This window comes from Flavobacterium pectinovorum, assembly GCF_022802975.1.
Taxonomy (GTDB): domain Bacteria; phylum Bacteroidota; class Bacteroidia; order Flavobacteriales; family Flavobacteriaceae; genus Flavobacterium; species Flavobacterium pectinovorum_B.
Map to the genome: position 1 here is coordinate 57,672 of NZ_JAFEVZ010000011.1, position 115,343 is coordinate 173,014.

The 115,343-nt window shown below is 33.6% G+C and carries 108 protein-coding genes and 1 pseudogene (2 of these 109 cut by a window edge); 45 read left to right on the top strand and 64 right to left on the bottom strand.

Annotation, left to right across the window (positions count from 1 at the left end):
* The 3 genes in view from FLV_RS15145 to FLV_RS15155 are tightly spaced (at most 41 nt apart) and all read left to right on the top strand, a layout consistent with a single transcriptional unit that may run on beyond the window.
* Nucleotides 1–348, top strand: partial view of a DUF3857 domain-containing protein gene (locus FLV_RS15145; RefSeq protein WP_243235022.1) — the end only. Its footprint begins 1,515 nt before the window's first position; only the last 348 of its 1,863 coding nucleotides appear in the window; the start codon falls outside the window, past its left edge; it ends in the stop codon at nt 346–348.
* Nucleotides 348–2,252 (top strand): DUF3857 domain-containing protein, encoded by a 1,905-nt coding sequence (locus FLV_RS15150; RefSeq protein WP_243235023.1) that lies wholly within the window; start codon nt 348–350, stop codon nt 2,250–2,252. The genes FLV_RS15145 and FLV_RS15150 overlap by 1 nt, the downstream gene beginning before the upstream one ends.
* Nucleotides 2,253–2,293: 41 nt before the next feature.
* A complete protein-coding gene (locus tag FLV_RS15155; RefSeq protein ID WP_243235024.1) occupies nt 2,294–4,417 on the top strand; it encodes a Tex family protein in 2,124 nt (707 codons plus the stop codon).
* 107 nt (nt 4,418–4,524) lie between these two features.
* Here FLV_RS15155 and FLV_RS15160 read toward each other — a convergent pair whose 3' ends face one another.
* Nucleotides 4,525–7,047 (bottom strand): T9SS type A sorting domain-containing protein, encoded by a 2,523-nt coding sequence (locus FLV_RS15160; RefSeq protein ID WP_243235025.1) that lies wholly within the window; start codon nt 7,045–7,047, stop codon nt 4,525–4,527.
* Between the two features lie 161 nt (nt 7,048–7,208).
* On the opposite strand from FLV_RS15160, the gene FLV_RS15165 reads away from it, so the two are divergent.
* Nucleotides 7,209–7,856, top strand: a complete 648-nt coding sequence (locus FLV_RS15165; protein ID WP_243235026.1) for a hypothetical protein — start codon at nt 7,209–7,211, stop codon at nt 7,854–7,856.
* Nucleotides 7,857–7,925: 69 nt separating this feature from the next.
* On the opposite strand, the gene FLV_RS15170 is transcribed toward FLV_RS15165, so the two are convergent.
* On the bottom strand, nt 7,926–9,320 hold the full coding sequence (locus FLV_RS15170; protein ID WP_243235027.1) for a glycosyl hydrolase family 8: 1,395 nt from the start codon (nt 9,318–9,320) through the stop codon (nt 7,926–7,928).
* Nucleotides 9,321–9,422: 102 nt separating this feature from the next.
* The gene (locus FLV_RS15175) at nt 9,423–9,599 is read right to left on the bottom strand and encodes a twin-arginine translocase TatA/TatE family subunit (protein ID WP_163409457.1); all 177 of its coding nucleotides are present in this window, start codon (nt 9,597–9,599) and stop codon (nt 9,423–9,425) included.
* A gap of 207 nt (nt 9,600–9,806) precedes the next feature.
* Here FLV_RS15175 and FLV_RS15180 point away from each other — a divergent pair, with 207 nt between their 5' ends.
* The 8 genes from FLV_RS15180 (at nt 9,807) to FLV_RS15215 (ending at nt 17,378) form a co-directional block, all read left to right on the top strand.
* On the top strand, nt 9,807–10,298 hold the full coding sequence (locus FLV_RS15180) for a peptidase (protein ID WP_243235028.1): 492 nt from the start codon (nt 9,807–9,809) through the stop codon (nt 10,296–10,298).
* 11 nt (nt 10,299–10,309) lie between these two features.
* Nucleotides 10,310–11,794: a GH3 auxin-responsive promoter family protein gene (locus tag FLV_RS15185; protein WP_243235029.1), complete on the top strand. Its 1,485-nt coding sequence runs from the start codon at nt 10,310–10,312 to the stop codon at nt 11,792–11,794.
* A 99-nt stretch (nt 11,795–11,893) separates the two neighbouring features.
* Entirely contained in the window at nt 11,894–12,148 is a 255-nt protein-coding gene (locus FLV_RS15190; protein WP_243235030.1) for a type II toxin-antitoxin system ParD family antitoxin, read from the top strand.
* A complete protein-coding gene (locus tag FLV_RS15195; RefSeq protein WP_243235031.1) occupies nt 12,138–12,434 on the top strand; it encodes a type II toxin-antitoxin system RelE/ParE family toxin in 297 nt (98 codons plus the stop codon). The genes FLV_RS15190 and FLV_RS15195 overlap by 11 nt, the downstream gene beginning before the upstream one ends.
* Before the next feature lie 73 nt (nt 12,435–12,507).
* Nucleotides 12,508–14,184 carry a DUF6909 family protein gene (locus FLV_RS15200; RefSeq protein ID WP_243235032.1) on the top strand — a complete coding sequence of 559 codons (1,677 nt, stop codon included), beginning with the start codon at nt 12,508–12,510 and terminating at the stop codon, nt 14,182–14,184.
* Nucleotides 14,185–14,274: 90 nt separating this feature from the next.
* Nucleotides 14,275–15,258 (top strand): UDP-glucuronic acid decarboxylase family protein, encoded by a 984-nt coding sequence (locus FLV_RS15205; protein WP_243235033.1) that lies wholly within the window; start codon nt 14,275–14,277, stop codon nt 15,256–15,258.
* Nucleotides 15,259–16,611, top strand: coding sequence for an exopolysaccharide biosynthesis polyprenyl glycosylphosphotransferase (locus FLV_RS15210; RefSeq protein ID WP_243235034.1), 1,353 nt, complete (start codon nt 15,259–15,261; stop codon nt 16,609–16,611). It abuts the gene before it with no gap.
* Complete coding sequence (locus tag FLV_RS15215) at nt 16,611–17,378, top strand: glycosyltransferase family 2 protein (protein ID WP_243235035.1); 768 nt, start codon at nt 16,611–16,613, stop codon at nt 17,376–17,378. The genes FLV_RS15210 and FLV_RS15215 overlap by 1 nt, the downstream gene beginning before the upstream one ends.
* 86 nt (nt 17,379–17,464) lie before the next feature.
* On the opposite strand, the gene FLV_RS15220 is transcribed toward FLV_RS15215, so the two are convergent.
* The gene (locus FLV_RS15220; RefSeq protein ID WP_243235036.1) at nt 17,465–17,986 is read right to left on the bottom strand and encodes an ORF6N domain-containing protein; all 522 of its coding nucleotides are present in this window, start codon (nt 17,984–17,986) and stop codon (nt 17,465–17,467) included.
* A 39-nt stretch (nt 17,987–18,025) separates the two neighbouring features.
* On the bottom strand, nt 18,026–19,336 hold the full coding sequence (locus FLV_RS15225) for a phenylacetate--CoA ligase family protein (protein ID WP_243235037.1): 1,311 nt from the start codon (nt 19,334–19,336) through the stop codon (nt 18,026–18,028).
* A gap of 135 nt (nt 19,337–19,471) precedes the next feature.
* On the opposite strand from FLV_RS15225, the gene purD reads away from it, so the two are divergent.
* Complete coding sequence (gene purD, locus FLV_RS15230; protein ID WP_243235038.1) at nt 19,472–20,746, top strand: phosphoribosylamine--glycine ligase; 1,275 nt, start codon at nt 19,472–19,474, stop codon at nt 20,744–20,746.
* A gap of 41 nt (nt 20,747–20,787) precedes the next feature.
* On the opposite strand, the gene FLV_RS15235 is transcribed toward purD, so the two are convergent.
* Nucleotides 20,788–21,018, bottom strand: a complete 231-nt coding sequence (locus FLV_RS15235; RefSeq protein ID WP_091490198.1) for a DUF6341 family protein — start codon at nt 21,016–21,018, stop codon at nt 20,788–20,790.
* A 133-nt stretch (nt 21,019–21,151) separates the two neighbouring features.
* On the opposite strand from FLV_RS15235, the gene FLV_RS15240 reads away from it, so the two are divergent.
* Nucleotides 21,152–22,081 (top strand): DUF6427 family protein, encoded by a 930-nt coding sequence (locus tag FLV_RS15240; protein ID WP_243235039.1) that lies wholly within the window; start codon nt 21,152–21,154, stop codon nt 22,079–22,081.
* Here FLV_RS15240 and upp read toward each other — a convergent pair.
* Nucleotides 22,076–22,729 carry a uracil phosphoribosyltransferase gene (upp, locus tag FLV_RS15245; RefSeq protein WP_243235040.1) on the bottom strand — a complete coding sequence of 218 codons (654 nt, stop codon included), beginning with the start codon at nt 22,727–22,729 and terminating at the stop codon, nt 22,076–22,078. The genes FLV_RS15240 and upp overlap by 6 nt on opposite strands.
* 110 nt (nt 22,730–22,839) lie before the next feature.
* On the opposite strand from upp, the gene FLV_RS15250 reads away from it, so the two are divergent.
* Both FLV_RS15250 and FLV_RS15255 read left to right on the top strand, forming a co-directional pair.
* On the top strand, nt 22,840–23,445 hold the full coding sequence (locus FLV_RS15250; RefSeq protein WP_243235041.1) for a DUF4254 domain-containing protein: 606 nt from the start codon (nt 22,840–22,842) through the stop codon (nt 23,443–23,445).
* Between the two features lie 40 nt (nt 23,446–23,485).
* The gene (locus FLV_RS15255; protein WP_243235042.1) at nt 23,486–24,493 is read left to right on the top strand and encodes a glycosyltransferase family 9 protein; all 1,008 of its coding nucleotides are present in this window, start codon (nt 23,486–23,488) and stop codon (nt 24,491–24,493) included.
* Between the two features lie 21 nt (nt 24,494–24,514).
* On the opposite strand, the gene FLV_RS15260 is transcribed toward FLV_RS15255, so the two are convergent.
* The 3 genes from FLV_RS15260 to FLV_RS15270 all read right to left on the bottom strand — a co-directional run bounded on the left by FLV_RS15260 (nt 24,515) and on the right by FLV_RS15270 (nt 27,650).
* Complete coding sequence (locus tag FLV_RS15260) at nt 24,515–26,074, bottom strand: hypothetical protein (RefSeq protein WP_243235043.1); 1,560 nt, start codon at nt 26,072–26,074, stop codon at nt 24,515–24,517.
* A gap of 71 nt (nt 26,075–26,145) precedes the next feature.
* Complete coding sequence (locus tag FLV_RS15265) at nt 26,146–26,454, bottom strand: hypothetical protein (protein ID WP_243235044.1); 309 nt, start codon at nt 26,452–26,454, stop codon at nt 26,146–26,148.
* A gap of 143 nt (nt 26,455–26,597) precedes the next feature.
* On the bottom strand, nt 26,598–27,650 hold the full coding sequence (locus FLV_RS15270; RefSeq protein WP_243235045.1) for a ferredoxin--NADP reductase: 1,053 nt from the start codon (nt 27,648–27,650) through the stop codon (nt 26,598–26,600).
* A 128-nt stretch (nt 27,651–27,778) separates the two neighbouring features.
* On the opposite strand from FLV_RS15270, the gene FLV_RS15275 reads away from it, so the two are divergent.
* The 17 genes from FLV_RS15275 (at nt 27,779) to FLV_RS15355 (ending at nt 47,294) form a co-directional block, all read left to right on the top strand.
* Entirely contained in the window at nt 27,779–29,239 is a 1,461-nt protein-coding gene (locus tag FLV_RS15275) for a DUF5687 family protein (protein WP_243235046.1), read from the top strand.
* Between the two features lie 98 nt (nt 29,240–29,337).
* Nucleotides 29,338–30,033: an ABC transporter ATP-binding protein gene (locus tag FLV_RS15280; RefSeq protein WP_243235047.1), complete on the top strand. Its 696-nt coding sequence runs from the start codon at nt 29,338–29,340 to the stop codon at nt 30,031–30,033.
* Nucleotides 30,034–30,205: 172 nt separating this feature from the next.
* Nucleotides 30,206–32,746, top strand: a complete 2,541-nt coding sequence (locus tag FLV_RS15285) for a tetratricopeptide repeat protein (RefSeq protein WP_410745976.1) — start codon at nt 30,206–30,208, stop codon at nt 32,744–32,746.
* Nucleotides 32,747–32,748: 2 nt separating this feature from the next.
* Nucleotides 32,749–33,159, top strand: a complete 411-nt coding sequence (locus FLV_RS15290; RefSeq protein ID WP_243235049.1) for a polymer-forming cytoskeletal protein — start codon at nt 32,749–32,751, stop codon at nt 33,157–33,159.
* On the top strand, nt 33,125–33,352 hold the full coding sequence (locus FLV_RS15295; RefSeq protein WP_243235050.1) for an AtpZ/AtpI family protein: 228 nt from the start codon (nt 33,125–33,127) through the stop codon (nt 33,350–33,352). Before FLV_RS15290 ends, FLV_RS15295 begins: the two co-directional genes overlap by 35 nt.
* Nucleotides 33,353–33,922: 570 nt before the next feature.
* On the top strand, nt 33,923–35,074 hold the full coding sequence (gene atpB / locus FLV_RS15300; RefSeq protein ID WP_243235051.1) for a F0F1 ATP synthase subunit A: 1,152 nt from the start codon (nt 33,923–33,925) through the stop codon (nt 35,072–35,074).
* Between the two features lie 112 nt (nt 35,075–35,186).
* Entirely contained in the window at nt 35,187–35,378 is a 192-nt protein-coding gene (atpE, locus tag FLV_RS15305; protein WP_163396160.1) for an ATP synthase F0 subunit C, read from the top strand.
* A 116-nt stretch (nt 35,379–35,494) separates the two neighbouring features.
* Nucleotides 35,495–35,995 carry a F0F1 ATP synthase subunit B gene (locus FLV_RS15310; protein ID WP_110346470.1) on the top strand — a complete coding sequence of 167 codons (501 nt, stop codon included), beginning with the start codon at nt 35,495–35,497 and terminating at the stop codon, nt 35,993–35,995.
* Nucleotides 35,996–35,999: 4 nt separating this feature from the next.
* On the top strand, nt 36,000–36,533 hold the full coding sequence (gene atpH / locus FLV_RS15315; protein ID WP_243235052.1) for an ATP synthase F1 subunit delta: 534 nt from the start codon (nt 36,000–36,002) through the stop codon (nt 36,531–36,533).
* A gap of 38 nt (nt 36,534–36,571) precedes the next feature.
* On the top strand, nt 36,572–38,149 hold the full coding sequence (atpA, locus tag FLV_RS15320) for a F0F1 ATP synthase subunit alpha (RefSeq protein ID WP_243235054.1): 1,578 nt from the start codon (nt 36,572–36,574) through the stop codon (nt 38,147–38,149).
* A gap of 89 nt (nt 38,150–38,238) precedes the next feature.
* Complete coding sequence (gene atpG / locus FLV_RS15325) at nt 38,239–39,099, top strand: ATP synthase F1 subunit gamma (protein ID WP_243235055.1); 861 nt, start codon at nt 38,239–38,241, stop codon at nt 39,097–39,099.
* A 1,701-nt stretch (nt 39,100–40,800) separates the two neighbouring features.
* Complete coding sequence (locus FLV_RS15330) at nt 40,801–42,261, top strand: lipopolysaccharide biosynthesis protein (protein ID WP_243235058.1); 1,461 nt, start codon at nt 40,801–40,803, stop codon at nt 42,259–42,261.
* Nucleotides 42,262–42,288: 27 nt separating this feature from the next.
* A complete protein-coding gene (gene dut / locus FLV_RS15335; RefSeq protein ID WP_243235059.1) occupies nt 42,289–42,723 on the top strand; it encodes a dUTP diphosphatase in 435 nt (144 codons plus the stop codon).
* An 85-nt stretch (nt 42,724–42,808) separates the two neighbouring features.
* Complete coding sequence (locus tag FLV_RS15340) at nt 42,809–43,825, top strand: sugar phosphate nucleotidyltransferase (protein ID WP_243235060.1); 1,017 nt, start codon at nt 42,809–42,811, stop codon at nt 43,823–43,825.
* 31 nt (nt 43,826–43,856) lie between these two features.
* The gene (locus tag FLV_RS15345; protein ID WP_243235152.1) at nt 43,857–45,206 is read left to right on the top strand and encodes a tetratricopeptide repeat protein; all 1,350 of its coding nucleotides are present in this window, start codon (nt 43,857–43,859) and stop codon (nt 45,204–45,206) included.
* Between the two features lie 13 nt (nt 45,207–45,219).
* On the top strand, nt 45,220–45,996 hold the full coding sequence (locus FLV_RS15350) for a DUF4292 domain-containing protein (protein ID WP_243235066.1): 777 nt from the start codon (nt 45,220–45,222) through the stop codon (nt 45,994–45,996).
* Between the two features lie 23 nt (nt 45,997–46,019).
* Complete coding sequence (locus FLV_RS15355; RefSeq protein ID WP_243235073.1) at nt 46,020–47,294, top strand: murein hydrolase activator EnvC family protein; 1,275 nt, start codon at nt 46,020–46,022, stop codon at nt 47,292–47,294.
* An 87-nt stretch (nt 47,295–47,381) separates the two neighbouring features.
* On the opposite strand, the gene FLV_RS15360 is transcribed toward FLV_RS15355, so the two are convergent.
* Genes FLV_RS15360 through FLV_RS15370 form a run of 3 tightly spaced genes read right to left on the bottom strand, consistent with a single transcriptional unit; the run spans nt 47,382 to nt 50,735 of the window.
* Nucleotides 47,382–48,326, bottom strand: a complete 945-nt coding sequence (locus FLV_RS15360; RefSeq protein ID WP_243235075.1) for a transglutaminase family protein — start codon at nt 48,324–48,326, stop codon at nt 47,382–47,384.
* Between the two features lie 4 nt (nt 48,327–48,330).
* Nucleotides 48,331–49,272 (bottom strand): alpha-E domain-containing protein, encoded by a 942-nt coding sequence (locus FLV_RS15365; RefSeq protein ID WP_243235077.1) that lies wholly within the window; start codon nt 49,270–49,272, stop codon nt 48,331–48,333.
* A gap of 26 nt (nt 49,273–49,298) precedes the next feature.
* Nucleotides 49,299–50,735, bottom strand: coding sequence for a circularly permuted type 2 ATP-grasp protein (locus tag FLV_RS15370; RefSeq protein WP_243235079.1), 1,437 nt, complete (start codon nt 50,733–50,735; stop codon nt 49,299–49,301).
* A gap of 367 nt (nt 50,736–51,102) precedes the next feature.
* On the opposite strand from FLV_RS15370, the gene rbfA reads away from it, so the two are divergent.
* The 4 genes from rbfA (at nt 51,103) to FLV_RS15390 (ending at nt 54,962) form a co-directional block, all read left to right on the top strand.
* A complete protein-coding gene (gene rbfA, locus FLV_RS15375; RefSeq protein ID WP_110346483.1) occupies nt 51,103–51,495 on the top strand; it encodes a 30S ribosome-binding factor RbfA in 393 nt (130 codons plus the stop codon).
* A 1-nt stretch (nt 51,496) separates the two neighbouring features.
* Nucleotides 51,497–52,696 (top strand): ABC transporter permease, encoded by a 1,200-nt coding sequence (locus tag FLV_RS15380; RefSeq protein ID WP_243235081.1) that lies wholly within the window; start codon nt 51,497–51,499, stop codon nt 52,694–52,696.
* Nucleotides 52,697–52,867: 171 nt separating this feature from the next.
* Nucleotides 52,868–54,295: an MATE family efflux transporter gene (locus FLV_RS15385; protein WP_243235083.1), complete on the top strand. Its 1,428-nt coding sequence runs from the start codon at nt 52,868–52,870 to the stop codon at nt 54,293–54,295.
* 67 nt (nt 54,296–54,362) lie between these two features.
* Nucleotides 54,363–54,962, top strand: coding sequence for an N-acetylmuramoyl-L-alanine amidase (locus FLV_RS15390; RefSeq protein ID WP_243235085.1), 600 nt, complete (start codon nt 54,363–54,365; stop codon nt 54,960–54,962).
* Between the two features lie 58 nt (nt 54,963–55,020).
* Here FLV_RS15390 and dusB read toward each other — a convergent pair whose 3' ends face one another.
* From dusB to hutH, 37 genes are all read right to left on the bottom strand, one after another.
* Entirely contained in the window at nt 55,021–56,013 is a 993-nt protein-coding gene (gene dusB / locus FLV_RS15395; RefSeq protein WP_243235093.1) for a tRNA dihydrouridine synthase DusB, read from the bottom strand.
* 143 nt (nt 56,014–56,156) lie between these two features.
* Complete coding sequence (locus FLV_RS15400; RefSeq protein WP_243235095.1) at nt 56,157–57,452, bottom strand: phenylacetate--CoA ligase family protein; 1,296 nt, start codon at nt 57,450–57,452, stop codon at nt 56,157–56,159.
* Nucleotides 57,449–59,116, bottom strand: coding sequence for a C45 family autoproteolytic acyltransferase/hydolase (locus tag FLV_RS15405; protein WP_243235096.1), 1,668 nt, complete (start codon nt 59,114–59,116; stop codon nt 57,449–57,451). The genes FLV_RS15400 and FLV_RS15405 overlap by 4 nt, the downstream gene beginning before the upstream one ends.
* An 8-nt stretch (nt 59,117–59,124) precedes the next feature.
* The gene (locus FLV_RS15410) at nt 59,125–60,639 is read right to left on the bottom strand and encodes a phytoene desaturase family protein (protein WP_243235097.1); all 1,515 of its coding nucleotides are present in this window, start codon (nt 60,637–60,639) and stop codon (nt 59,125–59,127) included.
* Between the two features lies 1 nt (nt 60,640).
* A complete protein-coding gene (locus FLV_RS15415) occupies nt 60,641–64,315 on the bottom strand; it encodes a 1-acyl-sn-glycerol-3-phosphate acyltransferase (RefSeq protein WP_243235098.1) in 3,675 nt (1,224 codons plus the stop codon).
* A 130-nt stretch (nt 64,316–64,445) separates the two neighbouring features.
* Entirely contained in the window at nt 64,446–65,630 is a 1,185-nt protein-coding gene (locus FLV_RS15420; RefSeq protein ID WP_243235099.1) for a DUF2062 domain-containing protein, read from the bottom strand.
* 18 nt (nt 65,631–65,648) lie between these two features.
* Entirely contained in the window at nt 65,649–66,134 is a 486-nt protein-coding gene (locus tag FLV_RS15425; protein WP_243235100.1) for a hypothetical protein, read from the bottom strand.
* 2 nt (nt 66,135–66,136) lie between these two features.
* On the bottom strand, nt 66,137–66,508 hold the full coding sequence (locus FLV_RS15430) for a 3-hydroxyacyl-ACP dehydratase (RefSeq protein ID WP_243235101.1): 372 nt from the start codon (nt 66,506–66,508) through the stop codon (nt 66,137–66,139).
* Nucleotides 66,509–66,520: 12 nt separating this feature from the next.
* Nucleotides 66,521–67,144, bottom strand: coding sequence for a porin family protein (locus FLV_RS15435; RefSeq protein WP_262916463.1), 624 nt, complete (start codon nt 67,142–67,144; stop codon nt 66,521–66,523).
* A complete protein-coding gene (locus FLV_RS15440; protein WP_243235103.1) occupies nt 67,134–67,739 on the bottom strand; it encodes a porin family protein in 606 nt (201 codons plus the stop codon). The genes FLV_RS15435 and FLV_RS15440 overlap by 11 nt, the downstream gene beginning before the upstream one ends.
* Before the next feature lie 27 nt (nt 67,740–67,766).
* Nucleotides 67,767–68,402: a hypothetical protein gene (locus FLV_RS15445; RefSeq protein WP_243235104.1), complete on the bottom strand. Its 636-nt coding sequence runs from the start codon at nt 68,400–68,402 to the stop codon at nt 67,767–67,769.
* Nucleotides 68,368–69,000, bottom strand: coding sequence for an outer membrane lipoprotein carrier protein LolA (locus tag FLV_RS15450; RefSeq protein WP_243235105.1), 633 nt, complete (start codon nt 68,998–69,000; stop codon nt 68,368–68,370). The genes FLV_RS15445 and FLV_RS15450 overlap by 35 nt, the downstream gene beginning before the upstream one ends.
* Nucleotides 68,990–69,766, bottom strand: coding sequence for a polysaccharide deacetylase family protein (locus FLV_RS15455; RefSeq protein ID WP_243235106.1), 777 nt, complete (start codon nt 69,764–69,766; stop codon nt 68,990–68,992). The genes FLV_RS15450 and FLV_RS15455 overlap by 11 nt, the downstream gene beginning before the upstream one ends.
* Nucleotides 69,763–70,824 carry a beta-ketoacyl synthase N-terminal-like domain-containing protein gene (locus FLV_RS15460; RefSeq protein WP_243235107.1) on the bottom strand — a complete coding sequence of 354 codons (1,062 nt, stop codon included), beginning with the start codon at nt 70,822–70,824 and terminating at the stop codon, nt 69,763–69,765. Before FLV_RS15460 ends, FLV_RS15455 begins: the two co-directional genes overlap by 4 nt.
* A gap of 196 nt (nt 70,825–71,020) precedes the next feature.
* Nucleotides 71,021–72,220, bottom strand: a complete 1,200-nt coding sequence (locus FLV_RS15465; RefSeq protein WP_243235108.1) for a beta-ketoacyl-[acyl-carrier-protein] synthase family protein — start codon at nt 72,218–72,220, stop codon at nt 71,021–71,023.
* Nucleotides 72,221–72,405: 185 nt separating this feature from the next.
* A complete protein-coding gene (locus FLV_RS15470) occupies nt 72,406–72,663 on the bottom strand; it encodes a phosphopantetheine-binding protein (RefSeq protein WP_243235109.1) in 258 nt (85 codons plus the stop codon).
* 2 nt (nt 72,664–72,665) lie between these two features.
* The gene (locus FLV_RS15475; protein ID WP_243235110.1) at nt 72,666–73,283 is read right to left on the bottom strand and encodes a 3-oxoacyl-ACP synthase; all 618 of its coding nucleotides are present in this window, start codon (nt 73,281–73,283) and stop codon (nt 72,666–72,668) included.
* Between the two features lie 2 nt (nt 73,284–73,285).
* Nucleotides 73,286–73,768 carry a hypothetical protein gene (locus FLV_RS15480; RefSeq protein WP_243235111.1) on the bottom strand — a complete coding sequence of 161 codons (483 nt, stop codon included), beginning with the start codon at nt 73,766–73,768 and terminating at the stop codon, nt 73,286–73,288.
* A 99-nt stretch (nt 73,769–73,867) separates the two neighbouring features.
* The gene (locus FLV_RS15485) at nt 73,868–75,010 is read right to left on the bottom strand and encodes a beta-ketoacyl synthase N-terminal-like domain-containing protein (protein ID WP_243235112.1); all 1,143 of its coding nucleotides are present in this window, start codon (nt 75,008–75,010) and stop codon (nt 73,868–73,870) included.
* Between the two features lie 204 nt (nt 75,011–75,214).
* Nucleotides 75,215–75,664: an acyl-CoA thioesterase gene (locus FLV_RS15490; RefSeq protein WP_243235113.1), complete on the bottom strand. Its 450-nt coding sequence runs from the start codon at nt 75,662–75,664 to the stop codon at nt 75,215–75,217.
* Complete coding sequence (locus tag FLV_RS15495) at nt 75,639–76,922, bottom strand: ABC transporter permease (protein WP_243235114.1); 1,284 nt, start codon at nt 76,920–76,922, stop codon at nt 75,639–75,641. Before FLV_RS15495 ends, FLV_RS15490 begins: the two co-directional genes overlap by 26 nt.
* Nucleotides 76,912–77,610 carry an ABC transporter ATP-binding protein gene (locus FLV_RS15500; protein ID WP_243235153.1) on the bottom strand — a complete coding sequence of 233 codons (699 nt, stop codon included), beginning with the start codon at nt 77,608–77,610 and terminating at the stop codon, nt 76,912–76,914. Before FLV_RS15500 ends, FLV_RS15495 begins: the two co-directional genes overlap by 11 nt.
* A gap of 179 nt (nt 77,611–77,789) precedes the next feature.
* Nucleotides 77,790–78,788 carry a BtrH N-terminal domain-containing protein gene (locus tag FLV_RS15505; RefSeq protein ID WP_243235115.1) on the bottom strand — a complete coding sequence of 333 codons (999 nt, stop codon included), beginning with the start codon at nt 78,786–78,788 and terminating at the stop codon, nt 77,790–77,792.
* Complete coding sequence (locus tag FLV_RS15510) at nt 78,788–79,192, bottom strand: hypothetical protein (RefSeq protein WP_243235116.1); 405 nt, start codon at nt 79,190–79,192, stop codon at nt 78,788–78,790. Before FLV_RS15510 ends, FLV_RS15505 begins: the two co-directional genes overlap by 1 nt.
* A gap of 5 nt (nt 79,193–79,197) precedes the next feature.
* Nucleotides 79,198–80,088, bottom strand: coding sequence for a hypothetical protein (locus tag FLV_RS15515; protein WP_243235117.1), 891 nt, complete (start codon nt 80,086–80,088; stop codon nt 79,198–79,200).
* A 16-nt stretch (nt 80,089–80,104) separates the two neighbouring features.
* Nucleotides 80,105–80,569, bottom strand: a complete 465-nt coding sequence (locus FLV_RS15520) for an ABC transporter permease (protein WP_243235118.1) — start codon at nt 80,567–80,569, stop codon at nt 80,105–80,107.
* A gap of 3 nt (nt 80,570–80,572) precedes the next feature.
* On the bottom strand, nt 80,573–81,004 hold the full coding sequence (locus tag FLV_RS15525; protein ID WP_243235119.1) for a hypothetical protein: 432 nt from the start codon (nt 81,002–81,004) through the stop codon (nt 80,573–80,575).
* Nucleotides 81,004–82,137, bottom strand: coding sequence for a beta-ketoacyl-ACP synthase III (locus FLV_RS15530; RefSeq protein WP_243235120.1), 1,134 nt, complete (start codon nt 82,135–82,137; stop codon nt 81,004–81,006). Before FLV_RS15530 ends, FLV_RS15525 begins: the two co-directional genes overlap by 1 nt.
* A gap of 17 nt (nt 82,138–82,154) precedes the next feature.
* Nucleotides 82,155–83,057, bottom strand: coding sequence for a dialkylrecorsinol condensing enzyme DarA (locus FLV_RS15535; RefSeq protein ID WP_243235121.1), 903 nt, complete (start codon nt 83,055–83,057; stop codon nt 82,155–82,157).
* A 110-nt stretch (nt 83,058–83,167) separates the two neighbouring features.
* Complete coding sequence (locus FLV_RS15540) at nt 83,168–83,311, bottom strand: DUF86 domain-containing protein (protein WP_317235677.1); 144 nt, start codon at nt 83,309–83,311, stop codon at nt 83,168–83,170.
* 187 nt (nt 83,312–83,498) lie between these two features.
* Nucleotides 83,499–83,795: a nucleotidyltransferase family protein gene (locus FLV_RS15545; RefSeq protein ID WP_243235123.1), complete on the bottom strand. Its 297-nt coding sequence runs from the start codon at nt 83,793–83,795 to the stop codon at nt 83,499–83,501.
* 54 nt (nt 83,796–83,849) lie between these two features.
* Complete coding sequence (locus FLV_RS15550) at nt 83,850–84,731, bottom strand: lipid A biosynthesis acyltransferase (protein ID WP_243235124.1); 882 nt, start codon at nt 84,729–84,731, stop codon at nt 83,850–83,852.
* Entirely contained in the window at nt 84,731–84,985 is a 255-nt protein-coding gene (locus FLV_RS15555) for an acyl carrier protein (RefSeq protein ID WP_163396118.1), read from the bottom strand. Before FLV_RS15555 ends, FLV_RS15550 begins: the two co-directional genes overlap by 1 nt.
* Nucleotides 84,978–86,213 carry a beta-ketoacyl-[acyl-carrier-protein] synthase family protein gene (locus tag FLV_RS15560; RefSeq protein ID WP_243235125.1) on the bottom strand — a complete coding sequence of 412 codons (1,236 nt, stop codon included), beginning with the start codon at nt 86,211–86,213 and terminating at the stop codon, nt 84,978–84,980. Before FLV_RS15560 ends, FLV_RS15555 begins: the two co-directional genes overlap by 8 nt.
* A gap of 188 nt (nt 86,214–86,401) precedes the next feature.
* Nucleotides 86,402–87,133, bottom strand: coding sequence for a 3-oxoacyl-ACP reductase FabG (gene fabG, locus FLV_RS15565; protein ID WP_243235126.1), 732 nt, complete (start codon nt 87,131–87,133; stop codon nt 86,402–86,404).
* An 18-nt stretch (nt 87,134–87,151) separates the two neighbouring features.
* Nucleotides 87,152–88,264, bottom strand: a complete 1,113-nt coding sequence (locus tag FLV_RS15570; RefSeq protein WP_243235127.1) for a WG repeat-containing protein — start codon at nt 88,262–88,264, stop codon at nt 87,152–87,154.
* A 35-nt stretch (nt 88,265–88,299) separates the two neighbouring features.
* A complete protein-coding gene (gene hutH, locus FLV_RS15575; RefSeq protein ID WP_243235128.1) occupies nt 88,300–89,820 on the bottom strand; it encodes a histidine ammonia-lyase in 1,521 nt (506 codons plus the stop codon).
* Between the two features lie 101 nt (nt 89,821–89,921).
* On the opposite strand from hutH, the gene FLV_RS15580 reads away from it, so the two are divergent.
* The 3 genes from FLV_RS15580 to FLV_RS15590 all read left to right on the top strand — a co-directional run bounded on the left by FLV_RS15580 (nt 89,922) and on the right by FLV_RS15590 (nt 93,362).
* Nucleotides 89,922–91,172 carry an NAD(P)/FAD-dependent oxidoreductase gene (locus tag FLV_RS15580; protein ID WP_243235129.1) on the top strand — a complete coding sequence of 417 codons (1,251 nt, stop codon included), beginning with the start codon at nt 89,922–89,924 and terminating at the stop codon, nt 91,170–91,172.
* A gap of 484 nt (nt 91,173–91,656) precedes the next feature.
* A complete protein-coding gene (locus FLV_RS15585) occupies nt 91,657–92,931 on the top strand; it encodes a Y-family DNA polymerase (protein ID WP_243235130.1) in 1,275 nt (424 codons plus the stop codon).
* Nucleotides 92,922–93,362: a LexA family protein gene (locus FLV_RS15590; RefSeq protein ID WP_243235131.1), complete on the top strand. Its 441-nt coding sequence runs from the start codon at nt 92,922–92,924 to the stop codon at nt 93,360–93,362. Before FLV_RS15585 ends, FLV_RS15590 begins: the two co-directional genes overlap by 10 nt.
* Before the next feature lie 465 nt (nt 93,363–93,827).
* Here FLV_RS15590 and FLV_RS15595 read toward each other — a convergent pair whose 3' ends face one another.
* Complete coding sequence (locus FLV_RS15595) at nt 93,828–94,160, bottom strand: DUF1493 family protein (RefSeq protein WP_243235132.1); 333 nt, start codon at nt 94,158–94,160, stop codon at nt 93,828–93,830.
* Nucleotides 94,161–94,663: 503 nt separating this feature from the next.
* Nucleotides 94,664–95,038 (bottom strand): hypothetical protein, encoded by a 375-nt coding sequence (locus FLV_RS15600; protein WP_243235133.1) that lies wholly within the window; start codon nt 95,036–95,038, stop codon nt 94,664–94,666.
* A 152-nt stretch (nt 95,039–95,190) separates the two neighbouring features.
* On the opposite strand from FLV_RS15600, the gene FLV_RS15605 reads away from it, so the two are divergent.
* On the top strand, nt 95,191–95,427 hold the full coding sequence (locus FLV_RS15605; protein WP_243235134.1) for a hypothetical protein: 237 nt from the start codon (nt 95,191–95,193) through the stop codon (nt 95,425–95,427).
* 142 nt (nt 95,428–95,569) lie between these two features.
* Complete coding sequence (locus tag FLV_RS15610; protein ID WP_243235135.1) at nt 95,570–95,911, top strand: hypothetical protein; 342 nt, start codon at nt 95,570–95,572, stop codon at nt 95,909–95,911.
* Between the two features lie 137 nt (nt 95,912–96,048).
* Here FLV_RS15610 and FLV_RS20035 read toward each other — a convergent pair.
* Nucleotides 96,049–96,198: pseudogene (locus FLV_RS20035) on the bottom strand (DUF4372 domain-containing protein); the annotation flags it as partial.
* A gap of 157 nt (nt 96,199–96,355) precedes the next feature.
* Between FLV_RS20035 and FLV_RS15615 the strand changes: the two are divergent.
* Nucleotides 96,356–97,195, top strand: coding sequence for a hypothetical protein (locus FLV_RS15615; protein WP_243235136.1), 840 nt, complete (start codon nt 96,356–96,358; stop codon nt 97,193–97,195).
* A gap of 681 nt (nt 97,196–97,876) precedes the next feature.
* On the opposite strand, the gene FLV_RS15620 is transcribed toward FLV_RS15615, so the two are convergent.
* The 10 genes from FLV_RS15620 to FLV_RS15665 all read right to left on the bottom strand — a co-directional run bounded on the left by FLV_RS15620 (nt 97,877) and on the right by FLV_RS15665 (nt 112,198).
* Nucleotides 97,877–99,577 carry a sodium/sugar symporter gene (locus FLV_RS15620; RefSeq protein ID WP_243235137.1) on the bottom strand — a complete coding sequence of 567 codons (1,701 nt, stop codon included), beginning with the start codon at nt 99,575–99,577 and terminating at the stop codon, nt 97,877–97,879.
* Between the two features lie 249 nt (nt 99,578–99,826).
* Nucleotides 99,827–100,840 (bottom strand): UDP-glucose 4-epimerase GalE, encoded by a 1,014-nt coding sequence (gene galE / locus FLV_RS15625; protein ID WP_243235138.1) that lies wholly within the window; start codon nt 100,838–100,840, stop codon nt 99,827–99,829.
* A 2-nt stretch (nt 100,841–100,842) separates the two neighbouring features.
* The gene (locus FLV_RS15630) at nt 100,843–101,892 is read right to left on the bottom strand and encodes a UDP-glucose--hexose-1-phosphate uridylyltransferase (RefSeq protein WP_243235139.1); all 1,050 of its coding nucleotides are present in this window, start codon (nt 101,890–101,892) and stop codon (nt 100,843–100,845) included.
* Between the two features lie 2 nt (nt 101,893–101,894).
* On the bottom strand, nt 101,895–103,067 hold the full coding sequence (gene galK / locus FLV_RS15635) for a galactokinase (RefSeq protein ID WP_243235140.1): 1,173 nt from the start codon (nt 103,065–103,067) through the stop codon (nt 101,895–101,897).
* 82 nt (nt 103,068–103,149) lie between these two features.
* Nucleotides 103,150–104,181: an arabinogalactan endo-beta-1,4-galactanase gene (locus tag FLV_RS15640; RefSeq protein ID WP_243235141.1), complete on the bottom strand. Its 1,032-nt coding sequence runs from the start codon at nt 104,179–104,181 to the stop codon at nt 103,150–103,152.
* A gap of 6 nt (nt 104,182–104,187) precedes the next feature.
* Nucleotides 104,188–105,279, bottom strand: coding sequence for an arabinogalactan endo-beta-1,4-galactanase (locus tag FLV_RS15645; protein WP_243235142.1), 1,092 nt, complete (start codon nt 105,277–105,279; stop codon nt 104,188–104,190).
* A 78-nt stretch (nt 105,280–105,357) separates the two neighbouring features.
* A complete protein-coding gene (locus tag FLV_RS15650; protein WP_243235143.1) occupies nt 105,358–106,407 on the bottom strand; it encodes an aldose epimerase family protein in 1,050 nt (349 codons plus the stop codon).
* Nucleotides 106,408–106,548: 141 nt separating this feature from the next.
* Complete coding sequence (locus tag FLV_RS15655; protein ID WP_243235144.1) at nt 106,549–107,607, bottom strand: SusE domain-containing protein; 1,059 nt, start codon at nt 107,605–107,607, stop codon at nt 106,549–106,551.
* Between the two features lie 33 nt (nt 107,608–107,640).
* On the bottom strand, nt 107,641–109,248 hold the full coding sequence (locus FLV_RS15660) for a RagB/SusD family nutrient uptake outer membrane protein (protein WP_243235145.1): 1,608 nt from the start codon (nt 109,246–109,248) through the stop codon (nt 107,641–107,643).
* Between the two features lie 4 nt (nt 109,249–109,252).
* Nucleotides 109,253–112,198: a SusC/RagA family TonB-linked outer membrane protein gene (locus FLV_RS15665; RefSeq protein WP_243235146.1), complete on the bottom strand. Its 2,946-nt coding sequence runs from the start codon at nt 112,196–112,198 to the stop codon at nt 109,253–109,255.
* A 235-nt stretch (nt 112,199–112,433) separates the two neighbouring features.
* On the opposite strand from FLV_RS15665, the gene FLV_RS15670 reads away from it, so the two are divergent.
* Complete coding sequence (locus tag FLV_RS15670) at nt 112,434–113,432, top strand: GntR family transcriptional regulator (RefSeq protein WP_243235147.1); 999 nt, start codon at nt 112,434–112,436, stop codon at nt 113,430–113,432.
* Nucleotides 113,433–113,537: 105 nt separating this feature from the next.
* Nucleotides 113,538–114,680, top strand: coding sequence for a geranylgeranyl reductase family protein (locus FLV_RS15675; RefSeq protein WP_243235148.1), 1,143 nt, complete (start codon nt 113,538–113,540; stop codon nt 114,678–114,680).
* A 344-nt stretch (nt 114,681–115,024) separates the two neighbouring features.
* Here FLV_RS15675 and FLV_RS15680 read toward each other — a convergent pair whose 3' ends face one another.
* A protein-coding gene (locus FLV_RS15680) for an NUDIX hydrolase (protein WP_243235149.1) crosses the window boundary here: on the bottom strand, nt 115,025–115,343 show its 3' end. The gene runs 371 nt beyond the window's last position; the window shows 319 of its 690 coding nt (coding positions 372–690); the start codon falls outside the window, past its right edge — the gene reads right to left on this strand; it ends in the stop codon at nt 115,025–115,027.

Sequence of the window (115,343 nt, forward strand, 5' to 3'; positions counted from 1 at the left end):
AAATTATTATTAAAACCTATATTACTTTTTCCTTTAAAAGAAAACCTGATTGATATTGAAAAAAGAAAACTTTCTATAGAAAATGACCTTGCTTATGTTTATGAAATACAGTATGAGTATCAATTACCAGTGGACTATAAAGTAGAATTTATGCCTGAAAATGCAAAAACTGAAAACGATTTGGGAAGTTTTGATATTCAATACAAAGTACAGAAAAACACCATTACAGTAAATCAAAAGATAGAATCAAAAAAATTACTATTGGATAACAAAGATTTTTTACTTTGGAATTCCTTCATAAAAACATTAACCAAACAATATAATCAATCTATAATTCTTTCAAAATAATGAAAAAAATAGCACTAATTTTTATCTTGTTATTTGCCTTCCAAAGTTATTCTCAAGAGATAAAAAGTTATACTTGGGACGAAAAACCAAACTTTATTGAAATTCCGGCTGAATATAAGGACCAGCCAGCAGTGGTTTTGTTTGACAAACGCTGGATACATACAAGAGTTGGAGCTTATGCTTATGCAACTTTTGGAATGAATCACTTTGCTATTAAAATCAATAAAGCGGAGGAAATTAATAAATACAATAAAATTAAAGCCCAGGACAACGGATATATTCGTGATGTTCGCGATTTTCATGCGCGTATCATAAAACCCAACGGAGAAATAAAAATATTACCACAGGATAAAATTATCGAAACAGAGATAGACAAAGTAAAGTCAATCGTTTTTGAAGGTGTAGAAGCAGGTGATATTTTAGAATATTATTTTATTATAAAAGAGAATCCATCCGCTTATGGAGTAGAAGTTTTCCAGAAAGATATTCCGGTTTTATTAGCTGAATTTACACATACTCAGGATGGCGTAAAATTTGAAATTTTTGCTTCTTCAGAGTTTAATAAAAGTACTTTAAACAGCAAATCAATATCAACAGCGACTAACATTCCACCTTTTAAAGAAGAGTCAAATGCATGTAATATAAAGAATTTAGTGAAGTTAATTTATATGGTTTCGGCTCCACCACTTGACATTTATAAATGGAATTATTTTATGCCGCAATATCTTTCTAAACCGTCTTTTCAATATTTTAAGAAAACTCAGGCGAGAGAGTTTATTGAAAAATTAAATATTGGTACTGAATCAACCGAAGAGAAATTAGTTAAAATCGATGAGTACATTAAAACCAATTTCGATTTTATCAGCAGAGGAGAAACAGCTAAAAAAATAACCAATTTAAATAACGGCAAACAAAAGTTAACTGCTGGAGATATTTTTGACTTATATGGATTTACACTCAAAGAATTAAAAATTCCCTATAAAGTAGTTGCCGGAATGTCGCGCTTCAGTGGAGAGGTGCATACCGAAAAATTTGTTGTACCGCTTTCTCACGAATTTATGTATTACATTCCTGAAACTAAAAAATTTCTCTCTCCGTATGAGAAATATTTGTGTTATGGTTATCCGGTTTATGAGGTTCAGGGTTCAGTAGGAAGAACATATTACCCTGCCCTTAAAGAGAATTATCAGTTAACTTTTCCAATTGCTCCTGCTGATTTTACTGTAAACGAATCGCAAAGTACTGTTTCATTTTCAGATGACCTGACAATGGCAACTATAGAAAAAACACATTCATATACAGGATATGATGGACAATTGAATAGGAATTGGGTAAAATACATTAAAGAAAATGAAGACGAAAAAAAACTTGAGGAATATATCAAGAAAAGAATATTTGGTGATGATTTCGATATAAAAATTACCAATTATAGTTTTGAAAATCAAGAGTTCAAATACAATTATACAAACACTCCTTACAGTGTAAAAGTCAATGCTGAGGCTCGGGAATCCTTAACCGAAAATGCTGGAAATCTGGTTTTGGTAAATCTAGGTAAAATGATAGGCAAACAAGCCAATTTATATCAGGAAACAGATAGAAAATGGGATGTAGACTTAAATTATGCAAAAACGTTCAAACACAAAATAATTTTTAATATTCCGAATGGTTATGAGGTCGAAAGTTTTAAGGATTTGGAAATTGATAAGAAAACAGGTGGAGATGAAACCAAAAATTGTTCTTTCAAATCAACCGTAAAAGTCGAAGGAAATCAATTAATTGTTGAGGTTTTTGAGATTTTCAATTCAATAAATTACCCAAAAGAAATCTATCAGGAATACAGAAATGTAATCAACGCTTCTTCGGATTTTACAAAAGCATCAGTAGTATTGAAACCAAAGAAATAAAGAGCTTTTTTTAATGGTTTTAAAATTAAAATATTTTAAAAATGACTAATATACAATTCATAGCCAAGTCTGTTCAGACAGCGCCCATAAACATTCAAAACACGGTAAAATTATTAGAAGAAGATTGTACCATTCCATTTATTTCGCGTTACCGAAAAGACGCAACCGGAAATCTTGACGAAGTAGTAATTGAGCAGATTGCAAAACTTCAAAAAGAGTATGAAACGCTTATAAAACGTAAAGAAGCGGTTTTGAAATCTATTGAAGAGCAAAAAGCGCTTACGCCGGAATTGAAGAAAAAAATTGAAGATAGTTTTGATTTACAGGAAATAGAAGATTTTTACCTTCCGTACAAAAAGAAGAAAAAAACAAAAGCCGATGTGGCGCGTGAATTTGGATTAGAACCACTGGCAAAAATTATTATAGCTGAAAATGATGTGGATGTCGATTTTATTTCGACGCAATATATCAATGAAAATGTTATTAATGAAGAAGCTGCGATGCAAGGTGCAAGAGATATTGTGGCCGAATGGATCAACGAAAATATTTATGTCCGTAAACAGCTTCGTAGATTGTATCAACGAAAAGCAACCATAGGAACCAAAGTGGTTAAAAAGAAAGCCGAAGAAGAAGGCGCACAAAAATTCAGTCAGTATTTTGATTGGGAAGAACCTTTAACAAAAGCACCTTCGCACCGTTTATTAGCCATGCTTCGTGCAGAAAACGAAGGTTTTGTAAAGATGAAAATTGATGTAGATCTGGACGAAGCTTACGATATTATAGATGAAATTATCATAAAAAAACAAAATAGTACTACGGCTCATTTACAACTGGCGATAGAAGACAGTTACAAACGATTATTGAATCCGGCGATTGGAAACGAAACTTTGCAGGAAGCAAAAGCCAAAGCAGATGCGAACTCAATTCAGGTTTTTGCCAACAATTTAGGACAGTTGTTATTGGCTCCGCCGTTGGGCGAAAAACGTATTCTGGCAATCGATCCGGGATTTAGAAGCGGCTGTAAAGTAGTTTGCCTGGATGAAAAGGGCGATTTGTTATACAACGAAACGATTTATCCTCACGCACCTCAAAATGAAGAAACCATGGCGATCAAGAAAATTCGTTCGATGGTAAACGCCTATCAAATTGATGCCATTTCTATCGGAAACGGAACAGCTTCGCGTGAAACCGAATTTTTCATCAAAAAAATTGCGTTTGATAAACCGCTTCAGGTTTTTATCGTTTCTGAGGCAGGAGCTTCGGTTTATTCGGCTTCAAAAATTGCGAGAGAAGAATTTCCTAATTATGATGTAACGGTTCGTGGATCGGTTTCTATCGGAAGACGACTTTCAGATCCGCTCGCCGAATTGGTGAAAATCGATCCGAAAGCGATTGGAGTAGGGCAGTATCAGCATGATGTGGACCAGACTAAACTAAAAGAGGAACTGGATAATACCGTAATTCGCTGCGTAAACTCGGTTGGAATTAACATCAACACGGCCAGTAAACATTTGCTAAGTTATGTGAGTGGAATAGGAGAGAAGCTGGCGGAGAATATCGTTCAATACCGTTCTGAAAATGGTCCGTTTGAAGACAGAAAGCAGCTAAAAAAAGTACCTCGTTTGGGAGATAAAGCCTATCAGCAAGGCGCTGCGTTTATCAGGATTTCGAATGCTAAAAATCCGCTGGATAATTCGGCGGTGCATCCGGAAGCGTATCCGGTTGTTGAGAAAATGGCAAAAGATTTGAAACTTTCGGTAAATGACTTAATTGCCAACAAAGAGAAAACAGCGCTTATTAAGGCCGAAAATTATATTACACCTGAAATTGGTTTACTAACGCTAAAAGACATCATAAAAGAGCTTGAAAAGCCTGGATTAGATCCAAGAAAGTCAGCTAAGGTTTTTGAATTTGATGCTAATGTAAAATCAATTAAAGATTTAAAAACCGGAATGATTCTTCCCGGAATAGTGAACAACATTACCAATTTTGGCTGTTTTGTAGATATCGGAATCAAAGAAAGCGGATTGGTTCACATTTCGCAGTTAAAAGCCGGTTTTGTGAGCGATGTGAATGAAGTGGTGAAACTGCACCAGCATGTTGATGTGAAGGTTACTGAAGTTGATGAGGATAGAAAGAGGATTCAGTTGACGATGATACTTTAAAAAATACCCAAATTTTAAAATTCTAAATACCAAAACACTTGTAAGCTTTACAAAAAAACTCCCAAATTACAATTAGTTTGGGAGTTTTGTTTTTATAAATGCGGTAATTATATTTTTATGAATTTTTGAGATGTTTCTCCGCTTTCTGCTTTTATTTTTATTAAATATAGACCAGAATTAAATGAGCTTACATCTATTGATGAATTTGCATTTTCTTTGGTATAAATTAACCTTCCCAATAAATCATAAATTTTTACAGAATAATTGGTTTCGTTTAAAGAATTGATATTTAGCGTATTTTTTACTGGATTTGGCCAAAGTAAAAAAGCTTTTTTTTCTATACTGAATTCTTCGTTTGATAAAACTACTTCATTTCCTTTAAGTTTAATCAGGTAAGCGGATCTATTATCGCCTTGATAACTCAAAAATAATCCTCCTACATAGATTTTTCCATCAGGTTCTAAGACTACAGAACGGACATTAGGAGCAGTTGTTTGAAATGATGGTCCAACATTAAAACTTTGATCTTTAGTTCCATCAGAATTATAACGAGCTAAATTATATAAAAAATAACCTCCAACAATTATTTTTTTATCTTTTTGTATAACTATAGAATTTATTCTATTCCCTAATTGAATTACATTACCAAAAGAAGTGTCTCTGCTTCCATCTTCATTTATTCGAAATAAACTACCAGAAGAACCGCCTGGAGAACTAAAAGCAACCACTATTTTTCCGTCTTCTTGTACAGTTAAAGTTTGTACAGCAGACATAACAAATTCAGTTGTTAATTGGAAAGAGTCATCAACACTTCCATCAGTATTTAAGCGTACTAAATATTTTGCATCTTTGCCTTGATATTTAGTAAAATCTCCCCCTACTAATATTTTTCCATCTGGCAATAAAACTATTTCAGAAACTCTAGCATCAAACCCTGTTCCAACTTTAAAAGTTTTATCTATAGATCCGTTAGAATTTAAACGTATTAAATTGCTACAGAGCGTACTTTGATATCTAGAAAAATAACCTCCTACAATTACCTTACCATCAGGTTGAACTTTTATGTTATATACAGTTAAGTAGTTAGGAAATCTATCTCCTGCATACAGTCCGGAACCAGTGTTAAAAGTCGTATCTGGAGTTCCGTTGGCATTCAATCTAATTAAAGCAGGATATTCTTTACCTTGATAAGTTCCAAAAGTACCTCCAATAAGCAATTTCCCGTCAGATTGCGCGGTTACAGTTAAAACCCTGCAATTACTGCCAGAAGTTGCTGAGGTTGTGAATCCTTTTCCAATATCAAAATTTTTGTCCTTAGTTCCATCAGTATTAAATCGAATTAATTTTTTTTGAGAACTTTCCTCGTAACTGGTAAAATCTCCTCCAACAACAATTTTTCCATCAGATTGACGCAAAATACATTCTACTTCTTCATCAAGACCATAACCTAATTTAAGCGAAAGGTCTTTAGTTCCATCTACGTTTAAACGAATTAATCCTTTTTGAGGATTACCTTCAAATTTAATAAATCCTCCACCTGCAATAATTTGTCCATCATTTTGTACAGCAATTGTTTTAACATCAGAAAAATCAAATTTATTCTCAATTTTGAAAGTTTTATCATTGGAACCATTAGAATTTATACGGACCAAATGACTTTGAGAAGATCCTTGATATGAATTAAATTCTCCTCCAACAAGAATTTTTTCGTCACTTTGAAGTTTAATAGTTCTTATGTTGCAAGTGTAAGGATACATATCGTAGGAGAAACTCACTTGCGATGAAAAAAGATTATCTTTTGTTCCATTACTTCTTAAACGTGCTAAATAACCGCCAAAAGTTCCTCCAACAAGTATTTGATCATCCTTTAGAACATTGATAATATTAACAGTATTATTGAATGTATTTCCAACACTAAAAGTTTCATCTTTACTTCCATCTATATTAAGTCGAATTAAACGGTCTTGCTGCTGGGTTTTGTTCTTAAGATATTGTCCACCAATAATTAATTTTCCGTCAGATTGTAAACCAATTGTATTAACAACTATATTCGGGTTTTGGACAATAAAAGAAGTATCTTTACTTCCATCACTGTTTAAGCGGATTAAAAAATCCTGACTTTTGTCCTGATAATAGTTAAATCCACCGCCTAAAACTATTTTCCCATCAGGTTGTACAATCATTGATTTAATACAATTGTCTTCAAAATAATTTTTAAGAAAACCAGTTCCTATATTTAATGAAGTATCTTTACTTCCATCAGGATTTAAACGAATTAGACCACGCTGAAGTTTGCCTTGAAAAACATTAAAATCACCAGCGACTAATATTTTCCCATCATTTTGAAGTAAAATAGATGATACTGAATTATCAAATCCTGTCCCAATGTCAAAGGAATCATCTTTACTTCCGTCAGAATTTAAACGAATCAGACAATTTTGAGACCCATTTTTAAATTTAAAGAAATTGCCTCCAACAAGTATTTTTCCATCGGGCTGTATAACAATGGTTTTAACGCTTCCGCCAAAACCTGTGAGACTACCAAAAACTTGTGAAATATCGGTTGGATTTTGGCTGAATAATGCAAAGAATTTTAAGAAGAAAATTAAAACGAGTAGAGTTTTTTTCATAAAATAAATTTTTTCAAATATATAAAGATTTCCCTGCAAAATTTTTAAAGTAGATTATTAAATAAAAACGTCAATTTACAATGGCAATCTGGATGTGTTTCTTTTTAAAATATATTCTTCCCAATACCATACATTTGTAAGAAATCATTAAACCCCAAATCATGAAAAAAACAATTTTAATTGCAATTGCAGTTCTATTTTCGACTCTTGGTCATGCAAAATTTATTAAAGCCGTTTTGTATATGGAAGACGGAACCAAAAAAACAGGTCTGGCTGAATTGGTCGAAAACGGCGATTCTAAAGTAGTTTTCAAAACAGATGAAAAAGCCAAAAAAGAAAAAATTGCAAGTGCTGAAATCAAAAAAATCGAATTCACAGATGAAGATAAAAATGAATTTTTAGCCGAAAGATTGTATTTAACAGCTGCCAATGCTTTTACAGGAAAGTTTTCAAAATCAAAGGAGAAAAAATGGTTTTATATTATTTATGACAGAGATATAAAAGTAGGCTGTGTAGATTTTGCCGGTACTATGAAATACAATCCTTCAAAAGGTACAACGTCAGGGCAATTCGGAGATACAACTTATTTTTTTGGAAAGAAAAAAAGCGATGAATTGTATTTTGGATATTTAAAATCGAGTGCCGGAATCGCTATTCATACGCAAACAGGTACAAATATCAAAAAAATGTCTAAAGAAGCTTTCGCAGGATGTCCGAAACTGATTGCTGCTATTGAAAAAGAAGATTTTAAAACGAAAACAGCTTTAGAACAGTTAATATCACTTTTTGAAAGGAATAAATGTAAGTAAGTTCAAATAAATGATACAAAAACGCCCAAATTACAACTTAGAGTTTGGGCGTTTTTTATTTTTTAAGGATTATTTCAAAATTACTTTTTTGATTATATTTTGAGTACCATTTGTAATTTTTATCAGATACAATCCGGAAGAATGATTGCCTAAATTAATTTCTGTATTTTCAGATGATGCTTTTTGTTCTGAAATAAGGTTTCCTTGTGGAGAGAAAACTGCAATTAATGAATTCTCAGGAGCCAAAACCGTAAATTTATCAGTACTTGGATTTGGATAAAGTGTAACAGTTAATTCTTCAATATCAAAATCATCATTAGATAAAGTTGTGCTTGGCGGCAAATAAAAATTACCTGTCAGCAAAAACGAATACAATGTTTTTAGTGTATGATTAAAATAACTGTTTGGTTCATTCAGGTTTTTTAAATCATCATAAGAAGCATCCAGATGTACTTGATTTTCTCCTGCCATTGCAGCACAGGCAAATGCATCTACAAAAGTAGCATTATGCCATTGTCCGGTGACAGTACCATTTTGGTTATAACCGTCTTTGATATTTGCTGAACCACCAAGATTTACCCGGACAAAATCAGATGATTTTTTAGCATAGGTTTTCGCATCAGCATTTCCGTACCATACATAATCTACAGCAATTCTCCAGGGCGTTCGGGCTGCGTCATAACTATACAATTTACCCTGATTAGCATAATTGGCTTGCGAAGAATAATTTCCTGAAGCATCACACCAGTCCGAAACCAAACCTCCGACAGCATTATTTACAGTTAAATTATTGTTGATTACGGTATATGATTTTGTTGCAACCTGATTCCAAAAAGCCGAATCATTCGTAAAATTTCCGAAAGCTCTATAGTAAGCAGGTGAGAAGTAAGATGGATTGGTAATCTGGCTTCTGCCAAAAGCATCACCCGGTTTTAGCACAAAAGTATTGGCTTCAATTTCATAATTTTTGATGGCAGTGATTAAAGTTTTAGCATCATTTTTATAATTAATTGTTCCGGTACTTCCCCATTGATAATCGGCAACTATCAATGCAAAAGCGGCATCTAATTCGGCATCAGTAGCTCCGTTTGCTCCGTCAGTTCCTGAGCAGCCGTTAATTCTCCAGTTCATAACACCATTACCATTGACGTTATCTTTGTAGTACAACCAAAGTCCGTCAAAAAGTATTTTATCGGCTGAATAAGCACTTAAAAGCATTCCGTAAGCAATACCTTCAGAAACAGTTTGCCAGGAGTTGTCAAATTTTACCCGATATCTGCCATTGGTGCAGGGTTCTACAAAATTAATTTTCCAGGTATCATAATTGGTTTTGGCATCCTGACTGTTTTTTGAGGTTGCCATTAAGCCATTAGAAAAAACAATATTGGCAGGGAAGGGTTTTGTTGCTTGTGAATAATTTTCGATACATAGAAAAAAACTCACCAAAAGAAATAGGTTTTTCATGTTTACATAAATTTAGGGACACTAAAAGTAAGATTTTTTATATAAACAAAAAAATCCTAAATGAATGTGTCATTTAGGATTATAAATAAGGTTTTATTGTTCTTATTTAGCTTCTTCTTCTTCTTTTTTAGCAGCAGGCTGATCGTCTTTGGCAGCATTTTTAAATTCCTTAATTCCACTTCCTAAACCTTTCATTAATTCCGGAATTTTTTTACCTCCAAAAAGTAAAATCACAATACCTACTATTACAAGGATTTCTGTAAGACCTAATCTTCCCATGATTGTATATTTAATGCCTAAGCAAATTGTTTCTAATTTAAAGCAAAGGTATAGAAATATACCAAGAAGAATAGTTTTTGGGTTAAAATATTTGTTTTTAGCAGCGTTAAATATTTTATAAAATAATGAATTAAGTAGATTTGCCCAAATTTGTCCCGCATCAATAAGTTCATTAATTATTATATTTGCGAGTATAAATAACCGTAAATGTCAGGGAAGAAACGTAATTTCAGAAAAAAATTATTCACTAAAAACCGATTGGTTATTTTGAATGAAGATACATTTGAAGAAATATTTTCGTTCAAACTCAATTTAATGAATGTTTTTGTTGTTCTTTCCTTGGGCGGAATATTCTTAATTCTGATTACCACATTTATAATTGCTTTTACGCCTTTACGCGAATTCATTCCCGGATATTCTTCGTCAGAGTTAAAAAAGAATGCTTTAGAATTGGCTATAAAATCAGATTCATTAACAAAGGCACTCAAGAAAAATGAAGCTTACATTAAATCTATTCAAAAAGTATTGAATGGAGAATTAGAATATTCGAAATTCAATAAAGATTCTATTTTGTCTGAATCTGAAGAAATTCCTGAAACCAATATGAAAGCTTCTGAAAAAGAATTAAAATTAAGAGAAGAGGTGAAAGAAATGGAAAAGAGTGTAAAGATTGAAAAAAATAAAATTGACAAAAAATAATACAGCCAAAAATGTCTATTAAATCTGTAGCAGCAAAATTATTTGCAAGCAAAATATATTATAAAACGTTGTCTTGGGCCAATAATCCAATAGAAACTCAGCAAGAAGTGTTTAAGAGTTTAATTAAAAGTGCAAAAGATACTGAGTTTGGTGTTGATCATCATTTTGATGAGATAAAAACCTTTCAAGACTTTAAAAAAAGAGTGCCAATTCGCGATTATGAAGATTTAAAATCCTATATCGACAAAGTTCGAATGGGCGAAAAAAACATTCTTTGGAAAGGAAAGCCTTTGTATTTTGCCAAAACCTCCGGGACTACTTCAGGAGCAAAATATATTCCGCTTACCAAAGAATCAATGCCGTATCATATTGAAGCTTCCAGAAACGCAATCCTTCACTATATTTATGAAACTGGAAATGCCGATTTTGTTGACGGAAAAATGATTTTCCTGCAGGGAAGTCCAATATTAATTGAAAAATACGGAATTAAATTTGGAAGATTATCCGGAATAGGCGCACATTTTGTACCTAAATATCTTCAAAAAAACCGTATGCCATCCTGGGAAACCAATTGCATTGAAGACTGGGAAACCAAAATTGATGCTATTGTCGAAGAAACTATCGAACAGGATATGACAATAATTTCAGGAATTCCGTCCTGGGTACAAATGTATTTTGAGCGATTACAGAAAAAAAGCGACGGAAAAAAAATAAGTGAATTATTTAAAAACTTTCAGTTGTTTATTTACGGTGGTGTTAATTATGAACCGTATCGTGCCAAGTTTGAAAATATGATTGGCAGAAAAGTGGACAGCATCGAATTGTTTCCGGCTTCGGAAGGTTTTTTTGCTTATCAGGATTCTCAAAAAGCGAAAGGAATGCTTTTATTACTGAATTCAGGAATTTTCTACGAATTCATTAAAGCCGATGAATTTTTTGAACCAAATGCTAAAAGTTATACCATTGGCGAAGTAGAATTGGGTATCAATTATGCTTTAATTATTTCGACAAATGCAGGATTATGGCGCTATAATATTGGTGATACCGTTCAGTTTACCTCTTTAGCTCCGTATCGTGTCATAGTTTCAGGACGTATCAAACATTACATTTCGGCTTTTGGTGAACACGTTATTGCCAACGAAGTCGAAAATGCAATGAAAGAAGCTACCACAGGAACTAAAATTGTAATTAACGAATTTACCGTTGCCCCGCAAATTAATCCTTCAAGCGGATTGCCGTATCATGAATGGTTAATAGAATTTGAAAATGAACCAGACAATATTGAAACTTTTGCCGAAGCAATTGACAACTCGATGCGAAAACAAAATATTTATTATGACGATTTAATCACCGGAAATGTTTTGCAGAAAGTGGTTGTAACCAAAGTTTCTAAAAACGGTTTTCAGGATTACATGAAATCACAAGGAAAATTGGGTGGGCAGAATAAGATTCCGAGATTATCAAATAATAGAGATATTGCGGATAATTTGAAGTAAAAATTGTCTAATAAGTTGATATTAAATAAACTTTAAATTTAAAGCGGTTTTTTGAAAGCATACCAAGAATTGGTATATTTGATAAAAAATTAAATGATCATGGCAAAGAATACATCAATATTGTTAGGAGATTATTTTGATAATTTTATTAATTCGCAAGTTAAAACAGGTCGATTTAATTCGGCAAGTGAAGTGATTAGAGCTGCATTGAGAATGTTTGAAGAAGAACAAACCAAAAGTGAAGAACTAATAAAAGAATTAAAAAAAGGAGAAAAATCAGGATTTGTAAAAGATTTTGATCGTAATTCTTTTTTAAAAAACCTTCATCAAAAGCATACTAAAAATGAATTATAAGATAAGCAACGAAGCATCTTATGATTTAGAAAAAATTTGGCTTTATACTTTTGAAACCTGGTCTATTGAACAAGCAGACAGATATTTAAGTTTAATATTGGATGAAATAGAATACTTATGTTTAAAACCTAATTCAGGTAAAGATTTTAGTCATATCAGAAAAGGTTATTTTAGAACTAAAGTAAAATCGCATCTGATATTTTATAAAATAAACATCAAACAAAACGAATTAGAAATTATTAGAATTTTGCACCAAATGATGGATATTGAAAATCATCTTAAATAGTTTAAGATTTGAAAAGAATTTATCTTTATAATAAAAACGTTTCAAAAGGAAGATTTTCAAAAATAAATAACACATGAAAGAAACCAAACATATATCAAGATCAAGAGCGCAGGAATCATCTGCCGCAATTGAAAGAATGTACATTACGATGCGCCATTTATTTAACCGTGGTTTTTATAAGCCAATGGGAGTTTCTGGCGATGGTTTGCGTGAATCATTATTGGCGTTACGTCCTGAGATTTACGGAAATATTGCCGAAGAAAAAGTAGAACTAAACGGGCTTTTGTACGTTATAGAACGTCTTCCAATTGGAATTGAGCAATGTCGTTTTATCAATTTGACTTCAGATGAAGGCTATTCGAAATCGCATTTTCAGCCAATTGTTCCTCCAAAGAGAAGAAGAAACTGCTACCGGATCGACGAAGAACAAATGAATGTCGAAATCACTCGTGGACGTTCAGACATTTACGATATTCTGACACACTTGACTTTTATTTTCATCGAATCCCATAAAATTAAAAACAGGGTTTTATTGGATGATGGAGGAGAAGTTTCGCGCGATTGGCTTAAATTAGAGCAAGCTGTAACGCAGACGAAAAAACTTTCCCAGGTTGAAAAAGAAAAAGCAATTTCGCATGTAGCCAATATTTTAGCCAGAACATTCGAAGAAGTTTTGGATATTTATGATGCTTTCGGATCTGAAAATGCTCCGGACCGCTTTTTGCATGTTATCTACTGGCTTGGAAAATTAGCTATCGAAGAAATGATCGATAACAATAAGAGAACTATAACTTTTAGCCCAGTTTTGAGGGAACGTTTAGGACATCATATTCACGGTGAAATCTGGGCAACTAATATCAAAGAAGTTTTAAAGGCGAATAATCTTTTAAAAAGACCAATTCATGTAATTAGTGCGAATATGCACAGCGTTATGAATTCTATTTTTGCAACGCCGCTATTAACTTCAAAATATAAAGGTAAAACAGATTTCTTTATTTATGAAGAATTAAGCAGTTCAGGTTCAAAAGAAATAAGAGCTCAGGTTGAAGAATTAGCTTTAAAAAACGGAATGATTTCTTTGCCTGATACATCCGGGACCAATATCGATGTTCAGATTTTCGATACAGCCAACATTGACTGGTCAAAAACAGCTTTTCCAAAAACCAAGCTTGATGAAGAAAAACCAGTCCTGATTGTAATGGATTATGCTTTTGGCGAGCAGGCCTATGAAACAATTGATGAGCTTTTAAAACCATTTAAAAAGGAAACTTTATTAAATGTAAAATCAGTTTCGATAATGGGTAAAGCCGGAATTCTGGAAGGCGGAAAAGGAGATATTATGATTCCGTCTGCGCATATTAATGAAGGAACTGCTGACAATTATTTCTTCGAAAATGAATTAACGGGTGCTATGTTTGAAGGAAATGATATTTCAGTTTACGAAGGTGCGATGGTGACAGTTTTAGGAACCTCGTTACAAAACAGAGAGCTGTTAAAATTCTTTCATGAATCCACCTGGGGAGTAATTGGCCTTGAAATGGAAGGCTCTTATTACCAGAAAGCAATACAATCGGCTTCAAAAATCAGAAAAAGTGTTCCGCATGATATTAAAGTACGCTATGCGTATTATGCTTCAGACAACCCTCTGGAAACCGGAAGCACATTGGCTTCAGGTGGCTTAGGGACAACAGGAGTAAAGCCTACCTATTTAATTACGATTAAAATTCTGGAACAAATTTTAAATAGTTAACCATTATCATTTCTTATGTTATAAAAGATAAATGTTAAATTTATTTTATAAGAATGAAAAAAGTAAATTTGCTCCCGGAAACAAATCAATATGAAAAGAATACTTATTACAGGTGCCGCAGGATTTTTAGGATCACATTTGTGCGATCGGTTTATCAAAGAAGGCTATTATGTTATTGGAATGGATAATCTGATTACAGGAGATCTTAAAAACATTGAACATTTGTTCAAATTAGAGCACTTTGAATTCTATCATCACGATATCACAAAATTTGTACATATCCCGGGTGAATTAGATTATATTTTGCATTTTGCTTCACCGGCAAGTCCAATAGATTATTTAAAAATTCCGATTCAGACTTTAAAAGTAGGATCATTAGGAACACATAATTTATTAGGTTTGGCCCGTGTAAAAAAAGCCAGAATTTTAATTGCTTCAACTTCTGAAGTATATGGAGATCCTTTGGTTCACCCACAAACAGAAGAATATTACGGAAATGTAAACACCATTGGACCACGCGGAGTTTATGATGAAGCCAAACGTTTTCAGGAATCTATCACAATGGCGTACCATACTTTTCATGGTGTTGAAACCAGAATAGTGCGTATTTTTAATACATACGGACCAAGAATGCGTCTTAATGACGGTCGTGTAATTCCGGCTTTTATAGGGCAGGCACTTCGTGGAGAAGATTTAACGATTTTTGGAGACGGAATGCAAACCCGTTCGTTTTGTTATGTAGACGATCAGGTAGAAGGCATTTTCAGATTATTGCATTCAGATTATGTGTATCCGGTAAATATTGGAAATCCGGACGAAATTACAATCAAAGATTTTGCTGAAGAAATTATAAAACTTACCGGAACCAATCAAAAAGTAGTTTATCATCCATTACCCATAAACGATCCTCTGCAACGCCAGCCGGATACTACAAAAGCAAAAGAATTATTAGGCTGGGAGGCAAAAGTAACCCGTGCCGAAGGAATGAAAATCACATACGATTATTTTAAATCGTTGTCAAAAGAAGAACTTTCAAAAGAAGAGCATAAAGATTTTTCAAATTATATAAAATAAATGCGGACAAAAACAGGGAAATATTCAGGCTATATCCGTCCGTTCTCCTATTTAATTGATTTGATTATTATCAATTTTTTTGCGGTTTATATCGCACATTTTCCTGTAGATCAAATTTTATTTTTAGTGGTGCTAAATGTTGGCTGGATTGGTATTGCTTCAGATTTAGGCTTTTACGAAGTATATCGTTATACCAAAGTTATCGCAATTTTAAATTGTGCGTTAAAACAGGCCTGTTTATTCGGTTTTGTAGTTTTTGCCCTGGCTTTCTTTTATGCTAAGGAAATCAGTTTTAGAACGTTGCTGTTTTATTTATGGTTTATATTTATTCTGATTTTATTCATTAAGTTTTCAATTTATTATTTCCTGCAGACGTATAGAGTAGTTTTTGGTGGAAACCATAGAAGAGTTGTGCTGTTAGGTAACAAAGAGAGTATTTTTCCTTTAAAACAATTTTTTACCGAAAACCCGGATTATGGATATGAATTGATTCATGTTTTTGAATTTGAAGAAGTAAAAACGGAGCATATTAATCAAATGCTTGAATTTGTTCTGAATAAAAACATGGATGAAATGTATTGTTCTATTGTTGGTTTATCTCAGGATCAAATGAGTGAAATAATTGATTTTGCCGACAGTAATTTAAAGACATTGAAATTCATTCCAGATGGCAACCAGATGTTTTTTAGAAATTTCTTCTTAGAATACTATGATTACATTCCGGTAATTGCCCTTAGAAGCATTCGACTGGATGAACATTTGCATAAAATAATGAAACGAACTTTTGATGTCATTTTTTCAATCATCATCATCGTCGGTGTTCTTTCATGGGTTCTTCCAATTTTAGGAATTTTAATAAAATTGGAATCAAAAGGACCAGTTTTACTCAAACAAAAACGTAATGGACTTAATAACAAGGAATTCAATTGTTTAAAGTTTCGATCAATGGAAATGAGTAATGAAGCCATAATGAGTCAGGTTTCTAAAAATGATCCAAGGGTTACTAAAATAGGAAAGATTATTCGAAAAACAAGTATTGATGAACTGCCTCAGTTTTTTAATGTTTTGATTGGAGACATGTCTGTAGTTGGGCCAAGACCGCATATAGTAAGTTATAATCAGGAGTACATACTTAAAGTGGATAAATTTATGGTGCGCCATTTTATAAAACCCGGAATTACAGGTTTGGCACAAGTAAAAGGTTTTCGGGGAGAAATCGAATCAGACTATGATATTATAAACCGGGTAAAATATGATATTTTTTATATCGAAAACTGGTCAATTTTATTAGACTTAAAAATTATTGTAATTACGATTTTCCACATTATTAAAGGTGACGAAAAAGCATATTGATGAGTGAATTAGTTTCTATCATAACACCCACATATAACGCCGAAAAATACATTCGGGAAACCTTGCATTCTGTACTGAATCAAAGCTACCAAAACTGGGAAATGATTCTGGCAGATGATGCTTCAACAGATAATACGGTTGTAATAATAGAGGAATTTGCTCAAAATGACAATCGAATAAAACTTTTTAAATTACCGGAAAATCGTGGAAATGGTTTTGCCAGAAACGCAGCTTTGGAAAAAGCTACAGGAAAATATATTGCCTATTTAGACGCCGATGATGTATGGTTTCCTGAGAAATTGGAAAAACAGATTCAGTTTTTAAAAATAAATAATTTGCCCTTCACTTTTAGTTTTTATGATTCTGTTGATGAAGATGGAAATGATTTAAACAGAAGAGTTGAATCACCAGATCCGTTAACATATAAACAACTTTTTTTCTGCAATTACGTAGGCAATTTGACAGCCATTTACAATGCAGATTATTTTGGAAAAATTATTCTCGAAACGTCACAAAAACGTCAGGATTGGAGAATATGGCTTACGATTTTAAAACAAATTAAAACAGCCAGACCAGTTCCGGAATCTTTAGCGTTTTACAGAATTAGGAAGGATTCTGTTTCCTCCTCAAAATTCAAATTAATCAAACACAATTTTGGTGTTTACAGCGAATTCCACGGATATAATTTTGTGTTTTCTGTTTTGCTAATGGTGAGGTTTTTGTTTACTCAATTGATAATTAAATCAAAGTATATTAAGAAATCTTAAGATTTAATTTGTTTCAAGGTCGCAATTTGCGGCCTTGAAACAAATTTAGTATAGAATTGGAGATCACAATTTGTGACCTTAAAGAATTATTTTTTATAGCCAATTTTCACTCTTTCAGAATCATTTTCTTTCTTCTCAGTCAATTCATCTAAATAAGAAAAAACCAATTCTATATTTTTATCATGATTCTCCAACTTCTTTTGAATCTGAAGAATATCAACCTTAATTTCGGTTGTGTCCAAAAGCATTTGTCTCACTTTCGTGAAAATCCTCATAATTTGAATATTGGTTTGAATGGCTTTGTCGCTTTTTAAAATACTTGAGAGCATCAGAATACCATGTTCAGTAAAAGCAAAGGGAGAGATTCTCGTTCCTCCCCAACTTGAGGTCACAATTTGTGACCTCAAGTTATTGAATTCATTTTGAGATAACTGAAACATAAAATCTTCTGGAAATTTTGAAATATTTCGTTTAACAGATTGTTTTAGAACTTTTGTTTCTACTCCATAAAGTGAAGCTAAATCACTATCGAGCATCACTTTTTGACCACGAATAAAATATATTTTATTAGAAATTGTTTCTTCAGTAAGTAAAGATTGATCCTCCATAAGTTTTTAGTTAAAAAAAAATGTAAGATTTTATTTATATTACAAAAAAGATTTGAATTGTTTTAGTTTACCTCGATTGGTTCTTTCTAAAACAGTTTTTCTGGTAAAAGTGAAGTTTAGATGTGGCTCTAAGTACAAATCAATAGCTTGTTTTATTTTCTCGATTTGTTCTGAAACTAATGCTGCATCAGAAACATATTCAATTTCAAAAGTATCTAATTTGGTTTGTTTGATGATGAATTCTTTTACGTTTCCATCGTCTTCAATAATGCTTTTGGTTACATAATAAAAGGTCAAACCTGGCGATTTTTTCCCGCTAGGCAAAATCGCAACATCATTGGTTCTTCCAATAAGCTTTTTCAGAATTGGTTTTTGAAGTGTGCTTTTTTCATCGAGAATTCCAATGTCTCCAATTTCATATCTAATGAATGGATTTGCTTTATTGAAGAGCGAAGTAATGACAATTTTTCCCTCAGTTCCGTTTGGCACAGGATTATTGTTTTCGTCTAAAATTTCGACAAATAATGTTTCCGCATTTACCTGCCATTCTCCCTGCGGATTTTCAAAAGCGATCAAATCCAGTTCAGAAGCACCATATTCACTGATAATTGGAATTCCTAATTGTTTTTCCAGCAGTTTTTTATCCATTTCAAAAAGCATTTCCGAAGTAACAAAACAAGCTTTCAGCGTTGGACAAATTTGATTTAAAATAATATTTTTCTGTTCTAAAAACTTAGCAAATAAAACAATTGAACTTGTATAACCATTTATATAATCGAATTTTTTAGTTTTAAATTTCTGCAGAAATTTTTCCAGAACATCATCTGATAAATCAAAAACCGGAAAACGATAACGATGCGTTAAAAAATCCTTGAAACGTTCTTTTTGATATCCAATAAAATCCATCGGAATTCCATAAAATCGTGCCTGATACGATTTGTTAAAATCAATCCCAAACCATCCAAAACGCATTATATTTGACGCCCAGGTTAAGGCGTGCGAATATTTATCTTTAGCAAAAACAAAAGGAGTTCCACTGGATCCAGACGTTTTGTTGAGGTAAATATTTTTTTTGGAATACCCTTTTGAGAGTCTTTCTTCGAGTGGTTTTTGTAGATTTTGTTTGTTTAAAACAGGAAGATTTTCCCAACTTTCAGCTGTTTTATTTCCGGCTAATTCGCTGTAAAATGAATTGTTTTTGAGGTGAAAATCAACAATTTCCGCTTTTTTGTTTTCAAGAAATGAAGCAAATTCTTTTTCAGAAAAATGAACGATTTTATCCAATTCAGCTTTGGCTTTCTTTATCGGAAAACCGTTTAATTGAAGCGAAAGATCAAAAAGACGAATCATTTTTCAGGATAATTTTTGTCAAAAATAATGTTTAGGAATTACTAATAGGGCTGTACTAACAACTTTTTAAAGATTTAATTATTTTTTACGTACAAAAGCAATTATTTTTGCACCACAACTAAATACAACTACACCATGACAATTTTATTATTGGGATCAGGCGGAAGAGAGCATGCATTTGCATGGAAAATGACTCAGAGTCCACTTTGCGAAAAACTTTTTGTAGTACCTGGAAATGCAGGAACTGCTGCAATTGCTGAAAATGTAGCCATATCTGCGACAGACTTTGAAGCTGTAAAAGCTTTGGTACTTAAAGAAAATATAAGTTTAGTAGTCGTAGGACCTGAAGATCCGTTGGTAAAAGGTATTTACGATTATTTCAAAAATGACGAAAGTTTAAAACATATTCCGGTTATCGGACCATCAAAATTGGGTGCGCAATTAGAAGGAAGCAAAGAATTTGCAAAAGAATTCCTGATGAAACACAATATTCCGACTGCAGCTTACGATAGTTTTACAGCTGAAACGGTTGAAAAAGGATGTGAATTTTTAGAAACTTTACAGCCACCATACGTTTTAAAAGCAGATGGTTTAGCAGCTGGAAAAGGCGTTTTGATTATTCAGGATCTTGAAGAAGCTAAAACAGAATTACGTAACATGTTGGTTCATGCAAAATTTGGAACAGCAAGTGCAAAAGTAGTTATCGAAGAATTCCTGGACGGAATCGAATTAAGCTGTTTCGTTTTAACAGACGGAAAAAACTATAAAATTCTTCCAACGGCAAAAGATTACAAACGTATTGGCGAAGGTGATACAGGTTTAAACACAGGAGGAATGGGAGCAGTTTCTCCGGTTCCTTACGTAGATGCTGTTTTGATGGAAAAAATTGAAACCCGTATCGTAAAACCAACAATCGAAGGTTTCCAAAAAGACGGAATCGAATATAAAGGTTTTGTTTTTATAGGCTTGATTAACGTGAAAAATGAGCCAATAGTTATTGAGTACAACGTAAGAATGGGAGATCCGGAAACGGAAGTTGTAGTGCCAAGACTAAAATCTGATTTAGTAGAATTGTTCTTGTCTGTTGCAGATCAAAAATTAGGAGATTTCAATTTAGAAGTTGATCCAAGAAGCGCTACTACTGTTATGTTGGTTTCTGGAGGATATCCTGAAGATTTCGAAAAAGGAAAAGTAATTTCAGGTTTAGAAAATGTAACTGATTCAATAGTTTTTCACGCAGGAACAAAATTAGATAACGAAAATGTCGTTACTAATGGAGGGCGTGTAATCGCAGTAACATCATACGGAGATAATTTCCAGGAAGCCATAAAAAAATCTTACCAAAACATAGATAAACTAAGCTTTGATAAGATGTATTTTAGAAAAGATATTGGCTTCGATTTAATTTAAAAAAAATTCACAAGCCCTTTTTAATTAAAGGGTTTGTTTTTTTATTTTAAAAATGAATGAGCTGTTGTATCTTGGTTTTCTGTTCCTGCATCATCAAAAATGCGTAATTGTTTAATCCAATATACGATTGCTGCAGCACAGATAATCATGAAAATCCAGTTGATTGTGTTTGCACCAAACCACGTAATCAATTCCAAACGACGTAAAAAGTCAAGAGGAGCAAACAAAATGTTAACGAATAAGTATTGAATTCCTTCGAAAAAAGCTGTCATAATTTATAAAATTATATGTTATTATTGTTTTTAACGCATTGAATCAAAATTCAAAAAGAATCTTTTTCAACTTGTTGGTTTTCCTTTTTAAACAAGTATTATATTTACAGTCACAAAAGTATAAAATATCCTTATGATAACAAGTGTTTTTAAAAAATCTACGCCATTAAATTATTCTTTGGTTGTAATTTTAATACTGGTTTTCTTTTTTCTGTTTCAAATTCAGGAACCATCATGGATGAGTTCTTATTTTTTGGTGTTTCAAAAAATAAGTTTATTGTGCTTTGTTTTGGCTTCTTTTTTTTTGATAAACTTCATTGTTAAAAAGAACGGACTCAGTAAAGACAACGGATACGCAATACTTTTCTATTTATTATTTTTATTATTTTTCCCTACAATATTCAATAACTCAAACGTCATTTATGCTAACTTTTTTCTGTTATTAGCACTTCGCAGGTTAATTTCACTGCAATCTTTAAAAGCCTCTAAAGAGAAAATATTTGATGCTTCTTTTTGGATTTTAGTAGCATCTTTGTTTCAGTTTTGGTGTGTTCTTTTCCTGATTCTGGTTTTTATATCCATTATTTTTCATGTTTCGAGAGATTATAGAAATTGGGTTTTGCCATTTATTGCTCTTTTGGGAGTTGCATTATTATTTTTAACGACATCATTAATGTTCAATTTTGACGCCGTAAAATTTATTCAGGATAGGGCAGTTATCGATTTAAGAATTGATTATTTTAAAAACAATTACGAAAACGGAGCATTTTCAATCTATGTTGCTGTCGTATTATTTTTTGTAGTTTCAATGTTAACAACCTTATCAAACAGACCACAAATCGTTCATACTTCATATAAAAAAGTAGTGGCTTGTTTTTTTATAGCAGTATTTGTTTTCATTCTTTCGCCAAATAAAAGCAACGATTTACTTTTGTTTAGTATTACACCTTTAACTATTATGGCAGCAAGCCACGTAGAGTATGTACAGCAAAAACTAAATAACGAAATCGTTTTTTATGTGCTTATCTGCTGCAGTTTATTTACGTTTTTTTCTCAGTTATAATTTACTTCCGTAGGCAAGATCACCAGCATCGCCAAGTCCCGGCACGATATAGTTTTTCTCGTTTAATTTTTCGTCTAAGGCAGCAATCCATAAATGGCAGTTGTCAGGCAGATTTTTTTCAAGATAAGCAACTCCTTCAGGTGCAGCAATAACAACTGCAATATGTATTTCTTTTGGAGATGCATTCTGAACTAATTTTTCATGAACTGCAACGATAGACTGACCGGTGGCAAGCATTGGATCAAGTAATAAAACCGTTTTATCGTTTAGATTTGAAATCGCCTGATATTCAACCAAAATCTCGAATTCATCATCATTATTAGGATGATGCCTGCAAGCCGAAACAAAGCTGTTTTCGGCATGGTCAAAATAGTTTAAAAAACCGTTATGAAGCGGTAATCCGGCTCTTAAAATGGGGCATAAAACCAAATCAGTTTCGATTTCTGTTGTTTTTTTGATGCCCAGAGGAGTCTGAATTTCGACATTTTTGTAAGGTAAAACCTTGCTCAGTTCATACGCCATAATCTCACCGATTCGTTCTATATTTCTTCGAAAACGCAGACTGTCATTCTGAATATTTACGTTTCTTATTTGTCCTAAAAAATGATTTAGCACACTATTTTTTTCAGAGATATAATGAGTTTTCATAATGAGTTTTTAGAATGATTAACGGTTTTAATACCGCAACGAAAAATTATTGGTTTTTTTCGTACTATAAAAGTATAAAAAGTATCTTTGTATCTCTAAAAAATAAAGACATGTTTTCAAAATTAGCATATTCTGTTTTCGAACAAAGCATCAAAGATTATCATCAATTTGACAGTGTTGATCAACCAATAAACAACCCGTTTCCAAAAGATAAATTCGAGCATTTATTATATTTAAAAAACTGGATTGATACCGTTCAATGGCATTATGAAGACATTATCCGTGATCCGCAAATTGATCCTGTAGCTGCTTTAACTTTAAAAAGAAAAATTGATGCTTCCAATCAGGAGAGAACTGATATGGTAGAGTATATTGATAGTTACTTTTTACAAAAATACAGTCATATAAAAGCAAAAGACGGAGCAAAAATCAACTCTGAAAGTCCGGCTTGGGCATTTGACAGATTATCAATTTTGGCTTTGAAAATTTATCACATGAACGAAGAAGCTACGCGTGCTGAAGCTACTCAGGAACACAGAGATAAATGTCAGGAAAAATTAAACATTCTTTTAGAGCAAAGAACAGATTTATCTACAGCAATTGAAGAATTATTGACAGATATCGAAAATGGAGAGAAATTCATGAAAGTGTACAAGCAAATGAAAATGTACAATGATGATGATTTGAATCCGGTTTTATATCAAAATAAAAAATAATTTGGCCGACTTGTCCACCAAAATTAAACACATAGCCGTCATGAGACTATCCGCAATGGGAGATGTCGCCATGACGGTTCCTGTTTTATGCGCTTTTGTAAAACAATATCCAACGGTAAAACTGACAGTTGTTTCTCGTCCATTTTTCAAACCTTTTTTTGAAGGAATTCCGAATCTTGAATTTTTTGCTTTTGATGAAAAAGAGAAACACAAAGGATTTCCGGGACTTTTGAGATTGTTCAGAGATTTGAAAAAACTTCAAATCGATGCTTTTGCAGATCTTCATAATGTGTTACGATCTAAGGTTGTGAGTTTGCTTTTCGCTTTAAGCGGAAAAAAAAGAGCAACTGTTGATAAAGGTCGTGAAGGAAAAAAAGAATTGACAAGAGCTGAGAATAAGATTTTTAAACAATTACCAACGATGTTCGAAAGGCATGCAAAAGTGTTTAAAGAACTTGGTTTTTCGCTAGATTTATCAAATCCGGAGTTTCCTAAAAAAGCGGTTTTAAGTGCAGAAATAACTAATTTAATTGGCGAAAATTACCAAAAATTAATTGGAATTGCTCCTTTTGCACAATATGATTCAAAAGTATATCCTTTGGATTTAATGCAGGAAGTAATTGCAAAATTAGCAGAAAATAAAGATCAGACGATTTTACTTTTCGGTGGAGGAAAGAAGGAAATTGAAATTTTAGATTCACTTTCAGCCCCTTTTAAAAATGTAATAAATGTAGCCGGAAAAATTAAATTTCAACAGGAATTAAAATTGATTAGCAATCTTGATGTCATGCTTTCTATGGATTCTGGCAATGCACATATTGCCGCAATGCTGGGTATAAAAGTGGTTACGCTTTGGGGCGCAACGCATCCTTATGCCGGATTTTTGCCATTCAATCAAAGTTTAGAAAATGCCTTAACTTCAGATAGAAATCAGTATCCAAAATTGCCAACTTCTGTTTATGGAAATAAAATTGTAGAAGGTTATGAAGATGCTATGAGGACGATTTTGCCATCAGCAGTGATACAAAAAATCCAATCCTTGTTATAAGATTGGATTTTTTGTATAATTTCAAAAATGGGGTTTTGGCCCGGGAGTTTTTCTCAGATCTTTAAAATCATCAATGGTATTGTTTCCAACATTAAAACCAAAAGAATATTTGCGGGTTGTAATTATAGCTTTTCCGTTTAGATAAGCAGGTTTATAAACATCAGGGATGCTTTTTATTATTTGTTCGAGTTCGTTGCAAATTTCAGCATTAGGTGCAAATGCTTTTACATTTATGATTTTACCTTTATCATCTATTTGAAACGAAAAACGGACATTGATGACGCCCTTAAGTTTTGTTTTATTTCGGATAGTTCTTTTAAAATTATTAACGACAAGATTTTTAATGCTTTGATTCATGCAATCATATAATTCCTTTGAATTTTTTGATGTTTGACAATCTTTATCAAAGATTGGAGGTGTATTAACAAAAGGCCTGTCATTAGAAACAATTATGTTCTTATTAAATCTTTCAATTATAATAGGATAACGGTAAGTTTCTAAAATGTTTACAGACTTGATATTTAATTTTTCAAATGGGAATTTTTTAAAAATTTCAACGAATCGGTTGTTAAGATCTAATGTATTAGCATTTGTTTTAATATCAATAGGTTTGCCGTTTTTATCAATATTAAAATATAAAAAAAGACCAGGATGTGTTAGAGGGAAAACGATTTTAGCAAGTTCTTCGGCGCTAATATATTTTTTAAAATGAAGTGCTAATTCAGTATTTGGGTTTAGGAATTCGTCACTTACATTTAAAAGATTTTCTTGATATTGATTCACTTCCTCTTTATATTTTTCATTCTCAGATTCTATTTCAAGAGAAATGGTTTTTTCATAAACAAAGCTCGTTGGATTACCATTACGGGTAGCTGGAATTTTGGCTTTTGGAAAGAGTGCCACAACACGATTTAATTCTTTGGTCAAACTATCTGTTGGAGCTTTACAATTTACCTTTTCAATTTGCCCTTGTTCGTTTATTGAGAATTTTACATGTAAATTTAATGATCCTAATATTTTTGCTTTTTTAATTTCGACAGCTGAAATATTATTTGCTACATGTTCAGAAATTTTGTTCAGAAGGCAGTTGGATAATTTCGTTTTATTTACAGCAGGTTCACATCCTTCAAAAACAGGAAGTTTATCAAAGACAACATTTGTGCTGCAATTAATGACCATTTTATCTCCTTCTGTGGAAAGGATCTGTAGCGTATAAGTGTTCAGTTGATTTTTTTCGGGAATATTTAAATCTTCAATATTATAATTTATAAAGGCTTCACGAATATTTTTGTTTAATTCTGAGTATGGCGAATTGACAATAATATTGGTTACTTTATTTTGCTGGTTAATTTTAAAAGTCAGATAAACGAATTTTTTGTTTTTTATTGTATCGTTGACTTTATAATGGCTAAGTAAATCAGAATGGATCCTTTTTGAAAAATATTTAGAAAGAGTATTGTTTTTATTAGGCTTTGCATAAAATGCAAATTCTTCATATTTATCGATAAATGTTAGATAGTCTGTTTGCGAAAAACTAATACCGCTGTATGTAAAGAATAATAAAAACAAAAAGTATTTCATAAAAAAAGAGAATAGTTAAAGCGTCAAATGTATGAAATCACTTTGTAAATTTTTATTTTAATGAAAAATTATCATAAATAAATTTTCTCATCACGACAACGCTCATAAATATAATTTTTTAGATTCGAAATCGTAGCCTGATAATCTGGTGCATCATAACCAAATCGTTGGTGCTCCATTTGTTCTTTTTCAATTTCATTGCAGCCTTTTATAACCTCTCGGAGCATATCGAGCATGGCAAGTTCTTTATTGTTGATTTTCTGAAATTTAAACTCCACAATTTCGTCCTGGAGTTCATCACAATAATCCAAAAGTTGAGTGACTTCCGGTTCTTCCAAAAGATATTCTTTGTTTTTGAAAATTTCACGAACTGATTTCATAGATAAAATTTTATAAAAATCTTTAAATTCTAAATTCAAATTTTAAAGAGAAAGTAAATCTAATAAAACTGGTCGAAAAAAAATTCCAAATCTCAATGATAATTTTGGGATTTGGAATTTTTAAATATTGAAATTTTTAAAGATTAAACATCATCAAAATCTACATAAATAGTTTCTGAAGTAGGATGCGCCTGACAGCTAAGTACCAAACCTTCGGCAATTTCTTTATCGGTTAGGATTGAGTTTTTTGTCATTTCGGCACTACCTTGGGTTATGCGGCAAAGACAGCTGCTGCAGATTCCGCCCTGACAGGAATAAGGAGCGTCAACACCTTGTTTTAAGGCTGCGTCGAGTATGGTTTGTTTTTGAGACATTTCAAATGAAAATTCTTCATCATCTACCAAAACAGTAATTTTTGTATGCCCTTCCAGCGAAGTTTTGATTTCTTTTTCCTGTGAAGAAGAAGTAAAAAGTTCAAACTTAATAGCAGAATCTTTTACGTTTTTCTCTTTTAAAATTCCGGAAACCGTATTGATCATTTCTTCCGGACCACATAAATAGAATTTATCAAATTCCAGCTCCTTGTGTTTGTTGTTCAGTACAAAATTAACTGCCGATTTATCAATTCTTCCAAACAAAGCATTTTCTGCTTTAGCCTGACTAAATACATAGTGCACAAAAAAACGTCCTACATATTGCAATTGCAAATCGTGAAGTTCCTGATGAAAAATAGTTTCTTCAGGAGTTTTGTTTCCGTAAACCAATACAAATGAACTTTTTGGTTCACTTTTTAAAACTGATTTTATGATTGAAAGTACAGGAGTAATTCCGCTTCCTGCAGCAAAAGCTGCGTAGTTTTTTTGTCTTTCTGAATCCGGTTCAAAAGTAAATTTTCCTTCCGGATGACCTACTTCAAGAACATCTCCGGCTTTTAATTTGGTATTGGCAAATTGCGAGAACAAACCATTTTTAACTGTTTTTACAGCAATTCGTAATTCTCCGCTTTCAGGTCCTGAGCAAATAGAATAAGCGCGGCGAATTTCCTGATTGTCAAGGGTTAGTTTTAAATTTATGTATTGTCCTGCAATAAATTTATAGTCTGGTTTTAGTTCTTCGGGAACATTAAAAAGAATCGAAACAGCATCGGTAGTTTCGCGTTTTACCTCTTTAATTATGAGTTTTAAGAATGAAGGCATGGTATGATATTTTATGCAAAAGTAGCAAACAGCAACTAATTGAAAGGTACTAAAGTATTTTTTTTAACTTTTTTTGTAACGTTTCGCTAAATTTGATCTCTTACTATAAAACTGAAAACCAAAGAACCATGATTAAAAAGTTTATTTATCTCGAATGGAAAGCCTTTACAAGATCGGCATCGTTTGGTGCTAATTTAGCAATGAAAATACTGATAGGTTTTTTAATGGTCTATTTTTCCATCATTTTTATCGGAATGGGAATAGGTGCATTTTATATCCTAAAGAAAATGAATCTCGAACCTTTGATAACAGTCAATAATTTTTTGATCTATTATTTTCTATTTGATTTGGTTGTTCGTTTGTTAATGCAGGCAATTCCGGTATTAAATATCAAGCCATTATTGGTTCTGCCCTTTAAAAAACCAACGATTGTTCATTTTTCATTAGGTAAAACAGCAATATCATTTTTTAACTGGGCACATGCTCTGTTTTTTGTTCCTTTTTCGATTGTACTTATTATTGAAGGCTATGATGTTTTGGGAATTCTTTTTTGGCTGATAGCTGCTTTTTCTGTAGTATATATCAACAATTTTTTGAATATTATTTTTAGTAATATCGATAAATTATTTGTTGTCTTTATCGCAATCGCATTGGCTTTAGGTGCCGCACAATATTATAAATTCTTTGATATTACGTCTTTTACCGGACCTGTTTTTCAGAGATTTTATGATACTAAAGGGTTATTTTTAATTCCGGTTCTGGTATTAATTGGGTTGTATTTTTTTACATTCAAATATTTTAAAAACAATTTATTTTTAGATGCGGGTCTTTCTAAAAAAGAAGATATTGCGACAACAGAAAATCTTACCTGGCTAAACCAATTCGGAACTTTAGGAACATTTCTAAAGAATGATATAAAATTGATAAAAAGAAATAAAAGATCAAAAACGACAATTTTCATGAGTTTTCTCTTTTTATTTTATGGATTTATCTTTTTTGGCAACACACATCAACCGGAAATCATGTACATTTTTGCAGGAATATTTGTTTCAGGTGGATTTTTATTTGTCTTCGGTCAGTTTGTACCAAGCTGGGACAGTTCGTATTATCAACTAATGATGACCCAGAATATTCCGTATCGGGGATACATCACTTCAAAGTGGTGGCTGATTGTAATTGCCACTTTTGTTTCGACCATTTTAGCATCATTTTACCTTTTTTACGGATGGGAAGTTTATCTAACGATTGTGGTTGGGGCAATTTACAATATCGGAGTCAACTCACATTTGGTACTTCTTGGAGGAGCATTTACCAAAACGCCAATTGATTTAAGTAATGCCGGAGGAGCTTTTGGAGACAAAAAAGCATTTAATGTAAGTGCGATGCTGCTGACTTTGCCAAAATTATTATTGCCTTTGGCATTGTATGGTGCCGGACTTTATTTAGGAGATAAAACCCTTGGATTATCCTTAGTTGCCGGTGCAGGAGTTTTTGGTTTCATTTTTAGAAACAAAGTATTTTCTATTATTGAGAAAAGATACAAAATCGAAAAATACAGTACAATTCAAGCTTATAAACAGAAGAACTAACGTAATTAGAAAATGTGCCAATTTGATAATTAGATAATTTTTATCCAATTGAAAAATAAATTAACGATTAACCAAATCAACAATTAAACGTATAAAAAATGATACAAGTAAACCAACTTTCAAAAAAATATAACGGAACAACAGTTTTAAACATAAACAATCTTGAAATTCCAAAAGGACAAAGTTTTGGATTGGTGGGAAATAACGGAGCAGGAAAAACGACCTTTTTTAGTTTATTACTAGATTTGATTCAGCCTTCAACAGGAAATATTACCAATAATACTATTCAGGTAAATACAAGCGAAAACTGGAAATCATTTACAGGTTCATTTTTAGATGAAAGTTTCCTGATCGGTTATTTAACTCCCGAAGAATATTTTTATTTTATCGGAGATTTACGCCATCAGAATAAAGCCGATGTTGATGCTCTATTAGCACAGCACGAAGAGTTTTTTAATGGAGAAATTTTAAAGAACAAAAAATACCTGCGAGATCTATCAAAAGGAAACCAGAAGAAAGTTGGAATCATTGCCACACTTATTGGTAATCCTGAAGTGATTATTTTAGACGAGCCATTTGCCAATTTAGATCCGACCACGGTAAGCCGGTTAAAAAAAATCATTAAAGAATTGGCCGAAAATCCAAATGTTACCGTTCTCGTATCCAGCCATGATTTACAGCATACAGTTGAGGTTTGCGATAGAATTGTAGCCTTGAATAAAGGAGAAGTTGTAAAAGATATTCAAACTTCAAAAGAGACGTTGCAGGAACTGGAATCGTTTTTTGCGGTTTAAATTTCTATATTTCAAAAAGAAGCGTATTTTTACCAGTCATTATACTAAAAATTCATTTTAGAAGTTAATTGTTTTAAACTCTTTTCTATTGAAAAAGAATACGCTGAAATATAGTTTTCCATTTATTTTTTTATTTTTTTTGATAGCCTGTTCTACCAAAAGAGATACTTTTTTGGCTAGAAATTCACATGCTTTAAGTACAAAATATAACATTTTGTACAATGGCGGAATTGCTTTAGACAAAGGATTAGCCACTATAAAAGGCAATAATCAGGATAATTTTTGGAAGATGCTGCCAATTGAAAAAATGCAGATCGATGACAATATTTCTGACAAGGAGAAAACTAAAAACCCTGACTTTGAACTTGCAGAAACCAAAGCAACAAAAGCAATTCAGAAGCATTCGATGAATATTGGCAGCAGGGAGAAAAACACTCAAATTGACGAAGCCTATTTAATGCTTGGAAAGGCACGTTATTATGATCAGCGTTTTATTCCGGCGCTCGAAGCATTCAATTATATTTTATACAAATACCCCAATAGCAGTAATATTTATACCGCTAAAATTTGGCGTGAAAAAACCAACATGCGTTTAGGAAACGACGCAATTGTGATAAAAAACATCAAGCTTTTATTAAAAAAGACAGATCTGGATAAACAAACATTTTCTGATGCAAATGCACTATTGGCCGAAGCTTTTTTAAATTTAGAAGAGAAAGACAGTGCCGTTACAAAACTAAAGATTGCTGAAAAATTTTCAAAAATAAACGAAGATAAAGCACGTTATCGTTTTATTTTGGGTCAGATGTATCAGGAAGCAGGCAAAAAAGACAGTGCGGCTTATTTTTATGATGCTGTAATCGACATGAATCGTAAAGCCGATCGAAAATACATGATGCAGGCTTATGCGAAAAAAGCGCAAATGTATGATTATGAAAATGGCAATGACACACTATTTATAGAAACCTATAATAAATTAGTGAACGATCGCGAAAACAGACCTTATTATGATGTGCTTTTTTATGAAATGGGAGTTTTCTTCGATAAAAAGAAAAATCAGGAAGACGCACTATTTTTTTACAATCAATCCTTAAAAAGAAAATCTCAGGATTCTTATTTAATTGCATCAGCTTACAGAAATATTGGTAATATGTATTTTAAAAATACAGATTATACGATGGCGGCTAAATATTATGACAGTACACTAGTAAAATTAGATCCAAAAACAAGAGAGTTCGCTTTTATCGAAAAAAACCGAAAAAATTTAGACAATGTTATCAAATACGAAGGAATTGCAAAACGCAATGACAGTATTATTAAGGTTAAGAATTTACCGGAAATTGAAAGAAAAACGTATTTTGAAAATTATATTGCAGAATTAAAAAAGAAAGACGAAGCGAAACGAATCATAGAAGAAAAAGAGAAAGAACGATTAGCAAATATTGAGCAAAACACAAATTCAAACAGTGCACCAGAAGCTGTAAATCCTCAGGCAGCAGGAAATAATTCACCAGTTGGTATGCCTGGAGCTTTCAATCCGCCAACCGGAAATGATGTGGCAAGTGTTTTCTATTTCTACAACCCATCAACAGTTGCTTACGGAAAAGTACAGTTCAAGAAAATGTGGGGTAACAGAGCATTAACAGGAAACTGGAGACTATCTTCTTCAAAAGCGAATACCAACACCGCTTTGACAGATTCTATAAGCATGAAGCAGGATTCTTTAAATGCCTTAAAGGAATTAATTGTTATCGAAAAATATACAACAGAGTTTTACGAAAAACAGCTCCCAACAACTCAGATTGCTATGGATAGTATTGGTAAAGAGCGAAACTTTGCCTACTATCAGTTAGGATTAATTTATAAGGAAAAATTTAAGGAATACGAGTTAGCCAGCGGTAAATTTGAACAATTGCTTCTTAATAATCCGGAAGAAAAATGGATCTTGCCATCGATGTATAATTTGTATAAAATATATCAAATTACGAATCCTGCCAGAGCCGAAAGAATAAAATCTGATATTATTGGCAATTATCCAAATTCGAGATATGCTCAAATTTTAAATAATACAAATCCTGAAAACGGCACAAATTTATCGCCCGAAAAGGAATATGAAAAATGGTATAAATTATTTCAGGAAGAACAGTTCGATGTTGTACTGGACAATATTGATAATTTAATAAATCAATATTCAGGAGATGAGATTGTCTCTAAATTTGAGTTGTTAAAAGCCAATACGTTAGGAAAAGTCAATGGTTTGGCTGCCTATAAAAAAAGTATGGAAGAAGTTGCGGATAATTACCCAAATAGTGAAGAAGGTAAAACTGCACGTGAACTTTTAGAAAAGCAAATTCCAACCCTGGAAAAACTTGATTTTACGAAAGTTGATGGAAAAAGCTGGAAAATTTTATATTTAGTTGGCAAAAACGATACTAAAACAGCTAAAAAAATTGAAGAGGCGATTAAAGTTTTTTTATTAATTGAAAATTTTGAAAGATTAACTACTTCTCTTGATAAGTACAACAGAACAGAAAGTTTTTTTGCAATTCACGGTATGAAATCTGAAGCTTATGCCAGAGATGTTGCAGGAGTTTTGAGAGATGATGAAAAATATAAAATTTCACATCCTTTTATTATTATATCAAGTGAAAATTATAAAATAGTTCAGATGAAGAAAAATCTTCAGACTTATTTAGCGCCAAAAACTCCATAATCATGTTTGAAAAAGCAAAAAAAAGCGGCACAGAGCTTTTAGGAAAAACCAACCGAATTGTTGAAGGAACTTCTATTATAGGAGATATTGTTTCTAAAGCTGATTTCAGACTGGATGGAGAATTGATAGGAAATTTTACTTCACAGGGAAAATTAGTCATTGGACCATCAGGTGTTATAAAAGGAGAAATTATTTGTCATAATGCAGATATTGAAGGAGAATTTCAGGGAAAACTAAAAGTTTTAGAAGTCCTTAATATAAAAGCAACAGCGCACATTCATGGAGAAGTGGCTGTTGGAAAATTGTCTATTGAACCCGGAGCCGAATTTACTGCAACTTGTACCATGCTTACAAATACGAAAGAAGTAATTTTAAAAGATGGAAAAGGAGCCGAACAAAAACCAAAGGAATAAATGGATAGCTCTCATTAATATTCCGATTCAAATGGGTGTTATTATTTTTTTGTTTTCATACTTGGGAACCTGGTTAGATGAAAATCATCCAAGCCCAAAAGTCTACTATAATAAGATATTAGTGATGGTTGGTGTTGGCCTTGCTTTGTATAATGTTATCCGTCAGGTAAACGAAATCAATAAGACAAAGTAAATTTACTTTTAAAAGGACTTTAAATAAATGTTGCATCTTTGCATAAAATTATTTCAAAATGCTTTTAAAAAATTACAAGCCCATTTTACATTTATTCTTTTTTGCTTTAGTATCCTATATTCTGCATAAAGCTGTTTTTATATTTTTTGATATCCCAAATCAAAACTTTCATTATAGTTTAGAATGGTTGTATTTGATTTTTTTCTTATTCAGCACAATGTTTTTTATTGTACTATTAAAGTTTACAACTAAAAATTTTGACAGTATCGGAATGATGTTCATGTTGGGGACTTTGATTCAAATGTTTTTTTGTTATTTAGTTTTGAGACCGATTTTAAATGATAAAATTCACAACGTGTCTGTTGAAAAAACTAATTTTTTTATAACATTTATTTTGTTTTTGTTATTTGAGACGCTTATAACTGTCCGATTATTAAATGAAAAGCGTTAAAATAAGGATTCTGTAAAACAAGGTTCAAAAATAATTTTTCATATCCTTTTGAATATTAATAAAAAATGTACCTTTGCACCAAATTTTAGAAACGTAAAAAAATAAGATTTTCAACAGATATGGTGATTTCAAACAAACCACTCAGATTTATCCTTGTAGCTTTAGTAGCTTGTCTTCCAATGTTAAGCTTTGCTAATGCAGAAAATGAAGCAGCTCACACTCAAACTGAAACAGCTCATGAAGCAGTTGCAGCAGGTCATCATGCAGAGCCAACAGATGTAAAATCTAAAATTAAGGCTTTTATTGGTCACCACGTTTTAGACTCTCATGATTTTACTTTGACTCAGGATGATGAGACAGGAAAATATTATGGTTTTCCATTACCGGTTATTATTTGGGATAATGGATTGCATATTTTTTCTTCAGCAAAATTTAACCATGGTCATACTGTAGCTGAATCAAAAGGAAATTATTATGCGATTAATCATCATGATGGTAAAATTTACAGAACAGATGCTTCTGGAGAAATTACTGAAGATGAAAAATCAGGTCACCCAACAAATGTTCGTCCATTAGATTTTTCTATTACTAAAACTGTAGTTTCTATTTTTGCAGCAGCATTATTAATGTTCTGGTTGTTTTCAAGTTTAGCAAAATCTTATGCTAAAAACGGAGGAATAGCTTCTGGTGCAGGAAGAATTTTTGAACCATTAGTAGTTTACATTCGTGACGAAGTTGCAATTCCAAATATTGGTGAGAAACATTACAGGAAATATATGAGTTATTTATTGACTATCTTTTTCTTTGTATTGTTTTTAAATATTTTCGGATTAACTCCACTAGGGATTAATGCTACAGGTAATTTAACCATTACGTTCTCTTTAGCGATCCTTACTTTCTTAATCACAAATCTTACAGCAAATAAAAATTATTGGGGACACATTTTCTGGATGCCGGGTGTGCCAAAACCAATGAGAATTATTTTAGCACCAATTGAATTGTTGGGGGTTTTCATCAAACCATTTTCATTAATGATTCGTTTGTATGCTAACATCTTTGCAGGTCACATAGTTTTAATGAGTATCATCGGATTAATGTTTATCTTTAAAAGCTGGATTGGAAGCAGTTTGTCTTTTGGATTGTCATTTGTACTTTCAATACTTGAAATTTTAGTTGCCTTTTTACAAGCCTATATTTTTACCATGCTGTCTGCACTTTATTTTGGTTCAGCAGTAGAAGAGCACCATCACGAAGAAGAAGCTCACCACTAAGTCGAAAGTTAAATGTCTAATGTTTGAAGGTTTATTAATAATGACTTTCAACTTTAAGACTTTGCAACTTTAGACTATTTAAGAAGAATGTTTAATTTTTAATATATTTATTATGGAAATTCCAAATATCGTTGGAGCAGGATTAATCGTAATCGGAGCAGCATTAGGAATTGGTAGAATTGGTGGTTCAGCAATGGACGCAATCGCTCGCCAACCAGAAGCTTCTGGAAAAATCCAAACAGCTATGCTTATCGCTGCTGCACTTATTGAAGGTATTGGTTTCGCTGCGTTATTCGCTGCTTAATTAAAACACAAAAAACAATAGTTGCAACGGTTGGTTGTAACTATTGTTTTAAAATTAAAACATTAAATTGCTTAGTGCAATTAAAAGGCATAATTTAAAATTTATAATCATATATAATGGATAAGTTAATATATCAGTTTGAGTTCGGTTTATTTTTCTGGCAAATATTAATATTTGTTGGATTAATTCTTTTGTTGAAAAAATTCGCTTGGAAACCAATTCTTGATGCAGTAAATGATAGAGAACAAGGTATTAAAGATGCATTACTTTCTGCTGAAAATGCAAGACAGGAAATGCAAAACTTACAGGCTGATAATCAAAGAATTTTAAACGAAGCTCGTGCAGAACGTGATGCAATGTTAAAAGAAGCTCGTGAAATGAAAGAGCAAATGATTGCTGATTCTAAAAACGAAGCACAAGCACAAGGTCAAAAAATGATCGAGCAGGCAAAAGCTGCTATCGAAAGTGAAAAAAATGCTGCTATGGCTGAATTGAAATCACAAGTTTCAACTTTATCATTGAGCATCGCTGAAAAATTATTGAAAGAAGAATTATCTAACAAAGAATCTCAAACTAAATTAGTGGAGAAAATGTTAGGTGACGTAAAGCTAAACTAAGATCATGGCAAGTACAAGAGCAGCAATTCGTTATGCAAAAGCAATTCTGGACTTAGCAAACTCTAAAGGTGTTGCCGAAGTTGTTAATAACGATATGAAATTAATCGCTTCTACAATTGATAAAAATTCAGAATTGAGTGACTTTATTCAAAACCCAACTACAAGGGTTGAAGTTAAAGAAAGTGCTCTTTTGGAAGTTTTTGCAAATGTAAATGGTGTAACCAAAGGTTTGTTTCATTTATTATTCGAAAACAAAAGATTTGAAATTTTAGAAGCAATTGCTGTAGAATACAGCAAAGTATTTGATGAAGGCAACGGAATAGAAGTAGCAAAAGTTACGACAGCAATCCCAATGGATGCTGCTTTAGAAGCTAAAGTTTTAGCTAAAATTGCAACTTTGTCAGATAAAAAAATAACAATAGAAAATATAGTAGATCCATCAATCATTGGAGGGTTTATTTTAAGAATAGGTGATCAACAATACAATGCTTCTGTTGCAAACAGATTGCAAGTATTAAAAAGAGAGTTAAGTAATTAGTTTTATTACACATAAAAGTGTCTAAATTATAAATTAAGATGGCGGAAATCAAACCTGCTGAAATTTCAGCAATATTAAGAAAGCAAGTAGAAGGTTTTGAATCTGGTGCTACGCTAGAGGAAGTAGGAACGGTACTTCAAGTTGGAGACGGTATTGCTCGTATTTACGGGCTGTCTAATGTACAATATGGTGAGTTAGTTGAATTCGATAACGGACTTGAAGCTATTGTATTAAACCTTGAAGAAGACAATGTAGGTGTGGTACTTTTAGGACCATCTACAGGTATCAAAGAAGGATCAACAGCAAAAAGAACACAACGTATCGCTTCTCTTAAAGTAGGTGAGCAAATGGTAGGACGTGTAGTAAACACTCTTGGTTTTCCAATTGATGGAAAAGGACCAATTGGTGGAGACTTATACGAAATGCCTCTAGAAAGAAAAGCTCCTGGAGTTATTTTCCGTCAGCCGGTAACTGAACCATTACAAACAGGAGTAAAAGCAGTAGATGCTATGATCCCGGTTGGTCGTGGACAACGTGAGCTTGTTATTGGTGACCGTCAGACAGGTAAATCAACTGTTTGTATCGATACCATCTTAAATCAAAAAGAATTTTATGATGCAGGGAAACCTGTATTCTGTATATATGTTGCAATTGGACAAAAAGCTTCAACTGTAGCAGGAATCGCTAAAATGTTAGAAGAAAAAGGGGCAATGGCTTATACAGTTATTGTTGCTGCAAACGCTTCTGATCCAGCTCCAATGCAAGTTTATGCTCCATTCGCTGGTGCTGCAATTGGAGAGTACTTTAGAGATTCTGGTCGTCCAGCTCTTATCGTTTATGATGATTTATCTAAACAAGCTGTTGCTTACCGTGAGGTTTCTCTTTTATTAAGAAGACCACCGGGACGTGAGGCTTATCCTGGAGACGTTTTTTACTTACACTCTCGTTTATTAGAAAGAGCTTGTAAAGTAATTGCTGATGATGGAATTGCTAAAAACATGAATGATTTACCGGATTCTATCAAGTCTATCGTAAAAGGTGGCGGTTCATTGACTGCTTTACCAATTATTGAAACTCAGGCTGGTGACGTTTCTGCCTATATCCCAACAAACGTAATTTCTATTACAGATGGTCAGATTTTCCTTGATGGAGATTTGTTCAACTCTGGAGTTCGTCCTGCAATTAACGTAGGTATCTCTGTATCTCGTGTTGGAGGTAATGCTCAGATTAAATCAATGAAAAAAGTTTCCGGAACTTTAAAATTAGATCAGGCTCAATTCCGTGAATTAGAAGCTTTTGCTAAATTTGGTTCTGACTTAGATTCTGTTACTTTAAACGTAATTGAAAAAGGAAAAAGAAACGTTGAGATCCTGAAACAAGGATTAAACGATCCTTATACAGTTGAAAATCAAGTTGCTATTATCTACGCTGGTTCTAAAAACTTATTAAGAAAAGTTCCTGTAAATAAAGTAAAAGAATTCGAAGCTGATTTCTTAGCTTACTTAAACAGCAAACATAAAGATACGCTTAACGCGTTGAAAGCTGGCAAGTTAGACGATAACATTACAGATGTTATTGAAAAAGCAGCAAAAGAAATTTCAGCAAAATATAACTAATTAGATAGTAAGTCAATTAGATAATTAGATAATGTCTCATGACTTTCTAATTATCTAATTTTCAAATTGTCACATTTTCTCATTAACAAATGGCAAATTTAAAGGAAATCCGTAATAGAATTACTTCCGTTTCATCGACGATGCAAATTACATCGGCAATGAAAATGGTTTCTGCTGCAAAGCTTAAGAAAGCACAAGATGCAATCACTGCAATGCGACCTTATGCCGAGAAATTAACGGAATTACTGCAAAATCTTTCTGCTACACTTGAGGGTGAAGTTGGTGGAGATTATACAACGCAGCGTGAAGTAAAAAAAGTATTACTTGTTGCTATAACTTCAAACAGAGGTTTATGTGGTGCATTTAATTCAAATGTAATTAAAGAAATCAAAAACCGTACAGAACTTTATGCTGGAAAACAGGTTGATGTTTTTCCTATAGGTAAAAAAGGAAATGATGTTTTAGCTAAAACTCATAAAGTTCATGGTCACCATAATGCAATTTTTGATCATTTAACTTTTGAAAATGTTGCTCATATTGCAGATAATTTGACTGAAAAATTCTTATCTGGAGAATACGATAGAATTGAATTGGTTTACAATCAGTTTAAAAATGCAGCTACTCAAATTGTTCAGGTTGAACAGTTTTTACCTTTAGCTCCAATTAAATCTGATAAACCAGTTTCTGCCGGAGATTACATTTTTGAACCTTCAAAGGAAGAAATCGTGTTGACTTTGATTCCTAAATCGTTAAAAACACAATTGTATAAAGGTATTCGTGATTCATTTGCTTCAGAACATGGAGCGCGTATGACAGCTATGCACAAAGCTACTGATAACGCTACTGAATTAAGAAACCAATTAAAATTAACTTATAACAAAGCACGTCAGGCTGCAATTACTAATGAAATCCTTGAGATTGTTGGTGGAGCTGAAGCTTTGAACGGATAATTTTAAAGCAAAAATACAAAAAGAGCCAGCATTAATTGCTGGCTCTTTTTTGTATTTAAGAATTCCCCATTATTCTTAAATTTAGATTTTAAAATGGTGATTCTGGAGAATTCTTTCCCCAAGAATCAGTACCATTTTAAAGATTTTTTTAGTGGATTAACCCACTTTGCTTTGTTTTTACGGGAACAAACTAGCTTTATCAATCCCAATGCTCACTTTTTTAAGGGTTATATTCAGCTCTAACAATCCCTGTGCTTTGTCTTTTATGGGAACAAACTAGCTTTATCAATCCCAATGCTCACTTTTTTAAGGGTTATATTCAGCTCTAACAATCCCTGTGCTTTGTTTTTATGGGAACAAACTAGCTTTATAAACCCAATGCTCTGTTTTTTTAAGGGTTACCTGTCAGCTCTAATCAATCCCGTGCTTTGTTTTAGGGTACAAATAGCTAAATTATCCCGGCTCTGTTTTTTATAGGTCACATATCAGCTGTATCAATCCTATTTGCTTTGTTTTTTTAAGGGGACAAAATTAGCTTTATTAACCCCAATGCTTTGTTTTTTTTTAAAGGGTTACATATCAGCTGTATCAATCCCTATATTCATTACAATTTTTTGATAAAAAAGATTTACTTTTTTAGTATTACAAATATTTGATTATATTATTAAAGTCACAATACCCACATTTAGTGATTTTTGACTTTTATTTTAATTAAGATTTATTATAAATTTATAAAATTGTGTTTTTAGTAATGTTTCTTAATTGTAATTTAATTGTTATTATACTGATAAAGCATTGACAAACAGACTATAAAGCAAAAAGCCAACAAAAATGCTGGCTCTTGAATATCGTATATTTTTAAAATTTGATGATGACTTATAAAATGGTGATTTTCAATTTCCCCAAAAAATTGAAAATCAATACCATTTTATAAAATTATTAAACAGATTATTAAACCTGTACTGCTTTGTCTTTTATGGGAACAAACTAGCTTTATTAGTCCCAGTGCTCTGTTTTTTTAAGGGTTACATTTCAGCAGAATCAATCCCTTTGCTTTGTCTTTTATGGGAACAAACTAGCTTTATTGGTCCCAGTGCTCTGTTTTTTTAAGGGTTACATTTCAGCAGAATCAATCCCTTTGCTTTGTCTTTTATGGGAACATACTAGCTTTATTAGTCCCAGTGCTCTGTTTTTTTAAGGGTTACATTTCAGCAGAATCAATCCCTTAAGTTTTGTCTTTATGTAGAGACAAATTAGCTTTCTAAAGCTTTGTCACAAAATTAAAAAGAGAGTGTTGAAAAGAGATTATATAATTTTGGGCACTTTTTATATATTTCACATATAAGAGCCTGCTTAAAATTTATTTGTTGGCTTTCTTATAATGATTTTCGGCTACAACTTCGTTAAATTTTTATACAATAGTGCTGCTATTCTATAAAAATTTGCCTCATTTCGATCAAAAATCCTTTAATAATAAATCTCAAAAATAAATTTTAAACAGGCTCTAAGTAATTTTTTAAATCTCTTATTCAACATTTTTACTACAATTTGAGTTGTTGTCTGACTTATTTCATTTTTTTTCATTTTTAAAAATAACAGAAATCTAAAATTGATATAAAGTTTTTTTATTGAACCTCCAAAACCATATAATAAACCAAAGAATTGGTTATTTTTGTTTTTACAAACTTTATTATTTTTATTTTGGGATTATATAAAAATCTATTTAAACAAACAGCCATTTACGGATTAGCAACTGTATTGCCTAGAATGCTAAGTTTTTTATTGGTCAGGTTATATACGGGTATTTTGCCAACTGCTGAATATGGTGAAGTTTCGATTGTTTTATCCTGGATGGTTTTCTTTAACGTAATACTTTCTTACGGAATGGAAACTGCTTTTTTTAGATTTTACAGTGCCGAAGATGATAAAAAAAATGTAATTGCAACTGCAACGATATCAGTATTTTGGACTTCAATTGGATTTTTATTTGCGGCTTTAATTTTTAGAAATACATTGGCTAACTGGGCCGAAGTCGATACGCAATATGTTACCTATTCAGTTTGGATATTAGTTTTGGACGCATTGGTTTTAGTGCCATTTTCTAAACTCAGAGCGAACCAGAGACCTATGGTTTACGCAGCTATTAAAATTGGAAATGTCATTATAAATCTTTTGCTGAATATATTTTTCTTACTGTATTTGCCTAAACTGGCAACTGACAATCCGAATTCTGTATGGGATAATTTATATGTTGAGAATTTTCAGATTGCCTATATCTTCATTGCAAATCTTCTGGCAAGTTTAGCTACATTTATTGTGCTTTCGCCAAATTATCTTTCATTGGGAAGAAAATTTGATCCTGTGCTTTGGAAAAAAATGATGAAATATGGTTTGCCAATTCTTGTTGCCGGAATTGCATTTGCTGTTAACGAACATTTTGATAAAATTTTATTGGGTTATTTATTACCTGAAAATTTAGCAAAGTCAGAAGTTGGAGCTTATTCTGCCTGTTACAAATTAGGATTGTTTATGGTTTTGTTTGCTACAGCTTTCAGACTCGGAATAGAACCTTTCTTTTTCAGTCATGCAAAAAATGAAAATGCGCCACAAACCTATGCCGTTATCACTAAATATTTTGTGATTTTAGGATCACTGATTTTATTGGGAGTTATTGTTTTTGCGGATATTTTAAAATTACTGCTGCTGGATAACAAATCTTATTGGGAGGCCATGAAAGTTGTTCCGTTAATTATTTTGGCCAATTTCTTTTTAGGAATTTATAACAATTTATCTGTCTGGTATAAATTGACGGATAAAACAAAAATAGGAGCTTACATTTCTATCGTTGGTGCTGTGGTAACATTGCTTTTAAATTATTTATTAATTCCAAAATACAGTTATTACGGATCAGCAATTGCAACGATTTCAGCTTATGGAAGCATGATGCTTATTTCGTATGTTTTAGGAAATAAATATTATCCGATACCTTATGATATGAATAAAATTGGAGCTTATTTAGGGATTTCAATCGTATTTTCAGCTATTTCTTTTTATTGGTTTAGAGAAAATTATTTTGTTGGAATTCCGTTACTTTTAGGATTCATTTATTTTGTTTATCATAACGAAAAAGACACTATCAAAGGAATTATGAATAGAAAGTAATGCCTTATTTAACTTTTAAAATAAAAAATGAAAATACAAATTATCAATAAATCACAGCACGATTTACCAAACTACGAAACAATTGCTTCGGCAGGAATGGATTTACGAGCCAATTTAACGGAATCAATAACCTTAAAACCATTAGAGAGAACGATCGTAAAAACAGGTCTTTTTATTGAACTGCCAATTGGTTACGAAGCACAGGTTAGACCCAGAAGCGGCCTGGCGGCTAAAAAAGGTATAACCGTTTTGAATTCTCCAGGGACAGTAGATGCTGATTACAGAGGAGAAATAGGTGTAATTTTAGTAAATTTATCCAACGAAGATTTTGTAATCGAAAATGGTGAGCGAATTGCACAATTGATTATTGCTAAACACGAAAGAGCAGAATGGATTGAAGTTGAGGAATTGTCAGAAACTTCAAGAGGCGAAGGCGGTTTCGGAAGCACAGGAGTAAAATAGAAATTTAATAATTTAAGAATTGAAAAATTAAAAGAATAGCAAATCTTTCAATTTTTCAATTTTTTTAATCTTTTTCAATACAAAAATGAAAATAATCGTTCCAATGGCAGGTCGCGGATCGAGACTACGACCTCATACTTTAACTGTTCCAAAACCATTAATTCCGGTTGCAGGAAAATCTATCGTTCATCGTTTGGTCGAAGATATTGCCAAGATTCTAAAAGAACCAATAGAAGAAGTTGCCTTTATTTTAGGTGATGAAGCTTTTTTTGGAGCTGATTTGGTTGAGAGTTTACAAGAACTGGGAGCAAGTTTAGGAGCAAAAGCATCTATTTATCGTCAGGATTTACCATTAGGAACAGGACACGCTATTATGTGTGCCAAGGATTCTTTGTCAGGACCGGCCGTAATTGCTTATGCTGATACTTTAATCAGGGCGGATTTTGAACTGGATCCGGCTGCTGATGCCGTAATCTGGGTAAAACAAGTAGATCAGCCGGAAGCATTTGGTGTAGTAAAATTAAACCCGAATAATGAAATCATTGAACTGGTAGAAAAACCAAAAGAATTTGTTAGTGATTTAGCGGTTATCGGAATTTACTATTTTAAAGAAGTTGGAGATTTGAAAAAAGAACTTCAGAGTGTTTTGGATAATAATATTCAGAATGGTGGAGAATATCAAATCAACGATGGAATTAAAGCTATGATGGCAAACGGAAAAGTTTTTAAAACCGGAAGCGTTGACGAATGGATGGATTGTGGGAACAAAGATGTAACGGTTGAAACGAATTCTAGAATGTTAGGTTTTTTGCATAATGATGGAGAACATTTAGTGGATTATAATGTGATTTTAGAAAATTCAACCATTATTCCGCCTTGTTATATTGGAGAAAATGTAGTCTTGAAAAATGCAACAGTGGGACCAAATGTTTCCTTAGGAAAAGGAACACGTGTAGAAAACAGTACCATAAAAAATAGTTTGGTTCAGACAAATTCGCATATAAAAAATGCTGATTTAGATAATGCCATGATTGGAAATCACGTTAGTTATGACGGAAAATTTACCAGTATCAGTATTGGAGATTATTCGGTTTTAGAATAATACAGTAATTTGAAGTGAAATTATGTAAATGATGAAAAAAGGAGTTTTAGTATTTTTATTTTTTGTTTTGCTTAGCAATTCAGCTTTGGTTTCAGCACAGACTGAACCGGAAGATATTGCTATGGCTACCGATGAATATCAGGACTCTTTTTATGAATCATTAAAACAAAAAGGAATTGAAAATTATGATAAAGCAATTGTATCCTTAGAAAAATGTATCAAATTAAAACCAAATGATGCAGTTGCTTATTTTGAATTGGGTAAAAATTATTTAAAGTTAAAAGAATATCAAAGCGCTCATAATGCATTTGAAAAAGCCACACAACTAGACGCCAAAAATAAATGGTATTGGTTAGGAATTTATGATGTGAGTTATGAAACTAAAAATTATCCTTTAGCAATTGAAACCATTCAGAAAATTATTCCGTTTGACGAAGAATATAAAGATGATTTGATTTCGTTGTACATGATTACCAATCAGTTCGAAAAAGCACTTTTGACGATTAATGAAATGAATGATAAGTTCGGAAAATCAGAAGATCGCGAAAGATACAAACAGCAGATTTTATCTCAGGGAAAATATCAAAATACCGAAATTGACAATTTGATTAATCAGATTAAACAAAATCCGAAAGAAGAATCTAATTATGTTAACCTGATTTTGTTATATTCAAAAACAGCAGAAACAGATAAAGCTTTGGAAGTTGCAAAACAACTGGCTAAAGAAATTCCAGCATCAGAATGGGCTCAGGTAAGTTTGTTTAAAGGGTATTTAGACCAAAATCAGGCAGATAAGGCGATAAAAGCAATGAATTTTATTTTATCGAGTTCAAAGATTGATTCGAAAATCAAACACAGAACACTAAATGAATTTTTGATTTATGTGAATAAAAATCCACAATATGCATCGGATTTGGAAAAAGCGATTGGTTATTTTGACAACGATCCCAATGTAGCTGTTGCTAAAGAAATTGGAAAATTTTACCACAACAAAGGTCAATTTGAGAATGCCATTAAATATTATGAGAAAGATTTAAGCGCCAATTCAGATACAGATCTTGAAACCAATTTACTATTGCTTGAAGCATACACAAAGGCAAAACAATTTGAGCCAATGACCAAAAGAGCGATGACAATGATTGAGGTTTACCCAAGTCAGCCGCAATTTTATTATTATGCAGGCTTAGGAAATAATCAATTGAAACAATTTAAAAATGCAAAAACCGTTTTAGAAATGGGACTCGATTATGTTGTGGATGATAAAAAGCTGGAAGCAGATTTTAATATTCAACTTGGAGAGGCTTATAATGGATTAGGAGATGTGAAGAAAAAAGAGGAATACTTTTTGAAAGCAAATGAGTTATTAAAACAAAAAAAGTAAAGATTACATTCAAATGAAAAAATATATAGCAATACTATTTCTAACAATTTCTATGGTTTCCTGTAAAACGAAAGCTGTTGCGATACAAAATAGTAATACAGAAACGCCGGTAAAAGTTGATAATAAAACGGTAGAAAAGCATTATGAGAATAAATTAGATTTTTCTACATTATATATCAAAGCAGGTGCAAAATATGTTGATGAAAAGCAAAGTCAGAATGTAACGGCTGAAATTAAAATTGAAAAAGACAAGCAAATTTTAGTAAGCATACGTTTCCTTGGAATCACAATGGCAAAGGCTTTAATTACAACAAATACAGTAAGTTACTACGAAAAAATAAAAGGGACTTATTATGAAGGTGATTTTACAAGTTTAAGCAAATGGCTTGGAACCGAACTGGATTACAGTAAAGTGCAAAATCTATTGGTAGGAGAAGCTTTGGACGATTTAAGAAAAGGAAAATATACACAGACAATTGTAGAAAATCTTATTCGTTTAGAAGATGAAAAGGACACAAACCTGAAAAAAACATTCTTTTTAGAACCTGAAAAATATTTGCTGCAAAAAGAACAAATTTCACAAGCTGCAGAAAACATAATGTTAGAAATTAAATATTTTGATAATAAGGTTTTTAATCAGGGGACACTTCCAACAGCTATTGAAATTAATGCTATTCAGCCGAAAGGGAAAACGGATATTAATTTAAATTATACGACTATTTCGTTCAATGAAGAACTTTCTTTTCCATATAGTGTTCCAAGTGGCTATAAAAAAATTATAATTAAGTAAATTTGCAAAAAGATATCAGAAAAATGCCAAAATTTCTCCTAAGCCTAATTTTTATATGTGCCACAACTTTTGTGTGGGCACAGGACTCACAACAAGAAAAACTGGAAGAGCGAAAAGCTCAGATTCAGCAGCAAATTAGGGACAATGAAAAAATGCTTCAGTCGGTTCGAAAAAAGGAGAAGTCTGCTGTGAATGAATATTTAATTCAGACCAATAAAATAAAACTGAAAGAAAAACTGATTAATACCACCGCTAAGCAAGAAAGACTTTTGAGCAATGATATGTATATCAATCAGTTAAAGGTTAATAAGCTTAAAAGAGAATTGGCTGTATTAAAAGAAGATTATTCTAAAATGATCCTTAAATCATACAAAAGCCGTTCTGAACAAAGCAGGGCAATGTTTATTTTATCTTCTGAAAGTTTTTTACAGGCTTACAAAAGAGCGCAATATTTAAAACAATATACCAATTTCAGAAAAAATCAAGGTTTAGAAATTCAATCTAAAACCGCTGAGTTGGTTGATTATAATGCCAGACTGGACGGACAAAGACAAGTAAAGAAAAAAATCATTGTCGAGAATCAAAAGGAAAAGCAAAGTCTGGAAGTTGAAAAGAAAGAACAGCAAAAGCTGGTTAACTCTATTAAAAAAGACAAAAATAAAATTATTGCTGACACTAAAGCAAAACAAAAAGAATCAAAAGCTATTGATGCTAAAATTAAGCAATTGATCCGGGCTGCTATTGCTGAAGCCAATAGAAAAGCAGAAGAAGAAAGACGTAAACGAATAGCAGAAGGAAAAGCTACTGAAAGCAGTGAACCGGCACCGGCTAAAAGTTATTCATCAGATAGAATTGCTTTAACGCCAGAAAATAAAATATTAGCAGCTGATTTTAAAGCTAATAGAGGGAAATTGCCGTGGCCGGTAGAAAAAGGATTCATATCTCTAGGGTACGGAGATCAGCCTCATCCACTATATCCGTCACTGACCGTTCATAATTCCGGAGTAGAGATTACTACCGAACAGGGAGCAACAGCGCGCGCCGTATTTGCAGGAGTTGTATCAGGCATAATGGTTACATCTCCAGTAACCAGAGCCGTAATGATACAGCACGGAGATTATTTTACTGTTTATCACAATTTAAGTTCGGTATCAGTAGAGAAAGGAGATAAGATAAATATCAAACAAAGTATTGGAAAGGTAAGAACTAGCGGAGATACAGGTAAAACAGTAATTAAATTCCTGATTCTTCAAAATTTAACTAATATGAATCCGGAAGGATGGCTGCAAAACAGATAAAAAAATGGGGGCTTAATTAAGCTCCCATTTTTTTATTCACATAAATTTGAGATTTGAAATTGCCATTGATTTTTGATATTGAAATTATCATTGCTGCTGTTGTAACTGATCCATATAATTTAATTGTTCCTGAACTTTTGATGAAACCTCTTGTAATTGTACATCGTTAATTTCTTCAAATTGTCTGCCATCTTCATATCCTATAGAAACACAAACCGACAGGGTTTGTTTTGCTAAACCTTTAAATGTTCCTTTTATTGGTGTACAGTCACTAAAATTTCTTCCTACTGAAAGGCGTACATGATTGTCCATTGTCCAAATGTTATTGGTAGGATCTAAACCTAACCAGCCCTGAGTTGGCGTATAAATTTCAATCCATGCATGAGTTGCTCCTTCGCCGCGAAGACCACTTTCGTTTGGACAAATATAGCCGCTAACATAGCGTGATGGAATACCAACCGTGCGTAAAAGATGCAATAAAATATGAGCAAAATCCTGACAGACCCCTTTTTTAAGGGTTAAAATTTCGTCAACCGTAGTTTCAATATTGGTAATTCCTTTGGTATAGGTAAAATTTTCAAAAACATAGGTGTTGCATTGTTGGGCAATTTCAATTATTGATTTGTTTTCAATATTTATTTCTTTCAGGATGTTTTCTATCTCTGTTTGTTTTTCGATTTTATCAATATAACACAAACGTAATAATAAAATACTTTTTTCTTTTTCGATTTGAATGTCTTTCACGTAAGTGGAATCTATTTCAGGAATTTTAAGCGAATGATTTACCCGAACCAACATTCGGGATTCGATAGTCATTTCGGTATGACTGTCTAAAACATTAAAATTACCTACCCGGTTTCCGTAATAATCCTGAGAAACGTCAACATTTGGCGCATGCGTAATTAAAAGCTGATATTGCAATACTTCCTGATTTTCAAAATGATGGGGAAATAAGCGTATTTCGTTAATACTTTCTTTTATAGGATAATTGTATTGGTATTTTGTGAGGTGAACTATTTTAAAAAGCGCCATATAATTAGGTATAAGAAAAGAATAATTTTGAAAAATCGGTTGAAAATTGAACTAACTGGTTTTTGGTATTTCGCAAAACATCTTCTAATTCCTGATTGGTTAAATGTTGATAATCTGTAAATTCAATATAACTTTTTAAACGGCCAAACTGATTCATTAATGTTCGGGCCTCGCTTAAATTGGTGTCTTTAAATAAACAATCTAAGTAAGTATTAATAAAATCCAGGGTGTAGATTACAGAATGCGCAAAATCCATATTAAAAATTACCTGATGGACCACTTTTCGATTATGCGAAATGTTGCTGTAACTTTTTAGATATAATTCATAACCGGAAAGAGATAATAATAAACGTCGCCAATACATTAAATCTTCTTCGCCTTCGAGATTGTAATTGATAGGTGCAAAATACGCCTGAGTCATCGATATGGTTTGCAGGCATCTTTCAATATGTTTGCCAATACTCGAAAAACACCAGCCTAAACCTCGTGGCATTGTAACCTGAAGAATTCCGTTATAAAGCAGTAAATCTTTGTTGAGTTTGGTAATTACATTTAAGGCATCTGAGGTCTCTAACTTTTTGGGCAAATCCGGTGAATTCACAAAATGATACATCGAATTAATGTGCTCCCATAATTCTTTGGTAATTTTATCCTGAGAACCTCTGGCATTTTCGCGTGCTTTTACCACTAAATTTTTTACCGAATTTTCATTTTGATTGTCACAAATAATGTATTTTAAAACATAAGGAGTGTCATATTGTATCGAATGAATTTTGGCATTTGAGAGACTTGTATAATATTCTAAAAGGGGTTTATAACCCTGCGAATCATTAATTTCTTTATCAAATGATAAAATATAAGAAGTGTTAAGGGTAAGCAACATTCCGTCGGTTCTTTCCATATATCGGTTAAGCCAAAACATTCCATCTGCAACTCTACTAAGCATATCTTTTATTTTTGAATGGTTATAATTTATTTAATAATCCAGGTGTCTTTACTTCCGCCCCCCTGAGAAGAATTTACTACCAATGAACCTTCGGTTAAGGCAACACGAGTCAATCCGCCGGGAACAATCTGAACCCCTTTTGGTCCGCATAAAGCATAAGGTCTTAAATCAACATGACGCAATTTAAGCTGTCCGCCAATCAGACACGGAACCGTACTAAGCTGAATAATAGGCTGGGCAATAAAATTTCGGGGATTATTGGTAATGGCAATTTTAGCTTCATCAATTTCTTCCTGTGAGGCTTTGTTGCCCATAATCATTCCGTAGCCGCCACTTTGGTTGGTTTCTTTGATAACCATATTTTCCATGTTGGCAAAAACATGCTCGCGTTCATCTAAATTTTCCATTCGATATGTCGGAACATTTTTCAGAATTGGTTCTTCGTTCATATAATATTTAATCATATCCGGGACATAAGCATAAACGGCTTTGTCATCGGCAACACCATTTCCAACAGCATTAACCAAGGCTACATTTCCCTGACGATAAGCGCTGATTAATCCCGGAACACCGAGCGCACTGTCTGGTTTAAAAACCAAAGGATCGAGATATTCATCATCCAGACGTCTGTAAATGACATCAACTTGTTGTAATCCCGAAGTAGTTTTCATGTACACTTTACTATTGTTAACGACCAGATCACGTCCTTCTACTAATGGGATTCCCATTTGACGTGCGAGATAGGTATGTTCGTAATAGGCCGAATTATAAACGCCCGGTGTCAGTAAAACTACATTTGGATTTGATACATTTCTTGGGGATAATGAAACCAAAATACTGTGAAAAATCATCGGATAATTGCTTACCATACTCACATGATTTGATGAAAGCATATCCGGAAAAATTCGTTTGGTAATTTCACGGTTTTCCAGCATATAACTCACTCCGCTCGGGCAGCGTAAATTGTCTTCCAGTACATAAAATTCTCCTTTTGCTCCCCTGATCAAATCGATTCCGGCAATGTGCACATGGATATTATGAGGTACTTTTATACCCTGAACTTCCTGAATGTAATGCGGGCATGAAGCAATTAATCCTGCCGGGATAATTCCGTCTTTTACAATATTTTGCTCGTTATAAATGTCTTCCAAAAATAAATTTAATGCCAATAAACGCTGCTTGATTCCCGATTCTACTTCCAGCCAGTCTTCCTGTGTGATGATTCTCGGAATAATGTCAAAAGGAAAAATCCGTTCAATTCCGTTATCATCATCACTGTAAACCGTAAAAGTGATGCCTTGATTCATAAATAAATCCGAAGCCTGTTTTTGTTTATTGGTCAGTGTTTTGTGATTTAGGCTCTGCAAGGTTTCAAATACCTGACGATAAGAATCTCTTACACCTTTATTCGAAAACATTTCATCCCAGCCACTGTGATTTAAACTTGGTGTTAATTTCGCCATACTTGAATTATTAAATAAATACTGTTTTAAGTATTTTTGTAAAAATTATTTACTTTTTTAATCCAAATTACAACTTTTAAAGATGATTAATTGTGTTTTTTATGTGAATTTTATAATTTATAGCGGATTCTTTTTTTGAGGTTTTAATTTTGAAAATCTTCTTTTTAAAGGCTGTGTTTTTTTGAGATTTGATATTCTTAAAAAACCATTTCAGAGGATTTGAGTACTTTTTAAACAGAAATAAAAGATTTTAATATTAGAATTAAATAGTAGAAATTTGATGAAAGCGTTATTAATAGTGTAAAAATCATTTGATTGTTGAATATGAAATTGCAACGATTGAATTTAAAAATAGTATTTTTGCACTATGGAAACAAACAGACAGAAAAAAATAGGCGGTGTCATCCAAAAAGATTTGGTTGATATTTTGCAGGGTGAAGTGAGAAAAAACGGAATTAATAATTTAGTAATTTCGGTATCCAAAGTAAGTGTTACTACAGATTTATCTGTGGCGACAGTATATTTAAGCATTTTTCCGCAAGAGAAAGCAAAAGAAACTTTAGAAGGAATAAAATCGAATTCAACTTTAATAAAACATGATTTATCTCAGCGTGTACGTTTGCAATTGCGTCGTGTACCCAATTTGGTGTTTTTTATCGATGACTCTTTAGATTATATCGAAAAAATTGATAACGCCTTATCAAACAGAGAAAACCCAATTGAAAACCGTGATCTTTTAGAAAAAAGAAGAAAATCGTAAATTGAATTTCCCTCTTTACATAGCCAAACGTTATCTTTTTAGCATCAGTAAAAATAACGCAATCAATATCATCAATTTAATTGCCAGTCTCGGAATTATTGTTGGTACCATGGCTTTGTTTGTGGTTTTATCCGTTTTTAGCGGATTGAAAGTTTTCAGTCTTTCATTCACGAATGAAATTGATCCCGATTTAAAATTTACCAGCACCTACGGAAAGTCATTTTTGATTACACCTGCTCAGGAAAATCAAATTAAAAATATAGAAGGAGTTGCTTCATATACCAAAATTATCGAAGAGCGTGTTTTGTTTTTGTTTAAAGACAAACAGCAGGTTACCTATTTAAAAGGTGTTGACAGCCTTTATCCTGTTGTCAACAATATCAAAAAAAAACTTTTTAACGGTCAATGGCTCAAGCCGGATTCTTATCAGGTAGTTATTGGTTACGGAATTTCACAGGATTTTTCGATGGGAATTCTGGACTTCGAAAATCCGTTGCAGGTATTTGCACCAAAACCCGGAAAAGGTGCAATCGAAAATCCCGAAGAAGCGTTTAATAAAACAGATGTTCTTCCTGTTGGAATTTATTCGATAAGTGAAGAACTCGATTCTAAATATGTATTTGCTGATTTAGGCTTGACGCAGGAATTATTGATGTACAAGCCGAATCAGATTTCCGGTATCGAATTGAAACTGAAACCAAATGCTGATGAGAAAGCGATACGTTCTCAACTCCAGATGATTTTCAAAAATAAAATTACGCTAAAAAACAGAGCCCAGCTTAATGAGTCCTTATACAAAATGCTCAACACAGAAAATATTGTTGTCTACCTGATTTTTACGCTGGTTATAATTGTAGCACTTTTTAATTTGGTTGGAGCTTTAATTATGATGATTTTAGAAAAGAAAGGAAACTTAAAAACCCTTTTTAATCTAGGTACTGAAATCAATCATCTGCGAAAAATATTTTTATTGCAGGGAACATTATTAAGCGTATTTGGAGGAATAATCGGTCTCATTCTGGGTATGATTTTAGTATTCCTGCAACAGCAATACGAACTGATTATGATTACGCCAACTTTGGCCTATCCTGTTGTTTTCTCATTCGAAAATGTACTTATCGTTATGACCACAATTGTTATTCTTGGGTTTGTGGCTTCCTTAATTGCCAGCAGCCGTGTAAGTAAAAAGCTGTTGGATTAGTATTTCTTCCTAAAAAATATTACTTATATTTACCGCCTCAAAAATTCTACAGCATATGATTGTTTCTGCCTAATCCTATTTTATTTTTAGAATAATTAGGATACTTACGTTTTTACTTTTCAGTTCAGATTAATACATCTGGATCAATTTTATCATTTATCCTAAAATATCATGACAGAAACAATTATAAAGAAAAGTCTATTTTCTAAAATTTTTACCACATTAAAACAAGCGCTGAAAGGCGACGAATCATTTGATTACACATCCGGAAGCATTAAAAAAGCAGTAATCCTGTTAGCCATTCCAATGGTTTTGGAAATGATGATGGAGTCGGTTTTTGCATTAGTCGATTTGTATTTCGTAGGGCATTTGGAACATAGCAGTTTTGCGATTCAGACTGTTGGTTTAACCGAATCAGTTTTGACAATTATATATTCTCTTGCTATTGGAATGAGCATGGCAGCGACAGCAGTTGTGGCCAGACGTATTGGAGAGAAAGATCCGGTTGCTGCTGCAAAAGCCGGAATGCAGGCGATTATTATTGCTTTTGCACTTAATAGTGTATTGAGCATTTTTGGAATTATGTATGCAAAAGACATTCTTATACTTATGGGATCGTCTGTAGAATCGGCCGAACACGGTTTCAGATTTACCCAAATCATGATTGGTTCCAGTTTATGCATTATGCTTTTGTTCCTGATAAACGGAATTTTTCGTGGTGCGGGAAATGCAGCTATTGCTATGAAAAGCCTTTGGATTGCCAATATCTGCAACATTATTTTATGTCCGATTTTAATTAACGGTTTCGGACCAATTCCGGCTTTTGGATTGGTTGGAGCTGCATTAGCCACAACATGCGGAAGAAGTATTGGAGTTCTGTATCAGATCTATCATTTATTTTTTGGGAATGGAATTTTAAAAATCAAGATCTCCTATTTCGCTCCGGATTTTACACAAATAAAAGCTTTGGTAAAAATTGCAGCTCCGGGAATTTTACAATTTGTAATCGCATCCTGCAGTTGGATTTTCCTGGCAAAATTGGTAGCTACAACCGGAGGAGATCATGGGTCGGCAGGTTATCAGACCGCACTTCGGATTATGATGTTTTTTATCCTTCCTGCCTGGGGATTGAGTAATGCAGCGGCAACTTTAGTCGGACAGAATTTAGGAGCCAAACAAATCGAACGTGCTGAAAAATCGGTTTTTACAACAGCAAAATACAACGTGATTTTCATGGCTTCAATTATGATTATTACATTAGTTTTTGGCAACTATATTATCTCTTTTTTTACGAATGATCAAATGGTCAAAACAATTGCTGCTGAAGCATTGCGTACCATGAGCATCGGATTTATTTTTTACGGAATCGGAATGGTTTTGATTAATACCTTCAACGGGGCAGGAGATACCTGGACACCAACCGGAATTAATTTCTTCGGATTCTGGCTGTTCCAGATTCCGCTTGCTTATGTATTGGCAAAACATTTTAATATGGGACCAACCGGAGTTTTTATTGCCATTCCGGTTGCAGAAACTGCCATAACGTTGGCTGGAATTTTCTTTTATAAAAGAGGAAAGTGGAAACGTATTGAGGTTTAAAATGTTTATTTTGTGCAATATTTCTTAAATATTTTCGTTGGATTTAAATAACCAAAAAGATATTTTTATGAAAACCAGAATTAAAATTTCAGTAGTTTTAAGCATTGTATTATTTGGACTATTTGCTTTTACATCAATAGAAAAAAAGATAATTGTTATTGATGCTGCTCATGGCGGATCTGATTTTGGAGCAACGTTGGCAGGATCACAGGAAAAAATAATTGTTGAAACAATTGCTAAAAAGATTAAAAGTCAGAATAAGAATGAAAATCTGGAAATTGTTCTGCTTCGGGAAGGTGATAATTTTATGGAATTAGATGAAAGAGTTTCAATTATCAATAAATTAAATCCGAATTTAGTGATTTCATTGCATATTAACGCTTCTAAGGATTTTAGTAAAAATGGAGTTGAAGCTTACATTTCTTCAGATGCTAAATTTTATAATCAGTCAAAAAAAAGTGCTGAAACTGTATTGGAAAAAATAACTGCTGAAAATTTATCCAAAGGGAAAGTTGCCGAAGCTAATTTCTTTATTTTAAAAAAGTCCGATTGTCCTGCAATGACTCTGGAATTGGGATATCTTAGCAATGAAAAAGACAGAAAATATATTACCAGCGAAAAGGGACAAAATGAAATTGCTGAAAAAATATTAGAAGCCATTAAATAAAAGATATTCTTTAAAAGAAAAAGACCTTCAAATTTTCAAATGAAGGTCTTTTTTTATTTTAAACAAACTCATATCCGGCATAAACCTGTTCAATTTCTTTCATAATGGCGAATAAATTTTCAGGTTCGTCTGTGGTAACTAATTTTTGTTTGAATTCTTTAAACGAATGAATTCCTTTGAAATAATTGGTATAATGACGGCGCATTTCTACAATTCCAAGACGTTCGCCTTTCCAGTCCATTGACCATTGCAAATGGTTTCTGGCAGCTTCAACACGATCAATAACCGTTGGAGCAGGCAAGTGTTCTCCGGTTTTAAAGAAATGTTTGATTTCATTAAAAATCCAAGGATAACCAATTGCAGCACGGCCAATCATGATGCCGTCAATTCCGTATTCATTTTTATATTGTAATGCTTTTTCGGGACTGTCGATATCACCGTTTCCAAAAATAGGCATTGTAATTCTTGGGTTGTTTTTTACACGTGCAATATGTGACCAGTCAGAGTGGCCTTTGTACATTTGGGCACGGGTTCTGGCGTGAATTGTTAAAGCCTGAACACCAATATCCTGAAGTCTTTCTGCCACTTCATCAATATTGATGGAGCTATCATCCCAGCCCAAACGTGTTTTTACCGTAACAGGCAAATCAGTACTTCTGATCACGGCTTTCGTTAAACGAACCATTAAATCAACATCTTTCAAAACTCCGGCTCCTGCACCTTTACAAACTACTTTTTTTACCGGACATCCAAAATTAATATCAACCAAATCCGGTTTTACCGTAGAAACAATTTTAGACGAAAGTGCCATCGCTTCTTCATCACCACCAAAAATCTGAATTCCAACAGGACGTTCGTAATCAAAAATATCCAGTTTCATGCGGCTTTTTATAGCATCACGAATCAATCCTTCCGATGAAATAAATTCAGAATACATCATGTCAGCGCCGTGTGTTTTGCATAATCTGCGAAACGGCGGATCACTAACATCTTCCATCGGTGCGAGTAATAAAGGAAATTCGGGTAATTCTATGTTGCCAATCTTGACCATCTTCAATATTTTTTGCAAAATTACAACATTTAGTTCAATTAAAAAGATTCTGAGTTTCTAAGATGTTAAGGTTCTGAGTTTTTATACTTGTTTAATTTTAAAAAGAAAAACTCAGAAGCTTAGAATCTCAGTATCTTAGCAACTTAGAATGAAGTTCTATAATCAAAAAATCGAATGGGTTTTCGGCTCATTGGGTTAAAAACTAAAGGGTTTAAAGTTTCTTTTGAGGCGAATTCTATTTTTGGCGTCACTCTCAGTTTGGCTCTGAAGTGGTCTTTGATTTCCTGAAGAAATTCCGGAGTTTGATTTTTAACAGCAATTTTTATCAGGATTTCATCGGTACCTAAATCGTTGGTTGAAATTTCAATTAAATGATTTTCGATGTTATCAAAACTGCTCAAAACATCATTCATCGCTGGTGGATAAAGTGTCGTTCCTTTATATTTTATCATTTGCTTTTTACGGCCGACAACTGGTCCGACACGAGACGTGTTTCTCCCGCAGGCGCAAGGTTCTTCGTGTAACTGTACAATATCTCCGGTTTTAAAACGCAATAATGGCATGGCTTCAATTCCTAAAGTTGTAAAAGTCAGTTCGCCGGTTTCGCCATTTTTAACCGGGATATTGTTTTCATCCAGAACTTCAACAATAATCAATTCCGGATGATGATGCCCGCCCTGACCGTGTTCACATTCTGTAAAAGCAGTGCTCATTTCGGTGGAAGCATAAGTCGAAAATAACTTAATATTCCATTTATCCGTAATTTTTTTCGATAGAATATTCATTGAAAAATCCTGTTCTCTCAAAGATTCTCCGATGCAAATAGCTCCTTTTATGCTCGAATTATTATAATCTATTCCGTGAATTTCCGCATATTCAATTAATTTCAAAAGGAAAGAAGGAACGGTAATCAAATAACTCGGATTGTATTTTAAAATCGAATCCCACTGCATTTCCGGAATTCCGGCTCCAATGCGGATAACACCGACTTTCAATTTTCTCAGACCCAAAAAATAAGCCAGACCGGCCATAAATTTTCTGTCAATTGTAGTCATTAATTGTACAACATCGCCCTCTGCAATTCCTGCACAGGCAAATGAAATGGCTTCATTATAAGCCAATCGGTCTAAATCAGAATCGGTTAAACCAAAAGTTACCGGATCGCCTAAAGTTCCTGATGTAGAGGCATAATCGATAATTTTATACTGTGGTACACACAAAAAATCATCGTTATATTGCTGTAAATCTTCTTTTGTAGTTACTGGTAAAAATTGTAAATCTTCGAGTGTTTTCACTTTTGAAATATCAATATTTTGTCCGGCGAAAAGTCTTTTATAAAATGGAGAATTCTCGCTGATATAAGCTAAAAGGTCAGCTAATTTTTGTTCCTGAAAAATTTTAATTTCCTCTAAAGAATTTTTTTCTATCGCTGGAATCATTGTAATTTTCTTTTGAGTTTTTTTAAATATTTTTCAATTTCTGCTTTTTCAGGAGCGGTAGTAATTTCTTTGGTCAGTGCTTTTTTAAAATGAATCTGAGCCTGCAGAAATTCTTTTGTTTGGTAAAAGTACAATCCTGTTTTATAATACACAACCCAATAATCCGGGTTCAAGGATTGATAATTCTGAATGAATTCTGCTGAAATTATTTCCTTTTTTTTCAGATACAAATCCATTTGATGATCTTCAGCTTTAAACTTTTTATAGTTTTGAAAAGCTTCCGTTTTTATAAAAGGATCTTTGGCAATATTTAAATTTTCCTGTTCGAATGAAATTTCGACATTCGACTTTTTGCCATTAAAAACAGAATCTAAATTGTAACAGACAAATTCCCCTAATTGATACGGATTTGCCGAAACCCAGACTAATTTTTCTTTTGGTTTAAAAATAATTCCGTGATGCGCCATTAACTGATTCAGCGATTTTTCATTTCCAAACCCTAAAGGAATATTATTTAACCCCTCTTTGTTTCTGAGAATTTCAGAAGCAATCTGCGGATTGATCTTTTTATTTTCGGATAAAAGTTCCTGCATTCTTTCAAATCGGTATTCAGAATGACTGTTTACAATTTGTTCCTGATTTCGTTTATCATTTTTAAAAGCATCTCCCTGAAAATGATTGGAGCAAATTAACTGACTGGTATTTGGCATATCATAAACATCCATTTTTTTTGGAGAAACTTCAATCAAAACCGCTTTATTGTCCTGAGCGCTTCCTACCATTATAGATTCTGAAACAAATACTTTTCTTTTTTTGGCAATGGCGATCGCTTCCTCAATATTTTGAGCGTGTTGTAAAATTTCACGGGTCAGAATCGAAATAGGTGTTTTGGCAATCAGCGGTATTTTAGATTTCGAAGCATTTATAGTTACTGTCAAACCCTGCTGATTCATTCCGGAAACGGCGCCAATCATTCCGGGCCAGGAAACCATCATAAAATTGTGTCCTTTTTCAGGTTGTACAAAAGCAATGATTTTATTTTCTGCGAAAGCGTCATTCACATAAAAATCAAAATTGCGTCCGAGAATTAAATTTCCGTCCTCAGATTTTTCATTCCATGCAGCAAAAGACGAACATCCAACCAATGCCAAATCCTGTAAAGCGTGCCCAATGTCGTGCGCCGCATGCAGGTACAAACCACGCTGATATTGAGGTGCGATGTTGTCAAATTCATGCGAAGTATATTGTGAAATTCCGTAAATTTCTGTCTGATATTCTTCAGGAACATTCAGATATAATTTTCGGTTGAACCAGCTCAAAAAATGGCGTAACATTTTCTGCTGAAATTTTGAAGGGACAAGATCTGTTATTTTAGAGAAAAAAATGCGTTGCTGTTTTTGCAAAAGTGAATCTGACAATGCTCCGGTTGTAAGTCCAATTTCCAACGGATCGCCTTCGACATATAATTCCCAAAGACCCTGTTTGTTTTTTGAAAGTGAATTATTCCCTGAAATAAAAGAGCTGTCAGAAAGTTTTGTTATAACAGGTTTTACAGCATTATAATTTGAAATGTCAGGCAGATGTTTTTTTGATTTTGAAGTACCACAGGAAGCCAACATTCCTAAAAAACCGATAAGAAAAAGATGTGTAATTCGGTTTTTCATAATTCAATTTATTCAGTCTGGTTAATTTTGTTAATCAAATATTCTTTCCCAACAATTTCAGAACAAGTTACAACCGCTCCAATTGTAACGCCCAGAACACCGTGCATGCTGATGCTTTGGCCAGTGAGATACAAATTTTCTAATTTGGTTTTTGACGGAATCAACGTTTTCATCGGATTGTTGGAATCTTTAACGTAACCATACATATTGCCTTTATCACCGCCAATATAATCACGGTACGAGAGTGGGCTTGAAGTATGAACAGACTGAATACAGTCTCTGATTCCTGGAAATTTTATTTCGATTTCATCTAAAAATTTTGCTGTTTTTCTGGCTTTGAATTCTTCATAACTTTCACCACGGTCATTTTTTTCGACAGTTGTATTAAATGTATTTGTCCAGGGCAGAACATCGTTAAATTTCATGTACGTAATAAAAGTCATTCCGTCTGCCCAGATTTCATTTTCTTGTGAAGCATTCATAGAAGCCATATACATTTTTGGCCAGGAATTTTCATCGTATTCATGTGCTGTCCATACTTCGCTGCTATTCTTAAAATGATAGTAATTATGGTTGATGTATTTGAAAGTCTCCGGCTTAAAAACCAGATACAGACTAAAAGCTGAAAGAACGCCTTCCAGATTTTGTATCCGGCTGAAAAAAGGTTTTCTGAAATTTTCTTCACCGGCCATTTTCAAAGTCGTTTTCGGTTCAATATTCGAAATAAAAAGCTTTCCGGAAACCTGTGTTCCGTCTTTTATTTTAACCGAATTTACTTTGTGATTTTCGACTTCGAAATTGATGACTTCTTTATGTTTGTAGAATTCGCCGCTGTATTTTTTAAGCTGTTTCAACAGCTGTTTGGTAATCTGGCTTCCACCGTTGATACAGCGCCATGAACTTTCTATATACGAATTTACAATTAGCGCATGAACATAAAATGGAGACTTATCCGGAAGACCTGCGTATAGAAAATTCGAACCTGCCAGAACGGCTTTTAGTTTTTCATTTTGGGTAAATGAATCAATCGTTTTTTTAGCATTCAGCGTTAAAATCTCATCGTCATATTTCCCTTCCCATTCTAAATTATAGAGCGGAAAAGAATCGCAGACTGCTTTTAAATTTTGACAGTATTTTTCAATATTTGCTTTTTCTTCGGGAAAGTATTTTTCTAACTGGCGAACAAAATTATCATAGCCCTGCGCATGCGGGTACTCGTTATTATCGTCTTCAAAAGAAATAATATCAAAAGCATTTTCGTCTAATTGTTTCAGGTTTAGTTTATTAATAATTCCAAGATATTTAAAATACTGATACAGGTTCTGACCTTCGCCTAAACCTCCGATGTAATGAATTCCGGTATCAAAAATCGTTTTATCACGAACAAAAGTCTGCAAATTTCCACCGTACTGATTGTTCTTTTCGAGCACGCAAACGCTGTAGCCTTCTTTGGCCAGAATAATAGCAGAAACCAATCCGCCCAAACCGCTGCCTACAATTACTATGTCGTATTGCTCTTTCATTTTAATTTTTCTTTAAAATGATGATGTTATTTTCTTCTAAAACACAATCAAAACCAAAGCTGATAACTGTGTTTTTAAAAAGAGAACAACCAACTAAAATTATAGAAGAAGCCGTAGTGATTTTCGAAAAATCGTTAAAGTTTTCATCCGAAATTAATACAACATCATATTGATTTTCAGCTGTTGATTCTAATTGGTCCGGATACGATACTTTTCTTTTTTTAGCGATGTAATTGGTTTTGGCAACGGCTCTTTTTTCTTCATCAAAAATGTACGAATGAATTTTTCGCTGTGGCTCCTGCAAAGTCAGTAAAACGTCTAATTGCCCGTAATCATTACCTAAATGTAATATTTTGGCTTTCGCCGAAATGTGTCCGTTTAAGTGATAATAGGTTTTAAGGTGCGTTTTTAGATTTTGTTTTACACTTTTTATGATTTCAATTTCCTTATAATCGTAACTATGAATCAGCATTTTTTTGAAATAATCCGGACCTTCGATTTCCTGACGGATTTTGCTGAATTCAGTTTTGAAGAAGCTGCTGATTTGTTTGGTTCTTTCGGCATAATTTTTTCCAAAAGAATCATTTTCAGGAGTTATTCTTTCTAAAACAGAAACCGTAATACTGCCATCGTAAATTATAAAATCGCCTTTTGGCAAGACTTCCGAAACACCATGAATTAGAATTGGAAGAATGTCTAAATTCAATTCTTCCGCAAGATAGAAAGCACCTTTGTGAAAACGCTTAATCTGATTGCTTTCAGAACGCGTTCCTTCAGGAAAAATGATTATCGAATACCCTTCTTTTGCTTTTTGGCGCAAATGCTCAACGCCGTTTTCAAGTCCTTTTGAAACAGGATAAAAACCAGCTTTTTTAACAATTGGGCCAAAAAACAGGGAGTTGTACACCCAATCATTTACTAAATAAATAACTTTTGGATTTAGCATTCCTATTGTCAGAGTGTCTAAAAATGATGCATGATTGGCTATAATTATGGCAGGTTTTTCGAAATTTTCATTAAAGTTATTGATTACTTTTTTCTCAACAAACGGATTGGAATACAAAACTGATTTCATAAATTTTGAAATCACAAAACGGAATCCGCTCATTTTGGATTTTTCCTTTATTGGAAGAATCGGCATAATAAGCAAACAATATAGCGACATTAAAACACCGCCAAGTCCGTAGTAGAAAAAGGAAAATGTACCGTTTATAAAACTGCGTAATCCAAAAGGTGCATTTCCGTTTTTTGAACGGTTTGATATAAACAGTTTGAAAAGAATCGGGTAGAAGATGAAGGTGATAATCAATGCGGCAAAAACACCTATTAAAGAAACCGAAGAAATAGAAGTCAGCGCAGGATGCTTCGCAAAGATCATGGCGCCGATTCCTAAAATTGTCGTGATTACAGCTAAAATTATGGATGTTCTGTAAATCGCAATTTCATTTTTTCCGGTAGTATATTCTTTTTGAAGTGCGCTTGTCATGAAAATACTGAAATCAACTCCATGACCAAAAATCAACGTGCAGACAATCATGCTGAAAATATTCATCTGAATGCCAAAAATGCCCATAATCCCTGCTGTAACAATTCCGGTTAAAGCAATCGGAATACAGCTGACAATTACCAATTCGATTCTTCTGAAAAAGAAAAACAGAATTAAAATAACGGCTACAAAGGAGTAATTGACAAGTGAATTAAAATCGGTTTTCAAAGTGCTGAAAAAGGTTTCATTCATTTGCTGACGGTCGATTGCAATCAGATTTTCTTTGGCGGAAGCCGATTTCACAAAAGTATCCCGCTGTTCCGGTGAAACTTTTACCAAAGTTGAAATCGTGTAAAAATCATTTTTTTCGGTTACAAATTCTTTCAGCTGCAACGCCTGAATTTTTAAATAATCATTAGCAGAAATGGGTTTGAAATCAAAATTTAAATGATCGAAAAAAAGATTGTATGTGGTTGGCTTAAACCCAAGTTTGGAACCTTCGGCAATTAATTGTGATTGTAAAAGCTGTTTTTTATCGGCATTCCAAAACGAATTCCATTTTTTAATTTTTTGAAGCTGCTTCTTCTGCGAAAGCATAATTCCGCCCACAGAACTGAAATTCAATATTTTATTTTGTTGTTTTGCTGCAGATAAATCGGCAAAAAGCTGACTGTTGTGCTGCAAAACTTCTTCCATACTTTTTCCGTAGGAAGCCACATAAATGGTTTTTGAAGTCAGGCTCGTGCTTTCTTCCAGTTGTTTTTCGGCAGCTTTGATTTCCTTCGGAACAAAATTTAACTGCGACAAATCGTTATTGAAACCAACATCATTATAGGTAAAAAAGCAGACAATGGTAATCAAAACACAAAATCCGATTAAGAATTTATTGTTGTGAAAGGAGAAATGGGCCAGTTTATCGATCACATTTTTCTTATGCTCAAAATTATTTTCTTTTGGTTTGTATAAATGAGGGACAATCAAAAGTGAGAAAAATGCGGATGCCATAACAATTACGGCAGCGAAAATTCCGAGGTCATTCAGTGCATCAGATTTTACAAAAAGCAGACATAAAAAAGCAACGGCTGTAGTCGAACTGCTCATAATCACCGGCATCGTAATGTCTTTATACAGTGTTTTGATATCGCTGTTATGTTTGTAATGTGTGAGAATGTGCAGTGAATAATCAATTGTGATTCCTAATAAAATAGATCCGATTCCGAGTGAAATGGCTGAAATCTGTTCTTTTACGAAATATAAAAAGGCAACGGCAAATAACCCGCCAAATACTGTCGGGATAAAAATAATCAGCGGGATTAATATTTTTCGGTAGAATAAAATTAAAATCAGCATTAACGTAATCATCGCAATTGTTGTCGTTAGGACAATATCGCTTTTGATTTGTGTGGCATTGGCAACGGCAATCAACGCCGATCCAAAATAACTGACAGAAGTTTTTCCTTTAAACTGCTGATTTAAATTTTCCTGAATCGATTTTAGTTTTTCGACAAAAAGAGTGTTTTTTTCGGTTTCGCTCGATGAAATATCTGAGGTAATAAAAAGCAGTAATTTTTTTTTGTCTTTGGTCATCACAAAACCATTGTCCAGCGTAAAATCATCACCAATATTTAATTGCTGTAATTTTTTTAAAGCGATAAACGAAATCCCAAGCGGATCCTGAAGTATAAAATCTTTTGTTACAAATCCCGAAGGCGAAATAATGGATTTATAATTTCCCTGAACAGTTGCTGCAATACTGTCTTTCTGCAGTTTGTTCTGAATCGTTTTATAATCTTTGTCTTCTAGAAAAAGCGGCAGATTATTGTAAACAAAATCAATTGTTTCCTGAATATTTTCTTCGTCAATTTTCCCCTGAATTCCGGTAATGTAGGGTTTACAGGATTGAGAAACACTGTCTGAAAAAGCAGTTGCCATTTCTTTTAAATCTTCTTCAGAACCATCTTTTTCGAGTTTGAAAATAACAGTAGTCTTATCTGCGAAATTTAATTGTTTTAAGACTTTTGCCGTAACATCAGCTTTGTCGTTGGTAGGAATTAATTTGGTTATGTCTTCTTCAAATTTGATTTGAGAAGCAAAAAACCCGAAAATAAAAAGCATCAGTACTGCCAAAAAAACCGAAAGTGATTTTCTTCGGTTTACAAATAAATGAATGGCATATAAGTATTGATGCATTGTTTTTTTATTTTTTTTACCACAGATTTAAAGGATTAAAATAATTTCTTACCTGTGTCTGTTTGCCACGAATTACACTAATTTTTGCGAATTAATTTGTGTTAATTCTTTAAATCTGTGGCAAAACTTTTTAAATATTTGTTTTGTTTTTGGAACTAAAAGCAGTCAAAAGTAAATAACTCACAAAACCAACTGTTAGCGCAGAAACGGATGCTAAAATAAGACTTCCTACGATATATTGTGCAGCATTTTTTTGAATATCGTCGAGTGTAACTGAACTATCCAAAATTAAAGGTACGTCGCCGGAAACAAAAATGCTTCCTACCTGAAGTGAAGCATAAATAATAAAAGGAATGAAAGGGGGAAAACTCACATTTGAAGTCAGATAAGCAATGACTTTGTTGAGTCTGAATAAGGCTGCGAAAGTAAAAAGCAAAATGGTCTGAAAACCCCAAAAAGGAGAAAGCCCGATAAAAATACCAAGCGCAATTGCAGCAGCTTTTTTAAAATTAGAATCCTTGCTTTCTAAAATATCTTCAAGAAAGAATTTCTTTATACCTTTTTTTTTTGCTCTTCTGAAAAAATCTCTCGGTTTAATGTAAAGCAAAGCATTAGTTACCAAAACGGTATTTAAAATACTGATTCGGGTAAAATCACGAAACGGACGAAAATGCGAAACACGCTCTGCAGGATCGTACAAAACCTGAATCGGAATATTTTTTACCACAATTCCTTTCCACGCAGCGCGGACAATAACTTCAATTTCAAACTCAAATTTATTGGTGTAAAATTGTTTCGGAAGCAACTGCAACGGATATAATCTGAAACCGGATTGTGTATCTTCAAGTTTGATTCCGGTTTCGAACTTAAACCAGAAATTCGAAAATTTATTTCCAAAACTGCTTTTTTTCGGCACATTTTCCTGTGTCATATTTCGGCTTCCAATCAGCAGTGAATTGGGTTCTTCCTGAATGGCGGAAATGAAACCCGGAATGTCAGATGCGAAATGCTGTCCGTCAGAATCGATTGTGATGGCATATTCGAATTTCATTTCGATTGCTTTTCGAAATCCGTTTCTGAGGGCTCGTCCTTTTCCTAAATTTTTAGGATGATGAATCTGTGTAAGCTGCGGATATTGTTTTAAAATGTCGAAAGTTTCATCAGTCGAACCATCATTAACGACAATAATATTTGGAGTGAAATCTAAAACAGAATCCAGTACTTTTTTTAGCGTTTTCCGGTTATTGTATGTTGGGACAATAACGCAGAAAGAAATAGAATCAGGCAGATCATGCTGCGATAAAATAGGTTTCATTTGGAGTTTTGCTTTCGCTTACTTCACAAATTGTCTCTCTTTATCAGAGAAACTTTTAGACTGTAAAATAAAGTTTTTTAGGTATTCTTTTAAGGCAGCGTTTTGCGCGGCATAATGTTCAGTCAGGAATTTTTTGTCTTCCTTGATATTTTTTTTGTAGCCGGTAATTCCGGGAACATTTTCCTGAATGCTCAATCGGATCAATCGGATTTCAATGTTATTTGGTTCGCTTTTTATAGTCGATTCAAGCAATTTTGCTCCTTCTTTGAAACGTTCCATTTTTTCGCCCAGTTTTTTTTCAAACTTCGAATCCAATAAAATTGATGCGGCTTTGTAGGCCACAAAAATTTTATCATCATTTGCAGAAACACCCGCCAGTTTCTCTGAAAATTCTTTGGCATTATTTTCAGATTTTGTAACATCAGCATACATTTTTCTAATAGCAGCCAAATCCGGATTGCCTGCAAAATTGATCCATAAAAGTAATGTTAACAGCAGTTTCATAATTATATCTTTTTATACACATTGCTCAGTTTCAAAGCAACGGTGTCATTAAAATAAGTAGTGTTTTTTACTTTAGTCAAATTATCTTCAGTTGTTGCGATATCAAGTTCCAGACGCAATTCCGGAGTATTTTCAGGGTTTATGAGCGCCATAAACTTTACATTTGAAAGTGTCTGAATCATCAAAGTCTGCTGTGTGATTTTCTCCGTCAACTCTTTAATAATCTGGATCATGCAAACACCCGGCATAATGGGATTTCCCGGAAAATGACCTTTGAAAACTTCATGTTTTTCATTGATCAAAATCGTAATAGTATATTTAGAATCTGATATTTTTTCTTCTGAAAGAATTTTGTAAAAGTCTTTTAAAACCATATATTTTATAATTTATTTTCCTCCAAAAGAATAAGAAAGCCCAAGTTGAAAATTGACATTTGTATTATAATTTCCAAATAAATAATGATCGTTTCGTTCATTATAATAGTAATCACTGTCTAATATATCCAAAGCTCCTTTTTTAAATCGGGCTTCAAAGGTCAAGCCTGATGGCAGACGATATGCAATACCGGTAATAAAGGCTAAATCATTATATGTTTCTCTTTTGGCTAGATTATTATTTACCAGAACATCCAAAGCCGGTCCAAATTGTATTTGAATTCCGGGTCCAAATGTAAATTTATTGATAACAGCAAAAGATAAATAGCCTAATTGTAAATCACGATACTCGACTCTTTCTACATTCGATTCATAATAATTTCTTGCCACATTATCAGATCCTTGCCTGATATAACTTATTTCTGGCTGCAATGCGTAACGTTTCGTTAAATTAATTTCTCCAAAACCACCAACATAAAAGTCGGTTTTATAGCTGGCATGCATTTCTGAAATAGTTGAAAATGAAAAACCACCTCTTAAACCCGGCTTAAAAGTAACCTGACCCTGTGTTTGTTGCAACACAAAAAAAGTTATAACTACAAGTAATAAACTAGGATACCTCAATTTATTTAACATCAAAAGTATAACTAATACCTAGCTGAAAAACCGTGTTTAAGAAAACATCGTCATAACTATAGTCATCGTTATCAATGCCATCGTATCCGTAAATATCAATTAAACCTTGTTTAAATCGTGCTTCAAAAGTTAATCCGTTAGGTAAAGAATATCCAACACCTCCAATAATAGAAAGGTCGGTTCCAACAGGATTATAATAATTGTATTCAGGAAAACTGTCATCTGTTTTAATATCCAATGAAGGCCCGCCTAATATATGAAATCCTCCTCCGCCAAAATGAAATTTAGCAACAGCACCAATTGATATGTAATTTAAATCGTAATTTGCGGTACGCGATCCGGGTCCGTCAATTTCAAATTCACGAACTTTTGCACCTTGTCTGGTATAGGTAAGTTCAGGCTGAAGTGTGAAATATTTATTGAATTTTATCGCTACAAAACCTCCGGCATAAAAATCTGATTTAGGGTCACTGTCAAAATTGGTTATGTTTGAAACGTTTAAACCGCCTCGAATTCCAGGACTCACTTTTACCTGTGCTTGTGATGTTGCAAGGCCAATAATTAAAACAAATGCAATTAAGGTTACTTTTTTCATGTATATCTGATTTTAGTTAATTGATTTTTACTCTGATTTAAAATAATTTAGCTCAATTTTTAATTTGATGTTTTGATGTAAAATGACGACTTTTTTAGCAAAAATATCGTTTTCTAAAGTAAAAGTAATTGTTAATTTATTTTTTGTTTTAGAAGAACGTAAGATTTTTTCTAATTTTTGATCTTTTTTTGATAAAAAAAGATAGTTGTCATGTTTACCGTCTGCCGATTTATAAATGTTATATTCTTCGTTTTCGAATTGTTCCTGAATCAAATATTTATTTTTAAGAAGCAGTCGAAAATCTTCTTTCAGAGTATTGATCAGGATTTTTCGATCGAGTTCTGAAACTATTGAATTGACTTTAAAACTGGTTTCAGAAATTTCAAAATCCATTAATTTATTGCCGAATTCCGTAGTAAAAACAACTCGGTGTATAGTATCATTTATTTTTTTTGCGATGAAAATTCCCGACAATTCATTTCCGTAAACGCTTATGTTGGTTTTATACACATAATCGGTTTTTGAATCAGAAAAGTAAGGTACTTCAATCGAGGTTTTGTCTAATTTTTTGGGCGTATAATTTTTAGTGACCGAGCCACAGGAAATTAAAACAATTGCGAGCAAGCAATTAATTAGAAAAAACTGAATCGTCGATTTTTGCATTGATCACTTTATTTTTAAGTACAATTCGGGTATAATCTTCAGATGATTCTAATAATTTTACCTGAACAACAGTTGCTTCTTCCTTATCGAAAGTCAGTTCGATTTGTTTGATATATTTTTTCAGCGTGGCATCTTTCGGGATAAACTTCGCGAGATTTTGACCTTTTAATTTAAAATAGGAAATTGTGAATGCTGCGTCATCAAACATATTTCCGCTTACGCTTCCAATAATTAATTTATTGATTCTTGCAAAGATTTTACTGTTTCCAATATCAACGGCACTTTTCTTTCCTTCGTCATTAATCAGGATTTTTCCGTTTTTGAAGACTATAGTGTAATTGTATGGTTTTTTATATTGCCAGGACAATAGTGCAGGTTCTTTAAAAAACATTTTTCCTGAAGTTTCAATGTCTTTCGATAAAAAATCCAAATGTTTGTACTGAACAAAATCTGTACTTAAAGTTTTGATTTTTTTGGCGACAACATTTACTTCTTCTTTAAATTGTGCGATTTCAGCAGCAGTCATTTTTTGTTCCTGGGCCGATAAACTGAAACCGCTGAGAATTAGAAATAAGAATAAATATATTTTAGTTTGCATAAGCTTTAAGATTCAAAAGTTCTTCAATCGAAACCACTTCATAATTATTTTGCTGTAAAAATTGCAAAAACTGTTCCAATACCAAAACAGAGTGCGGAGCAGTATCGTGCAAAAGTACAATTCCGCCGGGAGAAACCCGCTTTTTAATTCGGTTCAAAATCAATTCCACATTTTTTGTTCCTCCGTCAAGCGAACGAATATTCCACCCGATAACTTTATGTTTTGTAAATTTTAAAGCTCTTCCTATAGATGGTGTTGTAACTCCATAAGGCGGACGGAAAAAGTTGATTTTTTTTGAAGTGAATTTCTCCAGCAATTTATCTGTTTTTTGGATTTCTTCTGTTATTGTTGCAGCATTATAAAAATCAAAAAAGGTAGAATGTGAATAGGAATGATTTCCAACCAAATGACCTTCTTCAATAATTTGCTGAATGATTTCAGGATGCTTTTCAATGTTTTTTCCGATGCAGAAAAAAGTTGCTTTGGCATTGTATTTTTTCAGAAGAGCTAAAACTTCCAAAGTATAAATGCCCGGACCATCATCAAATGTCAGCGCAATTTTTTTCTCTGTTTCCGATGGATTATTGCAGAACGCTTTTACGTGATAATTAGAAGAAATTCGTGCAGAACCAAAAGCATTTATTCCGATCCAAATTAAAATTATGGCAGCAAACCAAAGAAAATGAATTGCGACATAAAGATTCAGAAGAAGCAATACAAGTAATAAAAAGATAAAAAACAGCGATATGTTTTTATGCGTTATCATTTTGAAAGTAACGTAAAACTATGATTTTTTCCGTTTAATTGATTGTACAATAAAATGGTTTTATAAGCTGGTTTTACAACCGAATTCACTTTTATAATTTCCGGGATTTCTTGTGTTTTCAAAATTTTAGAAGCCATCCAAAAAGCAAAAGCCGAAGCCGTGTCATATTCTCCGCTCAAATGTTTGTAATATAAAACAGGCGTTTGGTCGAAAGCATTTTCAGCAAGAGTTGCATAATAATTTTCGAAAGAAACATTTCCGTCAAAGCCTAAAACCAAAGCGTCGATATCTGAAATTTCTAAATTATTCGATTTTAGAAACGATTTAATTTCGGCTTCAATTTCATTTTCTTTCAGTGTATTTACGATTGCAACATCCAGAAGTTCAGCGTATGTATTTTCTTTTCTTTCGTTTTCCAAAACAAAAAAGCTGGCACCTTCTCCATAAACAGCTCCGCTTGTTTTAGAATTTAAAATAGTATAAGGTGCTGTATTATCTGCTTTAATTCGGCCGTTTAATTTGAAAAGGGCAGTGGTATAATCACCGTTTTCATCAACTCCGCCTACTAAAATTGAATTGGCTTCGTCTTCTTCAATCTGCATTTTAGCATCCAAAAGTGCCGATTCAAAAGAAACGGCTCCGTTTACGTACGTAAAATTATACCCTTTGCATTGCTGTAAAAGTGCAATTTGCGCACCAACTGTATTGTGTGTAGATTGAATGAACGAAGTTGGCGTCAGGAACTCTTCTTTATTATCTAAAATGCTTTTCAGGAACTTTTCAGAATCTTCGATACATCCTAAACCGGTTCCGGTAATAATGGCATCGAGATTTTCAACATTAGCATCTTTCATAGCTAAGGCCGAAGCCACGATTCCGTTTTTTACACCTTTTGCCATGCGTCGACTGGCAGCTGGCGAAATGTATTCTTTGTAAGCAGGCGCAACAATAGCCAGTACATTTTGGTCGTGATTTACAACAGCTTCTTCTAAAAAAACAGTATCAAATGTTTTTTGAGTCGAAATACAGCCTACTCCATTTATATATGTTTTTTTCATCTAAAGATTTTTTTAGGGTATATGTAAAAAAGTTTTTTAACCACAAATTACTCAAATTTTCGCGAATTAATTTGTGTGAATTTGAGTAATTTGCGGTTAAAATTTAAGTTTTCTGGCATTCCAAGCTTAATGTCTGCCGACTGACTTACTGGCTTCAAGTCACAAGTATTTTAGTTTTTATTGAATAATGAAGATTTCATTCGTTTTTAGAAAATATAAGAGTTGAACAATTTCCTCCAAATCCAAAAGAGTTGGATAAAACGTGTTCGATAGTTGCATTTTTTAAGGAAGTCTGCGGTTTTAAATCGAATTCTTCCATTGGGGTTTCGAAATTCAAATTCGGATAAACTACATTATTCTGAATCGCCAAAACAGAATAAACCGCTTCAATTGCAGCAGCCGCCGCTAAAGTGTGTCCTGTAAATGGTTTTGTAGAACTGAAATCCGGAACTTTTTCATTTTCATAAATTCGAAGCAAAGCTCTTCCTTCTGATAAATCGTTGTTTGGTGTTGCTGTTCCGTGTACGTTGATGTAGTCAATTTGAGAAGGTTTTAAACCCGAAACTTCAAATGCTTTTTTCATTGCCAGATAAGCGCCGTCTCCATTTTCTGAAGAAGCGGTTTGGTGAAAAGCGTCATTTGCATTTCCGTAACCCGAAACTCTTGCCAGGACTTTTTTATTTTGTCTGGCAACAATTTCATCCGATTCTAAGACTAAAAAAGCCGCAGCTTCTCCCAGGTTTAATCCTTTTCTATTATTGTCAAAAGGTTTGTTATAATCGTCAGATAAAATCATCAAAGTCTTAAATCCGTTGATGGTGAATTTAGCCAAAGCATCGGCTCCGCCTACAATTACGCGGTCTAATTTTCCGGTTTTGATTAATCTGGCGCCCAGCATAATGGAGTTTGCAGCAGAAGAACAAGCTGTACTGATTGTTGTAACCATTCCTTTTAAACCCAATTCCTCCGCAATTTTTTCGGCAACATCGCCGCCATCGTGACAGGTAATATATTTAACCAATTCAGGTTTTTCGAAATAATCGTAATAATGTCTTTCGGTCATATCCATTCCACCCACACTCGTAGCCGAAATAAGTCCGGTTCTGAATTCGTTTATCGATGTAATGCCGGCATTTTCGACTGCTTCTTTGGCTGCCAGAGTGCCAATCATAGCGGTTCTCGAAAAATTATTGTTTTCAGAAAGCTGCAATTCGGCAACCAGTTCATCATTAGTTTTTTTGATTTCACCAACTTTAATGACATCGGCATGAATGGTCGGAATATTGGAGATACGGGAAATTCCGATTTTATTTTCGATCAGGGAAATATAATTTTCTTCGACTGAATTTCCAATCGAAGAAATAATTCCCATTCCCGTTATTGCGACACCTTTCATCTAATTTTAGAATTTAGATTTATGATTTTAGATTATTAAACACATAGAAACATAGGTTTTTTTAAATTCAAAATAGGCGTTTCACTTTCTTGAAATTCACATAGCTATGTGAATTGATGTAAAATGAAATGCCTTTTACGGTTTGTTTGGCTATGTTTCTATGCGTTAAATTAATTTAGTATGATTTACTTTGTTCTGTTTGCGCTGATATACGCCGCCATAGTTTCGATTGATTGGAAAATTGATTTTCCTTCTTTTGGGTCAACCAGTTTAATTCCGTAATCTTTATCCAAAATCACGATTAATTCAAGCGCATCAATCGAGTCTAAGCCTAAACCGTCTCCAAACAAAGCATCGTTATCAGCAATGTCTTCAACAGCGATATCTTCTAAATTTAAAGTCGTTATAATTTTATTTTTTAATTCTTCTTTTAATTCTTCCATGATTATTTATGGTATAATGTATTGATATTTTCGTTCGTATATTTTTCGTTTTCTGCTGTACTTATGATGCAAAGAAACGCTTTGTAATTGTCATTAAAATATTCTGTCCAGCCGCAAAGAACTGTATCGGCCTTATTTGTATTCAGTAAAATGTTAGAATAATTCGATAAAAATTCGCCGTTAAAGGCATCAAATATAAAGAAAGAATTCTCACTTTTCAGCTGATGACGGATACTTATTTCGCCCAGACAAATATTAGGCAGCGTATAAACAAAAACCGCCGGACTCGGATAATAGTTTTCTTTGTCTGAAATCGATTCCTGGTATTTTACATCGGTATCCAGACTCGACGATTTATTGGCCAAAACCAAAGCGATATTATTTTCATCTTCAGTTGAGGTTATCGGACTCAAAAGCAGTTCTGATCCTAAAAATGCCAGTTTGCTCAAAGCATCCATTTTAAAAAACTTTGGATATTGAATTTCAAAATTACGATAGGCTTGTTTAGAGAAATTTGCAAAATCGGTTGGTTCAGTTTTGAATACAGAAGTTCCGTTGAGAACAATTTCGTTGTTTTCGATTTTGATGTAGGATTGTATGTTGGGTTTGTTTTGAGTCATTTTTACTTTATATAATCTTCTGCTTCATAAGCATCAATAGGAAAATCTTTTTCAGTAATTGATTTGTAAAAGAAAGTTCCGACACTTATTTTTAAGTCAATATAAATTTTATTTAAATCTTCAATATTGTCATTTTCCCAAAGGATATCATGAAAAATATATCCGACATTTCCTGTTTTTGTATTTAAAACAATTGGGTCGCCATTAAGACCAGAGCCAATAATTAATAAATTATGCTTGTAAATTTCTTTGTTTTCTTCTTCCAGATTTTCTATTCTGATTCTATTTACACAATTGAAATAAACATTTCCGAATTCAATTTCTTCCTTAAAAGAAAACGTTTTGAAAAACTCTATTACTTCAGAATATAAATTAATGCTCTCTAAAAACTCAATTGTTTTATCTGTTACTTTAATTACGTCATTATCAAAATCAAAATTCTGAATTTTTAAAGCTTTTTTAAAAAGAGATTCGTCTAAATTCATTTGTTTAAAAATTGAACTTGTAAATTTTCCTTACAAGTTGATTTTTTTGAACTGTTCGCAATTTCCGAACAGTTTAATAATTTGTGAAAATTTGTGTAATTAGTGTTTTACTTTTTCAAAAACCACAGCCGTATTACAGCCTCCAAATCCAGAAGCCGTTTTCAGGAAATATTCAATTTTCTTTTCTTCGTTTTTCTCAATAATATTTACAGCTTCACTTACCCCAATTTTATCAAAACCTTTTGATTCAAAAAGCATATTTCGATTCGCAGATTCAATTGCGATTACCGTTTCCAACAATCCCGAAGCGCCTAATGTATGACCGTAAAAACCTTTTAAACTATTTACGGGAACATTTTGTAAACCTAAACGATTTAAGGCAATGGCTTCCATTTCGTCATTAAATGGAGTTGCAGTTCCGTGCGCTGAAATATAATCTAATTTATGGGCTTCAATATGAGCTTCTTTCAAAGCATTCTGAATACTTCTAAACAACCCTTCGCCTGTTCTTGACGGACCGGAAATATGATTCGCATCGTTTATCGAACTGTCGCCGATTACTTTGATTTTGGCGTTTTTGGCTTCTGCCGAAACTAAAACTGCTGCGGTTGCTTCGCCTAAACTTACTCCGGTTCTGTTTTTAGAATACGGTTTACAAGGCAGATCACTCATCGCCTGAAAAGCATTAAAACCGGACAAAACAAATTGGGATACTTCATCGCCTGCTACTACAAAGATGTGATCATAAAGCTCTGACTGAATCATTCTTTTGGCAATTGAAATTGCTAGAATTCCGGAAACACAAGCATTTGAAACTACAATCGGCTGATTTTGAAACCCGAAGAAAGCGGCAACATTTTTTGCCAAAACATCTAAATGTGCATTATTAAAACTTTCTTCAGAATTGTCTTTTAAAGCCGTCACATTTCCTTTTGTTGTAGAAAGTATAAAAGCGGTTTTTGAATTTAATTCAACTCCTGCGTTTTTGATAATCGGCTCTAAAGCCAGAATCATCATTTTTTCTAAACGGGAATATTTGGTGTCAGTACTGATTTTTTCAAAAGCGCTGTTTATTTTTTCATCAGAAATAATGGAAGCATAAAATGGATTTGGCATCAAAGAAATATCGTTATGAAGCTGAATTCCCGAATCACCGCGCAAAATCGCTTCAATGTTGGATTCGACATCAAAACCTAAAGGCGTGATACAATTCGTTTGTGTGATGTATATTTCTTTTAACATTTTTTGATTCTCATTTTCTCCTGCAAGGTTTTTAAAACCTTGTAGGTATGTTATTTTAAGCTTTGTCTGCAGAAAGGTTTCACGCAGATTTTACAGATTTAAGCAGATTTGCACAGATTATTTATTTAATACCTACAAGGTTTTGGAAACCTTGCAGGAAATGGATTCGGATTAATTTTATTTTTTATTCGTGAAATTCGTGTTTTACTTCAATAACCCAACCTTCCTTTTCCATTCCTCATAAAAAGGAGGATTGGTCAGCATTAAATTGCCTGCTGCATCTAAAAAAACCTGAACCGTTTCACCAGTGCAGGCAACTTCGCCCTGAGCATCGATAATTTTAAAACGGTAAATCATTTTCGCGGCAGGTGTATCCACAACCGTTGTTTCAATGGTTACCACATCGCCATAACGCAAAGACAATTTATGTTCGCATTTTGATTTTACAATTGGCGTTGTGTAACCAGTTGCTGCAATATCCAGATAAGTAAGTCCGTGCTGGCGTCCGAAAGCTTCACGTCCATCTTCGAAATACGTAATATAGTTGCCGTGCCAAACAATTCCAAGCGGATCAGTTTCGTTAAAACGAATTCTGATTTCGTGCGAAACGGTTAAGTCTGAGGCTTCGTTATACTGTTCTTTTCTTTTTGTCATAAAATAAGGCAATAGAAGTTGTGATTATAAAGAACAAAAATAACAAACTTATTTTTGGAATAATTTCGACAAAAGAAACGTTACGCAACAAAACATCATAAAAGGCTTCTAATCCCCAGTTCATCGGAGAGGATTTTGCAATGAGTTGCATGATTTTTGGCATCGCAAAAACAGGAACCCAAATACCGCCAATTGCAGCCAGAATGATAACGCTCGTTGCACCAAACGGAGCCGATTGTTCCTGCGTACTTGCCACGGTTCCTAATAAAATTCCGAATCCAATTGCAGCAAAACCAGAAAATAAAGCGACAACACTCATTAAAAATAAATGCCCTTCGATATTTAATGCAGGTAAACCAATATGAGGAAACAGGAAAATCGCAACGGCAACCATCATATAAAACTGTATCATACAGATTACAGAATACGTTATGGTTTTGCCAATAATGACAACCAGATTCGAAACCGGATTGGTTAATAAGCGAACAAAAGTTCCTTGTGATTTTTCTTTTACAATATTGATCGAAAGCGGAATCACGATAAAAAATATGGCAAAAAGCGTCCAGGCCGGAACGTTGTGCTGAACCGAATTTGGCAACACTTCTTTATTGTTTATTTTCGGAATAATTTCTTTGAACGTGATAAAACTCTGTTGTTCAAATTGGGTGTTTTCTTCACCAAACTGGTTTTGAAAAGTCGTATAAATTGATTTGGTTTCAATCTGCGAAATCATTTTGTCAATCGAACTCATCACCGAGTTTTTGAAACTCAACTGAACCGCCGGATCAAAGTATAATTTCACCTCTTTTTGCTGAATTACTTTTGGTTTCTCCCGTTTTGCAATACTGTCCGAGAAACCCATTTTGTTCACAATATTTTCGACATTCTGATCAATTTTAGCTTGTAAATCGGCACTTAAGTTTTTAGGAATTATTATCGCCAACTGAAATTTTCCTTTGTTGACATTTTCTCTGGCAATTTCTTCGGTAATAGGTTTGTTGTCAATTTGAGTGACAATGCTGAATAAATTATTCTTTTGCAGATTATCAAAAACCGTTTTCGAAACAGAACTTTTATCATAATCAACCAATAAAATCGGAATTTTAGTATCGCTTACGGTTTTAAAAGTACTGTCCTGAATAATCGTAACCGTGATAACCAAAACCAACGGCATGATAAACAAAATGATTAATCCGCCTAAATCCCTCTTCAATAAAAGAAATTCTTTCACTATCGACATCCAGATTTTATATAACATCCCTCAGGTCTTTACCGGTTAATGAAATAAAAACGTCTTCGAGATTTCGGGCATTTTCCGTAGCATCGATTAAGGTTTTCGGAGTTCCTTTTGCATAAATTCTCCCTTGGTCTAAAATAGCAATCGTATCACAGAAATCTTCGGCTTCTGCCAAATGATGCGAGGTATAAATAATCGTAGTTCCGTTTTGGTTTAAAATTTTTAAATAGTCTATGATGGCATTTTTAGACTGAACATCAACGCCAACAGTGGGTTCATCTAAAAACAAAACTTTTGGATTATGGAGAATTCCCGCAATTAAATTCACACGGCGTTTCATTCCGCCAGAAAAAGTATGAATTTGTTTATCGGCAAATTTTAGTAAACCCAAAAGATCTAAAGTTTCGATTACTTTATCTTTTAAATCAGCACCTTTCAAGCCGTACATACTTCCAAAATAATGCAGGTTTTCTCTCGCCGTCAATGTTGGATATAAAGCATATTCCTGAGGCACAACGCCAATAATTTTTTTGATTTTTGAAGAATGATTGGAATAACTTAAACCATCAATTGTAAAATGCCCCAAAGTTGGTTTTACTAAACCGCAGAGCATTGAAATTAAGGTTGTTTTTCCGGCTCCGTTTGGTCCGAGCAAACCAAAAATTTGTCCTTCATTTATATCCAATGAAACTTTGTTCAAAGAAAACATTTCTGCTTCTTTGTATTTTTTAGAAAGGGATTCTATTTTTATAATGGTTTTCAAGATATATCAAGTAATTTATATAATGCCATATTTTAGACGAAGAACCAAAATTTAATATGATGTTTTTAAATTATTTTATAAGTATTTAGACTTTTAACTTTACGACTTTAAAACTTTTGACTCACTTAACTGATGGCTTTTTTTAGTTTTTTGAAAAAGATTTCTTCCCGACTCGCAATGTCCAGAAGTTCATCGGCAATGGAGTTGTAGGCATCTTCTTTTGCACTTCGGTTTTTATAAATTCGGGAAGCTTCAACGGCAAAATCGCGCCATGAATCTCCAATTTGTGTCATTTCTTTCGAAAGAGTCTTCAATTCTTCATTACCTAAAATAACAGAAGCTTCCTGTAAAAAAGCGGCATAAATAAATCGGAAACCGCCGCCTCCGGTACCAATTTCTTCCTGCATGCGGACCATTTGAGCCAGATAATGATTGGCCTTTTTGACACCGTGTTTTGCCGGCCATTTTCTAATTTGGCGGGAAACCATTTTGATGCCACGCACACCTACAATAGGCATTGGCGCAAGCATGGTTCGGCAGGTATCTTTTATTCCTTTGATGATCGCACTTTTAAAATCAACTTCATTCGGAACCTGAATTGGGTAATACATTTGGCCTCTTGGCGCAAAAGCACCTTTTGCAAAACGTACTTTATCCAGTTCGTCGTGCGTCAGAGTGGTAACGGTTTCCATTACCGGATCGCTGATTAAATAATCGGTTTCAGTTTTTCCGTAAACGACTAAATTGTGTGCGTTGAAATGAAAACGATATTCATCAGGAAAATAACTTAAATGATACACGCCAACCTGTAATCCGGTCGGAATGTTATTTTTTAAATTTTCTTCTAAAGCTTTATTCGCATTGGCGACAGAAGAAAATTTTTGTCTTTTTATTTTTAAATTTAACCGATTGGCGACTTTATTAAAAATCTGTCCCGGTAAAGTTCTGTAACTGATTGCCGGTGCATGATTGACTTTTAAAAAAGGCAGATACACAAATAAAAGTCCCGAACCAATTCCAAAAACCATTGGCTCGCTGATGTTGAGTCCGCTGTTTTTTAAGAGGTTCGAAGCTACTCCATTTTCGCAATGAGCAGATTGATGATGTGTAAAAGTAACTTGCATTAATCTGTTTTAAAATTTTTTAATTCGGTAATTGAAATCTCAAAAGCGTCGGCATATTTTTGTAAAATTTTGTCGTTTAATTTGGCAAAAACAGACGGTTTAAAATGTCTTTTTACGCGCCATTTCCACATATCAACATAACCGGAAAGAATAGAAAGATCCATTTTATTCAATTCCATAAAATAACAAATCGGACTCAATTCTCCGTTCAGTACTTTTAGTTTTGCTTCTTCTGCACGTTCTTTTATATCGTCAATGGCATTAGAAAGTGCAATCGCTTTTGGCTCCCAGCCTGTACTCAAAGCGGTTGTATAATTGCCGTTTTCATCAGTAGCGTAAACCAGTTCTCTGAGGTTCTTTTTGCTTAAATTTCCATCGTGCTGTGGTACATTTTCTTTTTCCATGACGGTTAAATTTTAAGATGCATTACTTCTTCCAGTAAAGGTGCTAATCCGTCTTTGGTTATGTTATCATTGTTCCAAAAACTCATCACGCAGCTTACATAGTTATCTCTTACTTTTTCTGCAACATAATAAACGGTTAAAGTTTTTCCGCCAGACATTCCGGCCAATAATGATTTCATTCCTGTAAAATCAAAAACTATTTTTTTTGCAGTAGTTTCGGTTCCTTCAAATACAACAGTTGTTTGTTCTTCTGAAATAACTTTAATACCACCTTTACTTTTTGTAATAGTAAATTGATTGTCAACAGCAGTTTTGGCACTTTCAATATTTTTATGAACAGACCAATTCATTTCGCCGTTATAAGGACACTGAACAGTATTAACGTTTGTCCAGGAACAATTATTTCCCAGCCTAATTTTTCTTCCTGCAAAACCGATTGAGTCAATTGTCATTGATTCAAAAACCTCTTCAGGAATTTCGTTTTTTATGATTCGGTTTATGTATTGTTTTTCAAAATCTGCTTCGGGTTTATTAAAGTAGCCAAACCAAATAATCGTAATGGTTTTATTGTTGTCTTCTACAAAATAATAAGAATTTGTCTGAACTAAATTGTCAGTAATTTTTTTTGTTTTAACAACGTGTAAATTGTTATTTGAAAGAGATTCATCTTTGGTTTTTAAATCGCTGTCTTTTATATCGAATTTTTTATAAATCTTTTTTAGTGACTTTTCAGAAAAATCATAATTATAGGTTTGACTTGAAAAATCAATACCATCAATATTATAATAAGTCGCACTTTGAGTGTTTATTGCTTTTAAGCGTTGTGAGAAATCATCATTTTGACAATAGACAAAAGCAGATAAAAAAAGCAGTAGCAAAGAAGTTGTTTTTTTCATTTTTTTATTGATTATCTTATTCTAATGCCAAAATCGTTTTTTGAATAAACAAATTAATTTCGCATTCTAAAAGTATTTTGTCTTCGAGTAAGCTTTGACAGCTCATTGTGCACAATGTATAATCGTCTCCTGTAAATTTGGAAACCAAAGTTGATTTCGTTGTTATTGTATCGCCAGTTTTTGGCAGTGCATTAATTTTTAGATTTTTTATAGCGCTGATGAAACCTATAACATTTACGTTTTCATGTTCTGTTCCGTCATCCTCAAAAAAATATTTTTTCCCAACGATAGCCGAACAGGTTTGTGCGGTATTTTCAATCAGACCTGCTTCAGTAAAAACACCATTATCAACAAAAATATTATCTGTTTTAATCAAAAAGGAAGTTTTTACAAAGTTGGCATCGATATCTAAAATCAAATCAACCATCAGCATTGGAGCACGATGAGGCAAATAATTTTGGATGTCAATTCCGATTTTCATCTTTTATTTGGCTAAAACAGTTTTCATTTGTCCCTTTGCAATTTCTTCATTATTTAAAAAAGTCACAATATCAACTAAAGTTACTCCGGCAAATTCCTGTAAAACAGTAACATTTGACTGAATGGTATCGTTGATTTGAGGCAGTTTTTTAATTTCAATATCTTTAATAGAGCCGATGTAACCCGTTGGTGCGGTTTCATTTTTCAAAAAAAACTGATAACCGGTATGCAAAGCCACAGACTGGGCCATGTGTTCGATTAAACCCGCTTCTAAAAAAGTATTTTCTTCTAAAAATATATTGTTATGTTCAATTTTAAAACCCGAAACCAATGAAGTTTCAGAGTACGAAAACAGGCTGTTTACCATTACAAAAGGAAACTTTTGCGGAATCAGGTTTTCGACTGCTTCTTTTTCTAAAAGTACAATAGTTTTCATTAGCAAACGGTTAGATAAGCATACGCAAATGAAAATCTTCCACTTTCCGGAACCGACAATAAAATGCGGTCGCCTTTTTTTAATTTTCCGGAGTTCATCAATTCTTCAACAGCTACATAAATTGAAGCAGAACCGATGTTGCCTACCGTTAAAAGGTTCATAAACCATTTTTCATCGGTAATTACAATTCCTTTTTCGCTTAAGCCTTTTTTTAATCCATCTACAAAAAAGTTAGACGAAACGTGTGGCAGGAAATAATCGATTTGATCTGCTGTAATGTTATTTTTAGACATTGCCTCACTCATGCTCTGAACGCCTTTTGGTAAAATAAATTCGTCAAGCAGTTTTACATCCTGTTTCACAGCGAATATTGATTCGTTCAGCCATTGTTCCGGAGTAAAATCGCTCCATGGTTTTATTTCGCCGTTTTCTAATTTGTCTCCGCCGGCATACATACAGGTTTCTAATTCGAAAGCATACGAATACGATTCCATCCATTCGATTTTTAGTGAAATTTCACCGTTTGGTTTATTTTCCAATAAAAAAGCTCCGGCTCCGTCTGATAACATCCAGCGTAAAAAATCTTTTTTGAAAGCGATAATAGGCTGTTCTTCCAGATTTTTTAAGTTGATGATTTCGTTGTTATATTTTTGGGCAGAAAGCCAGGTCGAAACTTTTTCAGAACCGGTACAGATGGCGTTTTTAGAATTTCCGGCTTTTATAGAAAGAAAACCATATTTCAGGGCATTCATTCCTGAGCAGCAAATTCCCATTGAAGAATTTAACTCAACCGATTTGTTTTTCAATAATCCGTGAACCATTGCGGCATGTGAAGGCGCAATTATATCCGGGGATGAGGTTCCGCAGGACAATACTTCTAAATCCTGATCTGTAAAGTTTTTATCAAACAGTTGCACAATAGCATTTTTTGCCAGTTCAGCATTGGTGTGTGTACTTTTGCCGTTTTTATCTACGGCGTAATATCGGGTTGTAATTTTATTATTGCGTAAAATAATGCGTCTTGCTTTTGAGGCAGTATCATTTATCAATCCTAAATAAGTTTCCATTTCATCATTTGAAACGGGATCATTTGGCAAATACTTTGCGGCTTTGGTTATATATACGTCAAACATAATATAATTTTCCTCTTCTAAACTCCTTGATAATATTGAGTTTCTTTTTTTATGGTTTTTAACTTAAAAGGATAGGTAATAAGATGCAATATATACACTATTGGCGAGATTAACCATATAGCTAAGAATAAATAAATATAAAATATTTTGAGAAGCTGTGCTCTTTTTTTTGGATTTTTATAAATGAAATTAGACCATTTATTAAAAATTTTATTTGCCGTTTTATCAACCGTGACCAGATAAGGACTAATTCGAACAGCATCAGCGGCTACTAACTTGGGTTGTAAATCATTTAATGTATTCTGATTGAACTGCGAAAGAATGATATCTCCAAATTTCGTTGATTCCCGGATATCTTTTTCAGAAACGCCGGGTAACGGAAAAAAGCCCAGATACTTCTTTTTGACTCCAGAAAACAGCCATTCGACAATAGTTAAAACGCTAATTAAGTTTCCGACACGATCGACCAAAGCGATATTTCCAACCAATTGAGCGTTGGCTTCTTTTAGTAAAACCTTAATTTTTTCCTGAGCCATGAACCACATATTGCGGGAACCGTTGATGGTAACTATGGGTGTATTGTTCAGGATTTTTTTTCCTTCGGCACTTTTTAAAAAAGAATTGATCGGAATGGAGGGTGATAAATACCAAACCTGATAGTGAAACAAAACTAAATCAAATTTTGTATTCAGGATTTCTTCTGAAACTGGTTTTAAGTCAGTTGGAATTTGTAGAAAAGATTCGGGGAAAGCATCAAAAAAGGAAGCTTTGTTCCAGGGAAAAGGGAAAGGTTTTTCTAATTGAATTTCATGAAAAGTTACTTTTATTTCTTCAGAATTTAAGAAGGGTTCTGCAATATTTTGCGCAATCGATTTTAATTGTCCGGACTGAGAATAAAAAATAACGAGAACATTTTTCATTTTGGTTTGCTTAGGTTGCAAACAAAAATAAGTAAATTTTATTTAAACGGATTTTCTTGTTAGAAGGATTTGTAAAAGAAGATTCTGTTTTATGGTCTAATGTAATTTTTTTATTCTTCAGGTAGAAATTCAGAAATCTGATTATGTATATCGGGAATTTTGTTTTTCATTACATCCCAAACAATTGTATAATTGACACCCATATAATCATGAATTAATCGGTCTCTCATTCCGGCCATATTTTTCCATTGAATTGTATTTCATCTTTCTTTGATTTCAACCGGAATTTTCTTTGTTGCTTCTCCAATAATTTCTAAACTTCTAACTACAGCTCGTTTCAGAGTTTAATCTTCTATGAAATTTTCGAATAGCAAGTTTTTACTAATAGCCATAATGTACGAGCATTCATCTTGGATATGTCTCAGATATTCTTTCGGATCTTTAGACATATTGAACTTCATTTAAGATTTTAGGTCCAATATAAGGACTTAATCCATTTTTAGTAACAACTTCTACTTTTTCGTTTTTGAAGATTTTTTCGAATAAATCATAGACGGCCATATAGTTGTCAAAATTTTCTTTCTCAGGTTCAAAATCTATCAGTAAATCAATATCACTTTCGCTTGATTGTTCATTGCGAAGGTATGAACCAAATAAACCAACATTTCGAATGCCAAATTCAGAAAATTTTTGCTTATTAGATTTTAGCGTTTTTAATATGTTTTCTTTTGTTGTCATTTGAAACTTTTCTCAAATATACAAAACTTTGTCTTTTTAAATTTGTGAAAAAAACTACGTCTTTGAATCATTCCAAAAATCGAAATAATTGAACCACTGCAAAGGATATTTCTGAAGAATGCTTTCTACGCTTTGTACATATTCTTTCAATAATCCTTTTTCATCACGATGTTTGACGGTGGCTTCCCTGGCGTACAAATGATAATGAAGATTTGGCTCTTTCATTACATAAACAAAAACTACGGGAACTTTTAAACGGGAAGCAATCAAAAATGGGCCAGCCGGAAAATTGGCTTCTTTTCCCAGAATATTTTCAGAAAGTGATTTGGTACCTTCAAAATAGCGATCGCCGGTAAAACAAACCAATTCATTATTGGCCAAAGCGGCATTAATCTCAAAAATATGAGACAAATCGTCTTTGATGATAATAAATTTTACCGAATGTTTCTGAGCAACACTTTCAAGATAATTTTTGATAGCCGAATGTTCTAAATCGGTACTAACTAAATTAATTTGAAAATTAAGATCTATATCAGCCAAAAAATGTTCGGCAATTTGAAAATTTCCAATGTGAGCGCTGATTAAAACGCCGCCTTTTTTTTCTTTTAAAAGATTTTTAAGGATTTCGATTCCGTCAAATTCGTAGGTAAATCTATTTCGCATTCCTGCCGAAATAGAAACTTTGTCAATAATGGTCTGTCCAAAAGTATAGTAACTTTTGAAAACCATTTTTTTAGATTTAAATCTTGAATATTGCAGTCTTTCTTTAAAATAATAAAAGATAGCTTTATTGCTTTTCTTTAGAAACAAAAAGTAATAAGAAGCGACAAAATAAAGCAAAAAATAAGCAGATTTGACACCCGCTTTCTGAATCAAAAAAACGAATATTCTATAGCCTAAAACTGTTCCTTTTGATTTGCCATCCCATTGACTCATTAAGCAGTTTTAGCTTTTAATTTTGACTCGATAAGGTCATAAAAGTTCTGAAAAGTAGCGATTCCGACAAAATCAACTTCAACCAGTTTTACACCAAAGTTAGATTCGATAGAAACGACTAAGTCAACGTAATCCAAACTGTCCAGCCCAAGTGTATCTTTTAAATTAGCATCCGGTTCAATTTCGTCATTGTCAACTTCAAATTCATCAACCAAAAAACCATTAATTCGTGCTATAATCTCTTCTTTATTCATTTTCCAATTTAAACTTTTTAACCACCAACGCAGAGTTGGTTCCTCCGAACCCGAAGGAATTGGACAAAAATATATCAAATTTTTTGTTTAATGTACTTTTGACCAAATTTAATTTAGCGGCATCTTCATCCGGATTTTCCAAATTGATGTTTGGCGCAATAAAATCGTGCTGCATCATTAGAATCGAGTAGATTATTTCGCTGGCTCCGGCCATCCAGCATTCGTGCCCGGTCATTGATTTTGTAGAACTTACATACGGATTTTTCTCACCAAAAACTTCAAAGATAGCTTTGGCTTCGTTTGAGTCTCCAACCGGAGTTGAGGTAGCGTGTGCATTTATATATTCAATATCTGATGCTTTTAAGTTTGCTTCTTCAAGTGCTCTTTTCATTGCGGTAGCAGGTCCTTCGACATTTGGAGTTGAAATATGACCTCCGTTTGATGAAAATCCGTAACCGGAAACTTCGGCAATAATGTTGGCACCGCGTGCAAGGGCAGACTCGTAACTTTCTAAAATTAAAGTCGCACCACCGCCACTCGGAATTAATCCATCACGATCCGCGTCAAAAGGTCTTGAGGCTTTTTCAGGATCATTTTCTCTGTTGGAAAAAACGCCTAAACCGTCAAAACTGCTCATGGCGTATTTATTGATTTCCTGTGCGCCTCCGGTAATAATAATATCCTGGAAACCGCTTTTGATTAAAAAATAAGCCAGTCCAATAGAATGCGAACCACTTGCGCAGGCTGCACTTACGGTTAAGTTGATTCCTCTCAGTTTAAATATTGTAGATAAATTCATCGTAACCGTTGAATTCATCGATTTAAAAATCGCTCCCGAACCAATTAATGCCGTATCTTTTTTCTCGCGAACGATATCTGTAGCATCAATAATGGCTTTAGAAACACTGTCATTTCCGTACATGATTCCAACTTCGCGATTTTCAAAAAAAGCGTCGTCAATATTGGCATTTTTCAATGCTTCGATAGTCGCCATATAAGCATATTCGGTTTCTTCACCAATGCTCATACGCTGTCTTCGGTTCAGTAAATTTTTTAAATCAGCTTTTGGAACCATTCCGGTCAAAGCTGATTGAAAACCAAATTCTTTTCGTTCAGCATCAAACTGAATCCCGGATTTTCCTTTGTATAATGATTCTTTTACTTCGTCTAATGAAGTACCAATGCAGGAATAAATTCCCATTCCAGTAATTACAACTCTCCTGTTCATCTTCTTTTTTAAAGTAATTTTTTATCCGTAAAGTATTTTTTTAAACACATAGATACATAGTTTTTGTAAACTCAAAAAGGCGTTTCACTTATTTTAAATAAACATAGTTCTCTATGTGAAAGAAATGTATTTCTCTTTTGTATTCTTTTTATGCATAGAAATCTATGTTTCTATGTGTTTAAAATATTTTAAGAATATATTCCTCCGTTTATATTGATAATTTCTCCTGTAATGTAGCTTGATTTTTTTGAAATCAAAAAGCTTACCAAATCTGCGACTTCCTCGGCTTCGCCAAAACGATTTACAGGAATTAGTTTTAATAATTCTTTTTCGTCTAACTGACTTGTCATATCTGTTCTGATAAAACCCGGTGCAACAGCATTTACCGTTATATTGCGTTTTGCCACTTCCTGCGCCAAAGCTTTTGTAGCCGCAACAATGGCGCCTTTTGCAGCAGAATAATTGGTTTGTCCGGCTGTTCCTTTTACTCCGGAAACCGAAACCATATTGACGATTCGGCCATATTTATTGCGTAACATTTTCTGAATGAAAAACTGTGTCACATTAAAAAAACCATTCAGGCTTGTATTTACTACGCCGTTCCAGTCTTCGGGCGTCATCCACATAAAAAGCCCGTCTTTTGTAATTCCGGCATTGTTTACAATGGCTTCAACAAGCGCTTCGGGATTTGCTTCCTGCCACTTTGTTAAAACAGATTGTACTTCTTCAAAATTAGAAACATCAAAACCTAAAATTTCTCCTGTTGCACCTAATTTTTGTATTTCCTGAAGTGTCTCTTCGGCAGCAGTTTTGTTTGAATGATAATTAATCAGAATATGATAACTGGATTCAACAGCCAATTTTTTACAAACTGCACTGCCAATTCCTCTTGAACCGCCCGTTACTAATACACATTTCATTTTAAAAGATAGTTTTTATTATTTTTGAAAAGGTTCAGCATTCTGATACCATTCATTTAAAATTTGGCCATCAGGTTTAAGAAAACCCCATTTTCCACTCAGTTTTACTCTGGCCAATCCATCAATGAATCCTTTTTCCTGATGCATAAACATTCCGAATAGGGCTATTGAAATTTCATATTTTGTTGGAATAATTAACTTTCCGGTTTCATTTATAAATCCCCAGCCATACTCTTTTACTGCCGCAAGACCATCTTCGCTAAAAGATTCTGCATCAGTGTAAGCGGGCGCAACAACATATTTGCCTGTTAAGTTGATATAACCCCATTTGTCATTTGAGCAAACGGGAGCTAAATTTTTAGAAAAAGGTTTTGTTTTGCTAAATCTAGGCTGAATTATCCATTGTCCCTGTAGGTTTACAAATCCCCATTTTCCGTTTTTTTTGGCGGCAACTAAATCTTGTGTTCCAATTTCTCCCATTTCAGAAGCGCCTTCAACAGCAATAAATTGCCCGTTATGTACGATTCCGTATGTTTTTTTATCTTTTGCCCAGGTAGTGTTGTTAATATAATTTCCAACTTCGTCATATATAACCGCTACTACTTCTTTTCCTGTTGGGTCAATAATTCCCCATTGGTCATTTTTTGCCGCTCTTGCAAAACCATTTTGAAAAGCTCTTATAACATCATATTTTGGGGCAAGAACGATTTCAAATTTGTTATTGATAAGTCCAACTTTTCCGGCTTGTCTAAAAAATGCAACCCCATTATTAAAATCAAATAATTTGTCTGATTGCGGAGCGCCTTTTAAGATTTCACCTTTTTTATTAATGTAAAACCAGCTGGTGTTTTTTTGTATGATACAAATTCCGCTGTCAAAGTATTTTGCATTGTCAAAAGTTGCAGGAATTACCAGAGTTCCTGTGTTGTCTATAAAACCCCATTTTCCGTTTTCTTTAACCGCAGCCAATCCATCAGAAAAATTTTTGGCAGCATCAAATTTTGGTTCAATAGCAAAAGCTCCTTCTTTTGTGATGAAACCAAATTTTCCTTTTTTTCGAACTAAAGCCAGTTCCTGACTGCTAACAAATTGAATAAAAAACAGCAATAATAAAATAAATGGTCTTTTCATTAGGTATGGTTAATATTATAGTGTGAAATAAAATTTTAACTGTTAATCAAATAATCTTTTACTTTTTGAACAAACGGATACATGACCTGATCTTCCTTAAATGTTGGAATTATTTTTCGAATATCATCATACCATTTTTTAGAAACCGATGAAATTTTCTCTTTTTGATCTAAATAATCAATCGCCTGAACAATTGTAATTAATTCGATAGCTAAAACTTCAAAAGCATTTTCGATAACTTTTGAGGTAATCACCGCTGCATTTGTTCCCATGCTTACAATGTCCTGATTGTCGTTGTTGTTTGGGATACTGTGAACATACATTGGGTTTGACAGCATCTGGTTTTCGGCTGTGGTTGAGGTTGCGGTAAACTGAACGCCCTGCATTCCGAAATTAAATCCTAAGGTTCCTAAATTTACAAACGGAGGCAATAACTCGTTAATTTTTGAATTCAGTAAATAATTCAGTTGACGTTCTGCCAGCATGGTTAATTTGGTAATCACGATTTTCAGTTTATCCATTTCAAGCGAAATATAATCTCCGTGAAAGTTTCCTCCGTGATAAACGTGCTGGTTTTTTACGTCTATAATCGGGTTGTCGTTTGCCGAGTTGAATTCGTCCTCTAAAATTGAAGCTACATTGTTTATCGTTTCTAAAACCGGACCTAAAATTTGAGGCACGCAACGAAGTGAATAATATTCCTGAACTTTTTCCTTGAAGATTTCTTCGGTATTTTCGCCGGAATATAAATGGTCTTCTCTTTTACGGATCAATGTGCTGTCAGAAAGATTTTGACGCATTCTCAAAGCCACTTCCTGTTGCCCTTTATGACGTTTGGTTTGGTTTAATTCTGCAGAAAAATGATCGTCATACGCCTGAACCAATTCGTTGATTGCACAAGAAGCTTTTAAGGACCAGTCTAATAATTTGTTGGCATGATGCACATTTACAACACCAATTCCGGTCATTACTGATGTTCCGTTAATCAAAGCCAGACCTTCTCTGATTTCTACCTGAATGGGCTGTAGGCCTTCGATTTCAAAAACTTCCGAAGTTGGTCTTCTTTCACCTTTATAAAAAACTTCGCCTTCGCCAATTAAAACTAATGCTAAGTGTGATAATTGTACTAAATCGCCGCTTGCGCCAACACCGCCGTGTTCAAAAATTAAAGGCGTAATATCTCTGTTGATTAATTCAGCCATTAAATGAATTACTGAAGGGTGAACACCTGAGTTTCCTAATGACAATGAGTTTAAACGCGCTAAAATGGCTGCTTTCACACAAGCAGGATTCAAAGGTTTTCCTGTTCCCGATGAATGGCTTCGGATTAAATTATATTGTAACTGAATTTGGTCAGACTCTTTAATTCGATATTGAGCCATAGGACCAAAGCCTGTATTTACACCATATATTATTTTGTTTCCTGAAAATTCTTTTAAGAAATTAAAGCTTTCACTGATGCGATTTAGTACCAAATCGCTAATGATAACTTTCTGGTTTCCAAATATAATAGCCTCAAATTCGGCTAAACTTAAATATTCATTAATTGTGTTCATTAAACAAGTTTTGATTGCGCTAATTTAATTTTATTTATCAAAATAAATGTAGTTATTTTGATGAAGGCAAATGTAAGTTAATAAATCAGAACATTTTTATTATGACAAAGGAGTTTGTAGACGTTTTAATCATTGGAGCAGGGCCATCAGGATGTGTTTCGGCATCTTATCTTCATAAGAATGGTGTAAAGATAAAAGTGGTTGAAAAAACAAAGTTTCCAAGATTGGTGGTTGGTGAAAGCCTTATTCCGAGGGTTATGGATCATTTTGCTGAAGCAGAATTGTTTGAGAGCCTTGATGCGATGAATTTCGAAAAAAAACTGGGTGCCCGTTTTATAAGAGGAGAAGAAATTTGTGTTTTTGATTTCAGTCAGAAATTTGGCGAAGGCTGGGACTGGACCTGGCAGGTGCCTAGAGCTGATTTTGACAATACAATGGCACAGGAAGTTATTAGAAAAGGAATTGATCTGGAATTTGAAACTGAGGTTCTGGAAGTTTCTTTTGAAGGGAAAAATTCTAAAACGATTGTAAAAGACAAACACGGAAATTTAAAAGAAATCAACGCCAAATTCATTATTGATTCCAGCGGATACGGACGTGTTTTACCAAGGCTTTTAGATTTGGATACGCCTTCAAAACTAGATCCGCATTCCTCCATATTTACGCATGTAAAAGATATCAACAGACCGGAAGGTGAGGAGGGAACACAGATTTCGTTTGATATTCTGGAAACCGAAGTCTGGTTATGGGTAATTCCGTTTTCGAATGGAAATACGAGTTTAGGAGTTGTTGGGCCAACCCATTTTATCAATTCACTTTCTGAAAATAAAGACAATGCAGAGGCTTTAAGAAATGCCATTCAGAAATCAGATTATTATATTAAAAGATTTAAAGGGACTGAGTTTTTATTTGAACCTGTAAAACTGGAAAATTATTCAAGAGCCGTAAAAAAAATGTACGGAGATGGTTTTGCCCTGACAGGAAACAGTTCCGAATTTTTGGATCCGGTATTTTCATCGGGAGTTGCTTTTGCGACAGAATCCGGAATGCTGGCAGCGAAATTATACCTGAAAGAATCACAGGGAATTTCTGTTAATTGGGAAGTTGAATTTACGCAATATATGAAACGCGGTATTGCTGTTTTTGCTACTTATGTACAGGAATGGTACACCGGAAATCTTCAGACGCTGTTTTTTCATCAGCCGGAAAATCCTGAGGTGAAGGAAAAAATATGTGCAGTTTTAGCCGGTTATGTCTGGAACGAAGAAAATCCGTTTGTAAAAAAACACGATCATGTAATTAAAAACATGGCTTATTTATTGAACATGCAAAAAGAAACAGGAGATAATTAAGAAAGCTAAAGAAATATTTAAAAGGAACCTGTTAGTTAGAATTATTAAAAACGTCAGTTCGAGTGTTTTTTGTGCAGAGAAACGGAACAAAAAAAGTATCGAGAACCGTTTTTAATACTAATTTTTCTGTTTTCGATCAATTTTTTATCGAAAATCACTACCATTAACGTTTTTATTAAAAAATAGTTCTCGATACAAATTTTCTGAAAAAGCTATTGCATTTTCAGAAAATTCACTCGAACTGACGAGACGTTGTAAGTCATTTTATATTGCTTTTTGTAAAAAAATTATTCCTCGAACTGACGAAAAATTATCATCAAAAACTAATTACACCCAATGGGTTAAAAGGAGAATGATTCAAAAGATTATTCTCCTTTTTTAGTTTAAATCTTATCTGGAAATTCTGTTTTAAGAGTTTGTCCGCAGTGTTAAATTTAACTTTGATTCTTAAAATGCATAACGCACTATTGCGTAATTTTGCAGGATGTATGCTTTAGTCGATTGTAATAATTTTTATGCTTCGTGCGAACGTGTTTTCCAGCCGGAATTCAACGGAAAACCGGTTGCAATATTATCCAATAATGACGGCTGTGTGATTTCGCGAAGTAATGAAGCCAAAGCAGTTGGAGTTCCTATGGGTGCGCCGGCATTTAAGATTAGGGAATTGGTAAGGGAAAAAAATGTCAAATTGTTTTCGTCTAATTATCCTTTGTACGGAGATTTGAGCAATCGGGTAATGGCAATTTTAGGACAGTTTACCCCAAATGTAGAGATTTACAGTATAGACGAAGCTTTTCTGAATTTTGATGGTTTGAATGTTTTGGATTATCATGATTATGGTCTGCAAATAAAATCCCGCATTCAAAAATGGGTTGGGCTTCCGGTTTGCATTGGCTTTGCCGAAACGAAAGCATTATCAAAAGTAGCCAATAAAATTGCCAAGGAATTTCAAGAAAGAACTAAGGGGATCTATGTTATTGATACTGATGAAAAACGAATCAAAGCCTTAAAATGGACAAAAATTGAAGATGTTTGGGGTATTGGTTACCGAACGAAAAAGAAGGCCAAACTTCGTAATATCCATACAGCCCTTGATTTTATTGATCCTAAACACGAAGCCTGGATTAAGAAAGAAATGGGCGTTATTGGTCTTCGTTTAAAGTGTGAACTCGAAGGCAAATCGGTTTTGGATTTAGAGCCTTTGCCGGAACAAAAAAAGAGTATTGCAACTACCCGAAGTTTCCCAAAACAAATTTCTGATTTTGATTTACTCCGCGAACGTATTGTTACTTTTGCGGCTGTTTGTGCCGAAAAATTGCGTAAACAAAATTCCTGCTGCCATACCATTATTGTCATGTTGGTAGTCGATAAACATTTGGTAAAATCATCCAAATATTATTTTAATATGGCGGTAACGCTGCCGTATGCAAGCAATTCAACTTTAACCATTTCGAATACGGCTGTTGAAATGCTGAAGAAACTGCACAAAGGAAATGAAGGGATCCGGTTTAAAAAAGCGGGTGTTGTGGTAACTGAATTAATGGATGAAGATAAAAAACAATTTCAGTTGTTTGAAGAAGAAAATCCAAAACATCTGGCTTTAATGAAAGTGATCGATCAGCTGAACACTAAAATAGGAAACCGGAAAGTAAAACTGGCTTCGCAAAATCTTAAATTGACCTGGGATATGAACCAGAATCATTTGTCTCCTAAATATACAACCGATTTTAGTAAACTTCTGGAAATAAAATGTCTGTAAAAAAAGAACAAAAACTGACCTTCTTTCAGCCTGATTTCGAAAGTGAAATCAGGATTCCTTATATAAATGAAGGCGTTTCGGCTGGTTTTCCATCGCCGGCTGCTGATTTTATGGAAACGAGTATCGACCTGAACAAAGAACTAAGCGAAAACCCGCTGGCTACTTTTTATATCAGGGTTAAAGGCAATTCGATGATCGATGCCGGTATCAATGACAAAGATGTTTTAGTAGTTGACCGAAGCCTGGAACCGCAAAACAATAAAATAGCGATTTGTTTTATTGACGGTGAATTTACCGTAAAACGCATTCAGGTCGAAAAAGACTGTTTGTACCTCATGCCCGAAAACCCTAATTACAGCCCCATAAAAGTTACTGAAGAAAATCAGCTTGTTATTTGGGGGATGGTGACTTATGTGATTAAAAAGGTGTGAAAATAAGATGCCAACCGTTGAAGTTGGAGAAATTAAAGGTATTCTATAAAACCAAAAAACACTCCATAATGAAGTGGTTTTATTTGTTTTAACCGCATTGAAAACGCTACCTTTTGTTTTTTAATTTAAGTTGATACTCTTCATAGGCGAGCACCAGAGGAGAGTTGTATACTCACCGATAACCCTTGAAACCAATACAATTATCAAGACATTCACGGAAAAAGTCAGGAGACTTTTATCCTATTTTATGGCTTTCAAGAGCTTTTAAAAATTCGCAAAGTCATGAGACTTAGCGGAGCGGGGGCAAGTTAAACTAATTCAGGAACTCGAACCCGATGAAAAAAATATGGTCTTTAAAATGGTCGATACCTTTTTAACCCAAAAGAAATTTAAAGACTTCTTTGCTAAAAATGTAGCGACTTTATAGAAACAATAAACCCGAGCAATTGCTCGGGTTTATTGTTTCTATGATGGATCAAACCATTCTTTTCGTTTGGCGACTTCAATCATATGATTAATTGTAATAGGTTTCTTTTTGGGATATTTCTTTTTAATTCTTTCCGAAAAGATGTTTATTAATAGAGTATCTAAAAAAGTTAACTTATAAAAATACTTATTTATGTCAAAAGAAGAATAACCTGACTCTATGTCGAATTCCTTTAAAAATTCTTCGAATATCATTACAGCATCTTCTCGGTCTAAATTTATGGTATTAATAACTGTATCTAATGAATTTTGCTCATCTTTAAAGATCCATCTATTAAAAAAATCAACAACTCTACTTTCTAATGATTTCATAAAAATTAATTATTTATTAATCCACTAGCTCCTGCAGCAGCCCTCGTACCTCCAAATATTGCTGCATTTCTACCCATAAATGATGACCAATACCGTGTAGTACCCACTCCAAAAGGATAAACTGACATATAAGGCAGTTTTGTTACAGCACCTCCAAATAAGTTTATTTGTTTACCCCCTAAAATAGATTTATAAAAAACTGATGATTTTAGAGTGGTCTTTGAAGCTCCCGCTCCGCAAAGTCTCCATTCAAAAATCTAAACACGCTCCGCAAATGTCTCCGACTTTGCGCTATTCTAAACAAATATATTTAAAAAACGTAGACATCTCAAAGTCTCTGACTTTAAAACAAAACTTCTTAATATAAAATTCTATCAAAACGTAAACGGAAAAAAGTCGGAGACTTTTGAGACGTATTGTGCTCAAATATAATGCAAAAAAATTGCGCAAAGTCAGAGACATTTGCGCAGCTTTTCAGAAGAACACTTCGGGGAGCGGGGAGATTATTTCTTTTTCTTATCCTCTAATTTTTTTTCGATGATGGAGATAATTTTATCTGTAGTGGCTTCTTTGTCAAAGTATTTTAAAAAAGCTTCATATCCGGGATCTGCGTTTTGATAAACTGAATTTGGATCGCGTAAAATATAGTTTTTGTCTTCTGTGATTTCTATATCACCCATGCCGGTTAAAACCCAGTTTATGTTTAAATTAGGATAAACCTGCATAATTTTTTTCAAAATATTCATTCCCAATGCTCTCGAATTCATTAAAATTGGATGCAAAGAGGTGTATAATATATCATTTTCTATACAGAACTGTCTAAGGTTAACTTCCTTGCTTTCAATGTAGTAGCGTAATCTTTCGCCTTCTGTTTGCATTTTTTTAAATTTTTGCATCAAAAATGATGTAATGTATTAATAAATAATATATATTTGAAGTAGTTACTTCGTAGTAAATACGTAGTAAAAATACAATAATTATATGATTCAAATAAAACTTATCTATGATTACAGCCGGACAAAGGAATAAAATGAAGAAAGTCTTTAAAAAAGGCTACTCAAAAGAAGTTCAAAAACTTTTAGAAGAGAAAGGAATATGGAATAAAAAAGGGTTTCCGTTCAGCAATTCTTACATTACTCATGTTTTTAATGGCAGAAATACCAACAATGATATTGAAGAAGTTATAATTGAATTGTATCAAAAAAGATTACATGAGGAAACAACGATTACATTGCGCAGAAAAGAGATTTTCAGCAAAAAAATATAGTGTATTATGAGGTTTCAGAAATAGCAAATGATAAATTCCGGCCAAACTTAAGCAGCAAAGAAACGATTGTAATGCATTTTAGAAAAAAGGAAGTATAAAATCTAATAATCAAAGTTATAAACCAAAAAAATATCCGGTAATTATGACAATAATAAAAAATGAAAGTTTAGGAAATATTGGGTACTTTTCAGATGAAAAAGGCGCATTGACGAATTTTATTTTCGAAATTTTATCTGTTGAATACAGCGATAATCTGTATGGATATTTCAGAATAAAATTAACAAATGATAATTTAAAATTTGTAATTATAGATAATCTCAGCATCTGCGGAAAATTTTCTGACAGCTTTCCTGATCGGGTCTTAGAGGAAGGTTTTTATTTGTGCCATCCGGATTTAAACCATGAACTTGTACTGGATATCTTCAGTTATGAATTTGATTTGTATAAAGGCAGATTCATTAATCAGCAAAGTATCTCACAGTAATAAAACTGTTATAACAGTATTGATAATTTTGTTTGAAGATAAATTTTGATTGTACTTATTAGATTAATTATTCCTTGTACTTCAAAAAATAGCCCCGGTTGATAAACCCGGCATCCCGATATTCCAGATGCAACTTCTCACAAAGAATTGCATTTTTTTAAGCAGAAAAAAATCATACTAAACAAATGATCTGGACTTTTGAAATATTTTACACACCTGTCCGGACTATGCTTTTCAACAGTTTTTGAAGTCATAGAATCATCTACTAAAGAAATAAACTGTATGAAAACAGATTTAGTCGAAAATACTTATTTTTACCTATGGTTATTTAAATTTTGCAACTCAAAATTACGATGTTTTTTAAGAAGCCATTAATTTGGCTCCTTTTTTATCGGACAACAATGATTAATAATAAACATATTGCTGTTATTAAAATGTATAATAATGAGTAAATTAACTTTTTTGCTGTTAACAGGATTAATTCCTGTCATTGCTTTTAGTCAAAATATTACAAAAATATGGGAATCAGATTCTCTATTTTTGAAACCGGAATCAGCTCTTTATGATTCTTCGAAAAAGATTGTTTATATCTCTAATATAAATGGTGAATACCTCGCAAAAGATGGAAATGGATTTATTTCGAAAATTAAAATAAATGGAGCAATAGAGGTTCTGAAGTGGATTGATGGATTGGATAATCCACAAGGTATGGGGTTGTACAAGAATACGTTGTATGTAGCAGACATTAACAGGGTTCTTGAAATTGATACCAATACCTCTGAAATAAAAAAAATCTACAAAGTTGATTCTGCTAAATTTTTTAATGATATTGCATCGGATACCAACGGAGATATTTACATATCGGATTGTTTTGCGAATAAGATTTATAAAATAGCTGATGGGGAAATAAAAGTGTGGCTTGAATCTGATTTTCTTTCCATGCCAAATGGATTATTGTGCACAAAAGATGCTGTTTTAGTGCTGAATATGAAAAATCAAACTGCTTTTTCGGTAAATAAATTCACTAAAAAAGCTCATGAAATTTTTAATGGAATTGATAATTTAGACGGTATTACCAGTGATGGTAAAAGTGGATTTATAGTATCCGGAGCATGGCAGGGTCAGCTGTTTCATATTGATTCTAAGGGTAATAAAAAACTCATTATTGATTTAGGTAAAGAAAAAATCATAACAGCAGACATTGAATATATCGAAAAGCAAAACTTATTGATAGTGCCTACTTTAAATAAAACGGTAATTGGGTATCAGTTACAAATGTTTTAATTCGCAGACTACCTGATAAGGTCTTTTTTTTATAAGTTAAAGTTGGTGCTTGTTACAAATGAGCATCAGTTGCGATTGCAAAACCTCGCTATCGTTGTGCAGGCATACCCCCGCTCCGCAAAGTCTCCATTCAAAAATCTAAACACGCTACGCAAATGTCTTCGACTTTGCCTATTCTAAACAAATATATTTAAAAAACGTAGACATCTCAAAGTCTCTGACTTTAAAACAAAACGTCTTAATATAAGATTCTATCAAAACGTAAACGGAAAAAAGTCGGAGACTTTTGAGACGTATTGTGCTCAAATATGATGCAAAAAAATTGCGCAAAGTCAGAGACATTTGCGCAGCTTTTCAGAAGAACACTTCGGGAAGCGAGTGATTTTGTAGACGTTAAATGTGATTAAAAACATCTTGTATTGCTTGTCCTGCAAGGTTTTTTTAACCTTGTAGGTATTAATACTAATGATCGAATACCTACAAGGTCTCGAAAAAGACCTTGCAGGAATATTAATCAATATCATTGATTTGTAAATAATTTTGTATTGGATTAATCGAACTCAGGTTTGAAGGTAAAGTTTTCGATTACACGCATAGATTAACGGCTTCTTTACTTCAAAAAAAAAAGTCTGAAACTAATTTGTTTAGTTTCAGACTTTTTGAATTTAGGAAAAAAATATTTTACCAGAACTTAGCGTACAATGCAGCTATAATCAATAATGTGATTACAATTAGTACAGTAGTTTGTGGTTTTAATTTGAACATTTGAGTATCTAATTCGAATGCTTTTGGATTTACTTTTGGTCCTGCAAAACTGATGGCAATCATAAGAAGCATAGTAAATACAAATGACAATCCCATACAGATATGGAACGGGATTTCATATACCGGAATTCCATCTACAATTTTTCCTGTAGGCCAGGCGGTGTATAATAAGGTTTCATTTCCGAATAAAGCAGGAGCAAATTCATTGAATAAAACAGATAATAAGAAACCTGCAATTACCCCTACAATAGCAGCTGTACCTGTAGTTCTTTTCCAGAACATACCAAGGAAGAACATGGCAAATACACCAGGGCTAATGAATCCTGTATATTTTTGGATGTAGGTAAAACCACCAACACCACCAATTCCAAGGATATCATTCCATGTGAATAAAACAGCTAAAAGCATCGATGCGAAAACAGCATAACGACCAATGTTTACCTGATGTCTGTCGCTGGCGTTTTTTTGGATGTATTTTTTGTGAACGTCTAATGTATAAATAGTAGAGATACTGTTTACTTTACCTGCTAACGAAGCTACGATAGCTGCTGTTAAAGCGGCTACAGATAATCCTTTTAAGCCAGTTGGAAGAAACGTTAACATTGCTGAATAAGCACCGTCTTTTCCGCCAATTAATTGTGGTAAACCGCCATTTTGATATAAAACATAAGCTGCGATACCTGGCAACATTACGATAAGCGGCATTAATAATTTTAAGAATCCTGCAAATAAAATACCATTACGGGCAGTTTGCAAGTCAGCACCCAAAGCTCTTTGTGTGATGTACTGGTTACATCCCCAATAGTTAAGATTGATAATCCAGATACCTGCTAAATAAGACATTAATCCCGGGAAAGTCAAATATTTGTCAATTTCAAGTTGAGAAGAACTGGCAGTAGGTCTGTCAATAATCATTTTAAAATGTTCCGGAGCTTTTTCCATTAATAAGTTTAAACCGGCAAGGGCATCCTTTCCAAATCCAAAATGTTCTGCTACAACAGTCAGGGCAATATAAGTTGTAACCAAACCTCCAATAATTAAAACAGCTACCTGAATAACGTCTGTATAAGCTACCACTTTCATACCTCCTAAAGAGATGATTAAAGCAAAAACAGCTAAACCAATCATAATAGCATGAAGGTATTCTCCTCCTGCTAATCCGTTAATGGCAACTGCTCCTAAATACAGGATAGAAGTAAGGTTTACAAAAACATACAAAAACAACCAGAAAACCGCCATGATTAAGGCAGTAGATTCGTTATAACGTGTTTTTAAGAATTGTGGCATGGTGTAAATCTTATTTTTAAGATACACCGGAATAAACCAAACTGCAACAATAATTAAGGCAACAGCAGCCAGCCATTCGTAGGCAGCAACAGCAATTCCCAGGAAGAAGCCCTCACCACTCATTCCGATAAATTGTTCTGCTGAAATGTTTGAAGCAATTAAGGAAGCTCCAATTGCCCACCATGTTAGTGTTCCTTCGGCAAGGAAATAGGCTTTAGCATCGTGTTCGTTTTTTTCGCGTTTGCGATAGATGATGTATCCGTAAATGGATACAACGAGAAAATAGATAATAAATACTGCATAATCTGCAAAAGCAAGTTTTGAGCTCATTTGTTAGTAATATTTTAAATTAATATAAGTGATTTTTGATAGTTTTAAAGTTTGTTTTTAATGATAATGTCAAAAATAGTTGCGAAACTAAGTTATTTATTCTTTTAATTCGTAAAAAATACGATATGCATTTTAATTTTGCTATTTTTTTAGCAAATTGAAAATCAAAAATAAAGTAAAAATAGTTACCGACAATACAAATAAATGTGTTCTTTACATTTGTAACAAAAAGATATAATTTCTATATTTTTATTGTCTAATTTTTTGTTCCCATTTCCAGGCACTTGCAATAGCGTCATCAAGGCTTAGTTGCGTTTTCCATCCCAGTACATTATTTGCTTTATCCGTATTGGCATAGGCTTCTGTAACATCACCTTCTCTTCTGTCAACAATTTTATATGGTAATTTTTGTCCGCTTGCTTTCTCAAAAGCAGTAATTACCTCTAGTACAGAACTTCCGGTTCCGGTTCCTAAATTGAAAATTTCTAATTTGTCTGTGTTTTTTTTGCTGATTAATCTCTGTAAGGCAATTACGTGTGCTTTTGCCAGATCGACAACATGTATATAATCACGAACACAGGTTCCGTCTACAGTTTGATAATCATTTCCGTAAACTGACAATTCTTTTCGTAAACCAGCACCGGTTTGGGTAATAAACGGCACTAAATTTTGAGGAACTCCAAGTGGTAATTCGCCAATTTCGTTTGATGGATGTGCCCCAACCGGATTAAAATAACGTAATAAAATGGCATTCAGATTGCTTATTTTAGTCACATCAGTAATAATTTCTTCGCCAATTTGTTTGGTGTTTCCATAAGGTGACATCGCCGGCTGGATAGGAGTAGATTCTGCAATAGGCATTACTTCGGCCTGACCGTAAACGGTACAGGAAGAGCTGAATATAAAACTTGCTTCCGGTTTTTGCTGTAATTCCTGAAGGATGTACACCAGGGAGCTTATGTTGTTTTCATAATACAATAAAGGATTCTGAACACTTTCGCCTACAGCTTTTGAAGCAGCAAAATGAATCACTCCTGAAACATCAGCATATTTTTTAAAGAAATCCTGAACGGCAGTTTTATCTCTTAAATCGATTTGTTCAAAAAGTGGTTTTTTACCTGTAATTCTTTCGATACCATCCAAAACTTCAATAGAAGAATTAGAAAGATTATCAATTACGATTACTTCAAAATTTTCGTTTTGTAATTCTACAACGGTGTGTGAGCCAATAAAACCTAACCCGCCAGTAACGACTATTTTCATCTTTATTTCTTTTTATAATGTATATCCGATTGCTCTCTTAAAACGGCAGCACTTTTTTCAGGTGTAATATCACGTTGCGATTCGCCTAACATTTCGTAACCTACCATGAATTTTTTTACAGTAGCAGAACGCAACAATGGCGGATAAAAATGCATGTGAAATTGCCATTCTTCATGCGTTTGTCCGTCTGTTGGGGCCTGATGAATTCCTGAAGAATAAGGGAATGAGGTATTGAAAAGGTTGTCGTATTTTGTAGTCAGCTGTTTCAAAATAACGGCATACGATGTAACTTCTTCAGCAGTAAAATCAGTTATTTTGGTAATATGTCTTTTGCTGATAATCATGGTTTCGTATGGCCAGATCGCCCAAAAAGGAACCAATGCTGCAAAATGCTCGTTTTCGATTACAATACGTTCTTCTTTCAACAATTCAGCTTTAAGATAATCCTGTAACAGGTTGCTGTTGTTTTTGTTAAAATACGTTTTTAGGTTGTTTTGTGTTTTTTCGACCTGGGTTGGCAATGATGACTGCGCCCAGATTTGCCCATGCGGATGCGGATTGCTGCATCCCATAACGCTCCCTTTATTTTCAAAAATCTGAACATGGTTGATGTAGTCAATTTTGCCTAAATCTGTATATTCTTTTTGCCACGTACGAATAATATTTTCGATGCCGTCAACTTCCATTTCGGGTAAAGTAAGATCGTGTCTTGGTGAAAAGCAAACGACTCTCGAAATTCCTCTCTCGGGCTGTGTTTTAAAAAAAGTTTGTTTAATATCGTCTTCGTACATGATTTCATCCTGCTTCATGGCGGCAAAATCATTTTCAAAAACAAATGAATTTTTATAATCAGGGTTATTTACGCCATTGGCGCGAACATTTCCCGGACATAAATAACAGGTTGAATCGTATTTAGGTAATTTTTCTGTAGAAATAGTTTCGTTTTGACCTTGCCATGGGCGTTTGGCACGATGCGGCGAAACTAAAACCCATTCATTTAGTAATGGATTGTATCGTCTGTGCGGGTCTTCGTTAATATCAAAATTTCTCATTCTCAATTTGTCATGGTATAAAGTGATGTTCCGTTTGAGATCTTCACATCATAAATTTTTAAATCAATTCCAAATGTATCAAAATAAAGGTTGGTAAACACTTCTTTTATTCTGTTTTCGTGACCTTTTTTGATTAAAGTTATGGCACAGCCTCCAAAACCGCCACCCATTAATCGGGAACCAATTACGGCTTCCTCTTTTTTGGCCTGTTCTACTATAAAATCCAGTTCGGCGCAGCTTACCTCATAATCTTTTGATAATCCGTCGTGTGTGTCAAAAAGCAGTTGTCCTAAAAGTTCAATATTTCCGTTATCCAAAGCTTCACAAGCCTGAGAAACACGAAGAATTTCTTTTACGACAAAGTGAACTCTTTTAAAAACAACTTCGGTCATTTTATCCTGAAGGCTCAAAACCTGTTCTTCGGTACAATCCCTGAACGTTTTAATTTCCGGAAAATGATTTTTGATGATCGAAAGTCCTTCTTCGCACTCTAATCTTCTGTTGTTGTATTCAGATGTAAATAGGGAGTGTTTTACATTACTGTCAAATAAAACCAGCGAATAATCTTTGAAATCTGCATTGTGATATTCAAATTTCAAGGTGTTGCAGTCTAATTTTATTACTTTGTTTTCAAGTCCGTGTACGCTTGAAAACTGATCCATAATGCCACAATTAATACCTACCCAGTGTTCTGCTTTTTGTCCCATCAGAGCAATATCCACTTTCTCCATTTTTAAATCGAAAAGTTCTTTTATTCCGAAAATCATTCCGCATTCTAAAGCCGCCGATGATGATAATCCTGAACCAACCGGAATATTACTGCTAAAAACACAATTGAAACCTTCGAAAGAAAAACCATTATCCTGCAATTGTTTGATAACACCCAAAATATAATTTGTCCAGACTACATCGCTTAACTGAATTTGCTGAGTCAGGTCAGCTTCAAATTCTTCATTTAAATCGATGGCAATAATTTTTGATGTTTTCGAATTGCTTTTTTCAAAAGCAAAACAGATTATTTTGTCAATTGCTGCCGGTAAAACATAACCATCGTTATAATCGATATGTTCGCCAATAATATTGATTCTCCCTGGAGAAAGTACAATTTTTTGAGGAGTTGTTCCGAATGATTTCTCAAAAAAAGCAGTGGTGTTTTGTATTAAAATCTCGTTCATTATTTTGTAATTGTTTTGTATCGTAATTTATCTGATTTGCTTTAAACGTTACTTTATTTTTTAATTATCACTTCATTGCGGGTTATTCTTTAAAAGCATCCAGTGCAGGAGACGGTTTTCCGTTATCGAGCCAGGCACTTAGCTGATAATGACTCCAGTTTTTTGCGCCCTGAGGTTCCCAGTAAATAACGCCTAAACCTTTATTGTCAGGAACATTTTTTACAGCTTTTATTACTGCTGTCAGCATATCCCGTGTGTTTTCAACCAGTGTATAATCGCCGCCCACTTCTACCACCATGACCTCTTTGTTGTAACGAGCAGCCATGTCTTTTAAATTATTTTCTAAATCGGCAATGTTTTCTTTATAATCGGTTTTTATCCAAAAAGGATAATAGGAAAGACCAATTACGTCATATTTTACATTCAGTTCCGTTGCTTTATCAAAAAACCATCTGAATTTTTCACTTTTGTTTCCTTCGTCTAAATGAACGATAACCTTAATTTTTGAATCTATGGCTTTTGTAGCATCATATCCTTGATTAAGCAATTGTGCGAGTTGGGCAAAGTTGTCTGTGCTTCCGTCGGGCCAAAGCATTCCACCCGGAATTTCATTGCCCACCTGAACCCACTCCGGCGTAACTCCGGCTTTTTTCAGCAAGGTTAAAACATCATAGGTATGCTTGTAAACATCGTTTAGTAACTCAGGAAAGGAATGATTTGTCCAGGCAGCCGGTTTTTTTTGTTTTCCGGGATCTGCCCAGGTATCGCTGTAGTGAAAATCAATCATGATGCGCATACCTAATTTTTGAGCACGAACTGCCATAACAACTGTTTCCTCTGGACTGCAATGTCCGCTTGCTTTATCATCAGAAGGATTTACCCATACACGCAAACGAATGGTATTGATTCCTCTGTCTTTTAATAATTGCAGGCAGTCTTTTTCAGAGCCGTCTGCATCATAAAATTTATAACCTGTTGCCTCCATTTGTGGTAACCAGCCCACATCGGCCCCTTTTGAAAAAGAGCCTTTTTTACTTACCATTTTTGACTTACATGAAGTAAATAGAATGGCAATAGCAAGCAAAAAAGGGACTATTTTAAAATATTTTTTCATGTTTTACTATCTGGCGAAAGCCTGCATTACAGATAAAGCATTGTTGTCAAAACTATATAAAGCCTGATTCTCATAAGTTGAACCGAATGCAGATTCTTTTCCTCTAAAAGCAACCCATTCGCCACCCCAGTAAGCAAATCCCTGTCCATGTGTTGACGCTGCAACCGAAGCTCTAACTGCCAGAACAAAAGCTTTTTGTCCTGCCGGAGTTGCCGGATATCCGGGAACTAATTGATCACTTGATCCTAAATTGTTGTTTGTAAAATCATTATACAACAATGTAAAAGGGTAAGATGTTTCTGCAATCACAACTTTTTTACCATATTTTTCTCCAAGGGCATTAATTGTAGCTGTTATTTGACTCAAATTTTTCCCGTGATGCATAGGGTAGTATGATAATCCTATATAATCATAATCAATACTATTCATTTTGTTGAAAAACCAATCCGTTTTACCACCATCTATATCTGCATAATGAATCATGATTTTTGCATTTGATGATTTTGCACGAACTGCCTGGCTTGCAGCTGTCAATAAAGCAATGCATTGTTGCTCATTGTTCATTAAATGTCCTGTTGGAAAAAGTAATCCGCTGTTGATTTCGTTTCCTATCTGAATAATATCAGGATTGATTTCCCTGATGATTTCTTCTGTATAGGCAGTTACAGCTTTTTTCAAGTCCTCAAAAGATAATTTTTCCCATTCTTTTGGGGTTACCTGTTTTTCCGGATCTGCCCAGCTATCTGAATAATGAACCGTTAGCCAAACTCTAAGGCCTGCTCTTCTTGACTTTTCTGCCAGTGCTTTTACTTCAGCCATACCTGAACGGCCATTTACCGGATTTTTCCATAAACGGATTCGCACGATATTACAACCTGCATTTTTAAGGGTTGTAAGCATATCTTCAGCTTTGCCATTATTGTAGAATTTAGTTCCAATAGATTCCATTTCAGGAAGGTATGAAATGTCGGATCCTCTGATAAAAGTATCATCTGCAGGTGGTTGGGCAACAGTTGTATCTTTGTTGTCGTCGCCTGAACAAGAAAATTGAATTGCTGCTATTACAAGCAACCCAAGAAATTTTATATGTTTTTTCATGTATCTAAGTTTTTATCGATCATGTGTGTTGTAACCTTTGTATTGGTTTGCTTTTACAGACTTTTTTAAGGTTTATCTTTATAATGATTGAAATTTATAAGTTGTTTTTTGAATGTATTCTTCTCCTTTTTTCAAAATTGAATTTGGGAAATGTTTGTGATTTGGAGCATCCGGGAAATTTTGTGTTTCAAAACAAATTCCACTTACCGAATGATAATGGGTGTTTTCTTTTCCTTTCAGGATATTAAAACAATTTCCTCCAACATACACATGCACGCTTGGCTGATCGGTGTAAACGTTCATCTCTAAATTGTTTTTAGCACTGAATAATTTGGCAGCCACAGCATTTTTTGATTCGATTACAAATGAATTGTCTATAACAGATGGACAATTTTTGAATGTTCTGAAATCAAATTTAGTATGAGTCAGGTTTGTAAATTTTCCGGTAGGAATACCTTCTTCGTTAGTTTCTAAAGTTTCATCAGCATTGACAAACATAACCTGGTCTAAAACATCAGAGTCGTGGCCATTAAGGTTAAAATAACTGTGATGCGTAAGATTTATAATGGTGTCATGAGTAGAGGTTGCTTTATATTCTAATTTTAATTCGTTTTTTTCGGTTAAAGTGTACGTTAAAACGACCTGTAATGTTCCCGGGAAATTTTCTTCGGCATCTTCACTTAAAAGCGATAAGGCAATCGAAGGATTTTCATCAGTTGTGATATGGGCAACCTTCCAGACTTTTTCTCCAAAACCAATAACACCGCCATGTAAAGTATTGCTGTTGTTATTTTGGTTTAACTGAAAAGTTTTATCATTTAACTGAAAAGAACCTTTATGAATCCTTCCGGCATAGCGTCCAACGGTTGTTCCAAAATAAGGAGCGCTTGGTAAATGATATGATTTTAGATAAGAATCGAGATCATCAAAACCCAGAACAACATCTACCAACTTTTCGTTTACAGGAATCTTTAGACTTTTTACAGTTGCTCCGTATGTAATGATCTCAGCCTGCATTCCATTTTTATTTTTTAAAAGATAAGAATGTACCGCAATATCATTTGGTGTTGTACCAAAGAATTGTAAAGCCGATTCATTTTGAGTTTCTGTAAATGATGATGTTTTCATTAGATTATATTAAATCAGGTGGTCAAAAATATAAATGTTTCCGAAATAAAACATACCAGTACCTACCAGTTTTATTGATTGAATTTTTTTAAAAGAATAAGAAGCCTCAAATAGGGTTGAGGCTTCTTAAATCAGTATCAATTAAGGAATAGCTATTAACGTGTAACGGTTATCGATATCATTAAACCATATATTGTATTTACCAGCTTTAACCTGAATATCAGCTCCTGCACTGTCGCCAATCCAATTAGTATCGGCAAGGAATTTAAATTTACCGTCTGTTGTAAAAGTATAAGTGATTTTCCAAATATGTGGATTAAAAGTTGACTTGGTCATAGCAACACTGGTTCCCCAATTGTCTAATGGTGCAGCATCTCCAATTATACCTACTGTTGTGTAATTTGGCAGGGTTCCGCTAAACGGCGCAATTTTATAAGTTAAATCTTTAGTATTGATTTCGAATGAATAATAACCTGGAGCTGTTGTTGGAAAAGCACTAGGATCAGCATCACTTTCAGTAGCTCTGTATTGTACTTTATCTCCGTTAGAACCATAAGCAGGAGCCCAGAAACCAATTTGCTCGACTAATTTAAAACCACCTGAGTTTAAGTATCCTGTATAATAGTGTTTTGCATTGTCTGCAGGGTCTCTAAAAATTGGCATAAGATTGTTTGAAATATTCCATCCATCTGCAGTTCCATCACCTATTAAATATAAGTCAATTGCAGGGGTAACACCTTCGTATGGAGTAACAAGAATGGTAATTATGTCTGAGAATTTTGGCTCAGAACCTGTTGTTCCTATTGTCGATTTAATTCTTAGGTCAATACTCCCTTCAACACCGGGTTCTAATCCAAGTTCTAATGCCTTTGCATTAAGTTCAGCTACGGTAATTGTGGCGTGAGTAGCAGCGGCAGATGTTATATCTACAGGGGCTGAAAATTCAGTATCTGTTGTTGCAAATTGTACGGTGTAAGTAATAGTTGTTGGTGCTCCGTAGTTTACTTTTTCCCAGGTTACGGTTAAGGCAGTGTTGTTTGGAGTGTCTTTATTTAGAATAGTAGAAGAACCTGCTTCTGGCGTGACGATGGAGAAAGCAGCTTCCTGAGGTTCTGCAATCATTAAATTTTCTTCGTTTTCACAAGACCACAATCCTGTAAGCATTGCCACTGCAATAAAAATTTTATATATATTTTTCATTTTCTTATCGTTTATGTTGTTAAACAGCTTTTTTTAGTAACCGGTATTTTGAGTTAAGTTTTTATTAGCTCCCAATGAACCTTCAGGAATTGGAAAAACATTTCTATAAGCCGGAATCGAAATTCCTTTGGCTGTATTTCCTTTCCATGCCCAGTTGTAAGATCCTCCTGTATATTTTCCAAAACGGATCAAATCTTGTCTTCGGTGTGCTTCCCAGTGCAATTCACGTGCTCTTTCATCGATTAAAAAGTCAAGGGTCAGTTCGCTTAAAAGGATGTTTCCAATAGTAGAATTGTTATTGGCTCTTTTTCTTAAATCGTTTACATACGCAAGTGCCTGTGAGGTTGTTCCGTTTCCTCCTCTTAAAGTTGCTTCTGCATACATTAGATAAACATCGGCTAATCTGAATAATGGAAAATCAGTATCTGCGTATGTAGAGCTCGACCCGTTTACTCCTGCAGAAGTTTTATTAGAGAATTTAGATAAAATATATCCTTGCGTTTTTACACCAATATCTGCAATATCGATAGTTCTTTGTTTTGCGGCATCTCCCGCTACACCTTTTCCAACCGTATTTCTGTCATCCTGGCTAAATTTTGTACCATCAAATTTTTGAGCAAATTCTTTTCTGATACGAAGTGCTCCTGTCCAGCCTCCAATTCCAAAATCGGCAGCATTATTTTCCCAGGCTCCAATTTGTCCATTGGTTAAAACTGTTGTCGCTCCCCAGTTTTGAGATACAGTTCCATCAGACTGAATTCCGAAAATAATTTCTTCAGACGTATTGTTGTCTGCCATAAAGTTTTCCAGATATTTTGGTTTTAAGGTATAACCGCTGGCAATGATTTCATTACACATTGTTATACAGTCATTAAAACGGTTGGTTTGTGTGTAAACCTGAGCATTCAAATATATTTTTGCCAGAATCATACGCGCCATAGACTGGTCTAATCTTCCGTAAATATTTGTTCTTGCCGGTTTTAAATTTGGCAAAACAGCTTTTAATTCGCTTTCGATAAAATCAAATAATTGCTTTCTGTCATATTGAGGACCTCTAAAATTGATAGGATCATTTTCAGTGTACATAGGTGCTTTTCCAAACAAATCCATCATGTTGTAATATGCATAAGCTCTTAAAACACGAATTTCGTTTCGGTAAAGTTCAATATCAGCCAAAGCAGCTGCATCTGTAATTTTTCTGGCACTTAATTTTTCAGGTGTACTCTGACGTAAAAATTCATTAGCATAGGAAACCGATACCATCGTTCTACTGAACATTCCTAAAATGACCGGGTTCGAAGCTGTCCAGATAGTACGCTGCAATTCGGCAGTTCCTCCATCATTTTCATAGCTCCAGACCAATTCGTCTGTTGTTAGTTCCTGCATGTACAGCAAACATCTTGTAAACTGGCTTGTTCCAGCATCTACACCTTCTAATGAAGAATTATTAGGTCCTATAACACCGGTTAAAGTCAAGTTTCCGTAAACTCCCGCAGCGGCATTTTTATATCCCTCCGGAGTAGCAAACAAAACATCTGCCGAAAGTACGTCATCGTCTTCAGAGACTACATTTAAATCATCCGTGCAAGAATGAAAAACAGTAGTCAGGGCTAAAATGGTTATTACTATATATTTTTTCATTGTATTAAAATTTAAGGTTAAGACCAAACAAGAAAGAGCGTTGTCTTGGGTAAATGGTTTTATCTACACCGTTGTTTGTAATTTCAGGATCTAAACCACTGTATTTTGTAATTACAAAAACGTTCTGAACTCCTGTTGATATTCTTAATGAAGCTTTGTCGTTTAACCAGTTTTCAAAAGTGTATCCTAAAGTAATGTTATCCATTTTTAAGAACGAAGCGTTTTCAATATAAATATCTGATAAAGAAACATTTGAAGCGGTCTGGAAATTCGTATTTACAATAGATGAAGGTATGTTGCTTAAAACACCACCATTTTCCATAGAATCATATTGGGCTCTTGAAGCATCTATTGCATTAAAAATTCGGTTCCCGACACTTGCTCTTAAATTGAAAGAGAAATCAAACTTTTTGTAATTCATATTTGATGCAAATCCTAAAGTAAAGTCAGGATCCGGATTGTTATAAATATACTTGTCAGCATCATTTTTTACACCGTCTCCGTTCAAATCAGCAAAAGCACCATCGATTGGCTTTCCTTCGGTATCGTATAATTGTTTGTAAACGTAGAAAGAATAAGGTGTAAACCCTTCTCTGAAAATTTGTCCCGGTGTTCCGGTTCCGGCGATGTTGTCTCCTAAGAAGATATCAGATCCAATGGCTAATTCTGTAATTCTGCGCTCAAATTTGGCAGCATTAAAGTTCATATTCCAATTGAAATCTTTGGTTTTAACAGCATTGGCATTAAGGGTAAACTCGATTCCTTTTGTAGTAAAGCTACCAATGTTTTGATATACTCTGTTGGAATAATTACTTCCGTCAGAGGTAGCCACATTGGCTAATAAATCTTTAGAATCTTTATAATAAGCATCCAAACTTGCAGTAAGACGATTATCTAAAAATCCGAAATCAACACCTGCGTTGTAGGTAGTGGTTTCTTCCCATTTTAAATCATTGGTTAATTTAGAAGGAAGTGCTATAGGAGTTGGAGTTGTTCCAAAATAATATTGAGAGTTTCCGCCTCCCAATTCATATTTCTGAAGGTAACTGTTTGGTTCTGGAATATCCTGCTGACCTGTAATACCATAACTTAATCTTAATTTTAAGTCAGATATTGTGTTGTTGTCTTTCAGGAAATCTTCTTTGATTTTCCATGCAAAAGCGACAGAAGGGAAATTTCCCCAACGGTTATCATCTGCAAATCTTGAAGAACCATCTCTTCTGTAAGATAAAGTCAGTAAATATTTGTCTCTGAAATTTAAATTTGTTCTGGCAAAAAATCCTATCAAAAAAGTGTCTGTATCTGTAGTTGGTTCAGGAAATGTTGAAGGCAGATCCGGATTTAAAATATTACCGGTTTCAAATTTTGAACTTTCAAATTTTTGATACGAATAACCTCCTGTTAACTCAAAAACTAAAGAATTAAAAGTTTTATTATACACTAAATAAGTGTCCAGTAATTTATTTTGTCTTCTTGCTCTGGTATATTCATCAGTACCATAAGGAACATTCTCGTTTGATGGTGCAGAACCTGCATTAGCGCCAACCAATCTGGTTCTTTCTCCTTTCGATTCATCAAATCCTACATTAGCAACGGCTCTTAATTCAGGCAAAAAGTGAAATTTGTAATCTACTTCAAAATTTCCAAAAAATCGGTCACTTGTTCCAATGTCGTTAGTATTTAATAACTGAGAAACCGGATTTCTGGCGGCATTTGGATCTAATGGATAATTTCCGTTAGCATCAACAGTTCCGGTAAGGTGTTCAAAATAACCATCGTACGGAGCTCCTTCAACTTTTATAGGCTGAGTTGGGTCAAATCCGATAGCAGCTCCTTCAACACCATCTGTAAATCTGTTTTTTTCGTAAGCATAATTGGCAGACATTCTTACTTTTAAATGATTTTCCAGAAAAGAAGGATTCATAACTAAACCAACGGTGTTTCTTTTAAAACCATTTGTTAAACGCAAACCTTGCTGATCTGTGTTTCCTAAAGTTAAGCTGGTCGGAAGAATGTTGAATAAACTTCCTCTGACAGCTAAACTCTGATCAAGTGATCCTGTGTTTCTGTAAATGGCTTTTTGCCAATCGGTATTGGCAGTTCCCAATTTATTCAGGTCGCCAGGTCTTCTATCAGCAATAATACTTCTAAATTCATCTGCACTAAAAACATCAACGGTTTTAATTAGTCTTCCTGCAGCATATTGTACGTTGTAATCAACAGATAAGGTTTTGCTTCCTTTTTTAGTTGTAATAATAATCACACCATTTGAGGCACGAGAACCATAAATAGCAGTAGCCGATGCATCTTTTAAAACGGTCATCGATTCTACGGTAGCCGGATTTAAAGAAGCCAGAAATGAAGCAGAACCGGTGTTGGTTGTGTTGTCAAGCGGTAATCCGTCAATAACAATTAAAGGATTGTTGCTGGCGAAAAGCGAACTACCTCCTCTAATTCTTATCTCAGACAAAGAGCCGGGAGCTCCTGAAGAATTAATTGTTAAACCGGCCACTCTTCCGTTCAGAAGGTTTTCAGTCGTAATATTGTTTCCTTTGTTAAAATCTTTTGTAGTAAGCGCTGTTACGGCACCGGTTGCATCTTTCTTTTTTATAGAACCGTATCCAACCTGAACGACAACTTCTTTAAGTAAATTAGTGTCTTCCAGAAGATAAACAGTTAAGGTTTTCTGCGTTCCAATGGTTACTGTCTGTGTAGCGTAACCCGTGTAAGAGAAAGTAATTTGATTTTCTGATTTTACTCCTGAAAATTCAAATTTTCCGTCAAAATCGGTTGAGGCATTTAAATTTCCTCCTGATACTTTTATGTTTACTCCCGGTATGGGCTGTCCAGAACTTTTGTCCAGAACAACTCCTTTAATTGTGTTCTGAGCGAAAACACAAAACGGAAGCAAAAGCAATAAAAGTAAAACTCTGTTGTGAATTTTTTTCATACTTTTTTAAGTGGTTTTTGTTTGAGTTGGTTTTTGTAATTTTCTGTCATTAACAATCAATAATAAAACGTTTTATTAAAAATAAATATCTCATTTTAACAATATCAAAAATGAGATTTATGTTTTATTTCCACCTATTTTTTATTAATAACAGAATTCAAAATTATATTTATTTTAAAGTTTAACATACCAGTACCTACCAGTTTTTGTATATTGCGCCCAAAAATATTTTTTTATGAATATTATTTCAATTCAAAATAATCATGGTTTACCAAAGTATAAGCAGATAATTCTTTCAATTGAAAAGGCTATCGAAGAAGAAAAATTGGTAAAAGGAGACAGGCTCCCTTCTGTAAACAAGGTTTGTCTGGCTTTTTCATTATCTCGGGATACAGTATTACAAGCCTATGACGAACTCAAAAAAAGAGGGATAATTTATGCAATTCCCGGTAAGGGATATTATGTTAAAAGTGTTGAAACCTCAATTAAACAGAAGGTTTTTTTACTTTTTGATGAGTTAAATATTTTTAAGGAAGACATCTATAATTCGTTTTTAAAAAATATAGGAAAAAACGTTCAGGTAGATATTTTTTTTCATCACTTTAATGTTCCGGTATTCAAAAAACTGATAAATGACAGTAATGGAAATTATACCAAATATATTATTATGCCAACCAACTTAATCGATATAGCTGATACCATAAAAACCCTACCAGTAAATGAAGTAATTATCTTAGATCAGACCAATGCTGACTTAAAATCGTATCCTGCTATTTATCAAAACCATCAAAAAGATATTTTTGAAGGACTTTACAAAGGAAGATCCAGATTAAGTAAATACAATAAACTGATCTTAATTTTTCCGGGGTTCAGAGAGCCGTTAGGAATGAAAACCGGGTTCGAAAATTTTTGTACAGAGCATCATTTTGATTACGAAATTATTACACAATTTACCGATCACGAAATCGAAATTGGGGATTTGTATGTTATTCCGAATGACAGGGATTTGGTAGGAGTAATTGAAGAAGCCAGAAATCACAATTTGAAACTAGGAACCGATTTTGGAATTATTTCTTATAATGAAACTCCCTTGAAAAAAGTGGTTGCACATGGAATTACTACTATTTCAACACATTTTGAAGCCATGGGGAAAATTCTGGCTGAGATGGTTCTTAAAGGAAAAAATGAACAGATCGAAAATAAATCTTCACTGATTATGCGCCATTCGCTTTAAGAATCAAGGGGTTTTAATTTCCCTGATTTTTCGAAATTAAAAGAACGTTCTTTTAATCAAAATTTTGTTTTTACTTATGATTCCTTTAGTTTTGAAAAAAAAACAATGAACGTATTTGATGTAGCCATAATTGGAAGCGGTCCGGCCGGAGCTTCTGCAGCTTTTGAATTATCGAAAAGCGGAATTACGACTGTCATAATTGAGAAAGAAATATTGCCAAGATATAAAACGTGTGGTGGAGGTTTGGTTCACAGAGGAAGAAATAATATTCCTTTTGATATTTCATCTGTCGTTGAAAAAGAATTTTACGAAGTCGATACTTATTTTTCAAACACCAACATCAAACTTACGACAAAAAGAGACCAGCCCATCATTAGCATGATTATGCGTGATGCTTTTGATAATCTGATTGTAGAAAAAGCAAAAGAAAATGGTGTCACTCTTTTGCAGAATCATAAAGTTACTGATATTACTTTTGGAGATATTCAGACTCTTCATACTTCTGAGGGCGATATACAGGCAAAATTTATCATTGCCGGAGATGGTGCTTTGAGTCCCATTGCTAAAATGGCCGGATGGAAAGAAACCCGAACAGTCATTCCGGCTTTAGAATACGAAATAGAAGTCCCCTTAGCTGATTTTGAAAGATTGTCAAAAAATGTACGTTTCGATGTAGATGCCATTCCGTATGGTTATGGCTGGTGCTTTCCTAAAAAAAATCATTTGTCTGTAGGGGTTTGTATTTTGACCAAAGCGAACCAGAAGATTGATTTGAAAAAATATTATGCAGCCTATTTAAAAACGTTGGGAATTACAGAAATTGTAAAAGAAGACGCCCACGGATTTGTCATTCCGGTTTCTCCAAGAACAGATACTTTTGTCAAAAAAAATGTTTTTTTAATTGGAGACTCAGCAGGATTTGCAGACCCGGTACTTGCCGAAGGTATTTCAAATGCCATATTAAGCGGAGTTTTAGCAGCCCAGTCTATTATCGAAGGTAAACTTGATCCGGTACGGTCTTCAGAATTGTATCATGAAAAAATAGAAAACAGTATTTTACCCGAAATAAAATCCGGAGTTACTCTGGCTAAAATTTTCTACAGCAAAAAGATACTACGCAACTTCATCGCCAAAAACTACGGACCTGTTTTGGCCAATGCCATGACTGATATTTTTATGGGAGCCAGAACCTATCCTAAAGATTATAAAAAGGCTATACGTGAAAAAATTAAAGGGGCTATTTTTTAATTTAAATAGTCAGTTTTATTAGTCTCAAAAATAGTTTAAAACTATGTGCTTTAGTATATTTCGCTTTCAGGTTCAAAAAAAAAAATTATACCACAAATTGTACAAATTGACACAAATAATTCGTGAAAATTTGTGCAATTTGTGGTTAAAATTAAACTTTTAATCTTGCAGGCTTTCAGTCTGCCAAACCAAATCTATGGACTTTCAATCCATAGTGGTTTAGTTTAGGGATTCTGTTTTATAAGTCCATTAAAAATCAAATAAAAAACCCTGAAAGTTAGCATCTTTCAGGGTTTCGTTTTTAAAGTATCCGCAGGCTAAAAAGCTACATCTGCAGGTTGTTTTTATAAATTCAGGACAAAATCGTTTAATAATTTTTCCTCATATTTTTCTTTGTTGAAAGTATACAGATAAGATCCTTTTCTGGAAGATTGCATGTCTTTTTCGTCCAGTTTATTTAAAATTTCCAATGAATTAATTTTACTGATAAAGTTACGTTTGTCGAGTTCTTTGCTCAAAATAGCTTCATATAATTCAAGGAGTTGGCGCATGGTAAATTTTTCCGGCAATAACTCAAACCCAATTGGTTTTATCGAAGTTCTGTAACGCAACCTTTTGATAGCATGCTTAACCATCTGATTGTGGTCAAAAATAAGATTTGGC

What these genes read in the sequence shown, in the direction of transcription:
- FLV_RS15150 (WP_243235023.1), top strand. Translation starts at nt 348, where the DNA reads ATGAAAAAAATAGCACTAATTTTTATCTTGTTATTTGCCTTCCAAAGT.
- FLV_RS15155 (WP_243235024.1), top strand. Translation starts at nt 2,294, where the DNA reads ATGACTAATATACAATTCATAGCCAAGTCTGTTCAGACAGCGCCCATA.
- FLV_RS15160 (WP_243235025.1), bottom strand. Translation starts at nt 7,047, where the DNA reads ATGAAAAAAACTCTACTCGTTTTAATTTTCTTCTTAAAATTCTTTGCA.
- FLV_RS15165 (WP_243235026.1), top strand. Translation starts at nt 7,209, where the DNA reads ATGAAAAAAACAATTTTAATTGCAATTGCAGTTCTATTTTCGACTCTT.
- FLV_RS15170 (WP_243235027.1), bottom strand. Translation starts at nt 9,320, where the DNA reads ATGAAAAACCTATTTCTTTTGGTGAGTTTTTTTCTATGTATCGAAAAT.
- FLV_RS15175 (WP_163409457.1), bottom strand. Translation starts at nt 9,599, where the DNA reads ATGGGAAGATTAGGTCTTACAGAAATCCTTGTAATAGTAGGTATTGTG.
- FLV_RS15180 (WP_243235028.1), top strand. Translation starts at nt 9,807, where the DNA reads ATGTCAGGGAAGAAACGTAATTTCAGAAAAAAATTATTCACTAAAAAC.
- FLV_RS15185 (WP_243235029.1), top strand. Translation starts at nt 10,310, where the DNA reads ATGTCTATTAAATCTGTAGCAGCAAAATTATTTGCAAGCAAAATATAT.
- FLV_RS15190 (WP_243235030.1), top strand. Translation starts at nt 11,894, where the DNA reads ATGGCAAAGAATACATCAATATTGTTAGGAGATTATTTTGATAATTTT.
- FLV_RS15195 (WP_243235031.1), top strand. Translation starts at nt 12,138, where the DNA reads ATGAATTATAAGATAAGCAACGAAGCATCTTATGATTTAGAAAAAATT.
- FLV_RS15200 (WP_243235032.1), top strand. Translation starts at nt 12,508, where the DNA reads ATGAAAGAAACCAAACATATATCAAGATCAAGAGCGCAGGAATCATCT.
- FLV_RS15205 (WP_243235033.1), top strand. Translation starts at nt 14,275, where the DNA reads ATGAAAAGAATACTTATTACAGGTGCCGCAGGATTTTTAGGATCACAT.
- FLV_RS15210 (WP_243235034.1), top strand. Translation starts at nt 15,259, where the DNA reads ATGCGGACAAAAACAGGGAAATATTCAGGCTATATCCGTCCGTTCTCC.
- FLV_RS15215 (WP_243235035.1), top strand. Translation starts at nt 16,611, where the DNA reads ATGAGTGAATTAGTTTCTATCATAACACCCACATATAACGCCGAAAAA.
- FLV_RS15220 (WP_243235036.1), bottom strand. Translation starts at nt 17,986, where the DNA reads ATGGAGGATCAATCTTTACTTACTGAAGAAACAATTTCTAATAAAATA.
- FLV_RS15225 (WP_243235037.1), bottom strand. Translation starts at nt 19,336, where the DNA reads ATGATTCGTCTTTTTGATCTTTCGCTTCAATTAAACGGTTTTCCGATA.
- purD (WP_243235038.1), top strand. Translation starts at nt 19,472, where the DNA reads ATGACAATTTTATTATTGGGATCAGGCGGAAGAGAGCATGCATTTGCA.
- FLV_RS15235 (WP_091490198.1), bottom strand. Translation starts at nt 21,018, where the DNA reads ATGACAGCTTTTTTCGAAGGAATTCAATACTTATTCGTTAACATTTTG.
- FLV_RS15240 (WP_243235039.1), top strand. Translation starts at nt 21,152, where the DNA reads ATGATAACAAGTGTTTTTAAAAAATCTACGCCATTAAATTATTCTTTG.
- upp (WP_243235040.1), bottom strand. Translation starts at nt 22,729, where the DNA reads ATGAAAACTCATTATATCTCTGAAAAAAATAGTGTGCTAAATCATTTT.
- FLV_RS15250 (WP_243235041.1), top strand. Translation starts at nt 22,840, where the DNA reads ATGTTTTCAAAATTAGCATATTCTGTTTTCGAACAAAGCATCAAAGAT.
- FLV_RS15255 (WP_243235042.1), top strand. Translation starts at nt 23,486, where the DNA reads ATGAGACTATCCGCAATGGGAGATGTCGCCATGACGGTTCCTGTTTTA.
- FLV_RS15260 (WP_243235043.1), bottom strand. Translation starts at nt 26,074, where the DNA reads ATGAAATACTTTTTGTTTTTATTATTCTTTACATACAGCGGTATTAGT.
- FLV_RS15265 (WP_243235044.1), bottom strand. Translation starts at nt 26,454, where the DNA reads ATGAAATCAGTTCGTGAAATTTTCAAAAACAAAGAATATCTTTTGGAA.
- FLV_RS15270 (WP_243235045.1), bottom strand. Translation starts at nt 27,650, where the DNA reads ATGCCTTCATTCTTAAAACTCATAATTAAAGAGGTAAAACGCGAAACT.
- FLV_RS15275 (WP_243235046.1), top strand. Translation starts at nt 27,779, where the DNA reads ATGATTAAAAAGTTTATTTATCTCGAATGGAAAGCCTTTACAAGATCG.
- FLV_RS15280 (WP_243235047.1), top strand. Translation starts at nt 29,338, where the DNA reads ATGATACAAGTAAACCAACTTTCAAAAAAATATAACGGAACAACAGTT.
- FLV_RS15290 (WP_243235049.1), top strand. Translation starts at nt 32,749, where the DNA reads ATGTTTGAAAAAGCAAAAAAAAGCGGCACAGAGCTTTTAGGAAAAACC.
- FLV_RS15295 (WP_243235050.1), top strand. Translation starts at nt 33,125, where the DNA reads ATGGAAAAGGAGCCGAACAAAAACCAAAGGAATAAATGGATAGCTCTC.
- atpB (WP_243235051.1), top strand. Translation starts at nt 33,923, where the DNA reads ATGGTGATTTCAAACAAACCACTCAGATTTATCCTTGTAGCTTTAGTA.
- atpE (WP_163396160.1), top strand. Translation starts at nt 35,187, where the DNA reads ATGGAAATTCCAAATATCGTTGGAGCAGGATTAATCGTAATCGGAGCA.
- FLV_RS15310 (WP_110346470.1), top strand. Translation starts at nt 35,495, where the DNA reads ATGGATAAGTTAATATATCAGTTTGAGTTCGGTTTATTTTTCTGGCAA.
- atpH (WP_243235052.1), top strand. Translation starts at nt 36,000, where the DNA reads ATGGCAAGTACAAGAGCAGCAATTCGTTATGCAAAAGCAATTCTGGAC.
- atpA (WP_243235054.1), top strand. Translation starts at nt 36,572, where the DNA reads ATGGCGGAAATCAAACCTGCTGAAATTTCAGCAATATTAAGAAAGCAA.
- atpG (WP_243235055.1), top strand. Translation starts at nt 38,239, where the DNA reads ATGGCAAATTTAAAGGAAATCCGTAATAGAATTACTTCCGTTTCATCG.
- dut (WP_243235059.1), top strand. Translation starts at nt 42,289, where the DNA reads ATGAAAATACAAATTATCAATAAATCACAGCACGATTTACCAAACTAC.
- FLV_RS15340 (WP_243235060.1), top strand. Translation starts at nt 42,809, where the DNA reads ATGAAAATAATCGTTCCAATGGCAGGTCGCGGATCGAGACTACGACCT.
- FLV_RS15345 (WP_243235152.1), top strand. Translation starts at nt 43,857, where the DNA reads ATGAAAAAAGGAGTTTTAGTATTTTTATTTTTTGTTTTGCTTAGCAAT.
- FLV_RS15350 (WP_243235066.1), top strand. Translation starts at nt 45,220, where the DNA reads ATGAAAAAATATATAGCAATACTATTTCTAACAATTTCTATGGTTTCC.
- FLV_RS15355 (WP_243235073.1), top strand. Translation starts at nt 46,020, where the DNA reads ATGCCAAAATTTCTCCTAAGCCTAATTTTTATATGTGCCACAACTTTT.
- FLV_RS15360 (WP_243235075.1), bottom strand. Translation starts at nt 48,326, where the DNA reads ATGGCGCTTTTTAAAATAGTTCACCTCACAAAATACCAATACAATTAT.
- FLV_RS15365 (WP_243235077.1), bottom strand. Translation starts at nt 49,272, where the DNA reads ATGCTTAGTAGAGTTGCAGATGGAATGTTTTGGCTTAACCGATATATG.
- FLV_RS15370 (WP_243235079.1), bottom strand. Translation starts at nt 50,735, where the DNA reads ATGGCGAAATTAACACCAAGTTTAAATCACAGTGGCTGGGATGAAATG.
- rbfA (WP_110346483.1), top strand. Translation starts at nt 51,103, where the DNA reads ATGGAAACAAACAGACAGAAAAAAATAGGCGGTGTCATCCAAAAAGAT.
- FLV_RS15385 (WP_243235083.1), top strand. Translation starts at nt 52,868, where the DNA reads ATGACAGAAACAATTATAAAGAAAAGTCTATTTTCTAAAATTTTTACC.
- FLV_RS15390 (WP_243235085.1), top strand. Translation starts at nt 54,363, where the DNA reads ATGAAAACCAGAATTAAAATTTCAGTAGTTTTAAGCATTGTATTATTT.
- dusB (WP_243235093.1), bottom strand. Translation starts at nt 56,013, where the DNA reads ATGGTCAAGATTGGCAACATAGAATTACCCGAATTTCCTTTATTACTC.
- FLV_RS15400 (WP_243235095.1), bottom strand. Translation starts at nt 57,452, where the DNA reads ATGATTCCAGCGATAGAAAAAAATTCTTTAGAGGAAATTAAAATTTTT.
- FLV_RS15405 (WP_243235096.1), bottom strand. Translation starts at nt 59,116, where the DNA reads ATGAAAAACCGAATTACACATCTTTTTCTTATCGGTTTTTTAGGAATG.
- FLV_RS15410 (WP_243235097.1), bottom strand. Translation starts at nt 60,639, where the DNA reads ATGAAAGAGCAATACGACATAGTAATTGTAGGCAGCGGTTTGGGCGGA.
- FLV_RS15415 (WP_243235098.1), bottom strand. Translation starts at nt 64,315, where the DNA reads ATGCATCAATACTTATATGCCATTCATTTATTTGTAAACCGAAGAAAA.
- FLV_RS15420 (WP_243235099.1), bottom strand. Translation starts at nt 65,630, where the DNA reads ATGAAACCTATTTTATCGCAGCATGATCTGCCTGATTCTATTTCTTTC.
- FLV_RS15425 (WP_243235100.1), bottom strand. Translation starts at nt 66,134, where the DNA reads ATGAAACTGCTGTTAACATTACTTTTATGGATCAATTTTGCAGGCAAT.
- FLV_RS15430 (WP_243235101.1), bottom strand. Translation starts at nt 66,508, where the DNA reads ATGGTTTTAAAAGACTTTTACAAAATTCTTTCAGAAGAAAAAATATCA.
- FLV_RS15435 (WP_262916463.1), bottom strand. Translation starts at nt 67,144, where the DNA reads ATGTTAAATAAATTGAGGTATCCTAGTTTATTACTTGTAGTTATAACT.
- FLV_RS15440 (WP_243235103.1), bottom strand. Translation starts at nt 67,739, where the DNA reads ATGAAAAAAGTAACCTTAATTGCATTTGTTTTAATTATTGGCCTTGCA.
- FLV_RS15445 (WP_243235104.1), bottom strand. Translation starts at nt 68,402, where the DNA reads ATGCAAAAATCGACGATTCAGTTTTTTCTAATTAATTGCTTGCTCGCA.
- FLV_RS15450 (WP_243235105.1), bottom strand. Translation starts at nt 69,000, where the DNA reads ATGCAAACTAAAATATATTTATTCTTATTTCTAATTCTCAGCGGTTTC.
- FLV_RS15455 (WP_243235106.1), bottom strand. Translation starts at nt 69,766, where the DNA reads ATGATAACGCATAAAAACATATCGCTGTTTTTTATCTTTTTATTACTT.
- FLV_RS15460 (WP_243235107.1), bottom strand. Translation starts at nt 70,824, where the DNA reads ATGAAAAAAACATATATAAATGGAGTAGGCTGTATTTCGACTCAAAAA.
- FLV_RS15465 (WP_243235108.1), bottom strand. Translation starts at nt 72,220, where the DNA reads ATGAAAGGTGTCGCAATAACGGGAATGGGAATTATTTCTTCGATTGGA.
- FLV_RS15470 (WP_243235109.1), bottom strand. Translation starts at nt 72,663, where the DNA reads ATGGAAGAATTAAAAGAAGAATTAAAAAATAAAATTATAACGACTTTA.
- FLV_RS15475 (WP_243235110.1), bottom strand. Translation starts at nt 73,283, where the DNA reads ATGACTCAAAACAAACCCAACATACAATCCTACATCAAAATCGAAAAC.
- FLV_RS15480 (WP_243235111.1), bottom strand. Translation starts at nt 73,768, where the DNA reads ATGAATTTAGACGAATCTCTTTTTAAAAAAGCTTTAAAAATTCAGAAT.
- FLV_RS15485 (WP_243235112.1), bottom strand. Translation starts at nt 75,010, where the DNA reads ATGTTAAAAGAAATATACATCACACAAACGAATTGTATCACGCCTTTA.
- FLV_RS15490 (WP_243235113.1), bottom strand. Translation starts at nt 75,664, where the DNA reads ATGACAAAAAGAAAAGAACAGTATAACGAAGCCTCAGACTTAACCGTT.
- FLV_RS15495 (WP_243235114.1), bottom strand. Translation starts at nt 76,922, where the DNA reads ATGTTATATAAAATCTGGATGTCGATAGTGAAAGAATTTCTTTTATTG.
- FLV_RS15500 (WP_243235153.1), bottom strand. Translation starts at nt 77,610, where the DNA reads ATGTTTTCTTTGAACAAAGTTTCATTGGATATAAATGAAGGACAAATT.
- FLV_RS15505 (WP_243235115.1), bottom strand. Translation starts at nt 78,788, where the DNA reads ATGCAAGTTACTTTTACACATCATCAATCTGCTCATTGCGAAAATGGA.
- FLV_RS15510 (WP_243235116.1), bottom strand. Translation starts at nt 79,192, where the DNA reads ATGGAAAAAGAAAATGTACCACAGCACGATGGAAATTTAAGCAAAAAG.
- FLV_RS15515 (WP_243235117.1), bottom strand. Translation starts at nt 80,088, where the DNA reads ATGAAAAAAACAACTTCTTTGCTACTGCTTTTTTTATCTGCTTTTGTC.
- FLV_RS15520 (WP_243235118.1), bottom strand. Translation starts at nt 80,569, where the DNA reads ATGAAAATCGGAATTGACATCCAAAATTATTTGCCTCATCGTGCTCCA.
- FLV_RS15525 (WP_243235119.1), bottom strand. Translation starts at nt 81,004, where the DNA reads ATGAAAACTATTGTACTTTTAGAAAAAGAAGCAGTCGAAAACCTGATT.
- FLV_RS15530 (WP_243235120.1), bottom strand. Translation starts at nt 82,137, where the DNA reads ATGTTTGACGTATATATAACCAAAGCCGCAAAGTATTTGCCAAATGAT.
- FLV_RS15535 (WP_243235121.1), bottom strand. Translation starts at nt 83,057, where the DNA reads ATGAAAAATGTTCTCGTTATTTTTTATTCTCAGTCCGGACAATTAAAA.
- FLV_RS15545 (WP_243235123.1), bottom strand. Translation starts at nt 83,795, where the DNA reads ATGACAACAAAAGAAAACATATTAAAAACGCTAAAATCTAATAAGCAA.
- FLV_RS15550 (WP_243235124.1), bottom strand. Translation starts at nt 84,731, where the DNA reads ATGAGTCAATGGGATGGCAAATCAAAAGGAACAGTTTTAGGCTATAGA.
- FLV_RS15555 (WP_163396118.1), bottom strand. Translation starts at nt 84,985, where the DNA reads ATGAATAAAGAAGAGATTATAGCACGAATTAATGGTTTTTTGGTTGAT.
- FLV_RS15560 (WP_243235125.1), bottom strand. Translation starts at nt 86,213, where the DNA reads ATGAACAGGAGAGTTGTAATTACTGGAATGGGAATTTATTCCTGCATT.
- fabG (WP_243235126.1), bottom strand. Translation starts at nt 87,133, where the DNA reads ATGAAATGTGTATTAGTAACGGGCGGTTCAAGAGGAATTGGCAGTGCA.
- FLV_RS15570 (WP_243235127.1), bottom strand. Translation starts at nt 88,264, where the DNA reads ATGAAAAGACCATTTATTTTATTATTGCTGTTTTTTATTCAATTTGTT.
- hutH (WP_243235128.1), bottom strand. Translation starts at nt 89,820, where the DNA reads ATGAACACAATTAATGAATATTTAAGTTTAGCCGAATTTGAGGCTATT.
- FLV_RS15580 (WP_243235129.1), top strand. Translation starts at nt 89,922, where the DNA reads ATGACAAAGGAGTTTGTAGACGTTTTAATCATTGGAGCAGGGCCATCA.
- FLV_RS15585 (WP_243235130.1), top strand. Translation starts at nt 91,657, where the DNA reads ATGTATGCTTTAGTCGATTGTAATAATTTTTATGCTTCGTGCGAACGT.
- FLV_RS15590 (WP_243235131.1), top strand. Translation starts at nt 92,922, where the DNA reads ATGTCTGTAAAAAAAGAACAAAAACTGACCTTCTTTCAGCCTGATTTC.
- FLV_RS15595 (WP_243235132.1), bottom strand. Translation starts at nt 94,160, where the DNA reads ATGAAATCATTAGAAAGTAGAGTTGTTGATTTTTTTAATAGATGGATC.
- FLV_RS15600 (WP_243235133.1), bottom strand. Translation starts at nt 95,038, where the DNA reads ATGCAAACAGAAGGCGAAAGATTACGCTACTACATTGAAAGCAAGGAA.
- FLV_RS15605 (WP_243235134.1), top strand. Translation starts at nt 95,191, where the DNA reads ATGAAGAAAGTCTTTAAAAAAGGCTACTCAAAAGAAGTTCAAAAACTT.
- FLV_RS15610 (WP_243235135.1), top strand. Translation starts at nt 95,570, where the DNA reads ATGACAATAATAAAAAATGAAAGTTTAGGAAATATTGGGTACTTTTCA.
- FLV_RS15615 (WP_243235136.1), top strand. Translation starts at nt 96,356, where the DNA reads ATGAGTAAATTAACTTTTTTGCTGTTAACAGGATTAATTCCTGTCATT.
- FLV_RS15620 (WP_243235137.1), bottom strand. Translation starts at nt 99,577, where the DNA reads ATGAGCTCAAAACTTGCTTTTGCAGATTATGCAGTATTTATTATCTAT.
- galE (WP_243235138.1), bottom strand. Translation starts at nt 100,840, where the DNA reads ATGAAAATAGTCGTTACTGGCGGGTTAGGTTTTATTGGCTCACACACC.
- FLV_RS15630 (WP_243235139.1), bottom strand. Translation starts at nt 101,892, where the DNA reads ATGAGAAATTTTGATATTAACGAAGACCCGCACAGACGATACAATCCA.
- galK (WP_243235140.1), bottom strand. Translation starts at nt 103,067, where the DNA reads ATGAACGAGATTTTAATACAAAACACCACTGCTTTTTTTGAGAAATCA.
- FLV_RS15640 (WP_243235141.1), bottom strand. Translation starts at nt 104,181, where the DNA reads ATGAAAAAATATTTTAAAATAGTCCCTTTTTTGCTTGCTATTGCCATT.
- FLV_RS15645 (WP_243235142.1), bottom strand. Translation starts at nt 105,279, where the DNA reads ATGAAAAAACATATAAAATTTCTTGGGTTGCTTGTAATAGCAGCAATT.
- FLV_RS15650 (WP_243235143.1), bottom strand. Translation starts at nt 106,407, where the DNA reads ATGAAAACATCATCATTTACAGAAACTCAAAATGAATCGGCTTTACAA.
- FLV_RS15655 (WP_243235144.1), bottom strand. Translation starts at nt 107,607, where the DNA reads ATGAAAAATATATATAAAATTTTTATTGCAGTGGCAATGCTTACAGGA.
- FLV_RS15660 (WP_243235145.1), bottom strand. Translation starts at nt 109,248, where the DNA reads ATGAAAAAATATATAGTAATAACCATTTTAGCCCTGACTACTGTTTTT.
- FLV_RS15665 (WP_243235146.1), bottom strand. Translation starts at nt 112,198, where the DNA reads ATGAAAAAAATTCACAACAGAGTTTTACTTTTATTGCTTTTGCTTCCG.
- FLV_RS15670 (WP_243235147.1), top strand. Translation starts at nt 112,434, where the DNA reads ATGAATATTATTTCAATTCAAAATAATCATGGTTTACCAAAGTATAAG.
- FLV_RS15675 (WP_243235148.1), top strand. Translation starts at nt 113,538, where the DNA reads ATGAACGTATTTGATGTAGCCATAATTGGAAGCGGTCCGGCCGGAGCT.